Source organism: Acinetobacter populi, assembly GCF_002174125.1.
Lineage (GTDB): Bacteria > Pseudomonadota > Gammaproteobacteria > Pseudomonadales > Moraxellaceae > Acinetobacter > Acinetobacter populi.
This window is the reverse complement of record NZ_NEXX01000001.1, coordinates 288,358-403,700: the sequence shown is the minus strand read 5'-3', so window position 1 is coordinate 403,700 and position 115,343 is coordinate 288,358. Positions and strand designations below refer to the sequence as shown.

The window sequence follows — 115,343 nt, the reverse complement described above, 5'->3', positions numbered from 1 at the left end:
GTTAAGGAAGGACAGCAAGTCAATGCGTCGCCTTATACACCTCAGGCACAACCCGCAGCGCAATCAAGCCAGACAGCTATTCCATCGGCAGAATCAAAATCATCTGAAGCGCAGCAAGCAAAACAACCAGCTACTTCAAATACATAAGGGGTAGGTTATAATGGCACAATTTTTTATCCATCGTCCCATTTTTGCATGGGTAATTGCTTTGGTGATTATGCTGGCAGGGATATTGTCCCTGACCAAAATGCCCATTGCACAATATCCAACGGTTGCGCCTCCGACGGTGACAATTTCTGCAACTTATCCGGGTGCATCTGCGACAACTGTAGAGAATACCGTTACACAAATCATTGAACAGCAAATGAATGGTTTGGATGGTTTACGTTACATGTCGTCCAATAGTTCTGCGAACGGACAGGCCTCTATTCAATTGAATTTTGAACAAGGCATTGATCCTGATATTGCACAAGTACAGGTTCAAAATAAATTACAGGTAGCAACAGCTTTATTACCCGATGATGTACAGCGTCAAGGGGTTAAAGTCACCAAATCCGGAGCTAGCTTCCTTCAGGTACTTGCTTTTTACTCGCCTGATGAGTCTTTGTCGGCAAATGATATTAAAGACTATGTAAACTCCAATATTTCCGAACAGCTTAGCCGGGTAGCCGGTGTAGGCGAAGTACAGGTATTTGGTGGTTCCTATGCTATGCGGATCTGGCTTGATCCTGCAAAACTGGTGAGTTATCAGCTTACGCCGAGTGATGTGGCAGCAGCGATTACGGCACAAAATGCTCAGGTTGCAGTTGGGCAGTTAGGTGGTGCACCTGCTGTTAAAGGTCAGGTTTTAAATGCCACTGTTAATGCACAAAGTTTATTGCAGACACCAGAGCAGTTTAAAAATATCTTTTTAAAAACCACAACATCCGGTGCACAAGTGCGTTTATCCGATGTTGCCAATATTGAACTTGGTGCAGATAACTATCAATTTGATTCCAAATTTAATGGTCAGCCTGCTGGTGGTGTGGCAATTCGACTGGCAACCGGTTCCAATGCACTGGATACTGCCAAAGCAGTTGAAGCAGAACTGGTTGAATTACGTAAAAACTATCCATCTGGTTTGAAAGATCAACTGGCATTTGATACTACTCCATTTATTGAGTTATCAATTAAAAGTGTGGTTCATACCTTGGTTGAAGCGATCGTTCTGGTGTTCTTTGTCATGTTTTTGTTCCTGCAAAACTGGCGCGCTACGATCATTCCAACCTTTGCTGTGCCTGTTGTGGTCTTGGGTACCTTTGCTGTCATTAACATATTCGGATTTAGTATTAATACCCTAACTATGTTTGCAATGGTACTGGCGATTGGTTTGCTGGTGGATGATGCGATTGTTGTGGTTGAGAACGTCGAACGTGTGATGGCAGAAGAGCATTCTGATCCTGTCACAGCGACTGAGCATTCGATGAAGCAAATCTCTGGTGCCTTAATCGGGATTACCAGTGTACTGACCGCAGTATTTGTACCGATGGCATTCTTTGGTGGAACCACTGGGGTAATTTATCGTCAGTTCTCGATTACGCTTGTGACTGCGATGATCCTGTCATTGATTGTTGCTTTGACCTTTACACCTGCTTTATGTGCGACTTTACTGAAACAGCATGATCCAGATAAGAAACCAAGCAATAATATTTTTGCCCGTTTCTTTAGATGGTTTAACCGCACTTTTGATCGCATCAGTCATGGTTATCAAAACGGTGTTAACCGTATGATCCACCATAAAATATTCTCTGCCATCATTTATGCTGTGGTTGCAGTGGTACTGGTATTTCTGTTTCAGAAATTACCATCATCATTCTTGCCCGAAGAAGATCAGGGTATGGTGATGACGCTGGTTCAATTACCACCAAATGCAACTCTGGAGCGTACAGGCGATACCATTGACCAAATGACCGACTTTTTCATGAAAAACGAAAAAGACAGTGTTGATTCTGTATTTAGTGTTGCCGGATTCTCATTTACCGGTATCGCACAAAATGCGGGTATTGCATTTATCAAGTTAAAGGACTGGAGTGAACGAACTACACCGGAAACACAAATTGGTGCGATAATTCAACGGGGTATGGCATTAAACATGCTGGTTCAGGATGCGTCCTATATCATGCCTTTACAATTGCCTGCAATGCCAGAATTGGGTGTTACTGCCGGATTTAACATGCAGTTAAAGGCAATGAGTGGTCAAAGCCATGAGCAATTGCTTGCCGCACGAAATGCGGTACTCGGTATGGCAGCACAGGATAAACGTCTGGTTGGTGTTCGTCCGAATGGACAAGAAGACACACCTCAATATCAGATTAATGTTGATCAGGCTCAGGCAAGTGCCATGGGTGTGAGCATTGCAGATATTAATTCGACCATGGCAATGGCATGGGGTGGTTCATATATCAATGACTTTATTGACCGTGGTCGTGTGAAAAAAGTTTATATCCAAGGGGAGGCAGATAGCCGCATGATGCCGGAAGATCTGGATCAATGGTATGTACGTAATAGTCGTGGCGAAATGATTCCTTTCTCTGCGTTTGCATCTGGTCAATGGACTTATGGTTCACCTCGATTAGAGCGGTACAATGGTCTGTCTTCTGTCAATATTCAGGGTAGTCCTGCGCCTGGAGTTAGTTCTGGTGATGCGATGCTTGCAATGCAGGAAATCGTTCAGAAATTACCATCAATGGGAATGTCTGGTTTTGATTACGAGTGGACTGGTTTGTCACTTGAAGAACAGGAATCTGGTGCACAAGCCCCATTCCTCTATGCCTTGTCTCTGTTAATTGTATTCCTGTGTCTGGCTGCATTATATGAAAGCTGGTCAGTGCCATTCTCGGTATTGCTGGTTGTACCTTTGGGTGTCCTTGGGGCGGTCGCTTTAACCTTCCTTGGCATGGTGGTCTTGAAGAATTCAAACCTGTCTAATAATATTTATTTTCAGGTGGCGATCATTGCCGTGATTGGTTTGTCAGCCAAGAATGCGATTTTGATTGTGGAATTTGCCAAGGAGTTACAGGAAAAAGGCGAAGATTTACTGGAAGCAACCTTACATGCCGCCAAGATGCGTTTGCGCCCAATTGTCATGACCACATTAGCCTTTGGTTTTGGTGTGCTACCGCTTGCCTTGTCGACTGGCGCAGGCGCAGGTAGTCAGCATTCCGTCGGTTATGGGGTGCTAGGTGGTGTAATTAGTTCTACACTTCTGGGTATCTTCTTCATTCCGGTCTTCTTTGTATGGATTCGCAGTATCTTTAAATATAAACCTAAACAACAGGTTACTCAGGAATAATGATATGACACAGATCATGACGTTGACTGGCCGTAGTTTGGCATTATCTGTACTGGCATTGTCTTTGGCTGCTTGCCAAAGCATGCGTGGTCCAGAACCAACTGTTCAAGCGAATATTCCTGATGCATATACGGCTTTACCGCAAACAGCGACAGCCTCAATTGCAGCGCAGGGTTATCAGGACTTTTTTGCCGATGAGCGTTTAAAACAGGTGATTGCCCTAGCTTTGGGTAATAACCGTGATTTACGTACTGCGGCATTGAATGTTGAAAAGGTACAGCAACAATATCAAATTACCCGTAATAATCAGTTGCCGACAGTGGGTGCAAGTGCGGGATTTACTCGACAAGCAACTATGAGTAGTGATTATACGCCTTACTCTGCCTATAACGTGGGGCTGGGCGTTACAGCATTTGAACTGGATTTATGGGGCCGTGTCAGCAGCCTTAAAGATGCTGCATTGGACAATTATTTTGCAACCCAAAGTGCGCGTGATGCTACTCAGGTTGCACTGGTTGGACAAGTGGCCGAAGCTTGGACTGCGATTTCCTTTGCTGAACAAAATCTAAAACTGGCTGAACAGACATTAAAAGCACAGCAAGAGTCTTATAATTTAAATAAACGTCGTTTTGATGTGGGTATTGACAGTGAAGTGCCTGTTCGTCAGGCACAGATTTCTGTTGAAACCGCTAGAAATGATGTTGCTAATTACAAGACACAAATTCAGCAAGCTAAAAATGCATTGAATTTATTGGCGGGCCAAACCATTCCAGATAACTTGTTACCGGAATCGCGTGTAGTCAAAATTACCAATAACAGTGTATTAAATGCTGGTCTGCCAAGTGAGCTATTAAATAATCGTCCAGATATTAAGTCTGCCGAATATCAGCTTCGCGCCGCAGGTGCCAATATTGGTGCTGCAAAAGCTAGTTTGTTTCCAACCATTAGTTTAACTGGATCTGCTGGATATGCATCCACCGATTTGAGCGATTTGTTTAAATCCGGTGCATTTATCTGGAGTGTGGCACCAAGTCTGGATTTACCGATTTTTGATTATGGTACCCGTCGTGCCAACGTCAAAATTTCAGAAATAGATCAACAAATTGCATTAAGCAGTTATGAGCAAACCATTCAGACTGCATTCCGTGAGGTCAATGATGTACTGGCTACACGTGCCAATATTGATGATCGTATTGCAGCACAACGTCGTTTGGTGGAAGCAACCAATACAACTTATCGTCTGTCTGAAGCACGTTTTAGAGCAGGAATTGATGGTTATTTAACTGTACTTGATGCACAGCGTAATTCATACACCGCAGAGCAGGGATTATTGGCATTACAACAAGCCAATATCAATAGCCAAATTGAGCTGTATAAAACGCTAGGTGGGGGCGTAACAGCGCAAACACCAGCCGATGCTGACAGTAATAATACGACCAGCACACCTGCACAGTAAATAATTCAATAAGTAGAGACGATTGGTCTTGAATATAAAAGCAGTCACTACGGTGGCTGTTTTTTTATGTCTTTGTAAAGTCTGCTTGATCTAGTGTTAAACTAAAAAATGATACGACAAATAAGAGATGTAAAATGAAAATTAAATGGGTTACCTGTACATTATTCGCCAGTATGTTTGCATTGACAGCTTGTCAGGAAAAACCGAAGCCAGACGCATCGACTGAAAAAGAGACTGCACAAAAAGATCAAGCAAAAACGGATACAGCGATTCCTTTGATTCAGGCAAAAGTTGAAAGAGTTCAGCCGAAAAAAGATGAAGTTTGTCATGCAGCAGCAACAGCAAATGATCTTGCCACCTGTACACAATATGATTTGCAGACGATTAACACCAATGTAGCGTGGATTAATAACTATTTTCAGGATACGATTAAAAAAGATCATGCCGATGCTTTTGATGATCAACCTGCTGTCAAAGTCACGTTGGATCCAAAAATTCCATCGGTGAATTATAGTGGGGCATCGGTACGATATATCGGTCAAAACTATAATATTGCGACTTTTGAATATCTTGTTGATTATTATCCAGCAGGGGCAGCACATGGAACCTATGCAAGCCGTTACGTGGTCATTGATCTGAGCCAACAACAGATTTTAACGCTGAATGATATTTTATTGCCTGGAGCACAGGAAAAATTAAAAGATGCTTTGTACAGCTATAATAGTACCTGGCTGGATGACCATAATGTGGCAGTAAAAGATTTAAATATTAGCGATAATTTTTATCTTGGTGCGGATGGCTTGGTCTTGGTGTATCCAGTTTATGAGTTGGCATCCTATGCAGAAGGTGAATCGGAGTTAACTATTCCCTATGTGGAATTAAAAAACTTTGTAAAAGCACAATATTTACCGAGTTTACCTGAACCAAGACAGGAATTTTAAATTCATTTGATTGAAAAATTTAGGAATACATAAAATGCTATTAAGTAATTTGGAAACAGTCCCGGCTCATCGTATTGTGCGCCAGCTTGATGTGGTCTATGGCAGCACTGTCCGCAGTAAACATGTGGGGCGGGATTTTATGGCGGGGCTAAAAAATATAGTCGGGGGAGAACTAAAAGGTTATACCGAATTGCTTGAGGAATCACGTCAGGAAGCCATGCAGCGCATGATTGACAAGGCGGGTCAACTGGGTGCCAATGCCATTGTCGGCATTCGTTTTTCCACGTCCAATATTGCACAGGGCGCCTCCGAACTATTTGTTTATGGTACTGCGGTAATTGTGGAAGCAGAGCTACCAAAATTGCCCGATCCGTTTACAATCTAAGAGGAAATCGCATGTCCGGGATCATTGTTCAAGTTGCAATTTTTATTCTTTTATTCCTGATTGGTTGGGGTTTTGGTCGCCATATTGAAGCCAAACATTTACAGTATTTGGCAGAACAGGAAAAACAACTGGCACATATTCAAATTGATACCAATAAGTTTGTGGTTAGTCATACACAAGGTGCTTTGATTTCCAGTAATGTGGTGCTGTCCCATGATTATTTTAAATTTGTACTGGCTGCGATCCAGAATTTTTTTGGTGGACGTTTAACCAGTTATGAAAGCATTGTGGAACGTGCCCGGCGAGAAGCGATTATTCGTTTAAAACATCAGGCACACGTACAGGGTGCAACAAAGATTATGGGATTGCGGTTAAGTACCACGGAATTGGGAATGCAAGGCGGTATGGTGGAAGTTTTTGCTTATGGTACTGCTGTTCGGTAATCATGTTGTAATGACTATATTTTTTAGCTCGAAATGCTTAGACTATATTTTAGATAAAATACTGGAGTTTGTATTATGAATATTGCACAAACTATCTTTCAAAAAGTAAAAGACTTGCCAGATGCACAGGCACAAGAAATTTTGGACTTTGTTGATTTTATTCAAACTCGTTATGGAAAGTCAGATCATCAGGTAGCTAAGCAAGAATTAGAAAACAAGGCTTCAATGGCGTTATCTATTGCACAGTATGCGGGTATGGTGCAACTTGAAGCGACAGAACAAACAAGGCATCTGGAAGATTTTGATGCTGCTGATTTTGTGATGATGCAGCATGAAAGTCATTGATACCAATATACTGGCACGGTTCTTTATTGATGATCCGGATGATCAACAATGTCATATACAGAGACAAACAGCGATTGAGATTTTATCGCAACCTGTTTCCATACCTATTACAGTTATACTGGAGTTGGAATGGGTAATGCGAGGATTTTATAAAATTGATAAACAAACGATTTTAAGTGTTTATCAAACATTATTAAATTTTAGCCATGTTATAATTGAGGACGAACTATTATTGATTCAGGCGTTAAAATTATATCAACAAGGTTTGGATTTTGCAGATAGTTTACACATTGTACGATTACAACAATATTCTTTTATTACATTTGATGTGAAATTTTTTAAAAAAGCAGCAAATGCCGGATTAAAGATTGAATTGGCAAAATAGTTGGCGAAATATATAAGATAAATTAACAATAAGAGAGAGTTAACAGCATGATTAAAAACTATATTTTTACGCTGGCAGTTGTCATCTTGGTTGGGGGATTAACCGCATGTACGCCCAAAAATTCGCCAGTTAATGACAGTGGACAGAATACAAGCACCAAATCAGAGGCAATACCACAGCCTGAACAGTTACCAGCAAAACAGCAATCAGATGATATTCCTGCGGTATGGGCAAAATCTTATCGAGTAAGTCAGCAAGAACTTTGTGAAGCCGCGACTGAAGATCGCGAAGCAGCCTGTACCACTTACGATATACAATCGATCAAGACCAATGTGGACTGGATTAATCAATATTACCATGCACAATTACAGGATTCTGCATTAGGAATCGCTACAGAGAAAAATGTAGACAAGTCTCAGGGTGAATTCCGGCAGTATTATGATGGCAGCATGGTATCTTTTGTGGGGCAACGCTATCAGTTGGTAACTTTTTCACGATTTCATAATGTTTATTTGGGCGGGGCACATAATGTTTTCAGTGTTCAATACGATGTGTTTGATTTGAAAGTAAGGAAAAAACTTGCTTTAAATGATGTACTGCATAAAAACAGCCAGTCTAAGATACTGGCATTACTTAAACAGAATAATGCACATAAATTAAAAGAATACGGTACAGACCTAGACAGCTTGAAATTAAGTGAAAATTTTTATTTTGCTGGAAATGGTCTGGTCTTTGTCTATGCACTTTATGAAATTGCCCCGTTTGTTTATGGTATGCCTGAACTTCATGTGCCATATGAAGATTTAAAGGGATTACTAAAAACTGAATATATGCCAAGTTTACCCGACATGACTTTAAGCGAAAATTTTTCATAAGATATGTGAGAATAGGTGATTGTAAAAGCGTTCTTATCAATCTGAAATTTAGGAATAACTAAGCGGTGACTATTTTTTTTTAGTCGAAGCGCTTACACTATATGGCATTCATTTTTAGCCATTTAGATTGTTATGATTGATCCAAAACTTTTACGTAATAATATTGAAGCAGTCAATGCCGCGCTTGCCAAACGTGGCATTCAGTTGAATGTACAAGAATGGGCAGATCTGGAAGCTCGTCGTAAAGAAATTCAATCCAAAGCAGAATCCTTACAAGCCGAACGTAATGCGGGTGCCAAACAGGTTGGCCTGATCAAGCGTGAAGGCGGTGATGCGTCCGAAGTCATGGCACGTATGCAGGCCATTGCCGATGAAATTAAAACTGCCGAAACTGCATTGGCTGACTTGCAGGCGGAAATTGAAGAAAAATCTTTATCTATTCCAAACTTGCCTGATGCATCTGTGCCAGAAGGTAAAGATGAAAGTGATAACGTCGAAATTTTACGTTGGGGAACACCACGCCAGTTTGATTTTGAGATCAAGGATCATACCGATCTGGGCGAGTTGATGGGTGGTCTGGAGTTTGAGACTGCAACCAAACTGACTGGTTCACGCTTTAGCGTATTGAAAGGGCCGCTGGCACGCCTACAACGTGCACTAACTCAATTTATGCTAGATACGCATACCTTGAAAAATGGCTATACCGAAGCTTATGTGCCGTATCTGGTCAATGCCGATTCGCTACGTGGCACAGGGCAGTTGCCTAAATTTGAAGAAGATTTGTTTAAACTGCAAGGCGAAAAAGAATATTATCTGATTCCAACAGCAGAAGTTCCGGTGACCAACTTTGTCCGTGATGAAATCATCGATGCAGAACGTTTACCGCTTAAGTACGCAGCACATACGCCATGTTTCCGTAGTGAAGCCGGTTCTTATGGTCGTGATACCCGTGGTTTAATCCGTCAGCACCAGTTTGATAAAGTCGAAATGGTACAGATCGTCAAGCCTGAAACATCAATGCAAGCACTGGAAGATTTAACAGGTCATGCCGAAGGTATCTTACAGGCGCTTGAATTGCCATATCGTAAAATTATTCTGTGCGGCGGCGATATGGGCTTTGGTTCTACCAAAACCTATGATCTGGAAGTGTGGGTGCCTAGTCAGAATACATATCGTGAAATTTCCTCATGTTCAAACATGGGTGACTTTCAGGCACGTCGCATGAAAGCCCGTTATCGTGTTGATCAAAAGAAAACCGAATTTGTCCATACTTTAAATGGTTCTGGTTTGGCTGTTGGTCGTACTTTACTGGCAGTCATGGAAAATTATCAGCGTGCGGATGGTTCAATTGAAATTCCACAGGTTTTACGTCCCTATATGGGCGGTGCAGAATATATCGATTAGATCCTGTCAAAGATAAATTGCATGATTTTTGCTTAGCTATCGCCATCAAACTTATGTAGAGGTTCATCTTTGGATATTCTCCCGATTTCGTTAAAATTGAAAGATCAACCTTGTCTACTTGTGGGTGGTGGACATATTGCCTATCGCAAGGCGATATTGTTGGCCAGAGCAGGTGCGATCATTGATGTGATTGCGCCTGAGATTGAACCAGCATTGCTGGATTTGGTACATGAAACAGGTGGACAATTCAGCAAGACCGAATTTTCTACAGAGATGCAGATTAGACATTATCGACTGGTGATTGCTGCAACCAATCAGGCAGAAGTGAATAAACAGGTTTTCCTGTATTGCGAAGCGCAGAATATATTGGTCAATAGTGTTGATGATATTCCAAATTGTCGGTTTATGGTGCCTGCGATTATTGATCGTTCACCGTTGCTGATTTCGGTGGCGAGTAATGGTACATCACCGGTGCTATCACGTCAGATCCGCACTCAACTGGAAAGCAGTATTCCGCATGGGATGGGTAAACTGGCTGAATTTTCCGGTAAATGGCGGGCGGCTGTAAAAGCAAAAATCAGCAATCCAGATGAACGCCGGATTTTCTGGGAAGACTTGTATGCCAGTCCTTTAAAAGAACAGGTCTTTCACGATAACTTAAGTGATGCGGATGCCTATATTCAGCAGGCTTTAATAGACTGGCAAGCACCAAAAGGCGAAGTCTATTTGGTCGGTGCCGGGCCAGGTGATCCGGAATTGCTAACCTTAAAGGCCTTACGGTTAATGCAGCAGGCGGATGTCGTGATTTATGATCGTCTGGTGTCCAAGCCAATTCTGGATATGTGTCGTCGTGATGCAGAAAAAATTTATGTCGGCAAAGCACGTTCCAATCATGCTGTACCGCAGGAAGGCATTAATGCGCTGCTGGTCAAATATGCGCAGGCCGGAAAACGGGTCTGTCGTTTAAAAGGTGGTGATCCATTTATCTTTGGCCGTGGTGGTGAAGAAATTCAGCAGTTGTTTGATGCTGGTGTGACTTTTCAAGTGGTGCCGGGAATTACCGCAGCTTCAGGCTGTTCGGCATATGCGGGTATTCCCTTAACACATCGTGATTATGCGCAAAGTGTAAGGTTTTTAACCGGACACTTAAAAGAAGGTTCACCTGAATTACCATGGGATGAGCTGGTCTATGAAAATCAGACCTTGGTGTTGTATATGGGTTTGGTCGGATTGGAGAAAATCTGTAAAAACCTGATTGCACATGGTCAACGTCCTAATATGCCGGTGGCATTGGTTTCCAAAGGTACCACGCCTGAGCAAAAAGTCGTGATTGGCACCTTGGCTGATATTGCAGATAAAGTGGCTGAATACGAAATTCAGGCACCGACCCTGACCATTATCGGTGAGGTGGTAAAATTGCGTGAGCAATTGCAATGGCATGAGCGAGGATAGAACAGCGATTAATAATCGCTGTCCGAGCGCAAGGCGAAGACTATGCCTGAGCAAAGAGGATAGTTGCGATAGTACCACCGTAACAGCGATCGATAATCGCTCTCCGAGCGCAAGGTAAAAGCTGTGCGCAACGATAGTTCTGCAAAAAAGACGATGCCTAAGCTACCAATGAAATATTTACAAGTGAGTAATGAAGTGATTCATGTTGTCCTATTTGAACCTGAAATTCCAAGTAATACCGGTAATATTATTCGCTTATGTGCCAATACCGGCGCACGTTTGCATTTGATTAAACCTTTAGGTTTTGAACTGGATGACAAGAAACTGAAACGGGCAGGGCTGGATTACCATGAATGGGCCAGAATGCAAATCTGGGACAATATTGAAACCTGTCTTGCTCATCTGGCTGAACATGGTATCAGCCCTGAACAAGTTTTTCCCTTAACCACCAAAGGTTCTGCGGCACCTTATACAGTTGATCTCAACCAACCGGTGGCTTTATTAATGGGACCTGAAACTCGGGGTTTACCTGAACAAGTGCGCCTGTTGTTTCCCCAGCAAAATTGGATTCGACTGCCCATGGCGGAAAATTCACGTAGTTTAAATCTGTCTAATGCTACGGCAGTAATTGTCTATGAAGCATGGCGGCAACAAGGGTTTAAGCCTTTAATTTAAAACGCTATCGTAATAAGCATAGTATTTAATCTAATTTTGTATAAAACCAAGACTCGAAATTTTAAATCCGAGTCTCAGCATATTTTGAGGCAAGAGGCAACTTTGCAGCTACCATCTGGCTTTATGAACTTAGCGCACTCACATTCGGTTCTCAAGATATTGATATTTTAAACAAAAAAACTGCATTACCTGCTTTTGTACTGTAATGCAGTTTTTTGTCTTATAGAGACTGAAATCTTATGCTTAAGATTTCAGTTGTTTTTGATATTCCTGATAATATTCCTCTGCAAACGCTCTTAATGATTTACCAATAGCGGCATATTGGTATTCATTTAGATTGGCCAGAGAAGCACGTGCCGAAGAATGTGTTACCCCAAAACCTGAGGCAGGTAATAAAACTACACCGGTTTCATCAGCGACTCTAAAAAGCAAATCAGTTGGATTTTTGCTTTGAATGACCCAATCGGCAAAGGCATCTCCGTATAATGCACGGCAGGTTTGATCCAGATCAATTAAAGTGTAGTAATCTACACTGTTAGGATTATCTTTCTGTTGTACGCCAAGTTGACGGTATAACGCTGCATCACGATTACGAATGACCGTTTTCAGGGCTTTTTTATAGTTTTGAGCAGCATCCATCATATTGAATAAGGCAAATAACACCATTTGAATTTGCTGTGGTGTGGATAAACCGGCTGTGTGATTGAGCGCCACAGTACGACTGTCTGCAACCATACGATCAATCATTTTAAAATTTTCCGGTTCGGCAGTCAACGAGGCATATCGGTCTGCCAATTGCTGTTGGTCACTTGGGGCTAACTGACGTATTTTTTGATCAAGAATATTATTATGACTCAGGGCAATCACCCCTAAACGCCAGCCAGTCGCACCAAAATATTTAGAGAATGAATACACCAAAATGGTGTTATCTGGACAAATCGAAAACAAGGATTGGAAATCGTCGGCAAAAGTGCCATAGACATCATCAGTTAACAGGATCAGGTCTGGACGTTTGGCCACAATATCAGCAATGATATCTAGGCTTTCATCACTGATTTTTACAGAAGGTGGATTACTTGGATTAACCAAGAAAAATGCTTTGATTGATGGATCTTCAAGTTTACGTAATTCCGATTCTGGATATTGCCAGTTTAGTGCAGGATCAGCTTGAATATGTACTTGTTCAAATTGGTAATCATTGAGTTTGGGAATTTCAAGATAGGGTGTGAAAATTGGTGAACCAATGGCGATTTTGTCTCCCTGATTTAAAATTTTGTTTTCTTTTAAAGAGTTAAAAATATAGGCCATGGCCGCAGTACCACCTTCAACAGCAAATAAGTCGAAGGCATCGGCATTTAAATTTTTAATGCCCATTTCCCGAATGATATATTCTTTAATGGTTTGTTCAGATAAGCGCAGCATTCGGTCAGGAACCGGATAATTACATCCCAAAACACCTTCTACCATTTCCTGCAAAAACTGATCGGCATCTAGTCCTAGTTGGTCGCGGATATAAGAAATAGCTTTACTTAAAAAAAGTACCCCTGGTTTATCTTTATTTTCCAGTAAAAAATCATCAAAACGTGCCATTAAACCTTTGCTACGTGGGAAACCGCCTACACCTTCGGACATATAGGCAAAGGAAAATTCTGCTTCGGTGGCAGCAAATAGGCCCAATTGAAAAAAGGCCCGACGTGGAATGGTTGCCATGAAGTTTGGGTTTCCGCGACCTGCGTTGAGCATCAATCGATCTGCATGGCTTTGTGCCAAGGCCATTAAATTATCTTTAAGTTCAAAAGGACTGAGTTTTGCGTATTTTGAATAATCTGTAGTAGACATTTTATTTCTCCAATATTGTCTTTTTAAAAAGTAAAAACTGTTGTATTAGAATCGGGGTTATGCAAATGCCACGACCAAAGGGCCTAAAAGTGTCAAAAACACATTGGCCAAGGCATAGGTAATTGCAAAGGGAACCGTTGGAATGGTATTGCCAGCTTTATCCAGTACACCACCGAATGCCGGATTGGCACTACGGGCACCTGACAAGGCACCAGCCAAAACAGCCACATTGTCATAACGTAGTATATAGCGTGCAAAAAGCATGGAGAGCAGCAGGGGAATCAATGTGACCAGCACACCAATCATAAATAGCGATACACCACTTTCTTTAATGGTTTGTATGGCCTGTAACCCTGATTGCAGACCCACAGCAGCAACAAAACCTGCCAAGCCTAAATCTTTTAAAATCTGAGAAGCGGCTGGAGGCATGGAACCACTGGTTTGATGCCGTGTTCTGAGCCAGCCAAATAACAGACCAGAGAGTAAGGCACCGCCGCCTGCACCGAGTGTGATTGGGATACTTCCAATACGAATCACGATGAGGCCGATCAATAACCCCACCACCAAACCGGCGCCATGAAAAATCCAGTCGGTTCGAATGGTATTTGGAATCGGAATACCGCCTTCATGAGCAAAGCGTTTTAAATCCTGTTCTACCCCATAGGCAGTAATTACATCGCCTTGTAAAACAGTTGTATCATCCTGAAGTGGAACAGGATCGTCATTACGTTTAATGCTCAGAATAAAGATTCCGTGCTTTAAAATCGCAGAGGTTGAAGATTTAATATCGCCCAGTGTTCTGCCGATATATTTGGGATTTTTTAATACAATGTCTTCGGTACTCATCACCACATCGATACCATCTGCGGATTGCAACTCTTTGCCGATTTGATCTGCAATGGCGACCACATCAGCGCGTCGTCCGACAATGAGTACAATATCACCCTGTTGAATTAGGGTGTCTGGGGTAATATCAATCAAACGATTTTTTCTTTTTAATCGTTCGATGGTGATGTCTTTGCCCATGGTTTCAATTTGTGTCACGCTAAGATGATCGAGTTTTTCCACCTGATAAATACGGCCAACAATATCCGGAATCGCCAATGATTGTCCGGAGGTGAGGACAAATGCGCCTTTTAATTGTTGGTTCTGTGCTTTAATCGCATCATCATGGATATCTTTGCCCATGAATTTGGGTAAAATATTGACACAAACGATAATGGCACCCAGTGATCCAAAAATATACGTTACAGCATAACCAATCGCCACATTGGACTGTAATTTCTGAATTTGATCCAAAGGTAAATCCAGACGGGCAATGGCATCACTTGCTGTACCGATAATTGCAGACTGGGTCATGCCACCGGCTGCCAAGCCCGCAGCAAGTCCTTTATCCAGATGGAAAATTTTTGCCAATGCCAGAATAGTAATTAAGCCCACCACAGCCATAAACACTGCAAGTAGAATTTCTTTGATGGAACTAGGCCCTAGAGATTTGAAAAACTGGGGACCACTTTCAAAACCAACGGCATAAATAAATAAAGCAAATAGGATGGATTTAACGCCATTATCAATAGGGACATTGAGTAAACTTAGCGCAACCGCGACAATTAAGGATCCGGCAACACCGCCCAGCTGAAATTTACCGAGTTGGAATTGGCCGATCCAGAAGCCAATTGCCAGCGACAGGAAAATGAGTATTTCGGGAGAATGACTGAGCTGACTTTGTAACCACGTCATAACACTGTCCTTTTTATTTAAAAATAGGAAGATAAAAGTTAAGTTTTATTTACCTATTGTTGTTAAGTCATCATGCAATAATATTTAATTCTTAAGGCTCGATTGTGTTCACAGTTCATGAATGAAACATAGATGAAGTGTTAACACGCTCTGTATTTCGTCATTACTATCGACCTGACGAAAATAAAGTTCAATTGAGGCATGTGTCCTATTTGTTATAAATCTTATAAGAATTGAAATTTTATTGATTTAGAATAGAGTGTTACGCAACTTAGAAGAAATAACAGTACATTATTTGGCGTAATTGAAAGGTTTGATTTTATATTATTGAAAAATAAAATATATTTTTATTTTTAGAAAAGTTTCTTGACCAGTTGGTGATTGGCAGGTAATGGGAATTATGATCATTTATAAACTAAACCGTTAACATGTATACACTAATTTGCTAGGTGTACATAGTGAAGAAAGAGGATTCTAGTCACAAAAAACTTACATTGTAAAAAATAAAGTAAGCCCGATACATCAAAAAATTTATCGTTGTTTTTTAATAAAATGATAAAAATAGGCCAACGTTTAAGTTGACCTAATAAGTAGTTTGGGCGAGATCAAGTCGATTAAATACAATAGACTTGATAGTGGAAGAGATAGTGGATTAATCCTCAAACTCATTATATTGCGGTACTGGGCGGGTAAAACCACCAGTTTTATAAGCCAGATAAGCAATACCAATTGCAGCCCATGCCAGACCAACTTTCAATGCAGTTGGATCAATTTCCAGCCACATTAAGAAGACACTAATAAAACCAAGTGTTGGAATAACAATATAGTTAAAAATGTCTTTTAATGATTTTGTCTGTTTATCACGTAATGCATAGCGAGAAATGACCGAGAAATTCACAAAACTAAAGGCTGTTAAGGCACCAAAACTGATCAGATTGACAATATGCTCAAGGTTAATAAAACCGGCAGTCAATGCAATCAAACCAACAATCAGAATGTTATAGGTTGGAGTATGCAATCTTGGGCTGATATGACCAAAGATTTTTTTATTGATAATTCCATCACGTCCCATGACATACATTAAACGGGATACACCAGCATGTGCGGAAATACCAGATGCCATCACGGCAACCACAGCAAAATACAATACAAATGTTTTAAAGGCAATTGCACCAATGACAGGCAAAATATATTGAATATTCCCCAGTGCTGCCATCATCTCAGGCTGAGATTCATCCAGAATACTGAAATAAATGTTTGGATCACTTGGGAAAAACAGCTGAATAAAATAAGTGCTAAAAACAAAAATTGCCCCTGCAATCAATGCAGTAAGAAAAATGGCACGAGGCAAAGTTTTTTCAGCATCTTTGGTTTCTTCTGCAAGTGAAGACAAGGCATCAAAACCTGTAAATGAGAAACAAAGAATCGTTGCCCCTGCAATCAATGCGCCTACATTTGCCATATCACTCCAAAAGGGTGCCAGTGACCAAAGTGCGACGATATCTTGATTTAACGTACCATCCGCATGGATCCCTTGTGTGAGTAAAATATAGATCTGATAGACAAAGTAAAAAATTACACCAAGCTGTATAACAACAATTGTGGTATTAAAGCGAGCAACAAAACGCGCACCAAACAAGTTAATGATGGTCATAAATGCCGAAAGACCAATGACCCAATACCAGTGATTTACGCTTGGATATAAGGCGCGCAGATAAATATCGGCCAGAATAATATTGACCAGTGGCGACAGCAGATAATCCAGCCACGATGACCAGCCCACCATAAATCCGACATTGGGATGAATGGATTTCTGTGCATAAGTATAGGCCGAACCAGAAGATGGATAGCGCCTAATCATATGACCATAGCTGATCGAGGTTAGCAAAATGGCAACAAGTGCAAAAATATAGGATGTGGGTACATGTCCACTACTTTTCTCAGATACTAATCCAAAAGTATCAAATAAAGTCATGGGTTGAATATAAGCTAAACCGATAATAATGATGTGCCACAGCACAAGATTTTTTTTGAGCTTAGCTACCGATTGAGTCCCAGTATGAGTAGTCAATGGTGTTATCCTCTTTTAGATAAGGATGATCAAGGATCGCTATATATTTTAAGGATCATCAGACGATCCTCCCCAAAAACACTTTTTAAAAAAAGTGAGCCAATCTAGCCTAAATACTGTAGATTGTCAGCAAGTTCGTGGCAAGAAAAGCAAAAAATTAGCCAATATTTTGTCAATAATAGAGAAATAGCTAAAAATTACGAGAAAAAAATAAAAAAATTTAATTGAAAAATTTGATGACTGAAAATTTAACCGATAAGTCGAAAATTTAGATATAAAAAAACCTGATCAGACATCTGATCAGGTTTAAAATCAAACATTAAATTTGACGATTGACATCAATATTTTTGGTTTCTTTAATTAATAAGAAGGCAATGAGAGATAAAATGGCGGCACCGGATAGATAATAGCCCACGGCTTGTAAACCATAGGTCGTTGCCAGATAGGTGGCAATTAATGGTGCAAAAGATGCACCAAGAATACCCGCCATATTAAAGGTTAGGGCAGAACCAGTATAACGCACCGAAGTGGGGAATAATTCCGACAATACTGTACCAATTGGGCCATAGGTAAGTCCCATAATTCCCAAACCGATGCATAGGAATAAAAATACAGTAAATGGATTATTTGACGCCAGCATATCGGCAAAGAACAAACCAAAGATGGCAGCAAGAATACAAATGCCGATAGATGTGGTACGACGCCCAAATTTTTCTGCCAGAATTGCCGACAATGGGATAAATACAGCAAAAGATAAGGTAGCCAGCGTTACCATTTTCAGGAAGTCTTCACGGCTATAACCCAATTGTTGTGTGCCCCAGTTTAAGGAAAATACCGTGGTTAAGTAGAACACTACAAAGGTACAGACTGCTGCTAGTGTACCTAAAATCAGCATTGGTAAGTGGTGCTTAAATACTTCTGCAAAGGGCACATGTTTTTCTTCCTGCTTATCCAGAACTCGCTGGAATGCTGGTGTTTCATGTAGTTTTAGACGAATATACAGGCCCATAATCACCAAAATTGCACTGGCCAGAAATGGAATGCGCCAGCCCCATGCCATAAACTGTTCTTCGGTTAGGATGGCGCCGAGCAATAAAAAGAAACCATTGGCAAGAATTAAACCAAAGGGTGCGCCAAGCTGTGGAAACATGCCATACCATGCACGTTTACCTTCAGGTGCATTTTCTGTTGCCAATAAAACCGCACCACTCCATTCACCGCCCAGTCCAATCCCTTGGCCCAAACGGCATAAAGCCAGTAAAAGTGCCGCTGTAATTCCGATATCATGATAAGTTGGCAATAAGCCAATGGCAATCGTTGAAATCCCCATGGTTAATAAGGCTGCCACCAGCGTTGCTTTACGTCCGATGCGGTCACCAAAATGTCCAAACAGGGCCGAACCGATGGGGCGGGCAATAAAGGCGATCGCAAATGTCGCCAGAGATTTTAAGGTATTGGCTTGTGGGTCCCCATCAGGGAAAAACAAATGTGGGAAAATAATGACTGCTGCTGTCGCATAGATATAAAAATCATAAAATTCGATGGTTGTTCCCACCATACTTGCAGCAAGTACACGTCCTTTTGAGTTTAAAGGCTGATCAACAGCAGTGGCAGTTTCCATTGTTTTCAATGTCCCTGAAAGAAAATTCGCCTATTCTAACGAGGTCTTGACCATTTTGAAATTAAAAATTTACCTTGGCAAAGTGTTTAACATGGACCAAATGGCAAAAAAATGACTTGCGGCGCCCATGACCACAAAAATATGCCAGATGGCATGCGTATATTTATATTTTTTTGCCGCATAAAAAATAGTGCCAATGGTATAAAATAAACCGCCGGCAATCAGTAGTTGTAGGGCTGTACTGCTTAAATAGGTTCTCATGTCATCCATCACCAATACAGCCAACCAACCCATGACGATATAAGCAATCAACGATATTTTCTGAAAGCGATGCACAAAGAATAATTTAAAAAATGTACCAATCAGCGCGATGATCCATAAGGCAATAAGCAGAATTTTGGCTTTTTCAGTGGGTAAAAAGAGCGCCAGAAAAGGGGTATAGGTGCCGGCAATCAGATAATAAATTGCGGTATGATCCAGTTTCTTTAACCAGATGCGTTGTGTGGCAGAGCTAGACAGGTGATAGAGCGTTGAAGCGGAGAACAATAAAATCAGACTTAGTCCATAGGCCAGCATGCTGAGTCCGGCTTGCCAGGATAGCGGCACTGCTTTGATCAACAAGAAAATGGTACCCAATACTGCAAGGATTGCGGCTAGTCCGTGGGTCCATGCATTTAATCGTTCTTCTTCTGCACTGTAGCTATATGGAATTTTAGTCATTGTCCGGGAAATTTAAAATTTAAATCGGATCTATTTATGCGCCATAATCCATAAAAAAGATATGGCATTTCTGCTATTTTTGCAAAGCTAATGCAGCTTGTGCTGAAGTTGGTTAAAATAGCCAACTTGACCTAAAACAATGGAAGCACCATGACTGCCAATAACTTACAACCCAATCAGCTTGAATTTTTTAATCAAGTCGAGCAGGCATGGCAACAACAGCATTTTGAACGTATTATTTTGAGTCAATACCACGGCGAAATTGCAAAACTGGAAAAAATAACCGTGCGCAGCATTGTATTGAAAGATCAAACTTTGCTGAATGTGGTCTATCGTTATCAGACGCAGGATATTACCAAAAATTATTCATGGCATGAATTTTCAGCATTATTACAGGAATGGCTGAATCAATGTCAGCAAATCAATTTATTTACCGAGGGTCAGGAAATTCAGCTGAAATATAAAAAAGGTCAATGGAAACTGAGCCAAAGTAAACATAAATCAAATGCAGTTGTTCAGGTTCTACCACAATCACATGATCGCAATAAAAAACGCTGGATTGCACAGGATCGTTTATTTCTACAATTGCTGGGTATTACCGATCAAAAACACGAAATTATTCCCAGCATGGCACGTAAATGGAAACAAATTAATAAGTTTGTGGAAATTTTTGCAGGTGCAATTGAACAGGCACAGTTGCAACAGCAAGAAGATTTACATGTGGTGGATTTTGGCTCGGGTAAAGGTTATCTGACCTGTGCTGTTTATGACTATTTACTGGGTCAACATTTACAGCCGCACGTGACAGGTGTCGAATTGCGGGAAGAACTGGTAAAAGTTTGCCAGAATGTGGCGCAGCAGGCAGGCTATGATCAGCTTAGATTTTTCCAAGGCGATGTACGCAGTTATTTTCCGGAAAAAACTGATGTGATGATTGCTTTGCATGCCTGTGATGTTGCTACCGATTTTGCCATTCATACCGGTATTCGTTTGGGCGCGAAGGTTATTATGTGCGCGCCATGTTGTCATAAGGAATTACGTCCGCAGTTGCAAGCGCCACAGGTTTTAAAGCCGATGCTGCAATTTGGTGTGCATGTTGGACAACAAGCAGAAATGCTGACCGATACTTTACGTGCATTGTTGTTACAAGCCTATGGCTACGAAACCAAAGTGCTGGAATTTGTATCCCTAGAACATACCAGTAAAAACAAAATGATTCTGGCCACCCGACAACAGTCATTTAAACAGGTGGATCAAAATATTCTGGATCAGGTACAGCAGTTAAAAACTTTTTATGGTATTGAAAAACATACACTGGAGTTGTTATTAAAGGATTTACCGGTTGATCAAAAGATAGGTTGTTTATGTTAGATATGACATAAATAATGAATTTAGTGTGATTTAATGCGTATTGTTTTTATGCTATGGAATACGCTATGATCAAAAATAACAAGATATACATGGATAAAAATCATGATAAAAGGTGTTATTTCAACTCAAAAATATCTAAACACATTTTTAATCATATCAGGAAGTTTGCTATTTAGTTCGGGAGCGTTTGCCGATAATATGAATGTCCATGTCTTAAGTGCGACTGTTAAGGATCAGAATATTGCCAATGCCGAGATTTTTCTGCAAAAAAATGGCGAAAATTCGCAAAAGGTAATCAGCAATAGTCAGGGCAAGGCGACCTTATCCAGTTCGGATGCAGATAATAGTGATCATTTATTGATTATCAAAAAAGCCGGTTATTCTACGCTGGTGACAAAGTGTCCCTGTGATGGTCGAACCTATGCCTTGAGTCCTGTATTGCAATCCCTTGACAGTATGCGCATTGTTTTAAACTGGGGCAGTACACCAGATGATCTGGATTCACATTTGATTTATGGTTCAAATCATATTTACTGGGATGCCAAACTGGCACCTCAAGCCAATCTGGATGTAGATGATACCGATGCTTATGGACCTGAAACCATCACCATTGATAAGCGCTTAAACAATCAATATTATGTGTATGCTGTTCATAATTATAGTGACCGCAATTCAAATAACACAAAAAGTTTAAGTTATAGTGATGCGACTGTACGGGTGTATGTGGGTGAGTCGCTGGTTAGAACTTATGTTGTGCCAAGCAATGTTCAGGGCAACTTATGGACATTATTCAGGATTACGCCAAATGGTGAAATTCAGGATATCAACCGTATTTCCAATACACCAGCTAATCCAGTCTTGATTCCTCAGTCTGTTAATCAGTTTGAGCAGAATACAGCACTGGCTTTAACAAATGTCAGTCAAGCCAGTCTGCAACGTGCCAAGACCTTAAATCTGCAAGGTGATAAAGCTTATCAACAAGGCCAGTTGGAACAGGCGATTTTATTGTATCAACGTGCAATTGATGAAAATCCGAATGCAGCACAAACCTATAGCAATATTGCCGTTGTTTATCAAAAACTAGGCAGAAGTTCAGAAGCACTGTGGGCGAATCGTAAAGCCATTGAACTGGCAAGCAATCAAAATACCAAGGCTTATTCACATTATAATATCGGTAGAATTTATGAGCAGAATGGGCGTAAAGCAGATGCGCTCTATCATTATCAGCGTGCAAACGAATATAAACCAAGCGATAGCTATAAACAGGCAATTCAAAGAATACAGTAGATCTCTTATTAGGTCATATGCCAGTGTTATGTGCTGAATAAGAATGATCGGTTGTGTCTACGAGATAAACGCAACCGATCAATCATGGTCAGGAGCAAGGCTCAATTGCCAGTGCTTCACTTGCATATTGTAATTGCCAGAGCTGTGCATACTTGCCTTGTTTGTCCAGCAGTTCCTGATGCGTACCTTGTTCCAGAACCTCGCCATGTTCCAGCACAATAATATTACTTGCAGCAATAATGGTGGATAGGCGATGTGCAATAACAATCACGGTTTTGTCTTTCACCAGTTCATCAATTGCTGCCTGTACAGCCAATTCACTAAAGGTATCCAGTGCCGCAGTCGGCTCATCCAGAATGACAATCGGTGCATCTTTTAACAATGCCCGTGCGATGGAAATGCGTTGTCTTTCACCTCCGGAAAGGCTGCCACCAATATCACCAATACGGGTTTGATAGCCTTCCGGGAGTTGCGAGATAAACGTATGGCATTGTGCCCGTTTGGCAACCGCAATGATTTCTGCTTCGGTGGCATCTTCTTTGGCCATTTTAATATTATTCATGATGCTGTCATCGAATAAATATACATCCTGAAACACCACCGAGATATAAGACATCAATTCATGCGGAAGCATATTTTTAATATCAATGCCGCCAATTTTAACCTGACCTTGCTGACAATCTGCATAACGCATGATCAAGCGTGTCAAGGTGGTTTTACCACAACCTGAATGTCCAACCAGACCCGTCAGACTTTTTTCTGGAATATGGAGATTAATCTGATGTAATGCCCAGTCCTGATTTTCATGATTACTTTTATCATTGTCCTGTTCATATTGAAAACTGACCTGATCAAAATGAATATCAAAGCGGGTTGGCAGTTGGGTTGGTGTATGCGTGGTGAAAGGCTGAATATTCAGCATATTTTCAATACGAGCATAACCCGCTTCAAGTAAACTGAAAAACATGGTCATCGAAGTAAATGCAGCAATTGGTTCGGCAAAACGAATGATGATCACTAGCATGGCAATAAAATACATTGCATTGCTATAACCAAACAATACCAACCACAAGCCAATTGCAATAGCAATTAATAAACCCACTTCAATTGCAGAGGTGACGATCAGATTGGGCTTACCACCTTTACGGTGGCCGATCTCTTGTGCCATATGAACTTTATCAATCATCGGGTACAGACGCTGCGTCTGATCACCTACACAATTGGCTGCCTTTAACACTGGCAAGCCCTGAGTATATTCCACCAGCTCGGCATTCAATTCGCCATTGAGTTTGCTCATCATCTGCATGCCGCGATCATAGGCCGGTTTGCGCCAGCGATATAAGGGAATAATTGCAGGAAAGATCAGTAAAATAATTAGGGCAATATGCCAGTCAAAGAAAAACGATAAAATGCCGACAGTAATCGGTACCACCAAGGCATACAGCATGATACTAACTACAGTCAAGGTATAGGCAATGACTTCATCAGCACTGCCAGCAATGGTGGCATTCCATTCGCCAGCACGTTTTTTCGATAATAATTGTAGGGGAATTTGTCTTAATTTTTCCCCAAGGTTGGTTCTTAAGACATGTTGTGCCTGTGCAGCATGGCCTTGATAGTCATAATCCTGTGCCTTCCAGCGTAGCACTGAACTCAACAGCACGAATGCAGTTAAAACGACCAGCCAGAAAGTGATGTTGGAAATTTGCTGCGTGGTCATTGCCAGAAAAATAGGATAAAGACAACTAAATGCGATCCCCTGACAAATGGCAGATAAGGTCATGAGGAGAAATGCCTTACGCAAACTGGCCTGTTCATCGCCTGCGGAACGTAACATCTGCTGATAAATTTCTTTAAGGGAATGAATGCGCTGTGTTTTGTGGTGTATATCAGCCATGAGAAGATTCTCCATGAGCAACTGAAGAGACGGGCTTCAGTGCAATATGCCAATGCTGTGCCTGTTGAAATGCCTGCCATAATTCGACATAGCGACCCTGTTTTTGCAATAATTGTTGATGTGTACCTTGTTCGATTAATTCGCCTTGATCAAAAAATAGAATTTGATCAGCATGCTGAATCGTGGCAAGACGATGGGCAATCATGATTACAGTTTTGCCATGCATCAGATTTTTTAGGGCTTGCATTAATAATGCTTCATTTTCGGCATCGGCAAATGCGGTTGCTTCATCCAGAATAAGGATGGGGCGATTCTGCAAAATCGCACGGGCAATGGTGATCCGCTGGCGTTGTCCGCCGGAAAGATTGGCACCGCGTTCGCCCACTTGCGTATCATATTCATCATTAAGATTACGGATAAATTCGTCTGCTTGTGCTAAACGCGCTGCGTCCCGAATCTGTTCTTCTGTGGCATGTGGCACGCCCAGTCGGATATTATTGGCAATGGTATCGGAAAATAGAAAATTATCCTGAAAGACAAAAGCAACTTGTGCCATCAGATCTGTTGTGGCGATATCCTTGATATTGATGCCGCCAATTTTAATTGTCCCGCTATCGACATCCCAGAAACGAGGAATCAATTTGGCAACAGTGGATTTACCTGCACCTGATGCACCAACCAATGCGGTAAAACTATATTCCGGGACAGTAAAATTAATGTCTTTTAATGCCAGTATTTGACGTTCTGGATAACGAAAATTAACGTGTTCAAACACAATAGAATGTTGTTCTGGTGTCTTGCTGTGCTCAGTTTGGGGTAAAGGCGCAACGGCAAGTAATTCTAGAATACGGGTTGCACTGATTTTTGATTTTTCAATCAGATGATACAAACTCATATAGGGCATTAAGGATTCCACCATGCCTGTACCGAGTAACAGAGTGGCGACCAGCACCTCAAAACTTAGCTGCCCGTGTTGCCATAAATAAATACCGACAATCAGCAAGATCACAAACGTGGGTAGGGGATTCAGGATTAACATGGAAATTCGGGCTGTTAATCCGCTTTGTTTGTACCAGTCGCTAAGAATCACTTTATAGGCATATAGCGCATTTTCATAACGGCGGAAGGACTTTTGTCCACCATCAAATGTTCGTACGACAGGCATGGCCTGTACAAACTCGATGACTGCACCATTTACATTTTCCCGTGCCTGATTATAAACCTTATTCATTTCATCGTGATTTTTCATCACCAATGACATAATCAGCATGCCGACAATTAAGATGGCAACACTGAGTAAGGCCATACGCCAGTCAAACCAGAGCAATGCCAGAAATGTGAGAACAGGGAAAACGTAGGCACGGGCAAAAAGTGGTGTTGCATCAGCCACAAAGGCATGCAGTGATTTTACGTCATCCTGCATGATTTTGCTGATCGCGCCCGAACCTGTCGTGGTAATGTAGCCTAAAGGTAATGTTGCAAGATGCACACTCATGTCTTTACGCAAAATTGCTTCCAATCTAAATGCAGCAAAATGAGATTGGTTAAACGCATTTAAGCGTAAGACATAAGCAATAATGGTGAGTAATACAATTATGCTAAAGATCGTATAAATCTGTTGAATGTGTTGTTGTAGCAAGGCCTGTATCAGGTAGGCAATCGCAACCAGTAAAGCAACGGTGCAGATTGCAGATAAGGTCGAGAGCAATATCGCAAAGTTAATTTGTTTTTTCACCGGCGTAATGATTCGCCAGTTTGGATTGTCACTCATTTTGATCCTCTTTTTATGATAATAATAATCATTATCAAATATATATTATCTATTTCGAGAAGACCAGTGAAAAATGAACTGGGTAATTTAGTACACTGATATTTAAACTCTTTATATTTGATTTGGTCATCTATTCGGTGTGGTCGCATAGATTCAGCGTTATTGATTTTTCATATTTTTTGCTTAATTCTGAGAAATAGATTGCTTAAAATACTGAAAGATTAAGATAAAATATCAGATCATCTTAAATGCAGTTTCGATGAATCCGAGTGTGCTATAAAGTTGCCACTTACATGTTTGCGATTAAATAGAATTCATCACAATGACATATTTTCAAAGTATCTTATTGATTAGGTTAAATAGATACATTGGAAAATGTGATGAAGATAACCCATGCATTACAACAAAAAGTCATTGGTAAATATAAAGATATTATCGAACATCAAGTGACCATCATCGAAGCACAACGCGACAAAATACAAAAACTGGAACAGGAACTGGAAAAATTTAAACAACCACATCATGTCGAATTACCAAAGCATGGTCTGGCTTTATTTAAAAGACGATTCTGGATTTAAGCAAAACAAAGTGATACAACCACACTGATCTTAAGTGTTTGCGATTTAAACCCAAGTTTATAAAATTCTTACTGCGATTTGGATGGTATATTGCTAAATCAGATGTTAAGCAGACTGAAACAGTCCGTAGGCTATTTCAGTCTTTTATTTTAGAAAAATCTTATTTGATGATTTCACCTGATGCAGCATGTTTTTTTAATAATTCTGGTGCTTTAAATCGTTCACCATATCTGGCTTCAAGAGTATTAGCACGTTGCAGCACTTTATCTAGACCATACTGATTTAAAAACTGAATTGCCCCACCTGTCCACGGCGCAAAACCGATACCAAAAATTGAACCAACATTGGCATCGACTACCGATTCCAGTACATTTTCTTCATAGCAGCGTAGCGTATCTAGTGCCTGTACAAACAAGATACGGTCAATAATATCCTGTTCGGTCAGGTCATGATCTTTAGCCCAATAGCTTAGCCCATCCCAAAGATATTTTTTTCCGCTTTCAGGATATTCATAAAACCCTGCGCCTGCGGCTTTACCTTTACGGTTTTGTTGGTGAATCATCCATTGTAGTACATCTTCACTCGGTGAATGTGGCAAGGATTTTCCTTCAGTTGCAAGGGCTTTACGTGCTTCATTGCCAATGTGTTCGGATAATGTCAGGCTCACTTCATCTTGAATGGCAAGTGGACCAACAGGCATACCTGCTTTAAGAGCTGCCATTTCAATTTTGGCTGGATGTACCCCTTCGGCCAGCAAGCGCATACCTTCCTGTACAAATGTCCCGAATACCCGACTGGTAAAGAAGCCACGACTGTCATTAACGACAATGGGTATTTTTCCGATTTGTTGTACAAAATCATAAGCACGTGCCAGTGTTTCATCAGAGGTATGTTGTCCCTTGATGATTTCTACCAGTTGCATTTTATCCACTGGACTAAAGAAATGCAGACCAATAAAGTGCGTTGCATCCTTACTGGCTTGAGCTAAACCTGTAATGGGTAAGGTCGACGTGTTTGAGGCAAAAATTCCACCATCTAGTAAATATTGCTCTGCTTCTTGTGTGACTTTCGCTTTTAATTCCTGATTTTCAAATACTGCTTCAATGATCAGATCACATCCCTGTAAGTCTTTGGCTTCGGCAGTCGGTTGAATATGTGCCAAAATTTGATCTTTCTTTTCTGCGGTTAAACGACTGCGAGAAATACGCTTTTCCAATAGTTTCTGACTATAGGCTTTGCCTTTTTCCGCAGCCTCAATCGAAACATCTTTAAGAACTACGGGTATTCCCTTGATTGCTATGGCATAGGCAATGCCTGCACCCATCATACCAGCACCCAGTACACCCACTTTTTGGGCTTGCCATTTTGCAATGCCTTGTGGACGGCTGGCACCTGCCTTAATGGCATTTAATCCATGCCAGAATGTACCAATCATGTTCTTGGCGACTTGACCTGTAGCAAGCAGAGTAAAATAACGACTTTCTATACGTAGAGCAGTATCAACATCAACCTGTGCACCTTCTACTGCCGCTGCCATGATGGCTTCTGGCGCAGGATAACAGCCTTTGGTTTTATCACGTAATATGGCTGGAGCAATCGCAAGCATCTGTGCAACCGCGGGAGTTTTGGGATCACCACCTGGAATTTTATAGCCTTTAACATCAAAAGGTTGTTGGCTCTTTGGATTGACCTTGATCCATGCAATGGCTTTTTCCAGTAATTCTGGTTGTGTTTGTGCAGTGTCATGGATTAGACCAGCTTTGAGGGCTTGCTCTACACCAAACTGTTTACCTTCCAATAGATAAGGGAATGCAGTTTGTAAACCAAGTAAACGAACCATACGCACAATGCCACCACCACCGGGCAATAAACCTAGAGTAACTTCGGGTAAACCAAACTTGGTTTTAGGATCGGTTAAGGCAATACGATGATGACAGCCTAAAGCAATTTCCCAGCCGCCGCCCAAGGCTGTACCATTTAAACACGCCACCACAGGCACACCCAAAGTTTCGATATAACGTAGCTGGTTTTTCAGTTCCTGAATGGTATGAAAAAATGCTGTGGCATGTTCGGGTTGAATCTGGATTAGATCATCAAGATCACCGCCAGCAAAGAAGGTTTTCTTTGCCGAGGTAAAAATAATGCCTGTGATCTTGTCTTCCTGAGCAAGTGTTTTAACTGTGTCGGTTAAAGCCTCACGAAAATCTGCATTCATGGTGTTGGCAGATTGATTGGGAGAATCCAAGGTTAAAATCACGATGTTATCGGCATTTTTATGATATTGAATTGCGCTCATGACTTTACTCCTTAAACTCTTTCAATAATGGTGGCAATTCCCATCCCACCGCCTACGCAGAGGGTGGCTAAACCACGTTTTTTGTTTTGACGTTCCAGTTCATCCAGTAATGTGCCGATAATCATTGCACCTGTAGCACCCAGTGGATGTCCCATGGCAATTGCACCACCATTGACATTGACTTTCTCCGCAGGCACATTTAATTCATTGATAAAACGCATCACTACCGCTGCAAAAGCTTCATTGACTTCAAATAAATCAATATCATCAATGGTTAAACCAGCTTTTTGTAGTGCTTTACGAGCGGCAGGGGCAGGGCCAGTCAGCATAATGGTAGGATCTGTCCCGACCAGTGCCGTGGCAATAATTTTGGCACGAGGTTTTAAACCTAGTTCCTGTGCTGCTTTTTCTGAGCCAATCAAGAGTAATGCCGCACCATCAACAATGCCTGATGAATTCCCTGCATGATGTACATGATTGATTTTTTGTGCTTCTGGATATTTTTGCAAGGCAACAGCATCAAAGCCCATTTGTCCCATCATTTCAAAACTAGCATTGAGTTTGGCAAGCCCTTCAACTGTGGTATTGCTACGAATAAACTCATCTTTATCCAGAATCGTCACGCCTGCGGCATCTTTGACAGCAATGATAGAGCGATCAAAATACCCATTGGCTTGCGCTTGTGCGGCTTTTTGTTGGGACTGTACCGCAAAAGTATCGACATCTGTGCGACTATAACCATCTAATGTAGCGATTAAATCTGCACCGATACCTTGCGGAACAAATGAGGATTTTAAATTGGTTTCTGGATCCAGTGCCCAAGGTCCGCCATCTGAACCCATGGCAATCCGTGACATGGATTCGACACCGCCTGCCACGATTAAATCTTCCCAGCCTGAACGAATTTTTTGAGCCGCTAAATTAACAGCTTCCAGACCTGAGGCACAAAAACGATTGATTTGCATACCAGCGACTTGATCACTCCAGCCTGCGGCAATGGCTGCGGTCTTGGCAATATCGCCACCCTGATCGGCAATTGGGGTAACACAGCCTAAAATAATATCTTCGACTTTTGTGGTATCCAGCTGCTGACGTTGTTGTAAGGCATGTAATAGGGTTGTGACAAGTGTAATGGGTTTAACTTCGTATAAACTGCCATCTTTTTTTCCTTTCCCGCGGGGCGTGCGAATCGCATCAAAAATATAAGCTTCGCTCATGCTGACGTCCTGTATCATTAAAATCATTGTGTAACGAGTGTACGCAATAAAATGTCTATCACAATGACCAGTTTGATAAACTTGGCTGATCTTATTGGTCAATCTACAGCATTATGCGTTATATCAATGCTATAGGAACATCTGGTTCGGGAAAGTCAACGCTGGCACGGCAATTGGTAACTAAGTTAAATCTGACTTAGTATGGGGAAATGGTATAGGTATAAAGTATTAACATATTTAGTTTATTCACCTAATTTGACTAAAACAAAAGCATTTTTACAGCAGCTTTAATCAGAGAGAGATGATGCAAACAATCCGTGCCAAAGCTTTGTGTATTTTTCGCCATAATAACAAAGTTTTATTATCAGAAGCTTATGATCCAGCCAAAGATGAACATTATCTAAGACCGATTGGTGGCAGCATTGAGTTTGGTGAAACATCGCAACAGGCCATTGAAAGAGAAGTGCTTGAAGAGATTGGTGCAGAAATCCATGTGCTTGGATTGCTGGAGGTATATGAAAATTTATTTACTTTTAATGGCCAACAAGGTCACGAAATTGTGTTTATGTATCATGCACAATTAAAAGATCAACGTATATATGATCAACCGCAAGTATTGGGCTGCGAAACTGATGGGACGCAGTTTATTGCAAAATGGTTTAGTCAGGCTGAAATTTACGCCACCCAAAAACCTGTTTATCCGATAGGCGTTGATCGTGTACTCTTTAGCAATGCTTTCTAGGCATGAGCACATTTCAATTTAAGATAAATAGAGCGTTTAAAACATGAATGAAATGACAGATTTTTTGGCAAATGGGGTGGTTTTAAGTCAACACGGCGTGCGTTTGGAACCCTTGGATTTTACCCATGCTGATGGTTTAGCAAAAGCATGTCAGGATGGCGAACTGTGGACATTACGGGTAACGTCTACACCACATTATACAAAGGTTGATGAGTATATTGCTCAGGCACTTGAACAAAAAAATGTGGGTAGCCGATTTGCTTTTGCCGTGATTGATATTGAGCAGGATCTTGTGATTGGTACCAGTAGTTATCATGATATTGTGCCGGCACTTGGGCGTGTGGAAATTGGCTATACATGGTATGCCAAGACCTATCAACGTACCCATGTCAATACCACCTGTAAATTTTTACTGTTGCAATATGCCTTTGAGGTATTAAAGGTCAATACGGTAGGTTTTCGTACCGATCAATTTAATTTTGCCAGTCAAAAAGCAATTGAGCGTTTGGGCGCAAAAAAAGATGGGGTGATTCGTGGGCATGCTTTGCGTAAAGATGGTAGCATTCGCGATACTGTGATGTATAGCATTGTTAATGGTGAATGGACAAATGTGAAAGCGCATTTAAGCTATTTATTACAGGATAAATATTAGAAAAGGGCAGTATTTGGATAAGCATCAGCTTTTTGCACTGTCGAGAAAAATTATTTCATCAAGATGCGGTGAGTAAGGCAAAGATTTTTATCTGCTTTCACAGGGTAGAGAGGGTTAAACTGGCTTAAAAAACTGCTAGAATAGAGCGGTTTTTAACATATGAATCAATCAACGAGAGTTATTATGTCACTGGAAGCTCTGACCAATGAAGCGTTGGCTGCGATTGCAGCAGCCAATGATCTTGCCGCACTTGATCAAGTACGTGTGCAATTTACAGGGAAAAAAAGTCAGCTTGCAGAGCAGTCAAAATCACTGGGTAAAATGGATCCCGAAACACGCAAAGTTGAAGGGGCAAAAATCCATGCCGTTCGTGAAGCGATTAACAATGCACTGACCGAACGTCAGACAGCATTACAACAACAAGCTTTACAAGCAAAACTTGCCAGCGAAACTATCGACATCAGTTTACCAGGTCGTGGTCAACAAATTGGCAGCATTCACCCTGTGACGCAAGTACGTGAGCGTATTAGCCAGTTTTTTACCAAAGCCGGCTTTCTGGTGGCAGAAGGCCCAGAAGTTGAAGATGATTATCACAACTTTGAAGCCTTAAATATTCCAGGACACCATCCTGCGCGTGCCATGCACGATACTTTCTATTTCGATGCTCAGCATTTATTGCGTACGCATACATCGGGTGTACAAATCCGTACCATGGAAGTGAGCAAGCCACCGATTCGGATCATTTGCCCAGGGCGTGTGTATCGGTGTGATTCAGATCAGACACATTCGCCGATGTTCCATCAGATCGAAGGTTTGTATGTGACTGAAAACACCAACTTTACAGAATTTAAAGGCATTATCATCAATTTGCTGGAAGCCTTTTTTGAAAAAGAATTAACCGTGCGTTTTCGTCCGTCCTATTTTCCATTTACCGAACCAAGTGCCGAAGTGGATATTATGGATGAACGGGGTAAATGGCTGGAAGTCATGGGCTGCGGCATGGTACATCCAACAGTACTTAAAAATTGCGGGATTGACCCGGAACAATATTCAGGCTTTGCCTTTGGTTTAGGAATTGAGCGTTTTGCCATGTTACGTTATGGCGTAAATGACTTGCGCTTATTCTATCAAAATGATGTGCGTTTCTTACGCCAATTTGCCTAAATCAAGATTAAAGTTTGAGGAAAGATTATCATGAAAATTAGTGAAAATTGGTTACGCAGTTGGGTGAACCCGGCAGTTGATAGTGACAAGTTGGCCGAACAACTGACCATGTTGGGACTGGAAATTGATGAAACTGCCCCTGTGGCAAAACATTTTACCGGTGTAGTGGTGGGAGAGGTTTTGACGGTTGAGCAGCATCCTGATGCAGATCGTTTACGTGTCACCACAGTCAACATTGGAGAGGCTGAACCTTTACAAATCGTTTGTGGTGCACCGAATGTACGTGTGGGAATGAAAGCTCCAGTAGCGACCATTGGTGCAGTATTACCAGGTGATTTTAAAATTAAAAAAGGCAAGCTACGTGGCGTTGAATCACATGGCATGCTATGCGGTGCATCAGAAATTGATCTGGAAGATAAAATTGATGGGCTGCTGGAATTACCGGAAGATGCGCCAGTTGGGATATGTATCCGCGAATATTTGAAGCTTGATGATCGGGTCATTGACATTAGTATTACACCGAATCGCGGTGACTGTTTTAGTATTCGTGGGATTGCCCGCGAAGTAGCGGTGATCAATCAACTGCAATATCAGGCACCTGATATTCAGCCTGTTGCCGCAACGATTGCAGATGAAAAACCAGTATTCGTTGAAACCCAAGGTGCACCACGTTATTTGGGGCGTATCATTAAAAATGTCAATACGCAGGCAGTTACACCAGACTGGATGCAAGAGGCATTATCACGTTCCGGGATTCGTAGTCACAGTATTCTGGTGGATATTACCAACTATGTATTGATGGAACTGGGTCAACCTCTGCATGCTTTTGATCTGGATAAAATCACTGGTTCAGTGATTGTACGTCAGGCCAAAGAAGGTGAAAAGCTGGTTTTACTGAATGAGCAGGAAGTTGCGCTGCAAGATGATGTGATGGTAATTGCTGATGATGAAAAAGTGCTGGCAATTGCAGGGATCATGGGTGGCTTATCGTCTAGTGTGACTGATACAACTCGGGATATTTTTCTTGAAAGTGCCTTCTTCGATCCTTTAGCCATTGCTGGTCGTGCTCGTCGTTTTGGTTTACATACCGATGCATCGCAGCGTTATGAACGTGGGGTCGATTTCGAATTGCCTTTGCTTGCCATGCATCGTGCCAGTCAGTTGATTCAACAACTGGCAGCAACAGATGAAACCGGTTTTGCTGAAATTACCGTAGAGGAAAAACCTGAGTTATTACCAAAGCGTACAGCGATTGGTTTGACACAAGTTCAGGTGGATAAACTACTCGGCTTTAGCATTGAAGGTGCTTTTATTGAAGATGTTCTGACACGTTTGGAATGTCAGGTTGAACGCACTGTAGATGATGGCTGGATTGTTACACCGCCTTCACATCGTTATGATTTAAGCATCTATCAGGATTTGATTGAAGAAATTGCCCGCATCTATGGTTATGACAATATTCCAACTGCCAAACCAGAGATGCAGATTACACTGGCTGATTATCAGGATCAAACAGAATTGGGGCAATTGCGTCAAACCTTGGTGACATTAGGTTATCAGGAAGCAATCAGTTTTAGTTTTGTCGATGAAAAACTAGAAAAACAACTGAATCCAGACGTTCAGGCTTTGGCACTGGCCAATCCAATTTCCAGCGATCTTGCTGTGATGCGTAGCACCTTGTTATCCAGTTTAATTCCGTGTGTACAATACAATATTAATCGTCAGCAGGGCCGTGTACGTTTCTTTGAACTGGGCTTACGTTTTGCTTATCCACAAGATCAGCAAGATACAAACAGTATTGATGATCTTAAGCAAATTCCGACATTAGCCCTGATTGCTGTGGGTTCACATAAACCTGAACAATGGCATGAAAAAACTCAAGCCATGGATTTTTTTGATTTAAAAGGTGAAATCGAAAATATTTTGGCTGTTGCACATATACAGGCAGAATATGTACGTTCCGAACGTGCCTGGTTACATCCGGGACAATCGGCAGAGATTTTGCATAATGGCAAGTCTATCGGTTATTTAGGCCGTTTACATCCTTCGCTGGAAACTGCACTGGATTTGGGCATAACATGGGTGGCAGAGCTCGATCAAAGTGCAGTTTTGCAACCGTATGTATATAATTTTACAGAATTATCACGTTTTCCTTCGGTTAGACGTGATATTGCAGTATTAATTAATGATACTATTGCGCTAAGTCGTATAGACGCTACTATAAAACAAGCAGCGGGCGAGTTTCTAGCAGCAAGTTGGTTGTTTGATGTCTATACCGGACAGGGTGTGGACGTAGGATATCGTTCATTGGCATTCGCTTTGCATTTTCAACATTCTTCACGTACACTCGAAGATGCTGAGATTAAGCAAGCGATGGACAACGTGATTGAAAGCCTAGAAACAACGTATAAAGCAAAATTGAGGGCATCATGACAGCATTAACGAAAGCTGAGATGGCAGATCATCTAAGTGAAAAAACAAGCTTAAACCGCCGTGAAGCAAAGCAACTTGTTGAGCTTTTCTTCAACGAGCTGAGTCAGGCATTAATTGAAGGTGAGCAAGTCAAACTTTCAGGATTTGGTAATTTTGAATTACGTGATAAACGTCAACGTCCTGGACGAAATCCGAAAACTGGCGAAGAAATTCCAATTACTGCGCGTCGTGTAGTGACATTCCGTGCAGGACAAAAATTCAGACAACGAGTCGAAAACGAACAAAGCTGATTTCGTTTTACGCTATTGAAGGCATCCTAGTGATGCCTTTTTTAATGTTTGGATTTAAACGATTTTATGATGATGAAAAGCTCTTTCCAATTGATCCTTATCTGTGGAAATAGGTGTGAATGACAAGAGTAAGATCAAATATCTAAAAGTATAGGGAGAGCGATAAAATGGCGTTATACGCTGTATATAGCACGACATGATGGTTTTAGTATTTAAAGATGAAAAGGGTAGTTACAGTGTCTAGATACGTTGAGAGTACTTTAAAATAGGATAGACAGATCTAATAAGTGATTAAACGAATAAGAATAGAAAAAAGAATTATAACGATGGAACTGAAATTTATTTTAAATCACTAAGACAATAAAAAAGAGAGCAAATGCTCTCTTTTTAAGAATTATGCTTCTAATTTTAAAAATTAGTGAGCAGCTTCTTCTTTAGGTGCGTCAGCAGCTGGAGCAGCGGCAGCGTCAGTTGCAGCAGCAGCGGCATCAGTTGCAGCGTCAGCAGCAGTAGTAGCAGCGTCAGCAGCTTGGTCAGCAGCAGCAGTAGCTTCTGTAGCAGCAGCGTCTGTAGATTGAGCAGCAGCAGCGTCAGCAGCAGCTTCAGCTTCTGTAGCAGCAGCAGTTGCGTCAGCAGCAGCAGCGTTAGCATCAGTAGCAGCTTCTTCAGTTTTCTTAGCACAGCCAACGAAAGTTAAAGACGCAGCAATAGCAGTTGCAATAGCAATATTTTTGAATAACATGGCATCACTCTCTATATAAATTGAGATTAAGTTAAGATTCGCCTTTATAGTAAAAAGATAAATCTTCCCTCGCATTGGATGAATTATCTTAAGGCTTATCGGCTTGATGAATATGCTATCACCGAGTGATTTTAATTTCTACTGGCTTGATATTTTTTAATGATGAAAAATATAAATTAACTTTTAAAAATTAAGAAGATTTAGCAATAGCAAAATATAACCTCTTTAAAATATATTTATAAATAATTGAATTATATTTATTTTTTATTAATAGGGCGGCGATGATCAACAGCAGCATTTTCTTCGTTACGTCATGTAAAAAAATGTAATGTTTGTCAACCAATTTTGAATTCATAAAAAAACCGCCATTTTTTATAAAATAGCGGTTATTTTGTTTGGACAATTAAGCTTATTGTTTACGTTTCATTTGATCGAAAAAGTCATCATTGGTTTTGGTTTCTTTCATGCGATCAAGTAAAAATTCCATTGCAGCAAGCTCATCCATAGGATGTAACAGCTTACGCAGAATCCAGACTTTACGCAGGTTTTCTTCACTCATCAGACGTTCTTCACGGCGCGTACCGGATTTTTTGATGTTCATCGCAGGGAAGACACGTTTTTCAGCAATACGTCGATCCAAGGTGACTTCTTGGTTACCGGTACCTTTGAATTCTTCGTAAATCACTTCATCCATTTTACTACCGGTTTCAATCAACGCAGTAGAGATGATGGTTAATGAGCCACCTTCTTCAATATTACGTGCCGCACCAAAGAAACGCTTTGGACGTTCTAGTGCATGTGCATCCAAACCACCGGTCAGAACTTTACCTGAAGAGGGGATTACGGTGTTATAAGCACGGGCAAGACGGGTAATGGAATCCAGCAAGATCACCACATCTTTTTTATGCTCAACCAGACGTTTGGCTTTTTCAATTACCATCTCGGCAACTTGAACGTGACGAGTCGGTGATTCATCAAATGTTGAGGCAACCACTTCACCACGCACACTACGTTCCATTTCTGTGACTTCTTCTGGACGTTCGTCAATCAATAGCACGATCAGAAAAACTTCCGGATTGTTACGTACAATCGATTGCGCGATGTTTTGTAATAACATGGTTTTACCGGCTTTTGGCGGTGCCACAATGATAGAACGCTGGCCTTTACCGATAGGTGCGATAAGATCGACCACACGTGCAGTTAAATCTTCTGTAGTACCGTTACCCAGTTCCATGATCAATTGTTCGGTTGGGAATAACGGTGTTAAGTTTTCAAATAGAATTTTATTACGTGAGTTTTCTGGTGTGTCGTAGTTAATTTGATTAACTTTTAACAATGCAAAATAGCGTTCGCCTTCTTTGGGTGGACGAATTGTACCGGTAATGGTATCGCCTGTGCGTAAGTTAAATCTGCGGATTTGTGATGGACTGACATAAATGTCATCTGGACCCGCTAAATAAGAACCTGCTGCAGAACGTAAAAAGCCAAAACCATCAGAAAGAATTTCGAGTACGCCATCACCAAAAATCTCTTCGCCATTCATTGCGTGACGCTTTAAAATCGCAAAGATAATATCTTGTTTGCGATTACGTGCCATGCCTTCGAGACCCATAAATTCGGCTATTTTAATTAATTCGCCAATAGGTTTTTTCTTAAGTTCAGTTAAGTTCATATGAGGATAGTCAGTAATAAGAAGCTTTTAACAAATGAAGAAGTGAATTACACAAGTTCGCACACTCAAATCGGTTGGAGTGATGTCTTGATCGTATCTGTACCAGTAAACTCAGGATAATGTGTAAGGCAAAATATCGGAAGACTTGATGAGCCGAGCGGCGATCTTATTTTAACATTAAACCCCTTTAAAAAATTAAGGAATTTAAACTCAGGCAAACTATAAGGGAGGACATCGCATTTGTCAATTGATTCAATAAAAATACCATCCAAAGGAGGATGGTATTTCCGATCAATTAGATATTGCTATCGATAAAGTCAACCAGTTTTGAACGTGGCACTGCACCTACTTGTTGGGCAACGACTTCACCATCTTTAAATAGCAAAAGTGCTGGGATATTACGAATATTGTAATTAACAGCAGTTGCTTCGCAGTTGGTAACGTCAACTTTGACAATTTTAACTTTGCCTTCATAGGTGCCGGCAAGGTCTTCAAGTACAGGTGCAATAGCTTTACATGGAGCACACCAACCTGCCCAGAAATCTACAAGAACAGGTGTGTCACTTTCTAATACATCTGATTTAAAGTTGTCATCAGTTGTATTGATAATATTCTCTGACATGGGTTTACTCCAAATTTATTTAAAAAAGTCAGGTGTGATGCGTGAAATGATCATTGAGTTTATCACACAGCTATGGATTCATTTATAGGGGCATGATTATAATTTTCAAGTTTTATCTATAGATTGTCTAATGGGTGCTTTCGATAGGGATTATCGTAAAGCACAATCATTTTTGCAATATCTCTCTTGAATTGTTAATTGTTGGGCATTTAAAGGCGAATAAATCTTTAAAAAAAACTGCCAGTGCATTACTCTTAACATGTTTTATATTCGGGTATATGCTCATAATGTCTGATTTTTTGATCGATGAAGAACTACTTGCTGCAATTGATATGGGATCTAACAGTTTTCATCTTGCGATTGCGAGAGTAGATCATGGGGAAGTAAAGAAAGTTGCCTCGATGTCAGAGAAAGTGCAACTTGCTGCGGGACTTGATGAAAATAATTATTTAAGTGAAGCAGCACAACAACGGGGGCTGGCCTGTCTTTCGAGATTTGTTGGTCGATTGGGCGCAGTACCCAATAACCGTTTGAGAATTGTTGCGACCAATGCCTTGCGTCAGGCAGAAAATGGCGATGAATTCATGCAAAAAGCTGCGGAAATTTTACCCAAGCCTATAGAGATTATCGCTGGTCGTGAAGAAGCACGTCTGATTTATCTGGGTGTTTCTCATACCATGGCCAATGGTGGCCGGCGTCTGGTCATTGATATTGGTGGTGGATCGACCGAGTTTATTATTGGTGAAGAATTCGAACCTATCCTTACAGAATCTTTGCAAATGGGTTGTGTGGCTTATACCAAGGCATTTTTCCCAGAAGGTGAAATTAGCGTTAAGGCATTTGATAAGGCTGTGGTTGCCGCACGCAAGGAATTAAGTGCCATTGCCAGTACCTATTTGTCGGCAGGTTGGGATACTGTTGTAGGATCAAGCGGAACCATTAAGGCCTGTCGTCAGATCTTGGTCAATATGGGGTTGAGTGATGATCAGCAAAATGTAACAGCTTCGGGGTTGCAAAAACTCAAGGATCGATTATTAAAATTTGATCATATTGGCAAAATCGATTTTGAAGGTTTGCGTGATGATCGACGGGCAGTGTTGCCGGCAGGTCTGGCAATTTTATCGGCAGTTTTTGAAGTACTGAAAATTGATAAACTGGCCTATTCCGATGGCGCCTTACGTGAAGGTGTCATGTATGACTTGCTCGGGCGTTTTCGTCATGAAGACATTCGTGATCGCAGTGTGCAAGCCATGATGGGGCGTTATGGTTCTGATCCAAAACAGGCTGAAAGGGTGGTACAAACCGCACAAAAACTGTTTGAGGATGTCGATACTGCTTTAAATTTAAGTAGTGATGATGATGATTTGTTGCGCCGTGCAGCTTATCTGCATGAAATTGGTTTGGCGATCAGTCATGGTGGTTATCATCGTCATGGTGCATATCTATTACAGCATTCCGATATTCCGGGATTTTCACAGATTGATCAAAACCATTTGTCACATTTGGTCGCTCATCACCGCCGCAAATTACGCCATGATTCATTACTAGATGTGCAGAAAGTTGGTGGTAAAAAGCTGGTTTTCCTGTGTTTACTGATGAGATTGGCCGTTTTGCTTAATCATAGTCGTAGCGATACTGCTTTGCCTGAGTTTGATTTACAAGTGAAAAATGAGCAGAGTTGGCAATTGACCATTTCTGGAGATGTGAAACAATGGCCACTACTGATCGCTGATTTACATGATGAACAGATTCAATTTAAACATTGGAATGTTGATCTGCAAATTAAGTCCGATCAACATATGGATTAATAATTAGAGTAGGCTATGAACACTAAGGCAAAAATCTCACAGGCTTGGCAGACAGTAAAAATTGCCCGTCATCCCGAACGTCCACAATTCCTCGATTATGTAAGTGAAATTTTTACCGAATTTGATGCATTGCACGGCGATCGTTTGTTTGGTGATGATGGTGCTTTAGTGGGTGGTTTAGCCCGTTTTTACGGTCAGCCTGTTGTTGTGGTCGGACAGCATAAAGGCCGTAATACCCGCGAACGCTTGCAACATAATTTTGGGATGTGTAATCCCGAAGGCTATCGTAAATCACAACGCCTGTTTGATTTGGCAGAGCGTTTTAATTTACCGGTATTGACCTTTATTGATACCATGGGCGCATATCCAGGTGTTGGTGCCGAAGAGCGTGGTCAGGCCGAAGCAATTGCCAAAAATCTGGCGCAATTGTCGAGCTTGAAAGTACCTGTGATTGCGACTGTCATTGGTGAAGGTGGTTCTGGTGGTGCGCTGGCGATTGGGGTTGCTGATCGTGTGATTATGCTTTCTCACAGTATTTATTCGGTGATTTCTCCAGAAGGTTGCGCATCCATTTTATGGAAAACAGCCGAAAAGGCAGAGCAAGCCAGTGAGGCTTTAGCCCTAACGGCTGATCGCCTTAAAAAACTGGGTATTGTTGAAACTGTCGTGGATGAAGGTGAGGGTGCACATTTACATCCCATCAAAGTGATGCATCAATTACAAGAAGTATTAAAAGATACTTTAGATGAATTGTTAGAAATGGATGCCAATGCGCGATGCGAAGCACGTTACCAACGTTTAATGAAGTTTGGCAGCGAAAATTTAGTCAACGCCTCTTAAGTCATTTACAGCAATTTGATCCACAGGCAAAAATTGTTCTTGGGTGTAGTGGTGGCATGGATTCCATGTTGCTGCTATATCTGTTAGCAGAGTTAATCCCTCAGCGTCTTTACGTTCTCTCCGTTGATCATCAGCTACAGCAAGCCAGTGCAGCTTGGTCTGATTTTGTTCTGCATCACTGTCAAAAACTGAACATTCTTTGTCAGATTATTCCTGTACAAATACAAGCAGGCAATCTTGAAGCACAGGCACGGCAGGCACGTTATGCTGCTTTTTTGCAACATTTAAATCCTCAAGATATTTTGGTTCTGGCACATCATCAACAGGATCAGGCTGAAACTGTTTTACTAAGATTATTACAAGGTGCTGGGGTCAGCGGTTTATCTGCGATGCAGGAGATCGAATGGCGTAAACTGCATCATCATAATCTGTCACAACATGATCCTTTTCAAAACGATCTTTCCCAAAGTGGTTTAGTTTCCGATTTTTCTTTAAGTCATGATAATAACTTAAACCCGCATTCGGCCTCTCAATTAGATACTGCCGAGTATGCTTTATGGCGACCATTATTGACGTTATCCCGACAACAGATTAGCCAATGGATACAACAGTTGAATATTGAGTATGTTGATGATCCTATGAATCATGATAAACATTATGATCGTGTCTGGTGCAGGGAACAACTTTGGCCATTACTCGAGCAACGCTTTCCCAGAATGCAAGAGGGCATTGCCCGTTGTGCAACCTTAATGCAGGATGCGGACAGCATTCTGTATGAGGTGTTACAGCAGGATTTAAAACAATGTGTTGATTCGCAGCAGCGTTTAAATATTGAGTGTTTAAATCAGTTATCCTTACCACGGCAACGGCAATTACTTTCTGTCTGGATGCAGGGTGAAGATTCCTATCGACCACCTTTTGCCATGGTGGAACGAATCCGAACTGAAGTCATTGCGGCGCGACAAGATGCACAAAGCGTATTACATCATGCCAGTTATGATTTCGTGCGCTTCGATGGCTACTTATACCGTTATCCACAAGCAGTATGGCAAGCTTTGCAAACAACACCGCAACAGCAAACTTTATGTTTTGATGTTACAGTGCAGCACCAGATTGCCTTGGGTGATGTAAAGGTTGAGATGGCGAGCTTCGGCATAGATCGTGCTTTGTTATCTAAGACGTTAACGTTGGTTGCGAGGCAAGGCGGTGAAAAAATTGCTTTTTATGGGCGCAAAGGGCACCGTATTTTGAAAAAAGAGCTACAGGAAAGAAAAATACCCCCTTGGTTTCGTCATCAAACGCAAATATTGATGTACCATAATACGATTCTTGGTGTATTTACATCGACAGGATTTTGGCTGGCTGAAAGTGTTTATTGTGGCAAAGATGGCTGGTTACCAAATTTACAACTGCATTAATAATGGATCAAATGAAAATGGCAAAGAGTTTAGATCGTAATATTACGTTCATTGGTGGAGGAAATATGGCACAAGCCCTGATTGGTGGCTTGCTTGCCCGTGGTTTACCGACTACACGTATTACCGTATCTGATCCAGTGCCTCAGATTCAGGACATATTAAAGCAGCAGGATATCAATGTCGGTGATGATAATTTAACCGCGATTCAACATGCAGATGTGATTGTACTGGCCGTAAAACCGCAAGTGCTGGCACAGGTATTAAAACCACTCGCAGGTCAGCTAAAAAATCAATTGGTGATTTCTATTGTTGCTGGTGCCCCAATTCATTTGATTTCCCAACTTTTGGGTGGCTATGCGCGCATTGTTCGTGTGATGCCAAATACGCCTGCACTGGTACAATGTGGTGCTCATGGGATGTATGCAGCCGAGTCTGTGAATGAAGAAGATCGGGAATTGACGGTAAAAATTTTATCGGCGACTGGATTGACCATATGGGTTGATCAAGAAAAGAAAATTGATGCAGTAACAGCACTTTCGGGTTCGGGGCCAGCCTATTTCTTCTATTTGATGGAAGCCATGATTCAGGCGGGTAAAAATCTGGGCTTGGATGAAAAAACTGCATCGGCATTAACTTTACAAACTGCACTCGGTGCTGCACAAATGGCCATTACCAGTGAGCATACGCCGGCGCAATTGCGTCGAAATGTCACGTCACCACATGGCACTACCGAAGCTGCAATTGAAACTTTTGATTCTTTTCAGGTATCGCAGCATATTCAGGCTGCACTGGCTGCCGCAGAAAAACGTAGCCAAAGTTTGGCACAGGAACTTGCGGAACGTATCAATACCCCATAAATTAACCCAACTTTAATGAAAAGTGAGTAGTACTTTGGCACTAATTTTTAATGTCATTATTAATGTTGCGATTCTTTTAGTCTTTTTGCGTTTTTTAATGCAACTTGCAGCAATTAATTTTTTTAATCCTGTGGTGCAATCCACAGTGAAAGCAACCAAAGTGGTTGATATTCTTAATCGTTCTTTACCAGTTGTGGCAAAGGGCCGGGTGAATCTTGCCGCTATTATTCTGTTAATTATTCTATACTTGTTAAAAGTATGGGGATTAAGTCATCTTGATATTGGTATTAATATTTTTGATGTACATTATAAGAATCTAGCCGCAGGTATTGATAGTTTGTTGCTTGGTACATTGATGGCAGTGACAGATGGTGTGATCACGTTTTGTCGTTATCTGATTTTTGCAGCCATTATCATGAGCTGGGTGGTGATGTTTACTCAGAATCGCGGGCCTTATGCAGAAGCGATACAGGATCTAGCAGAACCTCTGTTTGCACCGTTTCGTAAAATTATGCCAAACATGGGTATGATTGATTTATCGCCATTGTTTGCTATTCTGGCTTTATTGATCATTGATATTGTAATGGCCAATGTATCGTTGAGTGTAATGAGCGGATTTCGTTAATTTACGATAGTTAATAAAAAAACCTGCCCAAAATATTGTGCAGGTTTTTTTATGGTCTAAATTTAATTACTGTTAATGTGCTTCATCCCAATTCTGACCCTGTCCAACATCGACAACGAGCGGTACTGTCAGTTGTACGACATTTTGCATGGCATCTTGTAGGATCGGTTTAAGTTCATCGGCATAGTCCTGATCGACTTCAAGCACCAGTTCATCGTGAACCTGAAGGAGCAATAAACTGCGCTGATGGTCAATTTTCTTTTCCACTTCAATCATCGCCATTTTGATAATGTCTGCTGCACTACCTTGTAGTGGGGCATTGATGGCAGCACGTTCGGCAGCTTTACGCACCATCATGTTACGCGCATCGATGTCCGGCGTATATAAACGGCGTCCCAATATGGTTTCTACAAAGCCCTGTTCATGTGCCAGTTGACGGGTGCGTTGCATATATTCATAGATGCCGGGATAGCGGTGGAAATATTGTTTGATATAGCTTTGTGACTCTGCGCGGGTAAAACCCAGTTGGCGAATCAAGCCAAATTCAGACATACCATACAATAAACCAAAATTCACAGCTTTGGCCTGACGGCGTTGATCTGCGGTGACATCTTCCAGTGCAATGCCAAGAACTTCTGCGGCAGTGGCACGATGAATATCTTTACCTTCAATAAATGCCTGAACCAGTGCAGGATCCTGTGAAAAATGTGCCATCAAACGCAGTTCAATCTGGGAATAATCGGCAGCCATCAACACCCGACCTTGTGGGGCAATAAAGGCTTTGCGAATCTGGCGACCAATTTCACCACGAATTGGGATATTTTGCAGGTTTGGATCAGATGAGGATAATCGGCCAGTGGTGGTGACGGCCTGATGATAGCTGGTATGTACGCGATGCGTTGTCTGGTCGGCTTGTATTACCAGACGATCAGTATAGGTGCTTTTTAATTTTGCCAGCGTGCGATAGTCGAGAATCAGTTGCACAATCGGATGATCAATTTTTTCCAGTACCGATTCACTAGTACTGTACTGACCACTGGTGGTTTTTTTGCCGCCTTTAATACCGAGTTTATCAAATAACACTTCGCCCACTTGTTTAGGGGAGGCGATATTAAATTGTTCACCAGCCATTTCCATGACCTGTTTTTCAAAACCTTGCATGTCCTGATTGAATTCATCACTCAGTTTATGCAAAAACTCTGGATCTAACTGTATGCCCTGATTTTCCATTCCGGTTAGAACCTGTGCAACTGGTAGTTCGACACGCTCAAGCAGGAGTTTTAATTCTGGATTGGCAGCCAGTTTTTCTGATAGGACTTCATATAAACGATAGGTAACATGTGCATCTTCGGCAGCATAAGGTGCAGCAGTTTCCAGTGGAATCTGGTTAAAGGTCAGTTGTTTAACCCCTTTACCTGCAATTTGTTCGAAAGTTGTGGTCAGATGGCTAAGATACACTCGGGCAACATCGTCCATGTTATGGCGTGTTGCTGTTGGATTGAGCACATAGGAGGCCAGCATGGTATCAAAAATCCAGCCTTGTAATTGGATACCGTGGTTGGTAAAAATGTGCGCATCATATTTAAGATGATGGCCAATTTTGCCAATGGCAGGATTTTCAAGAATTGGTTTGATCTGTGCCAGAATGGCTTCACGATTTAGCTGTTCAGGTGCGCCTTCATAATCATGGGTAAACGGAACGTAATAGGCGTCTTGTTGATCAAATGCCACAGAAAAACCAACCATTTCTGCAATACGATAATCTAGGCTGGTGGTTTCAGTATCAATAGCAAACTGTTTGGCTTGTGTCAGACGTTCAAATAATGCATCCCAATCTTGCTGGGTCAAAATGGTATGGTACGTTGCTTTGCCGAGTTGATCTTCAGAACTTGTTAATTGTGTCGTGGTTTCTGCCACAACTGCATCGGATTTGCTGGTACTTGCACTTTTTTCCAGACTTTTATTTCTTGGGTTATTCGGATTGTTCGGATGTTCAAGAGATTGAAGCTGGGTCCGGAATTCAAGTTCAGTATAGAGGCGTTTTAATTCGTTTGAATTGGGTTCGCCCAGTTTTAGGTCTTCCCAACTTAAGTTCAATTCAAGCCCGGTAATGATGGTCGCAAGTTGATGATCCACTCTGATATTATCAACATTGTCTTTAATATTTTGTCCGACTTTGCCTTTGATCTGATCGGCATTGGCAATAATATTATTGAGTGTGCCAAATTCATTGAGCAGTTTTGCTGCGGTTTTTGCGCCAATACCAGGAACACCCATAATGCCGTCCGACGCATCGCCCATAAGGGTCAGATAATCGACAATCTGATGTGGATGCACGCCAAATTTTTCAAAAACACCTTGTTCATCCAATACCCGTTCTTTAAAGCTGTCTTCTAGCGTGACATTGGGATTGACCAGTTGTGCCATATCTTTGTCACCGGTAGAGATTAGCACCTGATGACCTTCCAGTAACGCTTGTTGGGTGAGTGTGCCAATAATATCGTCAGCTTCTACTCCAGCAAGACTAAACAGGGGAATTCCCAGTGCACGGATTAAATCGTGTAGATAAGGGATCTGTTCACCCAGTTCATCCGGCATACTTGGGCGGTCGCCTTTGTAAATCGGGGAAAGTTCATGACGAAATGTTGGTTCTGGTGTATCAAAAATAACCGCCATATGGGTTGGATTGACGCGTCGCATCAGTTTCTGAATGGCGGCAGATGCACCACGAACTGCGTTGGTGTGTAAACCCTGAGAAGTGGTCAATAAAGGAATGGCGTGAAAAGCCCGAAAAAGAAAGTATGATCCATCGACCAATACAAAAGGTGGCATGTTTTATATCCCAAAACTGAATTTTTAAATTGTCCTATAGTGTACTGTAATCTGGCGTGTTAAACGACACTGAAACAATAAGACATATTGTAATTGGCGCGGGCATGTTAAATTATTGTGCAATATCTACATTATAAAAATTTAGAACGCCTATGCAACAACAGCAACCCGAACACAACATTTCAGGTTTATTGAAAATCCCGCAAGCATATTGGGCCAGAAATATATCGGTTATATTGATCCTTCTTGTCTTTTGGCAATTTTTTACTGGCGGTGGCAATAACGTACTATTTCCTATAATGGGTTTGGTTGTATTGCTGATTGTGGCAAATTTATTCGAACAACAGCAACGACAAATACAGTCTTTGCAACAACAGCTTTTTGACTTACAACAACATCTATCCAATCTACCCGCTAAAGATCAGATTTTCTCTGATACAACGCAAGCGACAACTACAGGACAAGCATCAGCAAAGCCTTTGCAATCTGCACCTACTTTGCACGGTACAGAAGATCAATTAGCGGATGAGTCCATACAAGGCAATGAAATATTACCCATTAACCCCAAACCATTATCAGATCAGGTTGCAGTTCCGGTTATGGTATCCCAACCCAGAGATGATGCAGATACTTTAAAAGAACTCAAAGCTGTAACCTCCTTATGGCATACAGCGATTGACTGGTTTAAAGGTGGTAATAGCATTGTTCGGATTGCCATTGTGGTGTTATTGATTGGGGTGGTGTTATTGCTGCGTTTTGCCAGTGAATATTGGCAACTTACTTTATCTGCAAGAATGGCTGCAATTGCTGCCGGTGGTTTTGCACTCACTGCTTTGGGCTATGTGTTGCGTAAAAAGCGTTTTGAGTATGCGATTAGCTTGCAAGGGGCAGGCTTGGGAATTGTTTTTTTAGTGCTGTTTAGCGCATTTCATCTGCATGTCATTGCATCTATCAGTCTGGCTTATTTAAGTTTGATCGCTTTACTGGCTGCAACATTGGTATTGGCCTTGCGGCAAAATGCCTTGATTTTGGCTTTTATTGCCTTGGGCAGTGGTTTTGTGGCGCCTTTTATTTTAAACACTGGAAGTAATAATGTTGCTGCAATGATGGCGTACTATTTTGTGTTGAATAGTGCGCTGGCTGTCATTGCTTGGTTTAAACCGTGGCGTATTCTCAATACCGTGGCATTATTAATGACTTTTGGGATTGGTGGATTTGCGGTCTGGTTTAATGCCGAGCCTGAACAGTATTTTCAGATTAGTTGTTGGGTCTGGTTGATTTTTGCCTTATATCTGTTTATTTCGATTCGATATAGTCAATTAATCATTCAGTTTGATCAAAAATTCAGTGATATTCCTTTCATTGATAGTACTCTTATTTTTGCTACGCCTTTTATGGCTTTTAGTCTATATGCCGGTTTGGTAGATTCTGATGGTCAGGCTTTAAGTATTGCCAGCGCAATTTTGGCAGTAGTGTATTTGAGTATTGGTTTTGTCCTGCATCGTAAGGTTCACCAGTTAACAATTCTAGCCCAATGTTTTTATGGACTCGGTTTGGTATTTTTGGCATTAATTTTACCATTTGCCTTTGATGCTTACTGGAGTAGTGTTGGCTGGGCAATTCATGGTGCCGTGGTACTGTATTTAGGCTGGCGATATAACATTATCAATGCCCGATATTTTGGTACGGCTTTATTACTTGCCAGTGGGATTGCAACACTCTATGCCGGTGTTCTGGATCAGCGTACTGTATTGTTTGCTTCAAGTGTATTGATGGTGAGCTATGCTTTTGCTGCATATTGCTTAAGATATGCGTTACAAACACGGGATCGCTCTGCCTTTGAACAGGTTTTCTCGATTCTGTTTATGACTCTGTCGTTTGCGATTGCGCCATATGTGTATCAACACACCGTTGCGCATTTATCTTGGCAAATGAATTTTATCAGTTTGCCATTGTTATTGTGGTTTTTGTTGTTGAGTGGATGGTACTGGTTAAAACATAAAATATTTGATCAAACGTGGTCGCTTATTGGTTTTACCATTCTGGTTTTGAGCACATTATTGACGCTGATACATGTCATTGACCATACAGATTTACTGGTGCTTTACCAGCTTAATATGGCCGAACGATATCAATTATTCTGGGTGAGTCTTTTGTGGTTGGCTGGCTTTTCGGTCTTTATCCAGTCGGAAAATGCTACGACAACATCTGCCAGAATTTGGCAAAATGCTATTCTTGCTACCCTTGCCGTGTTCTTTTTAGGTGCATTGGGCGCAGTATGGTCAAATTCATTTACATCAATCTATTTATGGACGCTTGTGCCGATTGTCGTGTTTGCCATCACACTGTTTGTTGAAAGATATCAGGGCTTACAGTCGTATTGGGTTGGCAATCCCGGCATCATTGTGATTGGGCTGCTATGGCTCTGTTATATCTCTGCCTTGCATAACGGACAATGGGATTTGCCTTATGTGATGTTATTGAATCCGATTGATTTAAGCAGTTTATTATTATTTGCAATCATCACCTATGCGATTCGACCATTCTTAATACAAGGGCAGCGAGAGCTGCAAATTGTGAGTGCTGCCAGTATCTTGTTTGTGGGGCTGTTTCTGATCAGCAGCTTATTGTTGCGGGTTTTATATCATTATGCTGATTTGCCATATTGGTCACAGCAGGCCTGGGTCAATAGCACAGTACAAACCTGTCTGACTATTTTATGGGCCAGTGTTGCTTTGGTATTGACTTCACTGGCCAGTCGAAAATCTTGGCGTTATATCTGGATGCTGGGAATTGCGGTATTGGCGCTGGTGATTCTAAAACTGATTTTCCTTGATCTGTCACATAGCCATACTTTAACCCGTATTGTTTCTTTTATCGGTAGTGGTTTGATTATGCTGGTGATTGGTTATTTTGCACCATTACCGCCAAAGGCAAAATCGCATTAAAAAAGGTCTATGATATAAAACCATTTGATGCTGCTGTAAATATTTAGACTAAGATTTATTATTAGCTATGTATCGGACCTTGCAATATGTCAAATCAAAAATATTGCAAGGTAAAAATTCACAGTCCGTTATCGTGGTTCGCGTTTGATTTCTTCTTTATTGGCATATTGATCAATATCTTCATTTGTTAATGGTGCTGTCTGTCGTTCTACCAGTCCCATTTTGGGAATTGGGATTTCAATATCATTGTCAATAAAACCATTGCGTATGCGTTCCTGCATTTCATCATGAACCTGAATATAATGTTTTTGCAAAGTCCAGACCGTGAATAATAACTCAATTGAGGATTCCCGAAAGGCGGTTACTGCAACCATGGGACGCGGTTCATCCAGTACCAGTGAGTAATTATCCGCAACATCAATCATAACCTGACGTACTTTGACGATATCCTCATGAAAATTAATAAATAAGGTGATCGGAATACGCCGTATGGGAAAGCGGGTTAAATTATAAAACGGTGCCCGAATCAATTGTTCATTCGGGACACGGATAAAGGTATTATCCAGTGTCTGGAGTTTGACCGAAAGTAGATCTATCGAAAGTACTTTTCCCTCAATGGTATGGCCACGAATCAAGGTCAGTTGAATGGTATCACCGACTTCAAACGCACCTTCACCAATTAGAAATAAACCGCTGATCAGGTTGGAGGCAGAGGTTTGGGATGCAAAACCCAATGCAACCGTTAAAATCCCTGCCGCCCCTAAAAATACGCTAAGTTTAAATCCGGCTTCTCTTAAGCTGGCAATCAGAAACAGAATAAAAATAAAATAAAAAATTCCCCGTCGCCAAATCAGGCGTTGATGTAAATTTAGTCTGGAACCGATAGTTGCAGTAAAGGTATTACTGATGACGCGAGCAATAAAAAAACCGATAAAGGCAAATAAAATTGCAAATAAAATTTCCTGAAAGCGATCTGTACTTAAACCATTCACAAAATTTTTGAGAGTGCCGAGGATTTGTTCCGTGATGTTTAATTCAGCCATGTTTATCCCTAGAAAAGTGATTCAAACATATTGGTAATAAACCCGGCACTTTCAGTCCGTGCAGGTTGTATATACGTTACTTCGCCGGCCATTGGCGGGGTACGGGTTTCAATGCGAATACGTGGCGGGCGGTCAATACTGTCCTGATAAACCTTAATTTCCGAAGTCCATAAACGTCCGGTTTCTTCACTGTGAAATAAGGGCAGTGAATGCACAGGCACATTAATTCGTTCAAGTCGCATCTGTTGATTACTGTCATTATAGAAATGAATCGGGGTAATGGCACGAAAAGCACGTGGTTTTAACAGCTTGAGATCGGTACTGCCATCAACAGGGGTGGCATAGCACAGCTGACCTTCCATTTTACTCATCCCAAACCAAGTGTCTTTGGGGCGAATCACAGGGAAATCAAACAGAGGTTTTTTTTGATTATCGACAATGCCACAAATCCATAACGGCGTGCTGATAAATAACGAAGCACGTTGACCTGCCGGAATATAGATTGGTTGTACTGGTTTAATCACCACTGAACGGTCTGCAAGCCGAGGCAATAAAAAAATCTTTTCTCCAGTACGATTGAACATATAACGCTCAAATAAAATCGGCGCAGGAAATAATTCGTCAGGATCCAGCTTTTGCCAATCCTGCTGGCTTTCGTGTTGATTCTGTGGGCGATGATATTCGATACGCCATTCTTTTTCGTTACGAATCAAACGGAAATAGAGCGAACCAAAACGCCATGAATAGGCCTGATGCAGGGAAAAATGGAACTCTCCCCACCATTTTAAATCTGTTTCAACATGGTCTAATTTATCCAACATCACACCCGATGAATATATAGAAAAAAGAATTTTGTCTTCACCTTATAACATAGTTCAAGTACACTCAAGTAAGCTAATTCATTAGATTTTTGCAAATACCCATGCTTAGACAAACCCAAATCCCTTATAGTTTTGCGAAACGCCATGGTGTGTTATTTCAATTTGATGGCGATCAAACAAATATAATCCGTTGTCAGCACACACCTTTTGAAGCCTTGCAGGAAGCCCGACGGTTTCTGGGGCATTCTGCACATTATCAGCTTGTATCTGATCAGGATTTCCAGAAAATATTAAGTGCAGCCTTTGCCGGTGATACTGGTGAGTCACAACAAGTCGCAGCCGGATTAGAAGATCATCCGGATTTACTCAGCCTTGCCGATCAAGTGCCTGAGATGGAAGACCTGATGGATCAGGAAGATGATGCACCGATTGTTCGACTGATTAATGCCTTATTGTCTGAGGCGATTCGTGTTAATGCATCGGATATTCATGTCGAGGTTTTTGAAAAACGTCTTTCCGTGCGCCTACGTGTGGATGGACAATTAAGAGAAATTGTACAGCCGCGTCGGGAACTTGCACCGTTACTCGTTTCTCGGATCAAAGTTATGGCAAGACTGGATATTGCCGAAAAACGTATTCCGCAAGATGGTCGTATCTCACTACGTTTGGCAGGTCGGGAAGTAGATGTGCGTGTGTCGACCTTGCCATCGAGTCATGGTGAACGTGTGGTAATGCGACTGCTGGATAAACAGGCGGGTCGATTAAACATGACCCATTTAGGCCTGATGGCAGATGATTACCAACGTCTAAGTTATCTGGTCCATCGCCCACATGGCATCATTTTGGTAACCGGACCAACCGGCTCTGGTAAAACCACCACATTGTATGCAGCCTTATCTGATCTGAATGACAATACCCGAAATATTCTAACTGCCGAAGATCCAATCGAATATCAACTTGAAGGTATCGGACAAACACAGGTCAATACCAAAGTAGATATGACGTTTGCTCGTGCCTTAAAAGCCATGTTGCGTCAAGATCCAGATGTGGTGATGGTCGGGGAAATCCGGGATCTGGAAACGGCTGAAATTGCAGTACAGGCTTCTTTAACAGGTCATTTGGTACTTTCAACTTTACACACCAATACCGCAATTGGTGCAGTCACGCGATTAAAAGATATGGGGATCGAGCCCTTTCTGTTATCCAGTTCTTTAATTGGTGTTGTGGCACAGCGCTTGGTACGAACATTGTGTTCACATTGTTTGCAATGGAAAGATGCAGATGAGCATGAACAACAATTGTTTGAGCAGATGGAACATAGTACACCATTGAAAATTCCACATCCTGTAGGCTGTGACAAATGTAATCAATCCGGATTTAGCGGACGAACTGCAATATACGAAGTGGTGCCGATTGATGATCATATGCGCCGCTTGATCCATGGCAATGCGGCTGAGTATGAACTGGAAAATTATGCCCGAAAACAATCGCAATCGATTCGCCACGATGGCTTAAGAAAAGTGCTGGCAGGCAAAACCACTGTAGAAGAAGTATTAAGAGTGACCAATCAAGAGGAGATAGTATAATCAGTTTATCTAGCTTGACTTGGATAATATTTAAGCTTATATTTTGTATTACAGATGTAATACGGAGCGATTGGTATGCTTACAGTTCGTTTACCACCTGATTTAGAGCAGAGATTGGTTGCATTTGCGCGTTATCAACACAAGTCAAAATCAGAAGTAATTAAAGAAGCACTGGAAAAAATGCTGGCTCAGGAACAGGTTCCACAGGATTCCTATACCTTGGGTGAAGCATATTTTGGTCGTTATGAGAGTCATGATGGTACTTTGTCAGTGACCTATAAGGATAAACTCAAAGGCAAATTAAATGCTAAATTTGATTCTCATTGATGCTGGACCATTGATTGCACTTTTTGACCGGAGTGATCATTACCATACAAGAATCAAGGCATTTTTAAAGCAAGGGAAGTATAAGTTAATAACCACAACAGCGGTTATGACAGAAGTGCTACATATGATTGATTTTAATGTAAATGTACAAATTGATTTTTTAGAATGGGTCGCACATGAAGGGGTGTTACTGCAAGAAATTTCACAAAAAGATATTTTCCGTATCATTGAGCTCAGTAAAAAATATAGTGATCGACCAATGGATTTTGCTGATGCAACACTAGTGATTGCTGCGGAAAAAACAGGCGTTAGGAAAATTATCAGCATTGATGCCGATTTTGATATTTATCGTTTGCCGAATAAAGTCAGGATTGAAAATGTTTTTAGTTAGTGGTCTTACAGAATGGTCACAATTAATTTGCCATCATGGCTTAAGAAAAGTGCTGGCAGGCAAAACCACTGTAGAAGAAATATTAAGAGTGACCCATCAGGAAGAAGTGGTTTAACACGATTAATCTTCCTTGATCTGCTGTGATGGTGGCTCTAAAAGTGTAGAGGCAGGTACGCCAAGCGTATCTGCCAGTTTATAAATATTAATTAAAGCAATGTTGCGTTTTCCTCTTTCGACTTCACCTAAATAACTTCTGGCTATGCCACATTCCAAGGCTAATTTCTCTTGAGAAATTCCTCTGATTTTTCGTAATTCTTTTAAACGCAAGCCAAATAGGGTTAGGGGGCTATCTTCCATATCATCACATGTACAAATAAAAATGATATTAGGAGTACACGCTCTATAAGACCACGCCCTATAGAAGCACGTGATATAAGAACACACTTTATAAGTGACATTTTTTGATTTTGTTGTTATAGTAATCCTCAATTATTTTAAGAGATTGTATTGTGAAAAAAATTGTATTGTTGATGGGGCTTGTTTTAACAAGTTATGCTTTTGCAGAAACAAAAATTCCTATGACTGATAGTTATTATAAAGGTAAGTATTTTTTGTTAAGTAATACCAAAAGCAATAATTTGAATATTGTGGTTTATAAAAGTGTATTTAAATCTGAGACAGTTTTTTCAAAAATGGAAATAAACTGTTCAACTGGGAAATATAGAAAAATTGGCGAGGGGATTGATAGTTTAAGTGATCTTACATTATTCAGTAATAAAGGAAATTGGATTTCACCAGTTAATGGTGCCACTCATGATGATGTCGTTAGATTCGTATGTAAGCGTAAGTAGTTGAGAGCATAGAATGGCTGGACAAGAAGTTTATTGTCATAACTGCAAAAAATGCAGTACATCAAAAGCTAAAGGAAGTGGCTGGATTACACTTGTATTAATTTTATTCTATATTATTCCCGCCGTTATTTATTCCATTTGGTGAAACTCTGGATTTGGTGTGTGTGGGATATGTGGAAGTGAAAATATTATTGATCGTAAATTAAAACCTACTCCAAAAATCAATCAACAGCCTATAAATCAATGTCTTCCACCGCCTTTACCACAAGAAAATGTAAATCAAGTTAATTGTCCAGATTGTAGAGAATTAATAAGATTCGATGCTAGAAAGTGCAAACATTGTGGTTCCTATATTAAAGAAAAATTACTGTAATAAGACCTTTAACGGTTATACCATTGAGTTGATTAAACAAGTCAATGGCAATTTACAAACATCCCATTTAAATGCGAGTCAATTTTAAGATAATTCTATGGATAGAGTTCCTTTGGCTTGTCTATATGGTATTTTTTAAATTTTTTTATAAGTGATCGATTTTAAAATTAAATTTATAGTTTCCCTGTTTTTATAAGTTATGATGGAAGAGAGTCAAAATTAGCAAAGAGACGAGATTTATCGTTTTATTATTGATATTTAAATAGAAGGTGAATGCTATGACCAATGATTCGCATATAAACAAAGAAAAGGCTGTGACTGTGGTATCGGCACCTCATGGTTTTTTTTATGGTGATAAATATCCTGAAATACAGGTGAAAAAGTATAATACAAGTGCAGAGGCCCTATCTGAACTTTTTTGGCACTATCATCGTAATGAGGCATTACAAGCTTTTATTATAGATGAGAGTGGTCAGGTGATTAATGATATTCATCAGCTGAAAAATACAATGGGTTTAGCTACAAGAAGTGTTTATGGTATACAAGCCATAACGGAACAAGGTGAATTAATTGTTTCGGAAGAAGTCTCCAAATTACATTCGGGTTGTACTGTTCCTACACTAGACGAAGCTTTAGATATAGCAAATAGAATATTAGAAGCAGGCTATCATGTGAAAGTTGGCCTGCCTAATGGCACAGTATTATATAAAGCGGATATTGAAAAGTATCAATCCTAATGCGAGTTGAAATATTTACTTTGTATTTATGTCCTATATTTTAATTGGCATGATTCATTATGTTTAAATATAGAAATAAATTAAATAACGATAGTTTTAAGTATTATAAAATCTATGCTCATCGTATTGGATAATACAAAATATGATCTTCAAACTAGTTACACATCGGGCAATTGTCAAAGCTTGAGAGATGTTTATTTATCACATCAATAGACATTGCCCATATTGATCATCTATAAGATTTAAGCAATCAATGTCGAATCTACAGCAAGCGGTTGCAATCCTTTTACGATATTTTGAAAATCTGAGCCATTAAGCCAAAAGGATTTTTTTAAGAATAATGTCATCATGATGTTTTCTGCATCATCACTTTCGGGATCTGGACAGAATAAACCGTAACAGTTACCTAGAACAGTGTTATTCTCGATAAAACGAATATAGTAGGCATGTTGTTCATTGGCATAGCCGAGAATGGCATCACGTTGAGTATTCATTGTCGTTCTCCATATCATCAAATTTAGATTTGATCTGATAATTGCATTGTTATGTAAAATTTATCTTTCGTCAACTTGAATTTGTAACTTTTTCAAGTTATGATGATTTCGATTGATAAAACAGACAATTAGGAGGCATGATGTCCAATGCAGGTAAAAATGAGCATGGCGGTGCCAGAGCCAATGCTGGACGTAAAGCCAAATTTCAGGAACCGACCAAAGTCATTCGTGTACCGGAGTCACAGGTTGCTTTTATCAAAAAGTGGTTACTGGAAAATGTCAAAAGTGGCAATTTGATCGATTTTAATTCCTCGATCAAAGCCAAACCTGTACAGCCGAATCCTAATAAAACCTATCATATTCCGCTGGCAACGGAACGTGTTGCCGCAGGTTTTCCTTCACCAGCACAGGATCATGTTGAGCAGGCACTGGATTTAAATGAATACCTGATTCGTAATGAAAATGCTACGTTTATCGTCAAGGCCAATTCCTTATCCATGTTGGGAGCCGGCATTGATATTGATGATCCATTAATTGTTGATCGTAGTATTCCTGCCAAAGCAGGGGATATTGTCATTGCTATGGTTGATACCGAATTTACTGTCAAACGGCTGATGGTTGATCATCATTTCGATCCGCCCAAAGTCTGGTTAAAAGCTGAAAATCCTGAATTTCAGAATATCTATATTGAAGAAGGTCAGGAATTGGTGATCTGGGGTGTGGTTACTTATAACTTAAAACGTATGCGGTAATGTTGTCATGGCAGCGCAACGTATCTTTGCCTTGATTGATATTAACAATGCATATGTGTGTTGCGAGCGGGTGTTTGATCCCAAACTTCATAATCGTCCTGTAGTGGTTCTATCTAATAATGATGGCTGTGTGGTTTCCCGATCTGTAGAAGCCAAGGCGATTGGCATTAAGATGGCTGTACCGTTATTTCAGATTCAACATTTGATTAAGCAGCATCAGGTCGCAGTACTGTCTAGCAATTATGCATTGTATGCCGAAATGTCCAGACGGTTTATGAACATCTTAGGTAGTTTTGTTGGTGAGGGTGAACAGGAAATCTATTCTATTGATGAATGTTTTCTGGAATTAACCGGGCAGTATTGTTATCCATTAAATGATTATGCAAAAACTATTTTAGACACCATAAAAACATGGCTAGGGTTAGAATGCTGTATCGGGATTGGTTATTCCAAAACACAAGCCAAACTCGCCAATCATCTTGCCAAGACTTACCCATCATTCGATGGAATCTGTAATATTGTAGATGAAGATCCCTGCATTATCGAAGATTTGTTAAATAATACATCGGTTGGTGAAGTCTGGGGTGTGGGGCGAAAAATTAAAAAACGGTTAGAACAATTTAATATTCATTCAGTCATGGATTTAATTCAGGCAGATGAAAAACAATTAGGCAAACATTTTTCAGTGATGCTGGAAAATACAGTGCGGGAATTACAAGGTACGGCTTGTATCGAAATCGAAGACCAACAGATTGATCGTCGGCAAATTATCAGTAGTCGAAGTTTTGGTCACCCGATCAAGGATCATCATAGTTTAAGTGAAGCATTGACTGAATTTAGCCTAAGAGCAGTAGAGCGTTTACGACAACAAAAGCTATTGTGTAAAACGGTGGGAATCAGTATTCGTACTAGTCGCTTTCAACAGAATGATTATTTTCATCCTTATATGATGGTTCATTTACAGGATTATAGTGATGATGTGCTGGAAATTAATCAGGCGGTTCAGCAGGGATTAAATCGAATTTTTAAGGCGGGATATATTTATAAAAAGGCTGGCGTATTATTACTGGATATTATTCCACGGCAACAGCATGCACCGGATTTATTTTTTGATCCCGACAAAAGAATACAGCGTGAAAAATTGTCTGATATGCTGGAAAAAATGAATAAAAAATTCGGCAAGGATACGCTGGTGCCGGGACGATTAGTTAGCTTGAAACCCAAGCTGTGGGCAATGAATCAGAATCATCGCTCACCAGCTTATTTAACCCGATGGGGAGAGTTATTACGGGTAAATTGATGTATTGTACAATGGAATATATGAAGAAAACTTAAACATATCATCAGTGAATATTTTAACGACGAGATGTTTAAACCAGAAATAAATGAATCAGACTTGGTCCAACCAACACCATTAAAATTCCTGCAATCACCATGGTCAAACTGGCAATAACACCTTCCTCATTATCACGTTGTTGGGCGCGGGCAGTACCAAAACCATGTGCGCCATTACCAAAGGCCGCACCATTGGCAATATTGGAACGGACATGGGTTAATGCCAGAATCAAGTCACCAAAAATCATACCCACCAGACCAGTAATCACAGTAAATAAGGACACCAATGTGGCCGAACCGTGTAAATCCTGTGCCAGAACAATGGCAAAAGGGGTAGAGATCGAACGTGCCATTAAACTGCTGGTGACTTCTGAATCAAAGTGGAACAATTGTGCCATGGCATACGCACTATAGACACCAACACTCATACCGACAAAAATGGCAACAGATAACACCAGAATATGTTTTTTAATGATGTCACGATGCCGATAAATTGGTACGGCAAATGCGACGGTTGCAGGTCCGAGCAGGTTGACAATCCACTGAGTATCCTGTGCATAGGTTTGATAGGAAATACCAAAAATAAACATCAGGATAATGGTTAAGGTCGGCACAGTAATCGCTGGTGATAACCATACTTTGGTATGTTTCTGATAGATTTTTTTGGCAATCATATAGGCCACAATTGTCCAGACTAAACATGCAACTGCCCAGATATTCATGCTGTACTCCTTAAGGTTTTAATGGCGTGTTTTTATTGCTGTAAGTCATGGTTGGTCAATATGATGCAGACGTTTGCGGACATGCCAGTATTTTTTGAAACGATACAGATAATGAATGGTCAAACTGGTACTCACCATCACCAGCATCGTACCGACACCAATGCTCAGTACCAGTTGCCAGCCTTCAGTCATGAATAATTCTTTGTATTGCACAACAGCGACGACAATCGGTAAGAAAAATAACACCAGTTCTCTTAAAATGACTTGTGCGCCAGTTTCGACATACTGGATTTTGATTATTCCCAGTAATAAACAGGCCAGAAGTACAAACATGCCTAAAATACCGGAGGAAATCGGAATATTTAAAACTTTATTCAATACATCGCCAATCAGCCAGAAACCTGCCAATAAGGCAAGTTGTCCGATTAGTCTGACTAAACTTTTAAAGTAATTCTGAGAAAGATTCATGGTCGGTATGGATGATCGTTATAGATTGATTTGATAGTTGTATGTTAAGGCGAACTTAATATGGTGAATATGAATTATATAGTTTAAAATTATGCATAAACAGAATAATTATTTTGTGCTTGCCAAGTGATGGGGTGTGATTATGGTTTCTCTCAAATTATTACAGTGTTTTGTGACGCTGGTAGACACGAAAAGTTTTACCAGAACCGCAGAGCTTTTATATTTGACCCAGCCAACCATCAGTAAAAACTTGCAACAACTGGAACAAGAGCTACAAGTTGAGTTATTGGTTAAGTCAGATCACGCTAGAAAGCGTCAAATCGAATTGACGGAAATCGGGGAGCGTATTTACCAACATGCGCTAGAGATGTTGCAAATTGAGCATGATTTGCGACAGGACATTAAAAATTATAGTGCGCTGAAAGTTGGGACTTTACAGATGGGCGTGCCACCTTTGGGGGCACAGTTATTGACATCGGCTTTATTCGAATTTCATCGGCAATGGCCACAAATCAAACTATCATTTCTGGAAGTCGGCTCCAAAGGCATCGAACAGGCATTATTGAATAATGAACTGGATGTGGGCGTTTTACTGGAACCAATTCAGCATGATATTTTTAATCATGTCGAGCTCTGTGATTATCCGCTGATGGTGGTACTACGCCATGATTCGCAATGGGCCAAGCGCAGCAGCATTGCGTTGGAAGAATTACGCCATCAGGCATTTCTTTTGTTTCAGGAAAACTTTTCTTTAAATGAAGTGATCTTAAATGCCTGTCTAGATAAAGGCTTTGAACCGAATATTGTCTGTCGTAGTAGTCAATGGGGATTATTGGCGGATATGGTCTATCAGCGTATGGGCGTGGCATTATTACCCAAATATTATACGCAAATGCTTGATCCGCAGAAATTCGCAGCTGTGACTTTGGAGCAGCCGGAAATTCGTTGGCATTTGGTGATGGCGTGGAAAAAGAATATGATTATATCGCCGGCAGTTGCGGCATGGATTGCGGTGCTTCGCCAACATTTTAAACAGCTAAAACGCGCCTGATTGCTGCTAATCCATGATTGGACAGATAATAAAAATGCTGCCATTTTAGGCAGCACTTTTACATTTATTTGAAATGAATCAGCTGGATGAAACAGAGTTATTTTTTCTTGTTTTCCAGTTGTGGAACCGCAGAACCTTGTGCAATCGACAATAAACCTGCGTTGGAATACAAACCGAGTTTGGCACGAGTATCGGTGATATCCAGATTACGCATGGTCAATTGACCAATACGGTCGGCTGGACTAAAGGTTGAATCACCTTTTTCCATGGTCAGACGTTCTGCTTCATAGGTCAGATTCGGTGATTCTGTATTTAAAATGGTGTAGTCGTTACCACGACGTAACTCAAGAGTCACTTCACCTGTAATCGCTTTGGCGATCCAGTGCTGTGCAGCTTCACGTAACATTAATGCTTGTGAATCGAACCAGCGACCCTGATAGAGTAAACGACCTAGACGCAAGCCATTGATACGATATTGCTCAATCGTGTCTTCGTTGTGAATACCTGTCAATAAACGTTCGTAGGTAATATGCAGTAAAGCCATCCCCGGTGCTTCATAAATCCCACGGGATTTGGCTTCGATGATACGGTTTTCAATCTGATCTGACATACCCAGACCATGACGACCACCAATGCGGTTCGCTTCCAGAATCAATTCCACAGGATTGTCAAAAGTGTGTCCATTTAATGCAACTGGCATACCTTCTTCAAAACGTACAGTAACTTCTTCCGCTTCGATTTTGACATCTTCTTTCCAGAACGCCACACCCATAATCGGTTCTACGATTTTGATACCGGCATTTAGATATTCAAGATCTTTTGCTTCGTGCGTTGCACCCAGCATATTTGAATCGGTAGAGTAGGCTTTTTCTTTTGACATTTTGTAGTCAAAGCCATTGTCGATCAAGAATTGTGACATTTCGGCACGGCCACCGAGTTCATCAATAAATGTTTGATCAAGCCATGGTTTATAAATTTTCAAATTTGGATTGGTCAATAAACCGTAGCGATAGAAACGCTCGATATCATTCCCTTTATAGGTCGAACCATCACCCCAGATATTGACATCATCTTCTTTCATGGCTGTAACAAGCATGGTACCTGTAACCGCACGACCTAGAGGTGTGGTATTAAAATAAGGTACACCGCCGGTATGAATATGGAATGCACCACACTGAATTGCGGCAATGCCTTCTAATGCAAGCTGTAAACGACAATCAACCAAACGTGCTTTTACTGCACCATAGTTTTCCGCTTTCTTTGGGATGGCATCATAATCATCTTCGTCGGGTTGACCAAGATTGGCAGTATACGCATAAGGTTCTGCACCTTTTTGTTTCATCCACAATAAAGCAGCAGAAGTATCCAGACCGCCAGAGAAGGCAATCCCAACTTTTTTCCCTACTGGTACATGCTGCAAGATAGTTGCATTATCAGTCATTGCTAGTCCTAACATTTTGAAGATAGACAACATTGCGAACAGTGTTGCCATGAAGAATTTAAAATTGCCGTATTATAACACTATTCAAATCGCTTGTTTTACTAAAAACAAGGCAAAACAATATTTCCCGGATTGATAGAATCACTGCGATCTTTTTCTGTGCAGAGTGAAGTTAAAGCAATATGGTTTGAGATAAGATCGAAGAATTTTTTCAGATAGATTTAAGTAATGTGAAGATTTTATTAATTGATTAAATTGTAATCTAATTTAAATATCTATCTTGCATGATGCATAAAATGACAATTTTTATGGCGGGGAAATTATGCAATATATTCATTATGGTAATAGTAAAAAATATCGGTTGCTCGGTTTGAGCCTGTTGCTGTCCAGTGCATTATTGGCAGGTTGTAATGACAACGATGACGATGAAGAAGAAATAGCGGCACAGCCACTGGAAATTAATATTCTGCATATCAATGACAGCCATTCACATCTGGATGAAGAAAGTACCACGTTTAACCTGCTGACTGCTGAGAATACACGGGAAGCGATTACCGTATTTCGTGGTGGATTTTCCCGTGTTACTGCTTTAATTAATGAGTTGGCAGAATCTGAGAAAAACCCAATCAAGATTCATGCGGGTGATGCGATAACTGGGGATTTGTATTTTACTCTTGGTGAAGGTAAGGCCGAGGCAGATTTAATGAATACTGTCTGCTTTGATACTTTTACTTTGGGGAATCATGAATTCGATAATGGCGATGAAGGCCTGAAAAAACTGATTGGTTTTTTAAATAATGGTACATGTAGCACACCAACACAAGTGTTAAGTGCCAATGTTGAATTTGGTGCCACATCACCGCTGTATAAAACTGATTTGGTAAAACCTTATACCATTATCGAAAAAGAAGGACAAAAAATTGGTTTAATTGGCTTAACCATCGCAGGTAAAACAAAAAATTCATCACGACCGAATGAAGATACCATTTTCTCTGATGAAGTGACCACCGCACAAAAGTATATTGACGAATTAAAAGCTCAGGGTATCAATAAAATTATTATTCAGTCACATATTGGCTATGATAAAGATCTGGAACTGGCGACCCAGCTTTCTGGTGTCGATGTCATCATTGGTGGTGATTCACATACTTTGCTCGGTGACTCTACCGCCATGACAAATTATGGTTTAACGCCGGAAGGTGCTTATCCAACCATCAGCAAAGATAAAGATGGTCATCAGGTTTGTATTGGACAGGCATGGCAATATGCTTATGTTGTGGGGCAAATGAAAGTCAATTTCGATGCCAATGGTGTGGTAACAGACTGTAGCGGTCGTCCAAATATGCTGCTGGGCGATCAGTTTAGCCGTGCCAGTGGTGCCACTTTAAGTTCCAGAGAAGTTGCGACCATAAAACAGGACATTACAAACAGCGGCTTCCTGAAGATCGTTCAACCAGATAGTAATGCAGATCGTGTCTTATTACCTTATGCTTCTGCAAAAGTGTTGTTCGGTAGTGAGCAGGTTGCGGTTGCAACCGAAAATTTATGCTTGCGTCGGGTACCGGGTACCACCAAGGATACGTCACGTTCTACACTGGGTGATGAATGTAATAAGAGTGACTTTGTGAATAAGCATGGCGGTGATGTACAGCAACTGGTTGCAGAAGCCTTTTTACAACAGGGTAAAAGCTATTTTAATGCTGATATTTCCATCCAAAATGGTGGCGGTGTCCGTATTGATTTACCCAATGGTAATATTACGGTGAATACTATTTATCAGGTGCTGCCATTTAAGAATACACTGGTTCAACTTTCCATGACTGGGGCAGAAATCAAGGCTGTACTTGAAGATGTGATGGATACCATTGCAACAGGGAGCACAGGGGGTTATCCATATGCTGGTGGATTGCGTTGGGATGTGGATTTAAGCCAGAGCAAGGGCAATCGTTTAAGTGGTCTTGAGGTTCGTGATGCCTCGGGCAATTATCAAACGCTGGATTTAAGCAAAACTTATCAGGTCATTACCATTGATTATCTGGCGGATGGTTCTGATGGCTTTACTAGCTTTGCCAATATCACAGGTAGCCGTCGTTCTGATGTGGGACTGGATTATGCCGAAGCATTCTTGCAATATGTTGAAAATCTAGAGGGTACAGCAGGGCAAAAACAATTATCCCGCCTTCCGGTTGAGTATTACAGTACTCAAAATTATAAAGAATAAAAGATTGATATCATTGCCAGTAGATCCAACGCCTTAGTTCTTGCTGGCAAAGATCAAAAAAGAATCCCTGAAAATACTTTGGGGATTTTTTGTTTATCCATCACAAGAAAATCTTGTTTAATGACATTAAAGCTTGCAGAGCATGAACAATAAATCTATAATTGAAATGTTATAATATAACATTAATCGGAGTTTAGCATGCAAGTCTTATCATCGTTAAAAAGTGCCAAAAAGCGTTCCAGTGATTGCCAAATCGTTAGAAGACGAGGCAAATTATTCGTGATTTGTAAATCCAATCCACGCTTTAAGGCGCGTCAAGGGTAATGATTGTTGTACAATTATTGATAAAGCAATACAAACCCATACAAAATCCCCCTTCATCGCTTAAGTTATTTTTTTACAATAGTATTTTTTAAATATAACGGATTAAGCGATGAATAAAATTTTTAGTCTGACCTGTGCTGTAACAGGCATTGTGATTTTGTCAGCATGTCATCACAGTAATAATGATAACTCTACAATACATCAGCCTACTGCTCAGGTGAATAGTCCTCAGCCTGCTACAACTGTGCCAGATCCGGCGCATACTGCCGAAAATTCTTTGGACTGGAATGGTACTTATCAAGGTGTTTTGCCTTGTGCCGATTGTCCAGGAATCAAAACAGTTTTAACACTTAATCTTGATAAAACCTATAGTCTGGAAGAAACTTATCTGGAGCGGCAGGTTAAACCTTTTGTTGCCAAAGGCACTTTTCAATTTGATAAAACCAATTCATCTTTAATTGTTCTCGATGGTGCAGCAGATAATCGTATATTTTTTATCGGTGAGGGTTTTGCCGAAGCACGTGCTTTAGATGGTTCAGCCATTAACGGACCGCTCAAGGCACATTATCAATTGACAAAAATAAACTAGATCACGGTTCAATGCAGATCGTACTGTATCTCAACTGATCCAATATGCCTGCGGGTATATTGGATTTTCAACATAATTCCACGACTAATAAACTTTCGATAAATGGTCATGTCTGACTTGCTTCATTGGTTAAAAATTGATAGTTTTGTTTTGTGGATGTCATGGTCATAACAATAATATCAGGGATAGCACATATCAGGGACAAAAGTATGGACGCATTTGTTAAGAACTGGTCTGCCGGATTTATCATGTTCGGATGTTTAACGACAACAGTGGTGTATGCAGTGGAGACCGTGCCAGATGAAAAACTGGCAAGTACGGCAAGTCAAAATGCTATTGTCAGTGCGTTAAGCAAAACCAATAAGACGAATTTTTTGATTGAAGAAGAGTTGCTGAAACGGGAAATGCCTGCTTATCAGTCGATTAAGTTATTGAATATACAGTATCCGAATAGTTTTGAGAAAGTAACAGCCACGCAAAAAGAGAATAGCACACAGGATTTTGGTTCCGAGCCGTATAGTTATCGTTGGGCTGGTAATTATCAGGATATTTATGATGTAAACAAATCGGGTCAGGTTTTTTTTAATCAACAGTCTGGTCATTATGAATTGAGCAATGTTCGAGGACTGGTCAGGGTAAATGTCGATACTTATTGATGCTGTTTTTGCAGGATTAATCGCACATTGAACATATGAATTTGGCTATAAAAAAACCTGCAAGTGCAGGTTTTTTCGGTTTATTGCGCTATTAAAGACCAGCGGCATCTTTTAATACTTGGGCTTTATCGGTTTGTTCCCATGTAAATGCATGTGCAGAACCTTCACGACCAAAATGACCATAGGTTGCTGTTTGCTTATACATTGGCTGTAACAGATCAAGCATGCGGGTAATACCATAAGGACGTAAATCAAAATGTTCACGAATCAAGGCAATAATGGTTTCTTCAGGAATTTTTGCTGTACCAAAAGTATTGATTGAGATTGAGGTAGGTTCGGCAACCCCAATCGCATAACTCACCTGAATTTCACATTTATCGGCAAGTCCGGCAGCCACAATATTTTTGGCCACATAACGACCAGCATAGGCAGCAGAACGATCCACTTTGGATGGATCTTTACCAGAGAATGCCCCACCACCATGGCGCGCCATACCGCCATAAGTATCAACAATAATTTTACGTCCAGTCAGACCACAGTCGCCTACAGGACCACCGATCACAAACAATCCGGTTGGGTTGATGTGAAATTTGGTATCGGCATGGAACATTTCATTGGGAATCACTTTTTTGATGATTTCCTCAATGACTGCTTCCTTTAAATCGGCTTGAGAAATTTCCGGATCATGCTGTGTGGAGAGTACCACTGCATCAAGACGTACAGGCATGCCATTTTCATAGGCGAATGTCACCTGACTTTTTGCATCGGGACGTAACCACGGTAAAATTCCCTGACGACGTAATTCGGCCTGTTTTTCCATTAAACGGTGAGCATAGGAAATCGGAGCAGGCATCAAGACTTCTGTTTCACGGCTGGCATAACCAAACATCAAACCCTGATCACCAGCACCCTGATCTTCAGGTTTTTGACGATCTACACCTTGAGCAATTTCGGGCGATTGTTTTCCGATCATATTGATTACGGCACAGGTTGAACCATCAAAACCCAGATCGGAATGATGATAGCCAATACCGTTCACGGTATGACGCACAACTGCTTCAACATCAATATTTGCCGTTGTCGTCACTTCACCAGCGAGAACGACTGCACCTGTTTTTACTAAAGTTTCGCAGGCGACACGTGCATATTTATCTTGTTCTAATATTGCATCAAGAATAGCATCACTAATTTGGTCAGCCATTTTGTCTGGATGACCTTCACTGACGGATTCAGAGGTAAATACAGCGTACTCGCGCATGGATATTCCAAAGTTAAATTTTAAAACCGCAATATAGTACAACGATCTGTGCTTTTAGACTAGGGCATGAACAGCAGAGCGTTATATAATTTATTGATTAACTATATGAAAAATATTAAGTATTGATAAATTCATCAGCTATGAAATTTTTTCATTTATTGATGAAAATTGTTATTGATGCAGTTAAGGACATAAAAAGTTGACCAAACAGTTCTGATTTTGTCCTGTATATGGGTAATGCACATTGAATATTTTTATGGCATGCTGGTGTAATGTTCATTGAATGAACAGTAGAATTTTAAATAAAGATAGGATAATCAAAATGTTAAAGCATGATGCAGATTTAGAGCTATTTCGTGATAATTTTCGTCGTTTTATGCAGGAACATATTGCACCGTATTATTTGCAGTGGGAAAAAGACGGCATAATGCCAAGAGAAATATGGACTAAACTTGGCGAAAATGGCTTTTTATGTGTGGATTTGCCGGAACAATATGGCGGATATGCCGTTCCAACCTATTATTCATTAATGCTGGTTGAGGAGTCTGCCAGAGCAGGCTATGGAGCATTATCGACAGCTATTTCCTGTCATTCCGAAATTGCAGCACCTTATATTCTACATATTGGTAATGAAGCGCAAAAACAATATTGGTTACCGCGCATGGTTACAGGCGAGGTAGTGGGTGCAATTGGGATGACCGAACCCGGTGCTGGTTCGGATTTACAGGCGATTCGTAGCAGTGCGATTTTACAACAAGACGATTATTATTTATTGAATGGTTCCAAAACCTTTATTTCCAATGGTCAGCATGCCGATCTGGTGATTTTAGCTGCAAAAACCGATCCTGCTGCCCGAGCAAAAGGTGTTTCTTTACTTATGGTGGACACACATCTGCCGGGCTTTAAGAAAGGAACCAATCTTGAGAAGATCGGGTTACATTCACAGGATACATCAGAATTATTTTTTGATCAGGTAAAAGTACCAAAGCAGCAACTGTTGGGTCAGGCTGGACAAGGCTTTGCTTATCTGATGCAGGAGTTACCCCGTGAACGTACAGCAATTGCAGCAACTGCTTTGGGGGCGATTCGTGGTGCGATTGATATTACCATTCGATATGTACAGGAACGTCAGGCTTTTGGCCAACCGATTGCTAAATTTCAGAATACCCGTTTTGTGCTGGCACAGGCCAAAATTGATGAGCAGGCAACCGCAGCATTTTATGAGCGCTGTCTTGAATTATATATGGCAGGGGAGATGGATGTACAAACAGCCGCAGCGATCAAGGCATTTTCAACCGATATGCAAATGAAAGTGACAGATCATTTATTACAGCTATTTGGTGGCTATGGTTATATGACGGAGTATCCAATTTCACGGTTCTTTGTCGATGCTCGTATTCAGCGTATCTATGGTGGAACCAATGAAATTATGAAAGAAATTGTCGCAAGGGATTTATTGGGTCGCTAAACTTTAAAGCACCTTATGTCTTTGCATGATGTCTTGACATGAGGTGCTTGAGAGGGCTTCAAATGTGTTGAGGCAACATAGATATTGTCTCAACACACGATTTAGATATTAAGCATTTTTCTCACGGGCAATGGCACGATAGCCAATATCACTACGGTATTGCATACCAGTAAATGTGACCTGACTACATACTTCAAGTGCATTGATTTGTGCTTCAAGTACAGTATTACCCAGTGCAGTGACACACAGTACCCGACCACCTGCGGTGATGACTTGACCTTCAGCATTCAAGGCTGTACCTGCATGGAAAATTTTTGTTCCTTCTGGTGATTGGCCCAAACCGGAAATCACATCGCCTTTGCGTACAGTTTCTGGATAGCCTTCGGCAGCAAGCACGATGCCAATCGATTTACGTTCGTCCCATTTGGCTTCTTTGGGTAAATTACCTTCTACACCAGCAAGCACCAGATCAACCAGTGAAGATTGTAAGCGCATCATGATCGGTTGTGTTTCGGGATCACCAAAACGGCAATTAAATTCGATTACACGTGGTTGACCTTCGGCATCAATCATCAGCCCGGCATAGAGAAAGCCCTTGTAACGATGACCGTCATTTGCCATACCGTTGACTGTTGGACGCATAACTTGTTGCATCACCCGTTCAAAGACTTCATCTGTCACGACTGGTGCTGGGGAATATGCACCCATACCACCAGTATTGGGTCCCTGATCACCTTCAAAAATACGTTTATGATCCTGCGATGTTGCCATTGGTAAAATATTTTCACCATCAATCATACAGATAAAGCTGGCTTCTTCACCTTCTAGGAATTGCTCAATCACCACCCGGCTACCGGCATCACCAAATTTGTTGCCTGCCAGCATGTCATCAATGGCAGCAAAGGCTTCTTCATTGCTCATGGCAACGATAACACCTTTACCCGCAGCTAGACCATCTGCCTTGATTACGATGGGCGCACCGTGTTTTTCGACATAGGCTTTTGCTGGTGCAACTTCGGTAAATACTTCATAAAATGCAGTCGGAATATTATGTTTTTTTAGGAAATCCTTGGCAAAGGCTTTGGAACCTTCCAGTTGTGCTGCGTATTGGGTTGGTCCCCAGATTTTAATATCGGCAGCTTCTACTGCATCAACTACACCATTGACCAGTGGTGCTTCTGGACCAACAATAATCAGATCGACCTGATGCTGCTGGGCAAAACGGATGATGGCAGGATTATCCAGAATATCCAGCGCAACATTTTCACACTTTGCTTCGGTGGCTGTACCTGCATTGCCAGGTGCGACAAATATTTTTGTGACTTTTTCATCCTGAGCGATTTTCCACGCCAGCGCATGCTCACGCCCGCCACTACCCAATACGAGAATATTCATCGAGTCTATTTCCCTTTAATAAGTTTAAAATATATCTATTATAGATAAAAAAGTCCCTCTTGATATGAAAGAGGGACTTTATAAAAGATTAATTAGTGGCGGAAATGACGCATACCGGTAAATACCATGGCAATGCCATGTTCATTTGCAGCTGCAATGGTTTCTTCATCACGCATTGAACCACCCGGTTGAATGATACATTTAATGCCTGCTTTTGCTGCATTATCAATACCGTCACGGAATGGGAAAAATGCATCGGATGCCATGACTGCACCTTCAACTACCAGTCCGGCATGTTCGGCTTTGATTGCTGCAATACGGGCAGAGTTAACGCGGCTCATCTGACCTGCACCGACACCAATGGTTTGACGGTTTTTCGCATAAACAATGGCATTGGATTTAACATATTTTGCAACTTTCCATGCAAAAATAAGGTCATCAATTTCCTGTTCTGTGGGCGCGAGTTCGGTCACGACTTTAAGATCCGCGGCAGTAATCATACCCAAATCCTGATCTTGAACCAGTAATCCACCATTGACACGTTTGAAGTCAAGTTGTGCAGCACGTTCATCAATTTTTGGTAATTCACCACACACCAGTACACGAACATTTTTCTTGGCACCAGTGATTTCAAGTACACCTTCAGCAATGCTTGGTGCAATGATTACTTCAACAAATTGGCGATCAACGATTGCTTGTGCAGTGGCTACGTCAAGTTCGCGGTTAAATGCAATAATGCCGCCAAATGCAGATTCTGGATCAGTTGCATAAGCGAGGTCATAGGCAGTTTGAATGCCGTCTAGAGAAACCGCAACACCACAAGGATTCGCATGTTTCACGATAACACATGCTGGTTTGGCAAAGGATTTTACGCATTCTAAGGCTGCATCGGTATCAGCAATGTTGTTATAAGACAGCTCTTTACCTTGTAACTGTTTTGCGGTTGATACAGAGGCTTCTTTGGCAGCAGCATCAACATAGAATGCAGCCGCTTGATGTGGATTTTCACCGTAACGTAAATCTTGTGCCTTATTGAGTTGTAAATTAAAGGTACGGGCAAATTTATCTGCTTCACCTTCTGCTTTACCTACGCGTGCGCCAAGATATTGGGCAATCATGCCATCATATTGTGCCGTATGTTCAAATGCTTTTACTGCCAGATCAAAACGGGTTGCATATGACAATGAACCTTCAGCTTTTAGTTCTGCAATCACTGCATCATAGTCGCTGGCATTGACAATAATCCCGACAGAAGCATGGTTTTTGGCCGCAGCACGTACCATGGTTGGACCACCAATGTCGATATTTTCAATCGCATCGGCAAGTGAGCAATTTGGTTTTGCCACAGTTGCAGCAAATGGATAAAGATTGACAATGACAAGATCAATCGGATCAATCTGATGTTCCTGCATGACGGCTTCATCCAAACCGCGACGTGCCAGAATACCACCGTGAATTTTAGGGTGCAGGGTTTTTACCCGTCCGTCCATCATTTCGGGGAAACCGGTATGTTCAGATACCTCTATTACAGGTACTTGATTATCTTTAAGTAATTTATAAGTACCGCCAGTAGAAAGGATTTCGATATTCAGACTGGCCAATTCTTTGGCAAATTCAACAATACCGGTTTTATCAGAAACAGAAATTAAAGCACGAGAAACTGTCATAGCAATCAGATTTTTAGAAAGTGAATTAAATAGTTAAATAGAAACAAGATATAAAAATGCCCGCAGGGCAGCAGGCATTTTATCATTTATTCAGCCATAAGTCCGTGGGCTTTTAACTTTTTACGTAAAGTGCCGCGGTTAAGTCCTAATATTTCAGCAGCGCGGGTTTGGTTACCACGTGTGTATTCAAGGACGACTGATAATAATGGTTTCTCCATTTCGGCCAAAACCATATCGTACACTTGAGAAGGCTGTTCACCTTGCAATTGAGCGAAATAGTGGCGAACTGCGCGATCAACGTGGATACGTAATGCGACGTCTGATTGTGCAGTAAAAATAGGAGACTTGCTATTCATGCTATAAATCCGAAATTGAACCACTAGATCGATAGTGGCATGTTAATAAGTTAAGCGATCAAAACGATAGAGTTTTTTTAGATCGTAAAAAAAATCTATCTTAATTTACTAACGAAGCTTCACTGTATACTTTTTGTTCTTATTACAGATTGTTCAAAAAGTATTCCAATATGAATGTCACACAAAAAAACGACTAGGCCAGCGTAAACTAGCTAAGAAGTAGGTTGCGTGATATCAAATTACCAGAACAGTAAAGGAGACGAGTGAAACTTCAATGGCGCTATAATATCATTATCTGAAAAAAAGTGAGTAAATAAAGTTCATTTTTTCTTAATTTTTTTGCTGTATTTTTAGGCGACTTCAATGTATAGTGCAGCACTTTTTTGTTTCTTGTTATGCGTGTTAATCTGCATTTATTGATGAAAAAAGATGATCTGATACAAAAGCAGACTAATTAAGAACACATGAATTACACCCCAACCTAAATAGTACAGCACACTTTTTTTCTTCGGTTTTGCTGTAACAAACGTCGATTTTTGCTTTTCGGCAATTTTGACGGCATCAATATCTTGCTCTTCTTTAATTGAATGGATTGGACTAAGCGTATCCAGATAATTCAAATAGGTATACAGATTTAACTGGGAACCATCGACACTTTGCGACATTAGTTGGTTGACATGCCGAATAAACGGATTATCACTACGCTGATTTAGCGCCGTATATTTAAGCTGATCGCCGGCAGTATTGTGCTGGTGAGCAATCAGCATTTCGGTAATATAACTGCTAATAGAGGGTGGGCTGTATTCCGGGTCCTCGATGAAACAACTATAGGCATCAAAAATATGATGACAGTGCGCGCATCTCACCATGCCCTGAGTAATATTTAATTCCATCAGGGAGAGTTGATAAACAGTCTGACAACTCGGACATTGACTCAGATAGCGCACGATCAGCTTCCATCCATAGGGTTGATGCCGGAAAGTTATGCCTTACGATGACCTGACAGACGGCACCAATTTTCTTCACGCATTTGTTGTCCTGTCATTTCAAAATACGGTGCATAGGCCTGTTTCACGTCTTCAATTTGTTCCTCAATCAAACCTGCCAATGCAATTTGGCTTTCAGCACGAGTAAGGTGATAAAAGGTTTCTACCAGAGACATTAACGGTTTTGCCAGGATATTTGCAACCAGTACATCCGCAGGCCCCTGATAATGCTGTTCAAACTCTTCCGGTAAGGCAACATATAAGCGATCTGCAACACCATTTAATTCCGCATTTTGCTTGGTTGCCAGAACTGCTTGAGGGTCGATATCGGTTGCATAAACATATTTGGCACCCAGCAATAACGCTGCAACACCTAAAATTCCCGAACCACAACCATAGTCCACCACAATTTTATCTTTAAGGTCTATTCCGGCAAGCCATTGTAAGCACAGGAATGTACTGGCGTGATTTCCGGTTCCAAAAGCCAAACCGGGATCAAGTTTAATATTGGTCACATCGGGATTAGGCGCTTCGAGCCATTCAGGGACAATCCATAAATTCTCGGCTACTTGGATAGGCTCGTAATAATCCATCCAGGCACGTTCCCATGCCTGTTCTTCAATAGTTTCGGTTTTGATTGTGGTGTTCGGTATTTGCGCATCAATAAATGATACCAGCGCTTTTTCATCAATGGGTTCTTGTTCTGTTTGTTGGAAGATACCAGTCACAATGACTTTATCCCAAAGTGGGGTTTCACCGGGTAAAGGTTCAAGTAAAGCCTGATCTTCTGCATCATCCAAGGTGACGCTGACTGCGCCTAATGACATGAATAAGGTTTCGGTAAAGTCGACTTGTGGTTGATCAACAGTGATATGAATTTGTAACCAGTTCATCCAGATAGCTCGGAAATTTATAAATTTGCCTAATTGTAGCGGATAATTGATGCAGAAATATATAAAAACCACCAAGCATATGTTTACAAAGCAGCATCAGATCAAAAAATATAAATAGGAAGGGGCTGAATCGATATATCACGCTGAATGTGATATATCGAGAAGGGGATTATTCGGTAATGATTGGACGATCAATTGCGCTGATATCTGCCGGATTTTCTTGTTCGGGAATGGTTTCACCTTCAACGGGAACGTCTTGCTCCAAAACATCCTGATTTTTTTCATCCAGTACAGGTGTATCAATATTGATACTATCGCTACTTTCAGACGTACTGGTCAGAACAGATAGTGTATTTTCTGTGGTCAATTCGGACTGAGCAACTGGTTGCGGTGCCTGATAGGCCAGCACACATTTTCCGCGTACATCCTGTGAACCATATGTCATTGTGGTATGATTGCCAAGTTCACAAGACTGATTACTGAATCCAGCATAGACATCTAGATCTCGGCTGTGTTCAGGAATAAATGTTGGTTGGCATGTGCCATTAAAAATTACACCTTGATTATTCCATGTGACAGCATCATTTTGGTTTTTTCCTTTGCAGACACGTTCTTGTGTTTGTAAGGTTTTTAATGAGATTTCACTTTCCGCAAACGCCATGCCTGAGAAGCATATTGCGACTATAGAACACAGCAACACATTTTTTTTCATTTAGTTTCCCCTAATAGGTTGCTCACCAGAGAGCAACGTGGCGATGTTATCGTTCAAAAGTTAAAATTTGATGTAAATAAATCAGACATTAAAAATAAATTTTTTTTAGTTTATATTATTGTATTTAAATAATAATTAATGAATATTTCCTGAGTATTGCCAACAATAATGATAAGAATTTTTAGATTTAGTCTGCTTGTGCGATGCTTTGTTGATCACAGGGACTAATTTATTGATCAAGGTGCCAAAGATCGCGGCAAAAATATAGCACCCGTAGGTGCCATATTCATTTAATATGCTAGAAGTTAATCTTTTATTGAACTTCTACTGGTAATTGTTGATCACCCAGTCCTTCTTGAGCTTGTGGTGCATCATCGCTTATATCAGGGATCTGCGGTGCGTTGGCTGGTAGATCTGCGGTTGAGGGTGCATCTAATGCTGGTGCAGCTGCATTTTGTTCTTGAATACCTGCACCTTCACTGCCTGTTGGAACTGGTGGTTGGAACTGCAATTTGCCTTCTGCATTTTGCTGACAGGTTCCATTAAACGTTACGCCTTTATAAGCATAAGAAACCAGATCACCAGCTGTTTTTTTATTACAGACCTGAATCTGTTTTTGTACTTCAGCTTTGCTTAATTCATCAGTCGCGGCCAGTGCCATGCCGGAGTAACATAATGCAGAAAGACAGGCTGCTTTTAATATCATACTTTTCATTGGTATATCCTCTTTAAGTGCTAAGTTTCATTGCAACTTGATACTTTCCAAGTATAGAAGTCAGAGATAAATAGTGAATTTGATTTGTATATTAGTCCTGCTACAAAGTGTCAAAGATTGTGGATGAAATGTGAAGATTCATGGATTTTTTGGCATTTTATTTTAATTCAGTGATATAGGTTTAAATAGAAGCAAATTTGCGGTCAGATCAAATCATCTTGTGTACATTTTAACTGGATATAATTTTTAGGTTTTATACCGTTTTAATGGTATCGCAAGGGTTATAGCCAAATAATTTTGTAAAATATCCATCAATTTTGGCATAATTTTGCTACAATAATCAGTCATTTTTTTAAGTGTTTTATAACCATGCATTATCCTAAAGTTTATGATGTCATTGTGATTGGTGGCGGTCATGCAGGTACCGAAGCCGCTTTAGCAGCAGCACGTATGGGGCGACAGACCCTGTTGCTGACACATAATATTGAAACTTTAGGCCAGATGAGTTGTAACCCTGCCATTGGCGGTATTGGGAAATCACATCTGGTGCGTGAAATCGATGCGCTTGGTGGTGCAATGGCGCTGGCCGCTGATAAAGGCGGCATTCAATTTCGTATTTTGAATTCACGTAAAGGGGCAGCAGTACGTGCCACCCGTGCACAGGCAGATCGGATACGTTATAAAGCCGCGATTCGTTATACGCTGGAAAATCAACAAAATCTGGATATTTTCCAACAAGCTGCCGATGATTTGATTGTGGAAGGTGATACCGTCAAAGGTGTGATCACCCAAATGGGAATCCGGTTTGATTGTAAAACCGTAGTGCTGACCACAGGGACTTTTCTGGGTGGCGTCATCCATATTGGTTTGAAAAATTCCAGTGGTGGACGTGCTGGTGATCCACCTTCTATCGCATTGGCGCATCGTTTACGTGAATTAAAACTTCCGGTGGGACGTTTAAAAACTGGTACGCCACCTCGTATCGATGCACGCTCAGTCGATTTTTCCGTAATGACACCGCAACCGGGCGATTTCCCATCACCGGTAATGTCATTTATGGGGGATGTGTCGATGCATCCTGAGCAGATTAATTGTTATATCACCCATACCAATGAGCGCACTCATGAGATTATTCGTGGTGGATTGGATCGTTCACCAATGTACACTGGTGTAATCGAGGGTGTTGGACCACGTTATTGTCCTTCTATTGAAGATAAAATTCATCGCTTTGCAGATAAAGACTCGCATCAGGTGTTTCTGGAACCGGAAGGTTTGGATACTCACGAACTTTATCCAAACGGAATTTCGACCTCTTTACCTTTTGATGTACAGTTTGAGTTGGTTCGTTCGATTCGTGGTATGGAAAATGCGCATATTTTGCGTCCCGGTTATGCGATCGAATATGACTATTTTAATCCGCAAGCGCTAAAATATACGCTGGAAACCAAAGCCATTTCAAATCTGTATTTTGCCGGTCAAATCAATGGTACAACAGGTTATGAAGAAGCCGGTGCACAAGGTCTGTTGGCTGGTTTAAATGCTGCACGCCGTGCTTGGGAGCAAGAGGAATGGACACCAAAACGTGATCAGGCCTATATGGGCGTTCTAGTGGACGATTTGATCACGCTGGGAACCAAAGAACCGTATCGTATGTTTACCTCACGTGCCGAATATCGCTTGATGTTACGTGAAGACAATGCCGATCAACGCTTAACACCAGCAGGGCGTGAACTGGGTCTGGTTGATGATGTACGCTGGGCAGCATATTGTGAAAAAATGGAGGCAGTAGAGCGTGAAACCTCTCGTTTACAACATTTATGGGCAGCACCCAACAATCCAATGGGTAAAAAATTCATTGATATGACCGGTGCCGACTTGTCCAAAGAATGTAGTGCCATTGATTTGTTAAAGCGTCCAAATATTAATTTTGCCCAGATCGCCGAACTAACAGATTCGCAGGTATCGGAATTTGTAGGTGAGCAAATTGAAATTGCGGTGAAATACCAAGGCTATATCAATCGTCAGCATGAAGATGTGGCACAGATGAAACGTCTGGAAGAGACTAAAATTCCAGCCGATTTTGATTATGATATCGTGTCTGGGCTTTCTCGTGAAATCACGCAAAAGTTAAAAACTGTTTTACCTGAAACCTTGGCACAGGCCAGTCGTATTCCGGGTGTAACGCCGGCAGCAGTGCAATTGGTGATGATTACCATCCGGAAAAATGCACAGATTAAAAAATCTGCCTAAAAGATAAAACCGAATAAAGCTGAAAAAAGCGGTCAGAAATATGGCCGCTTTTTTTATGTTTAAACAAGCTGTGAAGATTTCGCGGGTTCGGTGAATTTAAAAAAATAAGGGGCGATGTAACTCTTTATAAAAAAAGTAACATAATGGGCTTGAAAAATGTGTGTAAACAACCCATTATTAAACTGACAAATCTCATGCTTTTATTTTTCTAAGTTAATGAAAAATATTAAAAAATATATTTAAAAAGCTTTGAAAAAAACCTTGAAAAATAAAGTATGCCCCCAATTTATTTAAACACGTGAAAATTTATGATGAGGATAATAACAAATGCGTTTTGAAAAATTTACAGATCGTTTGCAACAAACATTATCAGACGCCCAGTCTCTGGCCACTGGTAAAGATCATACTGCGATTGCAGGCATCCATATCTTATCGAGCTTGCTGGAAGAACCTGCCAATCAAAGTTTATTGCAACAGGCAGGTGCCAACCTGAACCTGCTGAAAGATAAACTGGCGCAGGCAATTAAAGATGCACCGACCATTAGTAATCCTACGGGCGATGTCAATTTAAATCCGGAAGCAGTAAAAGCCTTAAATCTTGCTGATAGCTATGCACAAAAAGCAGGTGATGAGTTTTTATCGACAGACTGGGTACTTTTGGCACTGGCAGAACAGGGTGAAACCAGCAAAATTATCAGTGCCAGTGGTGCAGATGCAAAAAAATTACGTACTGTGATTGAAAAAATTAGAGGAACAGAAAAAGTGACCACCAGCAACCATGAAGAAAATCGTGATGCTTTGGGTAAATATACCATTGATTTAACAGATCGTGCTTTGGCGGGCAAACTTGACCCTGTGATTGGTCGTGATGATGAAATTCGTCGGACTATTCAGGTGTTATCTCGTCGGACCAAAAATAATCCGGTGTTAATCGGTGAACCCGGTGTTGGTAAAACTGCGATTGTAGAAGGATTGGCACAGCGTATTGTTAATAATGAAGTCCCAGAAAGTCTAAAAGGTAAACGCGTACTTTCGCTGGATTTGGGTTCACTACTGGCCGGTGCAAAATATCGGGGTGAATTTGAAGAACGTCTAAAAGCAGTATTGAAAGATTTGGCAAAACAAGACGGACAGGTGATTTTGTTTATTGACGAATTGCATACACTTGTTGGCGCAGGAAAATCCGAAGGTGCTATGGATGCCGGTAATATGCTGAAACCTGCACTTGCGCGTGGTGAATTACGTTGTGTTGGTGCAACCACACTGGATGAGTATCGTCAGTTTATTGAAAAAGACCCTGCATTGGAACGTCGTTTCCAGAAAGTGCTGGTTGATGAACCGAGTGTAGAAGATACCATTGCAATTTTACGTGGTCTCAAAGAAAAATATGCCACTCATCATGGTGTGCAAATTCTGGACTCTGCGATTATTGCTGCGGCAAAAATGTCACATCGTTATATTACAGATCGTCAATTGCCAGATAAAGCGATTGACCTGATTGATGAGGCAGCTTCCAGAATTAAAATGGAGCTAGATTCCAAACCTGAAGCTTTAGACAAACTTGATCGTCGGTTGATTCAACTGAAAATGCAGCTTGAAGCTGTGAAAAAAGATGAAGATGCTGGTGCTAAAGGTGAAGTTAAACATCTTGAAGCGCAGATTGCCGAGAAAGAGAAAGAATATAGCGAACTTGAAGAAGTCTGGCGTAAAGAAAAAGCCTTGGTCGAAGGCACTAAAGATGCACAGGTCAAACTGGATCAGGCGCGTATTGCTTTTGAAAAGGCTCAACGTGAGGGTGATTTGGCCGAAGCTGCCCGTTTGCAATATGGCGTGATTCCGGAATTGCAAAAACAGCTGGATCAGGATGAAGTTGCCGAAGAAAACGAAGCACCAAAATTGCTGCGTAATAAAGTGACTGATAATGAAATTGCTGAAGTAGTCAGTGCTGCAACTGGGATTCCAGTGGCGAAAATGCTTCAGGGCGAACGTGAAAAATTATTGCATATGGAAGAATTTTTACACAATCGCGTAGTAGGACAGGATGAAGCTGTGGTCGCAGTATCCAATGCCGTGCGTCGTTCTCGTGCTGGATTGTCGGATCCTAACCGTCCAAGTGGTTCATTCCTGTTCCTTGGACCTACAGGGGTGGGTAAAACAGAACTGACCAAAGCTTTGGCCAATTTCCTGTTTGACAGTGATGATGCCATGATTCGTATCGATATGAGCGAATTTATGGAAAAACACAGTGTCAGCCGTTTGGTTGGAGCGCCTCCGGGTTATGTCGGTTATGAAGAAGGTGGTGTATTAACTGAAGCTGTGCGTCGTAAACCTTATAGTGTGATTTTGTTTGATGAGGTGGAAAAAGCGCATCCGGATGTATTTAATATCCTCTTGCAGGTACTGGACGATGGTCGTTTAACTGACTCGCAAGGTCGTGTAGTCGATTTTAAAAATACCGTAATTGTGATGACGTCCAATCTGGGTTCACAAGATGTGCGTGAATTGGGTGAGAATGCCAGCAATGAAGAAGTGCATGCGGTGGTGATGGCTGCGATTGGTCAGCATTTCCGTCCGGAATTTATCAACCGGATTGATGAAGTGGTGGTATTCCAAAGCCTGAAAAAATCTCAAATGCGTGGTATTGCCGATATTCAACTGGATCGTTTACGTGACCGTCTGGGTGAACGTGAAATCAGATTACGTGTTGAAGATGATGCGCTGGATCAACTGATCGAGATTGGTTACGATCCTGTGTTTGGTGCCCGTCCGTTGAAACGCGCCATTCAGCAAGAGATTGAAAATCCATTGGCACAACAAATCCTGTCAGGTGAGTTTAGTGCAGGAGATACCATTGTGGTGTCTAAAGATGGTGAACATTTAGCGTTTAATAAATTAAAATTAAGCTAAATTGATGTGAAAATAAAAGCCCTTTCAAGTGATTGAAGGGGCTTTTATGTTTATCGTCACTAAAAAATTCAGTCAATGATGTCAGTCATCCGTGCTGTCTTAGTAAAGTTTATTCGGGAATTTTGATATCAATTCCTAGTTCTGCATATTTTTCTTTAATCAGTTTTAAGTCTTCTTGTAAATCGGTTGGGTAGATTTTGGCAAAAATACCACCGGATTTTGTCGGTGCATGGGCATACATTAAAATAATCGGTACATTGGCGGCTTTGGCAATATGCCAGAAACCGGTTCGAATTGGCTTGCGGTCCGTACTATTTTTGGCACGGGTTGCTTCCGGTGCAATCACCAATGAAAATTTATCATGTGTGTTAAATTCCTTTACCATTTGCCCGACAATATCACCTTTGTTGTGCCGATCCACAGGAATACCACCAACTGCTTTTAAAAGTGGTTTGAGCGGCCCTTTGAATAATTCTTTTTTGATCAAGGTATAAATCTTGATATCCAGAATCGCAAAAATTGCTAGGGAGAGTACCGCATCCATATTTGAGGTATGTTCAAAGCCGATGATCACTTGTTTATTTTCCAGTAACGAGGGATCTGCCTGATAGGTCCAGCCTGCCAATTTAAAAACACCTTCGCCCAGAAGCTTTTTCATGAAAATATCTCGAGTAACCAGAAATGATGCGAAAGCATGCCTGAAATTTTTTAAAAAGCAATGAGAGAAAAGTTCAAAATTTTATAAAGCATTTTCTGGCATGATTCATGCTTTAAAAATATATCATCAGTTGATTTAAGTTAACTGAATACATCATTGCGGGAGAGTGTTTAAGTACACGCCGAAGGAGCAACCGCCTCGGAAACTCTCAGGCCACAGGACTGTAATGATGAAAAACAATCTGGAGAGTAGCGCAGGGTGATCAATCCACTCTGGCTCACCGAAGGGGAAGGTATGTAGGCTGAAATACGGTCTATATACCAAAACTCTCAGGTACAAATGACAGATGGGGCAAACCACAACAAATCAACATTTGTACGGAGTTTGCTCATGTCTCATATTCTTATTATTGGTGCGGGAATTACTGGTGTCACGTCGGCCTATATGCTAGCAAAGCTTGGTCATCAAGTGACGGTGCTGGAAAAACATTTATGTCCGGCGATGGAAACCTCATTTGCCAATGGTGGTCAATTATCGGCATGTAATGCCGAGGTCTGGAATCAAATCAGCACCATTAAAAAAGGCTTAAAATGGATTGCAAAATCCGATGCACCGTTATTGCTCAATCCTTCCTTTAGTGTGCATAAATATTCGTGGTTATACGAATTTGTATCTAATATTCAGCATTATCAGGAAAATACTATCGAAACGGTAAAACTGGCACTAGATGCACGTTATCGTTTATTTGATATTGCCGAACAGGAAAATATCGACTTTGATTTGGAAAAGCGTGGCATTTTGCATATTTTCCACGACGATCATGATTATGCAGTTGCCAATCAAGTCAATCAATTATTACTCAAGGGAGGTTTAGAGCGTTTTGCGGTAACACCTGATGAAATGATTAATATTGAACCTTCGTTAAAAGGCGAATATGTCGGTGGGTTCTATACACCTGATGATGCAACAGGAGATATTTTTAAATTCACCAATGGATTGGCAAAAGCCTGTGAAAAATACGGTGTGAATTTTCAGTTTGGAGTTGAAGTGACAGACATCAAATTGTCTGAGAAAAATGTTGAGTTAAAGCTTGTGCCGAGTGAGGAAAATGTACACCATTTTCAGCCACAGCATCTGCAAGCTGATGTACTATTGGTATGTGGTGGTGTGAGTAGTTATCAACTGGCGCATCAACTGGGAGATCGAGTGAACATTTATCCAGTGAAAGGCTATTCAATCACAGTTCATCTGGAAGCAGAACAATTCAAAGCCAATGCGCCATGGGTGAGTTTACTGGACGAGCGGGCAAAAATTGTCAGCAGTCGTTTGGGAGAAAATCGTTTACGGGTTGCCGGCACAGCAGAATTTAATGGCTATAATCGTGATATTCGTGCCGATCGAATTTCACCTTTATTACAATGGACGCGTGAGAACTTTGATCTCGATGCCTGTAATGCTGTACCGTGGTCAGGCTTACGCCCTATGACACCAAATATGATGCCTAAAGTGGAGCAGGGCAAACATTCCCGGGTGTTTTATAATACTGGTCATGGTCATTTGGGCTGGACTTTATCTGCCGCCACCGCAGAAATCATTAGTCATAAGATCCATCAAGCCTACGCATGATTCTTTTGGAGTCATTATAATCATCGGTATCTAAAATCATTAGCGAAGTTATCTTATGGATAAGGGAACTTCGCTAGAGATTAAAAAATAATGTGTAAATTATTGTATGTTTGTAAGTTTGTCTAACGATAAGAATGGAATATATTTAAATAATATATAAATATCAATAAATTATATTTTGACTGAATTGTATTTGGCAAAAAATGACATACCTTTAACCTACCTTTTACATGCTAGCTTGGGACTATTGGCATTGAATGAGAATAGATGTCAATAACAATCAAGGACAAGGAGAATAGAATATGGGAAGCATGATGAAAGCAGCCGTAGTCACGGCATTTAATCAACCGCTTGAAATTAAAGAAGTGGAAATTCCAAAAGTTTCCGCAGGTAAAGTATTGGTCAAGGTGTTTGCTACAGGTGTTTGCCATACCGATTTGCATGCGATGCATGGTGACTGGCCGATTAAGCCGTCCGTACCTTTTATTCCGGGCCATGAAGGTGTTGGAGAAGTTGTCGAAATCGGTGAGGGGATTACACATTTAAAAGTTGGCGATACTGTCGGGATTCCCTGGTTATATTCAGCGTGTGGACATTGTGATCATTGTTATGCAGGCTGGGAAACATTGTGTAAAGAACAGCAAAACTCTGGTTATTCGGTAAATGGTAGTTTTGCAGAATATTGCCTTGCCGATGGAGAATATGTTGGTGTCATTCCAGAAGGCGTAGATTTACTGGAAATTGCGCCGATTTTATGTGCTGGTGTTACGGTTTATAAAGGTCTGAAAATGACTGAAGCCAAAACCGGTGACTGGGTTGCAATTTCCGGAATTGGCGGTTTGGGTCATGTGGCTGTGCAATATGCCAAAACCATGGGCTTTAACGTAGTTGCAATTGATGTTGATGATTCCAAGCTGGATCTGGCGAAAGAGTTGGGTGCAGATGTTGGTATTAATGCGATTAAACAGGATGTTGCCGAGGAAGTTAAGAAAGCAACAGGTGATGGCTGTCATGGTGTATTGGTCACAGCAGTTTCACCAAAAGCATTTGAACAAGCAGTAAAAATTGTACGTCGTGGCGGAACCATGGTCTTAAATGGTTTACCACCGGGCAAATTTGATTTGTCAATTTTTGATATGGTACTTGATGGTATTACAGTACGCGGATCAATTGTGGGTACTCGACTAGATTTGAAAGAAGCGCTAGATATTGCTGCACGGGGTAAAGTTAAAGCCCATATTAGTGTAGAACCATTGGAAAATATCAATGATATTTTTGAGCGGATGGAAGCTGGTAAAATTGATGGTCGGATTGTGATCGACTTGAAATTGTAATCATCAATCGAACACAACATGTTTGTGGTTAAATGATGATTAAAATGTTGTTTTAATATCACTTGAATAAACATTTAGAGCGTATAAGTTCATATTTGAAACTTATACGCTTTTATTTTTTGGAAAAAACGCCATATTTTGGTTTTTTTAGGGTGTTTAGTCTATAGATGATGACTTTGTCAGAATAATTATTTAATTTAATATTAAAGTGTTAGGTTGATATAATAGAATTAAGTATAAAATAAATTGAAGTTACTATCGTTTTTATATGATAATAATTATCATATACATTTTTTATACAATTGTTGTAAGATGAATTCAGCACAGATTAATCAGCAAATTTTACATTTGTATCAACAGCATCATTCATGGATTTATACTTGGCTTTATCGAAAGCTTGGTAATTCTTCCGATGCAGCAGATCTTGCACAAGATACCTTTGTGCGGGTATTGGCTCGCCAACAAGATTTTGAATTACAGCAACCTCGAGCATATTTAACAAAAATTGCCAAGGGATTAATGATCAATTGGATTCAACATAAAAATATTGAGCGTGCTTATCTTGAAGTCCTTGCCGAACAGCCCGAGCTTGAACATCCATCTCCGGAAAAAAATGTTTTAATTATAGAAACCTTGACAGAGGCGGTACAGCTTCTATCCGAATTGCCGGAAACTGTCCGATTAACTTTTCTTTATGTACAGCTTGAAGGTTTAAAACATCAACAAGTTGCAGATAAATTGAATATTTCCATCAGTACAGTCAAGCGACATATTCAACAGGCTTATATCCATTGCTTAAATCTTATGTTAGATGCGGAAGATTTATAAAGAATGGCTCAAGCTGATCGTAAGGAAATTATCAAGCAAGCTTCGGAGTGGCTTGTTCGTTTACAGGAAGGTGATCTTTCTGCGGAAGAACGTCAGCAATTACAGCAATGGCAACAGCAAAGTACCTTACATCAAAGAATATGGGAAAAGGCTTTACAGTTACAGGGAAAATTTGCTGATTTGTCTGTGGAGGTTGTGCTCCCCGTCATGGATAAAATGCCACAGACTAATGGCCACCACAGCCATAAAAAATATCTTTGGTTACTGGCAATTATTCCTGCACTGTCAGCATTGTATTATGGCAATGAAAAACAGCAATGGCTGGCAGATTATCGTAGTTCAGTTGGAGAACGAAAAACTATTCAATTACCGGATGGCGGTACCATTATCATGAATGCCCGGTCGGCGATTGATATTAAATATTCTGGGCAGCAACGCAAGATTGTATTACGTAAAGGTGAAATCTGGATAGAAACCCACCATGATGCATTGAAACGTCCATTTCTGGTCGAAACCTCACAGGGTACAGCACAGGCATTGGGTACCCAGTATTTGGTCAGATTGGAACCACGGCAGACTTTTGTTGCCGTGAATCAAGGTGCTGTTAAGGTACAAAGCTTAAAAGGGCAGGCGCAGATATTGAACCTGCATCAACAAGCATATTTTGATCAGACCAAGATTGAACAAGCCGCTGATCTTGATACAAGCGAATATAGCTGGACCAAAGGTTTTTTAATGGTCAATGAATTGTCATTAAAAGATTTTGTGGATCGATTGAAACCGTATCAAAAAGGTGCCATTTATCTCGAACCACAACTGGATAATATTAAAATCTCCGGAACCTATCCCATCGATGATTTACAACGCGTCTATAGCATGTTGGCACAAACCTATCACCTTGAGATAGATGTGTACGCCGAAGGCTATTGGGTGAATATTCAGAAGCCTAAGCATTAATCTATCATGATCGTTGCTCAAGGCATGTTGATTGAGAACACACTTGAGCATGCAGCGATCTAGAGAGTGGCTTAATAATCTTGAATAAACAGTCCTTTACCACTTTCACCAATGAGATGATGGGCATCACTTTCGGCCAGTTTAATTTGCAAACGCAGATCATTTGGTGCATCAGAGTGTTTTAATGCATCTTCATAACTAATTTCACCTGATTTATACAGATCAAATAACGCCTGATCAAAGGTTTGCATACCCAGCTCACGGGAACGCTTCATTAAATCTTTCAGCTCATGAATTTCACCTTTACGGATATAATCCTGCATCAACGGTGTATTGATCATGACTTCTACCGCTGCACGACGTCCCTTGCCATCTTTGGTTGGTACAAGTTGCTGGGCGATAATGGCTTTTAGGTTTAATGAAAGGTCCATATACAGTTGGTTATGCCGATCTGCATCAAAGAAATGGATCACCCGGTCTAGTGCCTGATTGGCATTATTGGCATGCAGCGTAGCAAACACCAGATGTCCGGTTTCGGCAAAGGCTACTGCATAGTCCATCACTTCACGAGAGCGAATTTCTCCAATCAGAATGACATCGGGTGCCTGACGCAGGGTATTTTTGAGTGCGACCTCGAATGAATCGGTATCAATACCGACTTCGCGCTGGGTAATAATACAGCCGGCATGTTGATGAATAAATTCAATAGGATCTTCGATGGTGATAATGTGTCCGCGCGAATTATGATTACGATAGCCGACCAGAGATGCCAGTGAGGTCGATTTACCGGTCCCGGTTGCCCCGACAAATAAGATAATTCCCCGCTTGGTCATGCTGAGTTCTTTAAGAATCGGCGGTAATTTCAGGGATTCCGGCGTGGGAATACGCGTTTCGATTTTACGCAAGACCATGCCCGGCATATCACGTTGCTGAAAGGCACTGACCCGAAAGCGGGCAGTTTTTTCGCGGTCGGTAATGGCAAAGTTACATTCCCGAGTGCGGGCAAATTCTTCGCGCTGCTTTTCGGTCATGATGGCATGAATGAGCTGTGAAATAATTTCTGGGCTAAGTTTGGTTTTGGTAACTGGTAAAATTTGCCCGTTAATTTTCATGGAAGGTTCTACATCGGCAGAAATAAATAAATCTGATGCATTTTTTTCAATCATCAGTTTTAGAAGTCCGTTAAAGTCCATTTTATATCCTGCCTATAAGAATGATTCTGGAGATTTTGCCAATGTACGTGCCATCGCACTGGTAATCTGACCTTTATGTACAAGTTCTTTCAGGCTTTGATCCAGTGTCACCATCCCTTGTGCTGCACCGGTCTGGATAGCAGAGTACATTTGTGCGACTTTGTTTTCACGAATCAGGTTTCGAATTGCAGAAGTTCCAATCATGATTTCATGTGCAGCGACACGACCACCACCATTACGTTTGAGTAAGGCCTGAGAAATGACGGCCTGTAAGGATTCGGAGAGCATGGCACGTACCATGTCCTTTTCTTCGGCAGGGAATACGTCAATCACACGGTCAATGGTTTTTGCCGCAGAGGTGGTATGTAATGTACCAAAGACCAAGTGACCTGTTTCTGCTGCTGTCAGTGCCAGACGGATGGTTTCAAGATCCCGCATCTCACCGACCAGAATAATATCCGGGTCTTCACGCAAGGCAGAGCGCAGTGCTTCGTTAAAGCCATGAGTATCACGATGAACTTCACGCTGGTTAATCAGACATTTTTTGGATTGATGGACAAATTCTATAGGATCTTCGACGGTCAGAATATGGTCATAACGGGTATCATTAATATAATCCATCATGGCAGCGAGTGTGGTGGATTTACCGGAACCGGTTGGGCCAGTAACCAGTACCAGTCCGCGTGGTAATTCACAAATTTCCTTGAAGGTTTGGCCAAGTCCCAGTTGTTCCATAGTCAGCACTTTGGAGGGAATGGTACGAAATACTGCACCAGCACCACGGTTTTGATTAAATGCATTGACACGAAAGCGTGCTACACCCGGTACTTCGAAAGAAAAGTCGGTTTCCAGCAGTTCTTCATAATCACGACGTTGTTTGTCATTCATAATGTCATAAATGAGCCGATGAACTTCTTTATGATCCATTGCAGGCAGGTTAATTCGTTTGACTTCACCATCGACACGAATCATTGGCGGTAAACCTGCTGATAAATGTAAATCTGATGCCCCATTTTTTACCGAAAAAGCCAATAATTCTGTAATGTCCATTGTTCCCCCTTAACTTAAAGTTTTTGATTATCCTTTAGAATGATAAGATGTTCGCTCTATGAAACCAAGTTATTTCATGGCGAAATCTACTGATTTTTAATTCCGGGAAAGTAAAATGCCACAATTTGCTTTGCAATATGCACAGGTTCAACAACACATTCAGCAAGCATGTGAAAAGTCAGGTCGGGCAGCGACATCTGTACAGTTACTGGCAGTATCGAAAACGCATCCTGCCTCGGCAATTACTGCCTTTTATCAATTGGGACAGCGTGCATTTGGCGAAAATTATTTGCAAGAAGCACTGGATAAAATTGAGCAGCTCAAACAATTATCGATTGAATGGCATTTTATTGGTCATGTACAGCGTAATAAAACCAAGCATCTGGCAGAAAACTTTGCTTGGGTACATGGTGTGGATCGTTTGATTATTGCCGAACGTTTATCCAATCAGCGTCCTGAAAATCTAGCACCATTAAATTTGTGTTTGCAGGTCAATATTGATGATCAGGAATCCAAAGATGGTTGTCGTGTTGATGAGGTTGCCGATCTGGTTGCGCAAATCAGTCAGTTGCCGAATATTCAGTTACGTGGCTTGATGGTGATTCCAAAACCAGAGCATAGCGCAGCATTTGCTCAGACGAAACAATTGTTTGATCAGGTAAAGGCCAGACATCACCATCCTGAACAATGGGATACTTTAAGTATGGGCATGTCAGGTGATCTGGATGCAGCGATTGCCGCAGGCGCGACCATTGTACGAATTGGTACGGCTTTGTTCGGTGCACGGAATTATAATACTTAATACACAATATATGTAGTCATATGCTTTAGAAAGTACTATCAATTTTCTAAAGCTTCATTCTTAATTAACGATCGAATTTGAATAATATTGTCTATATATAAGTTGTAGATGGTATTATATCTATGTTTTATATTAAAAAAAATATTTACAAATTTCGATTGAATATGATTTAATATTTACATTGGTTAAATTTTAACTATTTTTTAAATCTAATTCGAATAAATATGAGGATAAGCATTGTGATGGGGCAATGTAAATTAATAGATGGATTCTTGGTGATTGGTATATTCATAAGTGTCTTATTATTGTCAGGCTGTGAAACTGAGCAAGTTTCAAACAATAATGATGCAATGGTGGGTTATGCCAGAGAACATGCAAAAAAACAGGCTGAATTTTTGAATCAAGAGCAACTTGAGAAAGCTACACTTATCGAGTCTAAAGTCGTTACAGATGGAACAACTCAGCCGTTAGATAAGCAATAATTAAATTATCTGTTTGTATTGATTTGACAATTTTTGTTTTAATCGGTTGGTTAATTTGGCGTATTGGTCTAATAAGTTGTGATCACTAAATTTATGTAAATATTGCATTTGAATTGCATTGGGTAGAATAATGAATAACTTTATAAAAATTTTTCTGGGTGCACTCCTCGGCATATTTAGCTTATTTTGCCAGATAAGTTATGCCGCCTCCGATATTGTTGCACAAAACTATGCTGCTGCACGCTCTGCAAATATACAGTCTTGTACAGCCGGATATGATTTAGTATCGGGAGATATTACATACCAAAAAGCACATATTTTGGGGGCATTGCCTTATCATCTTAATTATCGTGCGCCTCTTCGACAAAATTTATCCGCAGCGCAGACATTTGCACAACCTGAATCTACGTCACTTGGTTGGGTTGATAATTATCAGGCACATGTTTTTGTGCAGAATATGAGTTCTCAGACGATACAATATCAAAATTATACAGCGCAGGTAAGTGGTCAAAATTACATTCTATCTACCTCTAATCCGGTAATTACCGCTAGCTTTTCGGTAAAAGAAATTTTCGTACGTTTGCCTGGCGAAACAGTCGATACGATCTTTAAAGAAGAGAATGGTAAATTTACTCGATTATATTCGGCAGATGCAGTGCGAGATTTAAATAATTATGGATTAAGACAGCTTTCATGGAGTTCCGATCTCGGTGAATATCAAATGAGCCGTTCAGGAAATAATTTGATTATCGTTAAAAATGGCATTCAATACACTGTATCGGATGTATCCTACAATATTTCACCAGCACAAACCCATACTGAGGCTATAAATCTGTATGTCGATAAATCCGGATATTTAAGAACCACAACAGATTCATGGTATTTGCATGTATTCCTTATGCCTAGTTATGCAAATTCCAATACTGCTCCATATATTGAAACAAAAACCACAGTTTCGATGAATTTGCATCGTATTACCCAGATTAATCAACAAGGGCGCAATCTTAATCTGGAGTATGATCATCTATTAAATTTAACGCAGGTTACGGATAATTTTAATAATAAACTGGTTTTTGAAAGAACTTTTCATGATCCGGGCTTAGGTGCGAATCAAACGGTTGATGAGTCGCGTCTTGTTACAAAAGTAAGTTATAGTAGCGGTTCACAGGGCGATAGTCAGACTGTGGAATTTGATTATCAGGCTTACACCAATAAAGTGCCGAGTACAGGGGCGAATACAGTTGTATTTGCTTTAGTTCGCTCCAATTCCACTGCTGGGGGTGCTTATAGTTATGTCAATGAAATGACTGAACTAGGATCAATAAAAGCTTATGTTAAATCTAAAGGTCGTACGGCCGACGAAAGTTATGATTATCCGGTATTAACCAAAGTATTGAACCATCGTGGGGTGATTGAACGGGCTTGGGAGATTAATCAAAATTATATTTTAAACGCACAAAACGGTTATAGCACTGCTCAAACCAGATTAAGATCTTTTATTCCAAATGGTTCTGCGGCTATTTCTGATACGACAACAACATATGATGATGTTGCCAATATCATCAGCATGAATTTTTATCCTGATGGTTCGCAAAGTGCGACCACAACAGTTTCTACAGAAATTATTGACAATAATAATATTAAAATGACTGTTACTGGATTCCCGTGTTTATTTGAGAACAAGACACCTGTTTCGACCTTGAATGTTTATACGCCGAGAAGCCAGTTACTGCGTGTGACTGATCGCAATGGCAATGTGACAGCACGGGAATATGATACGCTCAATCGTGTAACAAAACTTACAGAAGCAGTTGATAGCAACTTACAGCGACAAACCCTATACAGTTATACGACTTTGTCAGATGGCATGATCAATAGCACTGCAACACCAAATGCGATCAATGCACCCGAGATGAATATCGTTAATTTATTAAATGCAAGAGGGCAAATTTATCGTCAGGAAGTTGGTTCACCTCAGTCAGGGAGTCAGACCAAAGTACATCTTTATCATTATTATGAAGATCAAAATCAACCGACCTATGGCTTGCTACATATTTATGATGCACCAAGAGGAGATGTTGATGATAGAACACTCTATGAATATGATATATATGGTAATTTAAGTAAGAAAACGGTAATTGTAAATGCCAGTACAAGCGGTGCCGTTGAACGTAATACAGTATATCGTGATTATAACAGTGCAGGTCTGCCCAAAAGCATTATTCTTCCAGATGATTCAAGTGATACGATTGTTTACGATGGTCGATATAATGTTGTAAAAACAACACATTATGCAGGTTCACAAACACAAATCAATCAGAATACCTATGATGATCTAGGACGTTTAATCAGCACAACAAATCCGGATAATCAAACCATTAGATATGACTATAACGATGTTCATCAATTGATTAAAAAAACACTACCAAACAATAATATTGAGGTGTATTGGTATTATCCAAACGGAGAAAGCAGTGTCGTCGGTTATCACCACGCCAATGGTGCTTTGGCAATGAGCGAATGGCAGGAACTTGATGAAAATGGCAGAATAAAATCTTATCGGAAAGGTGGAAATACCAATAGCCATTGGGTCAGAATGAATTATGACAATAATGGTAATCTCATTCGGACACAAACTGCACAAGGCATTGTCAACCAGTGGCATTATGATCAGCTTAATCGTGTGATTAGCCATACTGACGGTAATGGATATACCAATCAAAAAAGCTATGATAGTGCCGACAATAACACGATAGAAGTTGCAGCGAATAATCACGGCTCTTCACGTAGTTTTCTGGATCATCGTTATTTGAGTGCAGAACAAAATGCAGATTTTGGTCAGAAAAACTATCAATATGATTTTCATCAGAATATTAGTCGCTATACGCATAATGAACGATTATGCAACTATGGTGTTTACGATCAGATACAACGACCTTCACAATTTGTATGTAACCATGGGAATCAGTCATCGAATCCGGATTTACAGGTGAATGATAGCTATGAATATGACAGCAGTGGTTTTGGACATCTCGATCAGGTACGTTCGCCTTGGGTCAATACCCAATATAGCTATGATCATTTACATCGTATTGTCGCAAAAAGCCAGCAAAACAAGACTGCGACCAAATATACCAATCGTAATAGCACCTTGAATAATTTTTATAGTTATAGTGCTGGTGGTCTGTTGACCAGTATCACTTATCCTTCGGGGAATCGGGTTGATTACAACTATAATGCTGATGGAAGTTTAAACAATATCAAACTTAACCAGCAAAGTCTGATTCAGGATATCCAGTATACCGGTATTGACCAATTACAGCGTTTTAATTGGGGTCGAGGGGGTTCATATGTGGTCGGTTATGATGACACAGGCAGTATTGTGAATATTTTAAATGGTAATAGCAATGCTGTTTCATTTGTAGCCAGCTATAGATACGATCTTGATGGAAGAATCGTCGTACAAGATGCGGATAATGTTTCTACGAACTATAGTTATGATCATAACAATCAGCTCATACAGGAACGTACACCGTATTATACCAGCCATCACAGTTATGATAACAATGGTAATCAAACCTTTCTGGAAGTCAGCAGTAACAATGCTGGAATCACAGCAAATAGTCAACCGAGTTGTGCCTTTAATGCCACAGCCTATGCAGAATATTATGCGGATATTAAAAATGCTTTTGGCTATAACCGAGACTTGTTGCTGGATCACTGGCTGAAATATGGTATGGCAGAAGGTCGTAGTCCGTGTGGTGCAGTTATGCCACAATGTAAATTTGAGCCACAGACGTATCGCAGTATTTGGCCGGATCTGGTGCAGGCACAGGTTGATGGTAACGTACATTATCGTAATAATGGTGTGTATGAAGGACGCGGTATTTGTAGCAAAGCGACCTCGAGCAATTATAATAACTATTTAAATATCATTGCGAGTCGAGGCTACCCAGCGGCAGAACGGCAGCCAAGTTGTGCCTTTAATGCCACGGCCTATGCAGATTATTATCCGGATCTTAAAAATGCCTTTGGTTATAACCATCAACTTTTGTTTGCTCACTGGCTGGAAAATGGTATGCCGGAAGGGCGCACACCGTGTGGTGCCTCAATGCCACAGTGCAGATTCGATGCACTGACCTACCGTAACCTATGGTCTGATTTGTATCAATCCCAGTCGGAAGGTGTATGGCATTATCGTCTGTATGGCGCAAATGAAGGACGTGGTATATGCCCGGCGAGCCACAGTGTAAATTATGCCAGTATGAGTTTTGTTTACAGTGCCAATCATTTAACTGGACTATCCGTTAACGGGGCGACACAGGCATTAGGAAATTTTGCGACAGGTGAACTAAGTCTCTCTGGAAATGTTGCTTATGACTATGCCGGACGACGACGCAGCGAAAGTTATGGTACACAACAGGTATATTTTGATTATAACCATAAAAATGAAAGAACATTGAGAGTGGGCGGAGGTTTAAACTATCAATATATTTATGATGAGGCGAGCCATTTGCTGGGAGAGTATGACCTAAATGGCAATACAATGGTTGAATATATCTGGTTTGGTGACAAGCCGATCGCAGCATTATATGGGCATGGACAACTGGTATATCTGGTGACAGATCACCAGAATAAGCCAAGACGAGGAATTGATGCGTCGAGCAATGAAATCGTGTGGCGATGGGATCCGGATGCGTATGGTGTGACACAGCCTGTAGGTCGGGTTAATATCCATTTACGCTTTCCGGGACAATTGTTTGATGGGCAAAGTGGTTTGTACTATAACCATAACCGTTATTACAATCCGTTGTTGGGACGTTATATGGAAGCTGATCCGATTGGATTGGAGGGTGGATTGAATCCATATGCCTATGCAGGGAATAATCCTGTAATGAATGTTGATCCGAGTGGGTTGTATAGTTTTGATTTGACACCTGCATTTAATCAACAGTTCAATAACTTTAATATAGGTATTAATTCTTCAGCCATTCCATTTCCAACTGATTTAGGCCTCAATGATTTAGGAAAGGCTGCTATTGCATCATTTAGCCGTATGGCAGGTTTATTAAATGTATTAACATTATCGGGTGATACGCCACAATTTAATAGAGAGCCATGGTATAATTTTTATCATGGTACAGATATAAATAGTGCAAGAGCATTAGTGGCAGGTAAGCCTTTAAGTTTAGAAATTGCAACTTCTCAAAAATTTAGAGCAAGTGAAAAAGAATCTGGATTCTATATGGCCACAAACATGTTTGATGCAACTTATTTTGCAGACAGACATGCTAACCCAGCTATGATTAACATAAGGATGCAAGAATCAACATTAACAACATTATTTTCTTCTGGAGCAAAATTGCAATCACTTGGTGGAGGCATGCGATTTCAAGGAAAAGAAATATATCTTCCTCCATCTACATTTCCAACATTCGATACATTACGGAACAGTAGATTAATTCATATAAGGTTAATGCCAACAAAAGAATGGGACATTCCCATGAAATAGCCTACATAGGAGGTTAAAATATATGCAGAATCAGTGTTATACTTTTATTAAGTCTTTGCGGAAGAGACATGCTAGTCTTGTATTTGGATATAATGGCAATCTATATGATAGGCAATTATTAGGGTTTATTACATTTGAGGCAGCACTTTTAAGTCCAGATGCAATAAGTGTAAAAAAATTATCAAATATTTGGTATATTACATCAAAATATGACTGGATAGGTGATTTGTGTGACGATGAAAGTTACCTTTTAAAGCCCAATTATCTTCCATGTGCAGATCTTTTTCATCACCTAGCAGGGGTTATTCTTGCCGCATTTTCAAATGGGGTTGGTTTAGCATTAGATGGGGAAATTACAGCATCATACAATTTGGATAAATCAGAATTAGATAATATAGCACTAGAAATTAAAAATATGGATAAAAGAGTTTTATTTTTTAAGAGTGTTGAGGATTATAAAAAAAATGATGAGAGTGCGTGATAAATACGATTATCTGGGTAAATGAAATGAGTAACATTATTATAGGCGATTTAGAGCAAGACAACTGAATATTCAGACGGTGACGTTTAACCTGTGCTTTCCGGGACAGTATTATGATGAACTCACAAAGCAACATTATAACCTGAATCGTTACTACAACCCTGAATTTGGACGTTATATGGAAGCTGATCCTGAACGAGTTTAAAGCATTGCTTTAAACGAAGTGCAAGACGTAGTGGGACTTGAGGGTGGATTGAATCCATATGCCTATGCAGGGAATAATCCTGTAATGAATGTTGATCCGAGTGGGTTGATGGTTCCGTTGTCGTTACAAGATATGGGAAATGCTTATGTTAATAATGGGTATTTGAATCAAGCTATTAATAATTTTGAGAGAAATTTAGCTCAAATTGGATTTAATAGTCAGCTTCCAACTGTGGATATGGCAAATGCAAATTTGAAAGCTAATGGTGGTTCTGGTGCAGATGTTTTAGTTAATGCAAGTAGATTATGGGTTGAGCCAAATCCAAATAACTTAGGTTGGAGATTAGGGCCAACTAGTGGTCGTCCTATATTACCGATACAGGCTGTGGGGTGGTTAAATGAACAGGGTACTTGGGTACGTTCAGGCAGCCCTAGTCAAGCGGATCGTGGATATTGGGTATATGGGGAATTAACTATGAGTGAGAACTTAAGAATCTATAAAGATCCATATGATTTTGAATTGCATAATCCATTTGGCAATGAAAATTTCATGGGTACTATGAAGCGTAATGGGCAGACAGTAATAGGCGCATGGAATTCAGGATCATTATTCAATATGAATTCTTCTGGATATAACCATGAATTTTATGGAAGACCATATTGTCCATTATGTCCTCCAATACCTGAAAGTTTGAAAAAAGGTTCTAAATAAAATGATTCTAAGATTTCTGTTTTATTTGATATTCTTGTTTTTCTTTATAGGTTGTGCGAAGCAAGAGTGTTTTTTATCAAATCAGGTTTGCATATCTGAATATATATATCAAGGAGAAAAATTTATTATTCTTCATTCGAGGTCTGATGATTCTAATATATTGAGAGCACCTAATAATATATTTGGTTTTTATATGAGTGCTAAAGAAATTAATGGGAAGTTATATGTTGTTTTACAAAAAGCCTTAATTGAAAAAACCTGTATAAAAAAAGATATGATTTCATCATTGAATGTTAAGTTTCAATTAGAGTTATATGAAGTCTTTTATGATGGCAGTATATTTAATTTATCTTTGCTAAATCAACCAGTAAATAATTATGAAGTTATGAAATGGTTTAATTCTATCAGAGCTAAAGAAAATGTCACTTTAGTTTGTGATGGTGAAGACATAGGATATGATGAAGGGGCTATTAGTTTTTAATTCCTCCACCTCAAAATTATACATTTATAACTTTATTAGCAGTAAATTCTACAGGGGTCTTAAAGGCGGTAGTTGACGGAAAAAACCATGCGTCAGTTTTTCCTGCAAATCGAGCAACAATGCCAAATTGGATAAATAGTCGTTCAACGGCTATAGAGAATCCTCATCCATATACTCTTATTCTGAAAAGTATCAGTTTGCCCAGAAAAAAGGGAGAGGAACCATGATAAACTCTTTTGAAAAAGTAAATGAGGTTAAACTGAAACTTAGTGAAAAAGAATTGTATATACACTTTGTTATTGATTTGGCATTTACTATTAAAAAACTTATCAAGGATGGAGAGCTTGATTTTTCTACATTAATTGATCCTGCACCAAGTAATGAATGGGAAAATCTTGCTGTTATGTTGCCTTATTTGCCAAAAAAGATAGTTACTGAAAATTTAGATGATTTATTGGAAGGATTTATGGATTTAAACTGGCCTGGTTCAAAAATATTGTATGGTTATTTGGCAGAAATGGATATAGAACCATTAAAGTCATCATTTAGTAGGGTTATAAGAAAAGCAATCGACTTGGATGACTCTGATTGGGTTTGGTTTTTAATGGTTTTTATGAAAAGTGAATTAGTTGATTTAGAAGAGTTATTTTTAGAAGAAATTGAACTTGGACTTAAATATTTGGAGAATAAAGGAATAGAGTTTGATTGAGTTTATTAAAAGATGATTGTATTACAATCCGTTGTTGGGACGTTATATGGAAGCTGATCCTGAACGAGTTTAAAGCATTGCTTTAAACGAAGTGCAAGACGTAGTGGGACTTGAGGGTGGATTGAATCCATATGCCTATGCAGGGAATAATCCTGTAATGAATGTTGATCCGAGTGGGTTGTCTTTCTCACCTATGGGGCTAATGAATGATTTTGCTTTGTCAAATTCGTATGGTTCACCAAGTCTGAATCTTTTAGATTATTCCTTAAATAGGTTAGCAGATAAATTTATTTCCAGTACCACGAATCTTAATTTGGTTGCAACAGATTATAATCAGTCAAATGGTAAGATCAGTAAAAATAATTATCTTTTGGAAATAAACCCATTAGGTAAATCATTTTTATTGATCGGAAGTAATTTAGGTGATGGAGGTGTAGGTTCTAGATCATCTTCTAGTTATTATAGAGGGGCGAAAGAAGGAAATACAGTTAGTTTTACACCTCGTCCAAATGATTTTAAGGTTGATCTAAAAATAGGATATGTAAAAGATACTCATGGAGTATCAATTTTTAATAATCCAAGCAGTATTAGTTCAAAAGGATTTATACCTTATAGATTAGATCCTGTATCTATTTCAAATCAATTGAGAATTATACAAAGAGGAAAAGATCTTAATCATTATGAAATAACTCCACGTCCTGGCTCAAATTTAACCCCAGAACAATATATTAGATTATGTTCTGGAATAAAGTGTTTAGATTAAGAGGTTTTTATGAAAAATTATAGTATTAAACTTACAGATGATTTTAATGAGTATGAGTGGGAGATTGAATCAAAAGGGTGTTTCGAAATAGATATTGAAATTTATGGGAATATTTATAATTTTAACTTTTATGATCCTGTTAGGTTAAATCAAACAATACAAGATGATTTGGATTCTAACCAATATTCATTTTATGAGAATTTAGTTGTTATATCTAGTGTTAATATAGAAAATATTGAGTACTTTATAGAAGATATAATTGATACGCCTTATTTAAGTTCTTTTAATAAAAAAGGAAAATAAAATAATCAGTTATATTTTTAATAATCTTATGAAAGAGTTATTTAATAGATAAAATTAGCTAATGAAAAACTAACCAATTATTCATTCATGAGTAATTGGTTTTATCTGGTTCCACCATTGTATGATGGAATCCCAAACAGTTTTAAGCCTTGATTCATATATTACAAAGGAACAAGCAGCTAAATCAATGAATAATGTGACATGGAATAATATGATTGGTGCTAGGAGTCTCGGACAAAACATAGGTGGAGTTGCTGTTTCTGCATCAGGTGATGTATTTAAAATGGAAAATGTTATCAATAGAATGAATATTTAGCTAGGACAAAATGAACTTAATTATAATCAATATAATTCTTTTCAGATAGGTAATCCTAAAACTGATCCTACATTTTGGACAGGAAACTACCCAGGACTACATCTTGAAATTAGTAAACAAGCCGGAACGTGGTAGAGTTATAAAGGATACATAAATAATGATGGAAAATAGTTTAATTTTGATTTTATTTGGTGTGATTTATGGTGTGTTGACGATATGGATATCTTGGTTTTTAAGTGATATTTTTTTATTATATTTGATAGATATCTAAATAGAAAAAATAAATAGTAATATTGTTTATTTTTTTTACAAATTAGTTAGGCTATTTTTTTTAGTTTTTTTGGATATTAATGGTACTTTTGTCTACATTTTTTCCTATTCAAGAAGATTTGAGATATTATTTTTCTAGTCCATATTTATGGTCAATGTTTATTACAATGTTAATCTTCGGTTGGTATGATAAAAGACAAAAGCATTAGATTATTAAATTTAGTAAATCATCTTATCTATGATTTACTAAAAAGGGAATATTGTGATTGAAATTGAGAAATATATGGTGTGATACAGCCTGTAGGTCGGGTAAATATCCATTTACGTTTTCCGGGACAATTGTTTGATGGACAAAGTGGTTTGTACTATAACCATAACCGTTATTACAATCCTGAGCAACGATAAGCAAAGTGATTAAAGCTTTGCCGTTGCGCAAGGGACGTTATATGGAAGCTGATCCTGAACGAGTTTAAAGCATTGCTTTAAACGAAGTGCAAGACGTAGTGGGACTTGAGGGTGGATTGAATCCATATGCCTATGCAGGGAATAATCCTGTAATGAATGTTGATCCGAGTGGGTTGTATAGTTTTGATTTGACACCTGCATTTAATCAACAGTTCAATAACTTTAATATAGGTATTAATTCTTCAGCCATTCCATTTCCAACTGATTTAGGCCTCAATGATTTAGGAAAGGCTGCTATTGCATCATTTAGCCGTATGGCAGGTTTATTAAATGTATTAACATTATCGGGTGATACGCCACAATCTAATAGAGAGCCATGGTATAATTTTTATCATGGTACGGATATAAATAGTGCAAGAGCATTAGTAGCAGGTAAGCCTTTAAGTGTAGATGCTGCTATACAGAATAGTTATTATCGGGAGGAAAAAGGTAAAGGTTTTTATATGGCAACAGATATGTATACAGCGGCATTCTTTGCGGATAGAAGTTATACAAAAAATCTGCAACCTGCTGTTGTAAATATTACTATGCAGCAATCTACATTAACAACTTTATTCTCAAATGGTGCAAAAAATAATGTAATTGGAGGTAATAATCTTTACCTTAGAGGTAGAGAAATATATATTCCACCAAGTGTATTCCCTATTTTTGACGGTTTAAGAAGTACAGGAAATATTCGGATGAGATTAATGCCAAATGCTGAATGGGATATTCCTTTACCAAAAAAATAATAGTAGAGAAATTTGACATGATTGAAAAAGATACATATGTGAAAGTTTTAAGAAAGAAATATGCAGATTTTCTATTTGGTTATAATAATCAAATATATGATGAGCATTTATTGGGCTACATTACTAAAGAAATAGGTTTTTTAGTTAAAGAAGATTTCAATATTTATAAAATAGATAACTTTTGGGTTCTTGGTACATCTTTGGATTGGGTAAAAAAATTTACGAAAATTGATGAGGATTATCTTTTAAAAATAGATCATTGGTATGGGTATGGGTATTATACTCAGCTGTCTGGAGTAGTATTGTCAGCATTTTCGAAAGGAGTAGGTTTAGCATTAGATGGGGAAATTACAGCATCATACAATTTGGATAAATCAGAATTAGATGATATAGCACTAGAAATTAAAAATATGGATAAAAGAGTTTTATTTTTTAAGAGTGTTGAGGATTATAAAAAAAATGATGAGAGTGAGTGATAAATACGATTATCTGGGTAAATGAAATGAGTAACATTATTATAGGCGATTTGGAGCAAGACAACTGAATATTCAGACGGTGACGTTTAACCTGTGCTTTCCGGGACAGTATTATGATGAACTCACAAAGCAACATTATAACCTGAATCGTTACTACAACCCTGAATTTGGACGTTATATGGAAGCTGCTCCTGAACGAGTTTAAAGCATTGCTTTAAACGAAGTGCAAGACGTAGTGGGACTTGAGGGTGGATTGAATCCATATGCCTATGCAGGGAATAATCCTGTAATGAATGTTGATCCGACAGGTTTATTTTCGATGTTAAATGATTTAGCAATGTCGAATGTTTGGGTTAATAATTTGGATAATATGAACTGGTTAAATCGTCAGCAAGCATCATTTGAACGTGTTTCTGCTAATATTGGTAAGGGATTATCATATTATGGAACCGGAATGAATGATTTTATTTCGTATAGTGTTTCCTATGAAGCCTTATCTGCTCGTAATATTAGAGTTGGTGGTTATCTTAGTAATAGAATACAACCCATTGTAACGAGACAAAGTTTTGCAGAGGATTTACAAACTGGTGGCGATGTATTAACAGCTTTAGGTGTTGGTTGTGGGTTTACAGTAGTTTGTGCGCCAACAGCACCAGCACTTGTTGCAATAGGAGGTGGGGTGAACCTTATTGGTACAGCATTGGATACAGAGCTTTCAGGACTTCAAAAAGGTATTTCTATTGCAGGTGGAAGGTTAGCAGGACAGCGAATGACCAAAGAATTTTTAGATGGTGGCTTTAGTAAACCAGTAAGTAATGCAGCAGGTGAAGCTCTGGGGTATGGGGTTGGTGGTCTTCCAGCATCCTATAATGAAACATGTAAAAATATTCACCCACCTTATAAATGTTAGAAGGTAATGTTATGAAAGATTTGTATCTTTTAATACTTAAGGAATATAAGAAATGGGTAATTACTGTGATATTAGCAATTACCATCTTTGGTGTAGGGCTGCAAATTTGGTTTGGTGTATTGAGCATTGCTATGGTTTTTCTAACTACTTTAAATCTCTATATATGTATTGATACATGGTGTAATGGTATGTACCCTTACCTTGAACCGATAAATGAGCAAAGTAACAAGTTTGATGTGTTTGCAAGATGGTTAACAATTTTAGGATTGTCTGTATTCCATATTTGGGTATTGGTTATCCCTTTTTTTGAAAAGTAGATCAATTGGAATGTAGTATTTAACGTAATTTTTTTAGTTACAGATTTTTTGATCGGTACCTTGCAAGTAAAGCATGAAAGTTAGTTTTGGACTTTGCGATATTCTTCCTCTTTAATCAACTATATTGCTTAAACTGTCCAATTCCACCAAGGAAATAATGTAATGAAAAAAAAGTATTTATTTTTACTCTTATTACCTTTTATTTTAATTGCATGTAAAAATGACTGGAAAGCAAAATTAGGCTGGGGATGCTTTATGGAAGGAAAATTATGTTATAAATCTTTATCTTATTCAAATTCTATTGAACAATGGTTAGTATTGAATTCAAAAAATAAAGAATATATTATACAAATCAAAGATAATCGATATAATACTGTATTAAGCTGTGAAGCGATAGATAACGAAACTACAGTCTGTTCAACACAACAATTAATAATTCCACTGGATCAGTATAATAAACAGTGTGAAGGAAGAATGGATTTTATGAAATATCCGAAAGATTACTGGAAATTAAAATATTATATGATTAATTATAAAAAGGAATTAAAACCGCCATATATAGTAAATGAAATTAGTCAAAATAAATTAATATCTTTAGGATTGAATACTTGGATGAAGAAACAATCTATAAATGTTAAACATGAATTAATTTGTGGTGGATAGTTTTGTCTGGTTCTGAGAAGTAGATCAGGAAAACTGAATAATATTAATAAGTGATAAACTACTCCCCAAATAGTATCCCTAGAAAAAAGGAGAGTGCCAGAGCGGTATCCCCATGGACAGCATCAACAGCGATAGGTGCAGTTGGTGGCAAATTTTCTGGAGCTATTCAAAAAGCACCAATTAGATTTGCTCCATCACAATTCATTTCACCTACTGAAGCCGCTAGGGCAAATCGTTCGGTAGATTGGAATTATTTTCTGAATAATAGTAATAAATTTATTGGAATAGGTAATGTTGGTGGGGCTGTTATTTCTAGTGATCCTTTAGGAATGAATTCTATGAATTTTCAGTTAAATCAACAATTATTGCAGAATCAATATGATAAATATGCCTATCGTCTACCAATTGTACATCAACTCCCCCCGATAGTAGTTACTGCTGAAACAAATATTAGCAGAGAGTTTCAGAATAATGTGAATCAATATATGAACTCTTGGAAATAATAGGATAATCTTGTTCTCACAAGCCCAATTATTAGTTAAATGTATGAGGACATATAAATTGTTTGAAGATAAGCTATTTTTGATGGGATTAGGTGTGGTTTATGGAATGATCAATATTCTTGGTGCATTTTTTGCTGCACGACAAACCTTTCGGTTGGTTAATAAATATGCCAACCGAATTCAAAAAATGTACACTTTAAAAATTATTGGAATTTTTCTTTGTATCCTAGTCTTTTTTACAATATTTACATTAATTTCTATGATTTCAGCGATCTTTCCTATTAATGATAGTTTGTGGGAGTATTTTTCAGGTTCAAGTGTGTTAGCAATGTTTTTTACATTGTTGATACTATTCGGTAGAAATAAGAAATTGTAAAGATGAGTTGACTAAGCAGTACTGTAACCATCACCGTTACTACAACCCTGAACTGGGCAGATATATGGAACCCAATCCTGAGCGAGCTTCAAAGCACTGTTTTAAGCGAAGTGCAAGATGCAGGGAATAATCCTGTAATGAATGTTGATCCTACTGGAGCAATTCCTATTCCTGTGATAACAGGTGCCATCGGTGGAGTTATGGGAGGGGCAGCTTCTATAGGATCACAACTTGCTATAAATGGGACACAAAACTTTAATTGGAAAAACGTTGGAATTGCAGCCAGTGTGGGTGCTGTAGCAGGAGCAGTATCCCCATGGACAGCATCAACAGCGATAGGAGCGGTAGTTACAGGAAGTATCGCAAGTGCTACACAATATGGTGTTACCCAGTTGGCTAATAATAAAGCATTGACTGTGAATGGTTATATTGCAAGTGCTGTATTAGGTGGGTTAGGAGGAGGCATAGCGGGTGCAATACCAAAATCAAGGTTTATCCCATTGGATAGTCGATCACCATTTATTTCAAGTAAAGAAGCTATACGAGTAAATAATCTCGCTGAAATTAGAGCAGTTTCAAGTAAAAATAGTTTATTTTCAAATTTTGGTGGAGCTATGGTTTCAGCGGATATAGGTGGTCTAGGAACACGAATAGCTGATGATAGTATCAATAAAATGAATACTCAGCTAGGGCAAAATGAACTTAATTATAATCAATATAATTCTTTTCAGATAGGTAATCCTAAAACTGATCCTACATTTTGGACAGGAAACTACCCAGGATTACATCTTGAAATTAGTAAACAAGCCGGAACGTGGTAGAGTTATAAAGGATACATAAATAATGATGGAAAATAGTTTAATTTTGATTTTATTTGGTATGATTTATGGTGTGTTGACGATATGGATATCTTGGTTTTTAAGTGATATTTTTTTTATTATATTTGATAGATATCTAAATAGAAAAAAAATAAATAGTAATATTATTTATTTTTTTTTACAAATTAGCTGGGCTATTTTTTTTAGTGTTTTTTGGATATTAATGGTACTTTTGTCTACATTTTTTCCTATTCAAGAAGATTTGAGATATTATTTTTCTAGTCCGTATTTATGGTCAATGTTTATTACAATGTTAATCTTTGGTTGGTATGATAAAAGACAAAAGCATTAGATTATTAAATTTAGTAAATCATCTTATCTATGATTTACTAAAAAGGGAATATTGTGATTGAAATTGAGAAATATATGGTGTGACACAGCCTGTAGGTCGGGTAAATATCCATTTACGTTTTCCGGGACAATTGTTTGATGGGCAAAGTGGTTTGTACTATAACCATAACCGTTATTACAATCCTGAGCAACGATAAGCAAAGTGATTAAAGCTTTGCCGTTGCGCAAGGGACGTTATATGGAAGCTGATCCTGAACGAGTTTAAAGCATTGCTTTAAACGAAGTGCAAGAAGTGGGACTTGAGGGTGGATTGAATCCATATGCCTATGCCTTAAATAGCCCAGTTATGTATGTGGATATGACTGGTGAAAGCCCAATCCTAGTTGCTATGGGGGGAGGTGCAGGTATTGGTGGTGGCTTATATATTGGTAAAACTGGTATAAAGGCATATTTTGATGCAAGAAAAAATAATCAAAGTTTGATTAGTGGCACATGGAATAATTTTGCCAATACATTTTCATTCACTGAATTTGGTCAGCAAGCAGTAGTCGGTGCAGCATTTGGTGGGATTGGCAAGGCTGCATTTTTAGCAGCAGATGTTCATATTGCTAAAACCGTGCTTCCAGCGAGTGCTTCTACTGGACAAAAGATTGCTAGCTTGGCAAGTAACACAGCAACGAATAAAGTTAGGGAGTTTACAACTCCAGCAGGAGTGGTAATTACTGGAAATATGCTTACTGGTAAAACCTCTACAAATCTAATGCTTAATAGTAATAATAGCCAACAGTCGATGCAGCAGTTAAACCAGCAATTGAATCAACAAATGTTGAATCAACAGTTTATACAATATCAGCAGAGTACACAATTTGTTAGAGAACTATGCTGCTTAGCTCCTATTGTGATTACAGCTACCCCAGATGTTAATATCACAAGGGAGGTTCAGCAAAATATGAATCGGCTCATCATGCAAAACTCGTATTAAAAGGATATGTATGTCTATTTTAGAGCATTTGATTTACTTTGTTTCACTGCTAATGATTAGTTATTTAATTGTTAGGGCTGGTTGGAAACTAAGATATCTTGCACCGTTATGTTTTTTTGGAGTTTTCATATTGGTTTGGCTTTCGATTTCTATTGGCTATTCTTTTGATGGAAGATATATTCAATTTTTTAGTGATGGAAAATTTGCACCTAATTCAAATGCTATGGATATATTATTTGCGGCAAGTGGATTAGGTGGAGTAGCAACATTTCTACTGGTTTTAGTTGTTTGGGCAATACGGAATGATGTTTTCTAAGAGTTACTTTGCAAATTTAAATCTATATATCACCGCTATTACAATCCTGAGCAACGATAAGCAAAGCGATTAAAGCTTTGCCGTTGCGCAAGGGACGTTATATAGGGTGAATAAGTTTTTTTGCTGTGTTATGTTCCCTATGCTTTAAACGCAGTGCAAGGTAAAAATAAGTAGCTAGTCACTTATGGGCATGTCAGGTGATCTGGATGCAGCGATTGCCGCAGGTGCGACCATTGTACGGATTTGTTTGGTGCACGGGATTATCAATAGTTTTTTTAGAATAGTTTTAAGATCAGAACAGAGGGATCATTGTTTTGTCAGACGAGAAAATCAAATGGATGGCATTTCTGGTTGCCGCAACTTTCTTTATGGAAAATCTGGACGCCACCATTATCACTACGGCATTGCCTGCCATTGCACAAAGCTTTCAGGTTTCGGCGATTGATCTGAATATCGGGATCAGTGCGTACTTAATTGCTGTGGCAATTTTTATTCCCATTAGTGGCTGGATGGCAGATCGGTTTGGTGCGCAGACCATTTTTATTGCTGCCATTGCGATCTTCACCTTTGCATCGATTTTGTGTGGTCTGAGTCCAAATCTTGAATGTTTTATTCTGGCGCGAATTTTACAAGGTATTGGCGGTGCCATGATGGTGCCGGTCGGTCGCTTGGTGGTATTGCGTTCGGCACCCAAGAAAGATTTGGTCAAGGTGATTGCCTATATTACTTGGCCGGGTTTGGTTGCACCGGTTCTAGGGCCGCCGCTGGGCGGATTTATCGTTACTCATTTTGCATGGGAATGGATTTTTTATCTAAATGTTCCTTTGGGAATATTGGGCATTCTGGCGAGTTTAAAACTGGTGGATAACTTTAAACAGGACAATATCGCTGCATTTGATTATCTTGGTTTTATCCTTCTGGCGGGTGCCTGTGCCAGTGTGATGTATGGTATGGAAACTATCGGACAAAACCCTGCACATTTCCAGAGTAGCCTGTTACTGGCTTTTGTCGGGTTGGTTTTGTTTGTGATAGCCATTCGTTATATGCAGCATAAAACAGCACCGTTGTTGAGTTTTAATGCCATGAAACAAAAAACATTTTCGGTGAGTATCTGGGGCGGTTCAATTTTTCGTATTGCGATTAGCACCATTCCGTTTTTATTGCCGTTGATGTTTCAGATTGCATTTGGTTTATCTGCCTTTGATGCCGGGTTGTTAGTGTTGGCGGTGTTTGCCGGTAATCTGGTGATGAAACCGTTTACCACACAAATCATGCGTCGTTTTGGCTTTAAAAAGGTTTTATTGGTCAATGGCATCATTGGCGCAATCACCATTGCCAGTTGTGCGTTATTTAGTCCCGATACCCCATGGAGTGTGATGCTGCTATTGATGTTTATCAATGGTTTAAGTCGTTCAATGCAGTTTACCTGTTACAATTCCATCAGTTTTGCCGATATTCAGGTCAGTGATAAAAGTCATGCGTCGACTTTATTCAGTATGTTCTTTCAGATCAGTATGGGGATGGGCGTGGCATTGGCAGCATTGATTTTGCGGGGATTGATGTATGCACAAGGACATCAGCAATCTACGCTTCAGGACTTTCACTGGGCATTTATTATCGTGGCGCTATTTTCATTATTTTCATTAATCGATTGTATTCAGCTTAAAAAAGATGCTGGTGATGCAGTGAGTGGCTATCGACCCTCATCTTCCGCTTGAATGTATTATTGAATCAGTTGGTGGATTTGCGGTTGAATATCAATTAATTCAACTGCACCATAAAACGTTGAAAATGGCACATCTTTGGCATCCAAACCTGTACCAACCCGAACAAATTGATCAATCGGTCCCATTTTTGTGGCATCAAATAGAACCCATTGATCGCCCAGATAAGCTTCAAAAATGGCATGAAAATCGGGTTGTGCCGTGTAAAAGGGCATATAACCAAAAACAAAACGGGCAGGAATATTCAGTGAACGGCAAATGGCAATACCAAGATGGGCGAAATCGCGGCACACACCAGCACGGTTGACCAGAATATCTCGTGCTGTGGTGGTATTGTCCGAGGAGCCGGATTCATAAATCACGTTTTCATAAATCCAGTCACAGATTGCTTGAACACGATGGTAACCTTTGGAAATTTCGCCAAAAGTTCGCTTCGACATCCCGGCAATTAAATCCGACTCACAAAAGCGACTTGGGGCTAGATAAAACAAGGTATCTGAAGGTAAATTAACAATTTCGTTTTCTACCAATGTTTGATCTCGTGGCGGAATATGTAGTTCGACTTCTGCTTTATAGTTGAGGGCCAATTGACCTTGCTGTGCTGTGATTCTAATCAGGCGATTCAGGTTATGATCACGATCAAAATGTCGAATATTACCCTTTGGATGAATATCTAAGGTTTCATTCAGTATGGTTTGCCAAGGGTGGTGCGCCACTTCAATTTCAAAAACAAATTCTGTATTTTCGGTTACTTTATAGGTTAATTGACAGTCGATTGCTACTTTTATCATTTATTCAATACTCATCAATTTATGTGTTGATTATGTGGCAATAATGATGCCAGACGTCAGATTATTCTGTTGTTCTTATGTGCTTTTTTCTTCCTTACGACGTGTTCTTTGTGGTTCCAAAAATTTAGATGTGACATAGGCAAATCCAATACAGAACAACATACTAAGGATAAGAAATAGCATGGCCATCAAGATATGTTGAAAGGAGAGGTATGCGCTACAGCCAAGGATAAACAGCAAAATTGGAAAATGTGTGACATATAGGGTATAGGAATAACTGGCAGCATGAGCGAAAATTGGTTTAATACGTTTGATATTTAAACGTAATTGTAATAACCAGCAACTCAGGGCAATGCCAACACAGACATTAAAAGAGCTAAAATTATCGGCGCGGTAGACAAGCGTATGTTCAATCATATGAAATTGATAAAAATCAAAAATAGCAATCAATGCTGCAAGACTGAAAAAGCTGATTTTAAGCGGTTGTAACAGATCAAGGTTTAGGCTTTGATAAACCGCAGGAAAAGAAAAGGCAAAGGCCAGTAACCATACACAAAAATACAGGAAAAATTGTAGATTTAAGAATGAAAAAATACTGATTAAACCGATAAATAGTAGTATTGCACCAATGCGATGATACAAGGCAAGACAGGCTGCAAGCACGTAGAACCATACTTCATAGCTTAAACTCCAAAGCGGTGCATTGGCAGATAGCGTGTTTGTCAAAAATCCGTTGAGAAAGAGCACAGAACCAATCAGTTCGGTAGGGTCGATGGCAAAGTTTTCCCGTACCATCATGCCTTGTTGTGGGAGAATTTTATGCGTTCCGGAATAAAAAAAATCAGGGGCAAGATGATACAAAACCGTCACCAGCAATAGGGCAAAAATAAACGGTGGTAAAATACGTTTACAGCGCTGACGGAGATAAGATTTTAATTTAAACTGTTGATGAAGATAGATATTTTTTTGAATAGAATGACCGATTAAATAACCACTTAACACAAAAAACATCATGACCGCAGCCTGACCCAGCAGACGCACCAATGAATAAAGACTCAAATCCAGTGGACCGATAAAAGCCTGAAAACAATGACTAAACAGCACAATAATCGCACTTAGGCCACGTAAGCTATCAAGCTGTAGACTAAACTGTCTGGGCAATGCTTGATCATGACCAGACATGGAATTAGCCTACCACTTCAATTTGACTGGCACCCGAGCCGACAGCTTTGACCTGAATTTGTACCGGAATCCGTTCGTGCATTTCCTGCACATGAGAAATCAGCACCACTTTACGGCCCTGACTTTGTAAGCGATCCAGCGCATCCATGACAATATGCAATGAGGTCGGGTCGAGTGTACCAAAGCCTTCATCAATAAACAGCGATTCCAGTTTCATCGAACCTGAGGCCATATTGGCAATGGCCAGCGCCAGCGCCAGCGACACTAAAAAGGTTTCTCCTCCTGAGAGGGAGAGTACAGGGCGTACTTCGGCATTCATATCATGGTCGATAATTGCCAGCCCTAGACTGTCGGGAATCCGTTGTAATTGATAGCGTGGCGCAAGCGGTTCCAGTTGTTGATTGGCATATTCCACCAGAATATCGAGATGATGTTCCTGTGCAATACGCTGAAACTTGGTGCCTTCCTTACTGCCAATCAGTTCGGAAATTTTGCCCCAGCGATTTACTTGTTGCTGTAAGGCAGTGATTTGTTGTTGATATTGTTGTTGTTCTTTGGCACGTTCGGCATTACTCATCAACTTGGCATTGATTTCATCGCGTTGTACCATTAAATCCTGTATGACCTGATCAAGTTGTTGCATTTGTTGTTGTACATCTGCAATGGCAATTTCCGGCTGAGTTTTAAGATGGTCACTTAACTCTTGTTGATATAGCTCAAGCGTTGATTGTATTTCGGTAAGTTCACGTTCAAATTGTTGAATCCGTTGCCGACTGGTTTGTATATCCTGCGGGGTCTGTTTTAGACAGTGCTGTTGCAAGGCCTGATCAAAATGAGGGTGCTGAGTGAACCACCGAGTTTTGGCTGATTCACATTCCTCAAGCTGTTTTTGCCAGATTTCAAGCTGACTCTTGAGCTGTGCCAGTTGGGTTTGCTGCTGCTGATAGCGCTGTTCAACCTGCATAAATTGTTGTTTGGATTGTTCACAGTGTTGCTCAAGCGTTTGTGTATGGATGAATAGGTTTTCTTGCCATTCCTTACCTGATTTAAAGGGCTGTTCGCTATTTTGGTCACTGTACTTGGCAAGATGTGCCATCAGTAGATCGGTATTGGCTTGACCTTGTCTGGAAATCTCTGCTAACTGATTGTGCAAGGATTGCGCCTGATCCTGTAACCAGTTTAATTTATCTCGTACTGGCTGGAGTTGAGTATTTAATTGATCCAGTTGCTGACCTTGTTGTTCGGCAGTGTGTCGTTGTTTGACCCGTTGCATAATGGCCTGTTGTAGCTGTCGTGCAGTTGGTTCGGGTTGTTGTTGCCATCGATCCAGCCATGATGCATTGAGCTGGGTTAAGATGGCTTGTGCTGCTTGTTGATAGCGTTCGATTTGCTCGGCAATTTGTTGTTGCTGTTGTTTTTGCTGCTGTAAGGCTTTAGCCGTACGCAAGATCTGTTGCCAATGTTGTAGCTGTTGCTGCTGTTGTTCTAATTGCAGTTTTAACTGATGGTTTGCTTGACTAAATTGTTGCTGTAAAACTTCAAAAGTTTGCTGTAAATCCAGTTGAAAACCCGTTGCAGCAAAATCTGCGTGCAGTTGTTTGGTAGCGTGCTGTAATTGTGTTGATAATTCACCATTACGTTGTTGCTGATGCTTTAAATGGGACTGGCATTCAATCACTTGTTGTTTGATTTGCTCCAGTTGTTGCAAGGCATGATTCCTGCTATCAATTGCCTGTTGTTCCTGTTCACTGTGAATTTGAGATAATGCTTGTTGCAAGGTTTCGGCATGTTCAACAAAAGGGTGTTGCGAACTACCACACACCATACAGGGTTGATTTTGTTGCAGCGAAGCGCGTAGGTTTTCAATATGTTTAGCCTGTAACAGGCGTTGCTCTGCCAGAAGCTGTTGTACCTGCTGCACATGTTGGTCTGCCTGTTGATAGTGCTGTTCTGATAGTTGCTGTTGTTGTAGTAATTCCGTTTGCGTGCTTTGCAAGGTTTTAATTTGCGAATCTAGTGTATGGGATTGTTTGGAAAGCTCCAGACAGTTATTCAAACTACGAGCAAAGGCATTGGCTGCATGTTGTTGCTGTTGTACATTCTGCCATTGTGTTTGCTGGTTGGCAGCGGCCTGTTCAATTTGATCCAAGGTGCCAAACTGCTGCTCATGCTGTTGAATCTGTACATTTAATGCCTGTTGTTTTGCTGCAAAATCTTGCAGCTTGAACTGATCCTGACTTTGAGCCGTGTGTTGTTGTAATTGCTGATACTGCCGCAGAAAAAGATCAATCTTTTCCAAACTGGCTTTAGGTTCTTCGGCAAATGCAGCAATGTCTTCACTGTTTTGCAGTTGTTGCAGGGTATGTTGTTGTTGCTGTTGTACTTGTTGTAATTGTTTGCTGATATTTTCTAATTGCTGTTGTTGTAATGACAGTTGTCTTTGATTATCTTCAATATCCTGTTTTTTCTCTTTATAGTTCTTTCCAATGCGTAAACGCTCGGCATCATAATCCAGCGCTTGTTGCAAGGCAGGTTGTAAGTCAATGACCTTTTGTTTATGCAGTTTTAATTGCTGTTCGCTGTTTTGATGTTGCTGCTGTGCGGTGTCATATTGCAGCTTGATCTGTTGAAAATGCTGCTGACTTTGCTGTAATTGCTGGGTGAAATGCGTTTTTTGCTGAATTGCCTTATCAAGTTCTAGTAAAGTTGCACGAATTTCTGCAAATTCCTCTAAATGTCTAAGCAACTCTTTTTCGATATTGATTTGGCTTTGCTGATTTTGACAGTGCTGTAATTGCGTCTGTTTTTCGGCAATTTTGCTGTTTAATTCGTTGTGCCGTTTAAACCAGTGTTCTGCCTGTTCGAGTTGTTTTTGTTCGAGTTGTTTTTGCTGAATTTGTACAGAGTAATGGCTTTTTTCCTGTTCCAAGGCGTGAATTTGTTCGCTGGATAAGAGTTCGATGTGCCCCAGAACTTTTTTCAAATTATCGAGTTCATCTTTAAACTGTTTGGTTTTTTGAAATGATAATTGACTGACCAAACTAAAAATATTGGAATTGGTCAGATATTCCAGCAAATCTGCACGATCCTGATCCTTGGCTTTTAAAAACGCCCCAACTTCCGATTGTGCCAATAACACTGCACGGGTAAATTGCTCAAAACTTAGACCAATTAGTTTTTGTACGGTAGGCGTGCATTCGGAAAGTTTTTGCGTGAGTACCCGACCATCTTCAACACAGCGAATGGCACGATCCAGTTTTAAATTACCGTCCAGTTTATTTCTAGCTCGTCGAATTTCCCAGCGTGCGATATAGCGTTTTTGATCCAGTGCCAAAAATTCAACTTCGGCAAAACCTTGGGTCGCCCCGCGGCGCAAAATATGTTTGGAATCCTTAACCGAAATACCTTGTCCACTGGCATCGAGTAATGTGCCGACAGCCCCATTTAATCGTGGAATCTGATCAAATAGTGCCAGACACATCGCATCCAGTAAGGTGGATTTACCGGCGCCTGTTTTCCCGGTAATAGCAATTAAACCGGCATGGGCCAAAGGTTCTGCTTCAAAATTAATCTCTTGTTCACCGGATAAGGAGGCCAGATTGCATAGCTGTAAACGTAAAATTTTCATCAGCTATTCCTAAAGTCCAGTTTTTTGTTGCTGTTGTAATTGTTCTGCATCGTGTAATAAGGTTAAAAAATCGTGTTCAACAACATCATCATGTTCAAAGCCCATTTTATCCCAAAGTGTTGAAAAAAGCTGTTCCGGTGTTGGCGGGGCCAAGTCGATTTTAGAGTGCTGTGCGTCATCCGCATGTTGTGAGGTATGTTTACGGCAAATTCGTAATAAACGGTAGCGGTTTGCTGGCAAAGCAAGTTCAATCTGTTGTCTTAGATCCAGTGGCGGTGGCGTAGTGCTATGATATTCCACATCAACATATTCGCGCTGTTCACTGTCGTTAATCTCGCCTTGTGGTAGTGCTTTAAGCTGTTGCATCACCTGTTCAAGTTCACCACTGATTCGATGCAATTGTATCGAGCGTGGAATTGCCAATACCTCGTAACGAAAGCGCTGTTCGTTTAATGTCGGATGAATCCATGCTTCAATCACTTGATGCTGATAATTGATCTCGCTAAATGATAAGGGAATCGGCGAACCACTATAGCGAATATGCGCATGCTGTACTTTTTGTGGCTTATGTAAATGCCCCAGCGCCACATAGTCAATTGCATCGGTAAACAAATCCGTCGGTAGAGCTTCCTGATTGCCAATCACAATCCGACGTTCTGAATCGGATTCTTCACCGCCCTGCATATGGGCATGTGACATGACAATCAGGGCTTGCTCAGGGGTTTTACGGCGTTGTGCTTCGGCAATCAAGCTTTGATGGACATATTCAATCGCAGATTGATTGTCACTGGTATGCTCATTAAAGCCGGTAATTTCCGCAGGACGTAAAAAGGGCAGTGCGACACACCACGCCACAATTTTTTCAGAGGCATCATAAATGGGTAAAATCAGGCGTTCGGTATTCAGTGTTTTATCTGCATTCCAGTGAATAATACCGACTGCTTTGGTATTAAACTTTTCTAGTAAGGGTTCGACCTGTTCGATACGATAACCGGAATCATGGTTGCCTGCGATCATTAGAGTTTGCATATGCGGTGCAAGTGCGTGAGCATCGGCCAAAAACTGGTAAAGTTGTTTTTGTGCTTGCGAACTGGGATTAATCACATCAAAAATATCACCGGCAATGAGTAGGGCATGCGGCTGTTTCTGTTTGATTTGTTTGAGTAGCCATGCCAGAAATTGTTCATGTTCATAATGGCGGGAATAATTATAAAATAATTGTCCCAAATGCCAGTCTGAAGTATGAAGAAAATGTACAGCCATGATTCAAGGGATTCCCAATCTATGTTGGGGATAAGGTAGCATAAATTGATGTGTGCAAGTCATTTAGGTGCCAACATTATTTTTTCTTTGTTTATATGATGAGAGTTGTCATTCAGTAAACTTTATGGTCAAAATAGAAGGAAAATTATCAGTAGAACAGCTAAAATGTGGGGGGACTTTAACTGTAAAAATTTATTCTTTGTATTAATTGTAATTACAATTATTTTAAAAAATCTACAACAAACATTTTTTTGGGAATCCATTATTCTTTGATTTTTAAAATCAATTTCATATATAAAATGCACCATCAAATCCAACTATACGGCACAGCCTTACCAGAAAGTGATTATGGCACACCTTACTTTTGGTTTGACGCCTTGTCCGGCCATGAAAAGATCAATGCATTATTTGAATATCAACTGATTGTTAAAGTACGCGATCAATACCTTAATCCGGCACATGGATATCGGGGACTAGAAGGTTATGTATCACCGCAGGAAGCAGCGACAGGCGGAAGTCCAGCCTCACATCTCAATTTACAAAGTCTGATAGGCACAGAAGTCGGCATACAAATGCGACTGGACGGACTCATTCCATTGTTAAATGGATTGGGCGGTAATTTACAAGCGACT

General features: G+C 40.0%; 104 protein-coding genes, 4 pseudogenes and 1 riboswitch (2 of these 109 only partly in view). Of the genes and pseudogenes, 73 read left to right on the top strand and 35 right to left on the bottom strand.

Annotation, left to right across the window (positions count from 1 at the left end):
- From CAP51_RS01785 to CAP51_RS01730, 12 genes are all read left to right on the top strand, one after another.
- Positions 1-147, top strand: the 3' end of a protein-coding gene (locus CAP51_RS01785) for an efflux RND transporter periplasmic adaptor subunit (protein ID WP_087619016.1). The gene continues 1,116 nt to the left of window position 1, outside the view; the window shows 147 of its 1,263 coding nt (coding positions 1,117-1,263); the start codon falls outside the window, past its left edge; the stop codon is at positions 145-147.
- A gap of 13 nt (positions 148-160) precedes the next feature.
- Complete coding sequence (locus CAP51_RS01780) at positions 161-3,331, top strand: efflux RND transporter permease subunit (protein ID WP_087619015.1); 3,171 nt, start codon at positions 161-163, stop codon at positions 3,329-3,331.
- A gap of 4 nt (positions 3,332-3,335) precedes the next feature.
- Positions 3,336-4,787, top strand: a complete 1,452-nt coding sequence (adeC, locus tag CAP51_RS01775; protein ID WP_087619014.1) for an AdeC/AdeK/OprM family multidrug efflux complex outer membrane factor — start codon at positions 3,336-3,338, stop codon at positions 4,785-4,787.
- A 134-nt stretch (positions 4,788-4,921) separates the two neighbouring features.
- Positions 4,922-5,728 (top strand): RsiV family protein, encoded by an 807-nt coding sequence (locus CAP51_RS01770; protein WP_087619013.1) that lies wholly within the window; start codon positions 4,922-4,924, stop codon positions 5,726-5,728.
- A 34-nt stretch (positions 5,729-5,762) separates the two neighbouring features.
- Positions 5,763-6,113, top strand: a complete 351-nt coding sequence (locus CAP51_RS01765) for a YbjQ family protein (protein WP_087619012.1) — start codon at positions 5,763-5,765, stop codon at positions 6,111-6,113.
- 11 nt (positions 6,114-6,124) lie between these two features.
- Positions 6,125-6,556 (top strand): YbjQ family protein, encoded by a 432-nt coding sequence (locus tag CAP51_RS01760; RefSeq protein ID WP_087619011.1) that lies wholly within the window; start codon positions 6,125-6,127, stop codon positions 6,554-6,556.
- A 75-nt stretch (positions 6,557-6,631) separates the two neighbouring features.
- A complete protein-coding gene (locus CAP51_RS01755; protein ID WP_087619010.1) occupies positions 6,632-6,901 on the top strand; it encodes a DUF2281 domain-containing protein in 270 nt (89 codons plus the stop codon).
- The gene (locus CAP51_RS01750; RefSeq protein WP_087619009.1) at positions 6,888-7,286 is read left to right on the top strand and encodes a type II toxin-antitoxin system VapC family toxin; all 399 of its coding nucleotides are present in this window, start codon (positions 6,888-6,890) and stop codon (positions 7,284-7,286) included. The genes CAP51_RS01755 and CAP51_RS01750 overlap by 14 nt, the downstream gene beginning before the upstream one ends.
- Positions 7,287-7,333: 47 nt before the next feature.
- Positions 7,334-8,161 (top strand): RsiV family protein, encoded by an 828-nt coding sequence (locus tag CAP51_RS01745; protein ID WP_087619008.1) that lies wholly within the window; start codon positions 7,334-7,336, stop codon positions 8,159-8,161.
- 132 nt (positions 8,162-8,293) lie between these two features.
- Positions 8,294-9,565, top strand: a complete 1,272-nt coding sequence (gene serS / locus CAP51_RS01740; RefSeq protein ID WP_087619007.1) for a serine--tRNA ligase — start codon at positions 8,294-8,296, stop codon at positions 9,563-9,565.
- 69 nt (positions 9,566-9,634) lie between these two features.
- Positions 9,635-11,017, top strand: coding sequence for a siroheme synthase CysG (gene cysG, locus CAP51_RS01735; protein ID WP_087619006.1), 1,383 nt, complete (start codon positions 9,635-9,637; stop codon positions 11,015-11,017).
- Between the two features lie 195 nt (positions 11,018-11,212).
- Positions 11,213-11,692 (top strand): tRNA (cytidine(34)-2'-O)-methyltransferase, encoded by a 480-nt coding sequence (locus CAP51_RS01730; RefSeq protein WP_087619856.1) that lies wholly within the window; start codon positions 11,213-11,215, stop codon positions 11,690-11,692.
- A 243-nt stretch (positions 11,693-11,935) separates the two neighbouring features.
- Here the strand turns inward: CAP51_RS01730 and CAP51_RS01725 are convergent, their stop codons facing one another.
- The 5 genes from CAP51_RS01725 to trhA form a co-directional block, all read right to left on the bottom strand.
- Positions 11,936-13,531 carry a bifunctional aspartate transaminase/aspartate 4-decarboxylase gene (locus CAP51_RS01725; protein ID WP_087619005.1) on the bottom strand — a complete coding sequence of 532 codons (1,596 nt, stop codon included), beginning with the start codon at positions 13,529-13,531 and terminating at the stop codon, positions 11,936-11,938.
- A gap of 57 nt (positions 13,532-13,588) precedes the next feature.
- Entirely contained in the window at positions 13,589-15,271 is a 1,683-nt protein-coding gene (aspT, locus tag CAP51_RS01720; protein ID WP_087619004.1) for an aspartate-alanine antiporter, read from the bottom strand.
- 652 nt (positions 15,272-15,923) lie between these two features.
- Complete coding sequence (locus CAP51_RS01715; protein ID WP_087619003.1) at positions 15,924-17,342, bottom strand: APC family permease; 1,419 nt, start codon at positions 17,340-17,342, stop codon at positions 15,924-15,926.
- Between the two features lie 319 nt (positions 17,343-17,661).
- The gene (locus CAP51_RS01710; protein ID WP_087619002.1) at positions 17,662-18,963 is read right to left on the bottom strand and encodes an MFS transporter; all 1,302 of its coding nucleotides are present in this window, start codon (positions 18,961-18,963) and stop codon (positions 17,662-17,664) included.
- A 69-nt stretch (positions 18,964-19,032) separates the two neighbouring features.
- Positions 19,033-19,683: a PAQR family membrane homeostasis protein TrhA gene (gene trhA, locus CAP51_RS01705; RefSeq protein ID WP_087619001.1), complete on the bottom strand. Its 651-nt coding sequence runs from the start codon at positions 19,681-19,683 to the stop codon at positions 19,033-19,035.
- 150 nt (positions 19,684-19,833) lie between these two features.
- Between trhA and CAP51_RS01700 the strand changes: the two genes are divergently transcribed.
- Positions 19,834-21,054, top strand: a complete 1,221-nt coding sequence (locus tag CAP51_RS01700) for a class I SAM-dependent methyltransferase (protein ID WP_087619000.1) — start codon at positions 19,834-19,836, stop codon at positions 21,052-21,054.
- A gap of 198 nt (positions 21,055-21,252) precedes the next feature.
- A complete protein-coding gene (locus tag CAP51_RS01695) occupies positions 21,253-22,341 on the top strand; it encodes a YfaP family protein (RefSeq protein ID WP_425426752.1) in 1,089 nt (362 codons plus the stop codon).
- A gap of 88 nt (positions 22,342-22,429) precedes the next feature.
- Here CAP51_RS01695 and CAP51_RS01690 read toward each other — a convergent pair whose 3' ends face one another.
- Positions 22,430-24,238 (bottom strand): ABC transporter ATP-binding protein, encoded by a 1,809-nt coding sequence (locus CAP51_RS01690; RefSeq protein ID WP_213062668.1) that lies wholly within the window; start codon positions 24,236-24,238, stop codon positions 22,430-22,432.
- Positions 24,231-26,009: an ABC transporter ATP-binding protein gene (locus CAP51_RS01685; protein WP_087618998.1), complete on the bottom strand. Its 1,779-nt coding sequence runs from the start codon at positions 26,007-26,009 to the stop codon at positions 24,231-24,233. The genes CAP51_RS01690 and CAP51_RS01685 overlap by 8 nt, the downstream gene beginning before the upstream one ends.
- A gap of 380 nt (positions 26,010-26,389) precedes the next feature.
- On the opposite strand from CAP51_RS01685, the gene CAP51_RS01680 reads away from it, so the two are divergent.
- Entirely contained in the window at positions 26,390-26,587 is a 198-nt protein-coding gene (locus CAP51_RS01680; protein WP_087618997.1) for a hypothetical protein, read from the top strand.
- A 160-nt stretch (positions 26,588-26,747) separates the two neighbouring features.
- Here the strand turns inward: CAP51_RS01680 and CAP51_RS01675 are convergent, their stop codons facing one another.
- Together CAP51_RS01675 and CAP51_RS01670 are read right to left on the bottom strand one after the other, a co-directional pair.
- Positions 26,748-28,883: a 3-hydroxyacyl-CoA dehydrogenase NAD-binding domain-containing protein gene (locus CAP51_RS01675; RefSeq protein ID WP_087618996.1), complete on the bottom strand. Its 2,136-nt coding sequence runs from the start codon at positions 28,881-28,883 to the stop codon at positions 26,748-26,750.
- Positions 28,884-28,894: 11 nt separating this feature from the next.
- Complete coding sequence (locus tag CAP51_RS01670) at positions 28,895-30,100, bottom strand: acetyl-CoA C-acetyltransferase (RefSeq protein ID WP_087618995.1); 1,206 nt, start codon at positions 30,098-30,100, stop codon at positions 28,895-28,897.
- Positions 30,101-30,404: 304 nt separating this feature from the next.
- Here CAP51_RS01670 and CAP51_RS01665 point away from each other — a divergent pair, with 304 nt between their 5' ends.
- The 5 genes from CAP51_RS01665 to CAP51_RS01645 all read left to right on the top strand — a co-directional run bounded on the left by CAP51_RS01665 (position 30,405) and on the right by CAP51_RS01645 (position 35,381).
- Positions 30,405-30,842 (top strand): NUDIX hydrolase, encoded by a 438-nt coding sequence (locus CAP51_RS01665; RefSeq protein ID WP_087619854.1) that lies wholly within the window; start codon positions 30,405-30,407, stop codon positions 30,840-30,842.
- Between the two features lie 52 nt (positions 30,843-30,894).
- Positions 30,895-31,494, top strand: coding sequence for a GNAT family N-acetyltransferase (locus CAP51_RS01660; protein ID WP_425426751.1), 600 nt, complete (start codon positions 30,895-30,897; stop codon positions 31,492-31,494).
- A gap of 183 nt (positions 31,495-31,677) precedes the next feature.
- Complete coding sequence (gene pheS, locus CAP51_RS01655) at positions 31,678-32,658, top strand: phenylalanine--tRNA ligase subunit alpha (protein WP_087618993.1); 981 nt, start codon at positions 31,678-31,680, stop codon at positions 32,656-32,658.
- Between the two features lie 30 nt (positions 32,659-32,688).
- On the top strand, positions 32,689-35,091 hold the full coding sequence (pheT, locus tag CAP51_RS01650; protein ID WP_087618992.1) for a phenylalanine--tRNA ligase subunit beta: 2,403 nt from the start codon (positions 32,689-32,691) through the stop codon (positions 35,089-35,091).
- The gene (locus tag CAP51_RS01645; RefSeq protein WP_087618991.1) at positions 35,088-35,381 is read left to right on the top strand and encodes an integration host factor subunit alpha; all 294 of its coding nucleotides are present in this window, start codon (positions 35,088-35,090) and stop codon (positions 35,379-35,381) included. Before pheT ends, CAP51_RS01645 begins: the two co-directional genes overlap by 4 nt.
- 514 nt (positions 35,382-35,895) lie before the next feature.
- Here the strand turns inward: CAP51_RS01645 and CAP51_RS01640 are convergent.
- From CAP51_RS01640 to trxA, 3 genes and pseudogenes are all read right to left on the bottom strand, one after another.
- Positions 35,896-36,123, bottom strand: a pseudogene (locus CAP51_RS01640) (hypothetical protein); the annotation flags it as partial.
- Positions 36,124-36,532: 409 nt separating this feature from the next.
- Positions 36,533-37,795, bottom strand: coding sequence for a transcription termination factor Rho (gene rho, locus CAP51_RS01635; protein ID WP_087618990.1), 1,263 nt, complete (start codon positions 37,793-37,795; stop codon positions 36,533-36,535).
- Between the two features lie 295 nt (positions 37,796-38,090).
- The gene (gene trxA, locus CAP51_RS01630) at positions 38,091-38,417 is read right to left on the bottom strand and encodes a thioredoxin (RefSeq protein ID WP_087618989.1); all 327 of its coding nucleotides are present in this window, start codon (positions 38,415-38,417) and stop codon (positions 38,091-38,093) included.
- Between the two features lie 287 nt (positions 38,418-38,704).
- Here trxA and ppx point away from each other — a divergent pair, with 287 nt between their 5' ends.
- Genes ppx through CAP51_RS01605 form a run of 5 tightly spaced genes read left to right on the top strand, consistent with a single transcriptional unit; the run spans position 38,705 to position 43,965 of the window.
- Positions 38,705-40,225 (top strand): exopolyphosphatase, encoded by a 1,521-nt coding sequence (ppx, locus tag CAP51_RS01625; RefSeq protein ID WP_087618988.1) that lies wholly within the window; start codon positions 38,705-38,707, stop codon positions 40,223-40,225.
- A 15-nt stretch (positions 40,226-40,240) separates the two neighbouring features.
- Positions 40,241-41,065, top strand: coding sequence for an acetyl-CoA carboxylase carboxyltransferase subunit alpha (locus tag CAP51_RS01620; protein ID WP_087618987.1), 825 nt, complete (start codon positions 40,241-40,243; stop codon positions 41,063-41,065).
- Positions 41,002-42,483: a tRNA lysidine(34) synthetase TilS gene (gene tilS / locus CAP51_RS01615; protein ID WP_087618986.1), complete on the top strand. Its 1,482-nt coding sequence runs from the start codon at positions 41,002-41,004 to the stop codon at positions 42,481-42,483. The genes CAP51_RS01620 and tilS overlap by 64 nt, the downstream gene beginning before the upstream one ends.
- Before the next feature lie 17 nt (positions 42,484-42,500).
- Positions 42,501-43,340, top strand: coding sequence for a pyrroline-5-carboxylate reductase (gene proC, locus CAP51_RS01610; protein ID WP_087619852.1), 840 nt, complete (start codon positions 42,501-42,503; stop codon positions 43,338-43,340).
- Between the two features lie 22 nt (positions 43,341-43,362).
- Positions 43,363-43,965 carry a YggT family protein gene (locus CAP51_RS01605; RefSeq protein WP_087618985.1) on the top strand — a complete coding sequence of 201 codons (603 nt, stop codon included), beginning with the start codon at positions 43,363-43,365 and terminating at the stop codon, positions 43,963-43,965.
- A 72-nt stretch (positions 43,966-44,037) separates the two neighbouring features.
- On the opposite strand, the gene polA is transcribed toward CAP51_RS01605, so the two are convergent.
- Positions 44,038-46,797 carry a DNA polymerase I gene (gene polA / locus CAP51_RS01600; protein ID WP_087618984.1) on the bottom strand — a complete coding sequence of 920 codons (2,760 nt, stop codon included), beginning with the start codon at positions 46,795-46,797 and terminating at the stop codon, positions 44,038-44,040.
- A 152-nt stretch (positions 46,798-46,949) separates the two neighbouring features.
- Between polA and CAP51_RS01595 the strand changes: the two genes are divergently transcribed.
- Positions 46,950-49,745: a DUF2339 domain-containing protein gene (locus tag CAP51_RS01595; RefSeq protein WP_087618983.1), complete on the top strand. Its 2,796-nt coding sequence runs from the start codon at positions 46,950-46,952 to the stop codon at positions 49,743-49,745.
- Between the two features lie 128 nt (positions 49,746-49,873).
- Here the strand turns inward: CAP51_RS01595 and CAP51_RS01590 are convergent, their stop codons facing one another.
- On the bottom strand, positions 49,874-50,788 hold the full coding sequence (locus tag CAP51_RS01590) for a mechanosensitive ion channel family protein (RefSeq protein ID WP_087618982.1): 915 nt from the start codon (positions 50,786-50,788) through the stop codon (positions 49,874-49,876).
- Between the two features lie 8 nt (positions 50,789-50,796).
- Positions 50,797-51,609 (bottom strand): hypothetical protein, encoded by an 813-nt coding sequence (locus CAP51_RS01585; protein WP_087618981.1) that lies wholly within the window; start codon positions 51,607-51,609, stop codon positions 50,797-50,799.
- A 101-nt stretch (positions 51,610-51,710) separates the two neighbouring features.
- Here CAP51_RS01585 and gspE point away from each other — a divergent pair, with 101 nt between their 5' ends.
- From gspE to CAP51_RS17585, 4 genes are all read left to right on the top strand, one after another.
- Positions 51,711-53,195: a type II secretion system ATPase GspE gene (gene gspE / locus CAP51_RS01580; RefSeq protein WP_425426723.1), complete on the top strand. Its 1,485-nt coding sequence runs from the start codon at positions 51,711-51,713 to the stop codon at positions 53,193-53,195.
- Positions 53,196-53,270: 75 nt separating this feature from the next.
- A complete protein-coding gene (locus tag CAP51_RS01575) occupies positions 53,271-53,522 on the top strand; it encodes a ribbon-helix-helix domain-containing protein (protein ID WP_087618980.1) in 252 nt (83 codons plus the stop codon).
- Positions 53,500-53,913, top strand: a complete 414-nt coding sequence (locus CAP51_RS01570; protein WP_087618979.1) for a type II toxin-antitoxin system VapC family toxin — start codon at positions 53,500-53,502, stop codon at positions 53,911-53,913. The genes CAP51_RS01575 and CAP51_RS01570 overlap by 23 nt, the downstream gene beginning before the upstream one ends.
- Positions 53,900-54,028 (top strand): hypothetical protein, encoded by a 129-nt coding sequence (locus CAP51_RS17585; protein WP_281249235.1) that lies wholly within the window; start codon positions 53,900-53,902, stop codon positions 54,026-54,028. The genes CAP51_RS01570 and CAP51_RS17585 overlap by 14 nt, the downstream gene beginning before the upstream one ends.
- Before the next feature lie 5 nt (positions 54,029-54,033).
- On the opposite strand, the gene CAP51_RS01565 is transcribed toward CAP51_RS17585, so the two are convergent.
- Positions 54,034-54,270: a helix-turn-helix domain-containing protein gene (locus tag CAP51_RS01565; protein WP_087618978.1), complete on the bottom strand. Its 237-nt coding sequence runs from the start codon at positions 54,268-54,270 to the stop codon at positions 54,034-54,036.
- A gap of 152 nt (positions 54,271-54,422) precedes the next feature.
- Between CAP51_RS01565 and CAP51_RS01560 the strand changes: the two genes are divergently transcribed.
- Together CAP51_RS01560 and CAP51_RS01550 are read left to right on the top strand one after the other, a co-directional pair.
- Positions 54,423-54,764, top strand: coding sequence for a hypothetical protein (locus CAP51_RS01560; protein ID WP_087618977.1), 342 nt, complete (start codon positions 54,423-54,425; stop codon positions 54,762-54,764).
- Positions 54,765-55,415: 651 nt separating this feature from the next.
- The gene (locus CAP51_RS01550) at positions 55,416-55,874 is read left to right on the top strand and encodes a hypothetical protein (protein ID WP_087618976.1); all 459 of its coding nucleotides are present in this window, start codon (positions 55,416-55,418) and stop codon (positions 55,872-55,874) included.
- 242 nt (positions 55,875-56,116) lie between these two features.
- Here the strand turns inward: CAP51_RS01550 and CAP51_RS01545 are convergent, their stop codons facing one another.
- Positions 56,117-56,368 (bottom strand): hypothetical protein, encoded by a 252-nt coding sequence (locus tag CAP51_RS01545; RefSeq protein ID WP_087618975.1) that lies wholly within the window; start codon positions 56,366-56,368, stop codon positions 56,117-56,119.
- Positions 56,369-56,508: 140 nt separating this feature from the next.
- Here CAP51_RS01545 and CAP51_RS01540 point away from each other — a divergent pair, with 140 nt between their 5' ends.
- Together CAP51_RS01540 and CAP51_RS01535 are read left to right on the top strand one after the other, a co-directional pair.
- Complete coding sequence (locus tag CAP51_RS01540; RefSeq protein ID WP_087618974.1) at positions 56,509-57,120, top strand: LexA family protein; 612 nt, start codon at positions 56,509-56,511, stop codon at positions 57,118-57,120.
- 7 nt (positions 57,121-57,127) lie between these two features.
- Positions 57,128-58,420: a Y-family DNA polymerase gene (locus tag CAP51_RS01535; protein ID WP_087618973.1), complete on the top strand. Its 1,293-nt coding sequence runs from the start codon at positions 57,128-57,130 to the stop codon at positions 58,418-58,420.
- A gap of 70 nt (positions 58,421-58,490) precedes the next feature.
- Here CAP51_RS01535 and CAP51_RS01530 read toward each other — a convergent pair whose 3' ends face one another.
- Positions 58,491-59,177: an LrgB family protein gene (locus CAP51_RS01530; protein WP_087618972.1), complete on the bottom strand. Its 687-nt coding sequence runs from the start codon at positions 59,175-59,177 to the stop codon at positions 58,491-58,493.
- Between the two features lie 45 nt (positions 59,178-59,222).
- Entirely contained in the window at positions 59,223-59,645 is a 423-nt protein-coding gene (locus CAP51_RS01525) for a CidA/LrgA family protein (protein ID WP_087618971.1), read from the bottom strand.
- A gap of 142 nt (positions 59,646-59,787) precedes the next feature.
- Between CAP51_RS01525 and CAP51_RS01520 the strand changes: the two genes are divergently transcribed.
- Complete coding sequence (locus CAP51_RS01520; protein WP_087618970.1) at positions 59,788-60,696, top strand: LysR family transcriptional regulator; 909 nt, start codon at positions 59,788-59,790, stop codon at positions 60,694-60,696.
- A 97-nt stretch (positions 60,697-60,793) separates the two neighbouring features.
- Here CAP51_RS01520 and argG read toward each other — a convergent pair whose 3' ends face one another.
- On the bottom strand, positions 60,794-62,152 hold the full coding sequence (gene argG / locus CAP51_RS01515; RefSeq protein WP_087618969.1) for an argininosuccinate synthase: 1,359 nt from the start codon (positions 62,150-62,152) through the stop codon (positions 60,794-60,796).
- Positions 62,153-62,459: 307 nt separating this feature from the next.
- Here argG and CAP51_RS01510 point away from each other — a divergent pair, with 307 nt between their 5' ends.
- The 4 genes from CAP51_RS01510 (at position 62,460) to CAP51_RS01495 (ending at position 65,927) form a co-directional block, all read left to right on the top strand.
- Positions 62,460-64,358: a bifunctional metallophosphatase/5'-nucleotidase gene (locus CAP51_RS01510; protein WP_087618968.1), complete on the top strand. Its 1,899-nt coding sequence runs from the start codon at positions 62,460-62,462 to the stop codon at positions 64,356-64,358.
- 198 nt (positions 64,359-64,556) lie between these two features.
- Positions 64,557-64,682 (top strand): type B 50S ribosomal protein L36, encoded by a 126-nt coding sequence (gene ykgO / locus CAP51_RS01505; protein ID WP_087618967.1) that lies wholly within the window; start codon positions 64,557-64,559, stop codon positions 64,680-64,682.
- 109 nt (positions 64,683-64,791) lie between these two features.
- Complete coding sequence (locus tag CAP51_RS01500; protein ID WP_087618966.1) at positions 64,792-65,271, top strand: copper resistance protein NlpE; 480 nt, start codon at positions 64,792-64,794, stop codon at positions 65,269-65,271.
- A 209-nt stretch (positions 65,272-65,480) separates the two neighbouring features.
- Entirely contained in the window at positions 65,481-65,927 is a 447-nt protein-coding gene (locus CAP51_RS01495; RefSeq protein WP_087618965.1) for a hypothetical protein, read from the top strand.
- Between the two features lie 91 nt (positions 65,928-66,018).
- On the opposite strand, the gene metK is transcribed toward CAP51_RS01495, so the two are convergent.
- Complete coding sequence (gene metK / locus CAP51_RS01490; protein WP_087618964.1) at positions 66,019-67,185, bottom strand: methionine adenosyltransferase; 1,167 nt, start codon at positions 67,183-67,185, stop codon at positions 66,019-66,021.
- Positions 67,186-67,507: 322 nt separating this feature from the next.
- On the opposite strand from metK, the gene CAP51_RS01485 reads away from it, so the two are divergent.
- Positions 67,508-68,653: an acyl-CoA dehydrogenase family protein gene (locus CAP51_RS01485; RefSeq protein ID WP_087618963.1), complete on the top strand. Its 1,146-nt coding sequence runs from the start codon at positions 67,508-67,510 to the stop codon at positions 68,651-68,653.
- A 108-nt stretch (positions 68,654-68,761) separates the two neighbouring features.
- Here CAP51_RS01485 and purD read toward each other — a convergent pair whose 3' ends face one another.
- From purD to CAP51_RS17400, 7 genes are all read right to left on the bottom strand, one after another.
- Positions 68,762-70,048 carry a phosphoribosylamine--glycine ligase gene (gene purD / locus CAP51_RS01480; RefSeq protein ID WP_087618962.1) on the bottom strand — a complete coding sequence of 429 codons (1,287 nt, stop codon included), beginning with the start codon at positions 70,046-70,048 and terminating at the stop codon, positions 68,762-68,764.
- 92 nt (positions 70,049-70,140) lie between these two features.
- A complete protein-coding gene (purH, locus tag CAP51_RS01475) occupies positions 70,141-71,715 on the bottom strand; it encodes a bifunctional phosphoribosylaminoimidazolecarboxamide formyltransferase/IMP cyclohydrolase (protein ID WP_087618961.1) in 1,575 nt (524 codons plus the stop codon).
- Positions 71,716-71,801: 86 nt separating this feature from the next.
- Positions 71,802-72,071, bottom strand: coding sequence for a DNA-binding transcriptional regulator Fis (gene fis, locus CAP51_RS01470; protein WP_087618960.1), 270 nt, complete (start codon positions 72,069-72,071; stop codon positions 71,802-71,804).
- Between the two features lie 413 nt (positions 72,072-72,484).
- Positions 72,485-73,018 (bottom strand): zinc-ribbon domain-containing protein, encoded by a 534-nt coding sequence (locus tag CAP51_RS01465; RefSeq protein WP_087618959.1) that lies wholly within the window; start codon positions 73,016-73,018, stop codon positions 72,485-72,487.
- A 35-nt stretch (positions 73,019-73,053) separates the two neighbouring features.
- Complete coding sequence (gene prmA / locus CAP51_RS01460; protein ID WP_087618958.1) at positions 73,054-73,950, bottom strand: 50S ribosomal protein L11 methyltransferase; 897 nt, start codon at positions 73,948-73,950, stop codon at positions 73,054-73,056.
- 169 nt (positions 73,951-74,119) lie between these two features.
- Positions 74,120-74,662, bottom strand: a complete 543-nt coding sequence (locus CAP51_RS01455) for a hypothetical protein (RefSeq protein WP_140404389.1) — start codon at positions 74,660-74,662, stop codon at positions 74,120-74,122.
- Between the two features lie 313 nt (positions 74,663-74,975).
- Positions 74,976-75,377 (bottom strand): hypothetical protein, encoded by a 402-nt coding sequence (locus tag CAP51_RS17400; protein WP_213062667.1) that lies wholly within the window; start codon positions 75,375-75,377, stop codon positions 74,976-74,978.
- Between the two features lie 369 nt (positions 75,378-75,746).
- Between CAP51_RS17400 and mnmG the strand changes: the two genes are divergently transcribed.
- Both mnmG and clpB read left to right on the top strand, forming a co-directional pair.
- A complete protein-coding gene (gene mnmG, locus CAP51_RS01445; RefSeq protein ID WP_087618956.1) occupies positions 75,747-77,627 on the top strand; it encodes a tRNA uridine-5-carboxymethylaminomethyl(34) synthesis enzyme MnmG in 1,881 nt (626 codons plus the stop codon).
- Between the two features lie 327 nt (positions 77,628-77,954).
- A complete protein-coding gene (gene clpB, locus CAP51_RS01440; protein WP_087618955.1) occupies positions 77,955-80,534 on the top strand; it encodes an ATP-dependent chaperone ClpB in 2,580 nt (859 codons plus the stop codon).
- Between the two features lie 109 nt (positions 80,535-80,643).
- Here clpB and CAP51_RS01435 read toward each other — a convergent pair whose 3' ends face one another.
- Positions 80,644-81,192, bottom strand: a complete 549-nt coding sequence (locus CAP51_RS01435) for a 1-acyl-sn-glycerol-3-phosphate acyltransferase (RefSeq protein ID WP_087618954.1) — start codon at positions 81,190-81,192, stop codon at positions 80,644-80,646.
- A gap of 149 nt (positions 81,193-81,341) precedes the next feature.
- A riboswitch (glycine riboswitch) is annotated at positions 81,342-81,426 on the top strand.
- Positions 81,427-81,582: 156 nt separating this feature from the next.
- Between CAP51_RS01435 and CAP51_RS01430 the strand changes: the two genes are divergently transcribed.
- The 4 genes from CAP51_RS01430 to CAP51_RS01415 all read left to right on the top strand — a co-directional run bounded on the left by CAP51_RS01430 (position 81,583) and on the right by CAP51_RS01415 (position 85,937).
- The gene (locus CAP51_RS01430) at positions 81,583-82,818 is read left to right on the top strand and encodes a D-amino acid dehydrogenase (RefSeq protein WP_087618953.1); all 1,236 of its coding nucleotides are present in this window, start codon (positions 81,583-81,585) and stop codon (positions 82,816-82,818) included.
- A gap of 302 nt (positions 82,819-83,120) precedes the next feature.
- Complete coding sequence (adhP, locus tag CAP51_RS01425) at positions 83,121-84,152, top strand: alcohol dehydrogenase AdhP (RefSeq protein WP_087618952.1); 1,032 nt, start codon at positions 83,121-83,123, stop codon at positions 84,150-84,152.
- A 312-nt stretch (positions 84,153-84,464) separates the two neighbouring features.
- Positions 84,465-84,980, top strand: coding sequence for a sigma-70 family RNA polymerase sigma factor (locus tag CAP51_RS01420; protein WP_087618951.1), 516 nt, complete (start codon positions 84,465-84,467; stop codon positions 84,978-84,980).
- 3 nt (positions 84,981-84,983) lie between these two features.
- On the top strand, positions 84,984-85,937 hold the full coding sequence (locus CAP51_RS01415) for a FecR family protein (RefSeq protein ID WP_087618950.1): 954 nt from the start codon (positions 84,984-84,986) through the stop codon (positions 85,935-85,937).
- A 71-nt stretch (positions 85,938-86,008) separates the two neighbouring features.
- Here CAP51_RS01415 and CAP51_RS01410 read toward each other — a convergent pair whose 3' ends face one another.
- Together CAP51_RS01410 and CAP51_RS01405 are read right to left on the bottom strand one after the other, a co-directional pair.
- Complete coding sequence (locus CAP51_RS01410) at positions 86,009-87,130, bottom strand: PilT/PilU family type 4a pilus ATPase (RefSeq protein ID WP_087618949.1); 1,122 nt, start codon at positions 87,128-87,130, stop codon at positions 86,009-86,011.
- A 12-nt stretch (positions 87,131-87,142) separates the two neighbouring features.
- Entirely contained in the window at positions 87,143-88,180 is a 1,038-nt protein-coding gene (locus tag CAP51_RS01405) for a type IV pilus twitching motility protein PilT (protein WP_087618948.1), read from the bottom strand.
- A gap of 115 nt (positions 88,181-88,295) precedes the next feature.
- Between CAP51_RS01405 and CAP51_RS01400 the strand changes: the two genes are divergently transcribed.
- From CAP51_RS01400 to CAP51_RS01280, 26 genes and pseudogenes are all read left to right on the top strand, one after another.
- The gene (locus CAP51_RS01400) at positions 88,296-88,982 is read left to right on the top strand and encodes a YggS family pyridoxal phosphate-dependent enzyme (RefSeq protein ID WP_087618947.1); all 687 of its coding nucleotides are present in this window, start codon (positions 88,296-88,298) and stop codon (positions 88,980-88,982) included.
- Positions 88,983-89,224: 242 nt separating this feature from the next.
- Entirely contained in the window at positions 89,225-89,464 is a 240-nt protein-coding gene (locus tag CAP51_RS01395) for a hypothetical protein (protein WP_087618946.1), read from the top strand.
- A gap of 130 nt (positions 89,465-89,594) precedes the next feature.
- Positions 89,595-94,976 (top strand): RHS repeat-associated core domain-containing protein, encoded by a 5,382-nt coding sequence (locus tag CAP51_RS01390; RefSeq protein WP_087618945.1) that lies wholly within the window; start codon positions 89,595-89,597, stop codon positions 94,974-94,976.
- A 22-nt stretch (positions 94,977-94,998) separates the two neighbouring features.
- Positions 94,999-95,457, top strand: coding sequence for a hypothetical protein (locus CAP51_RS01385; RefSeq protein ID WP_087618944.1), 459 nt, complete (start codon positions 94,999-95,001; stop codon positions 95,455-95,457).
- A gap of 70 nt (positions 95,458-95,527) precedes the next feature.
- Positions 95,528-95,770, top strand: a pseudogene (locus CAP51_RS17675) (RHS repeat-associated core domain-containing protein); the annotation flags it as partial.
- Entirely contained in the window at positions 95,747-96,373 is a 627-nt protein-coding gene (locus tag CAP51_RS01375; RefSeq protein ID WP_245809049.1) for a hypothetical protein, read from the top strand. The pseudogene CAP51_RS17675 and the gene CAP51_RS01375, both read left to right, overlap by 24 nt.
- Positions 96,374-96,566: 193 nt before the next feature.
- Positions 96,567-96,854: a hypothetical protein gene (locus CAP51_RS17130; protein WP_140404388.1), complete on the top strand. Its 288-nt coding sequence runs from the start codon at positions 96,567-96,569 to the stop codon at positions 96,852-96,854.
- Positions 96,855-97,077: 223 nt separating this feature from the next.
- On the top strand, positions 97,078-97,563 hold the full coding sequence (locus CAP51_RS01360; protein ID WP_087618939.1) for a hypothetical protein: 486 nt from the start codon (positions 97,078-97,080) through the stop codon (positions 97,561-97,563).
- A gap of 103 nt (positions 97,564-97,666) precedes the next feature.
- On the top strand, positions 97,667-98,326 hold the full coding sequence (locus tag CAP51_RS17270) for an RHS repeat-associated core domain-containing protein (RefSeq protein WP_171294690.1): 660 nt from the start codon (positions 97,667-97,669) through the stop codon (positions 98,324-98,326).
- 9 nt (positions 98,327-98,335) lie between these two features.
- Complete coding sequence (locus CAP51_RS01350; RefSeq protein WP_087618937.1) at positions 98,336-98,629, top strand: hypothetical protein; 294 nt, start codon at positions 98,336-98,338, stop codon at positions 98,627-98,629.
- A gap of 121 nt (positions 98,630-98,750) precedes the next feature.
- On the top strand, positions 98,751-98,945 hold the full coding sequence (locus CAP51_RS01345) for a hypothetical protein (protein ID WP_087618936.1): 195 nt from the start codon (positions 98,751-98,753) through the stop codon (positions 98,943-98,945).
- 552 nt (positions 98,946-99,497) lie between these two features.
- Positions 99,498-99,796: pseudogene (locus CAP51_RS17670) on the top strand (RHS repeat-associated core domain-containing protein); the annotation flags it as partial.
- Positions 99,773-100,411, top strand: coding sequence for a hypothetical protein (locus CAP51_RS01340; RefSeq protein ID WP_171294703.1), 639 nt, complete (start codon positions 99,773-99,775; stop codon positions 100,409-100,411). The pseudogene CAP51_RS17670 and the gene CAP51_RS01340, both read left to right, overlap by 24 nt.
- Positions 100,412-100,428: 17 nt before the next feature.
- Complete coding sequence (locus tag CAP51_RS01335) at positions 100,429-100,887, top strand: hypothetical protein (protein WP_140404386.1); 459 nt, start codon at positions 100,429-100,431, stop codon at positions 100,885-100,887.
- Positions 100,888-100,936: 49 nt separating this feature from the next.
- A pseudogene (locus CAP51_RS17665) lies at positions 100,937-101,197 on the top strand (RHS repeat-associated core domain-containing protein); the annotation flags it as partial.
- Complete coding sequence (locus CAP51_RS01325) at positions 101,177-101,797, top strand: hypothetical protein (RefSeq protein WP_140404385.1); 621 nt, start codon at positions 101,177-101,179, stop codon at positions 101,795-101,797. The pseudogene CAP51_RS17665 and the gene CAP51_RS01325, both read left to right, overlap by 21 nt.
- A gap of 11 nt (positions 101,798-101,808) precedes the next feature.
- On the top strand, positions 101,809-102,114 hold the full coding sequence (locus tag CAP51_RS01320) for a hypothetical protein (RefSeq protein WP_140404384.1): 306 nt from the start codon (positions 101,809-101,811) through the stop codon (positions 102,112-102,114).
- Positions 102,115-102,276: 162 nt separating this feature from the next.
- Positions 102,277-102,777 (top strand): hypothetical protein, encoded by a 501-nt coding sequence (locus tag CAP51_RS01315; RefSeq protein ID WP_087618930.1) that lies wholly within the window; start codon positions 102,277-102,279, stop codon positions 102,775-102,777.
- A 50-nt stretch (positions 102,778-102,827) separates the two neighbouring features.
- On the top strand, positions 102,828-103,280 hold the full coding sequence (locus CAP51_RS01310) for a hypothetical protein (RefSeq protein ID WP_087618929.1): 453 nt from the start codon (positions 102,828-102,830) through the stop codon (positions 103,278-103,280).
- A 58-nt stretch (positions 103,281-103,338) separates the two neighbouring features.
- The gene (locus tag CAP51_RS01305; RefSeq protein WP_140404383.1) at positions 103,339-103,656 is read left to right on the top strand and encodes a hypothetical protein; all 318 of its coding nucleotides are present in this window, start codon (positions 103,339-103,341) and stop codon (positions 103,654-103,656) included.
- A gap of 137 nt (positions 103,657-103,793) precedes the next feature.
- Positions 103,794-104,477, top strand: coding sequence for a hypothetical protein (locus CAP51_RS01300; protein WP_087618927.1), 684 nt, complete (start codon positions 103,794-103,796; stop codon positions 104,475-104,477).
- A 22-nt stretch (positions 104,478-104,499) separates the two neighbouring features.
- Positions 104,500-104,826, top strand: a complete 327-nt coding sequence (locus tag CAP51_RS01295; RefSeq protein WP_087618926.1) for a hypothetical protein — start codon at positions 104,500-104,502, stop codon at positions 104,824-104,826.
- Between the two features lie 79 nt (positions 104,827-104,905).
- Complete coding sequence (locus tag CAP51_RS17575) at positions 104,906-105,022, top strand: RHS repeat-associated core domain-containing protein (RefSeq protein WP_171294701.1); 117 nt, start codon at positions 104,906-104,908, stop codon at positions 105,020-105,022.
- A gap of 86 nt (positions 105,023-105,108) precedes the next feature.
- Positions 105,109-105,807: an RHS repeat-associated core domain-containing protein gene (locus CAP51_RS17395; protein ID WP_213062666.1), complete on the top strand. Its 699-nt coding sequence runs from the start codon at positions 105,109-105,111 to the stop codon at positions 105,805-105,807.
- Between the two features lie 10 nt (positions 105,808-105,817).
- Positions 105,818-106,123 carry a hypothetical protein gene (locus tag CAP51_RS01285; RefSeq protein ID WP_087618925.1) on the top strand — a complete coding sequence of 102 codons (306 nt, stop codon included), beginning with the start codon at positions 105,818-105,820 and terminating at the stop codon, positions 106,121-106,123.
- Positions 106,124-106,437: 314 nt separating this feature from the next.
- Positions 106,438-107,841: a DHA2 family efflux MFS transporter permease subunit gene (locus CAP51_RS01280; RefSeq protein ID WP_245809048.1), complete on the top strand. Its 1,404-nt coding sequence runs from the start codon at positions 106,438-106,440 to the stop codon at positions 107,839-107,841.
- Positions 107,842-107,846: 5 nt separating this feature from the next.
- Here the strand turns inward: CAP51_RS01280 and CAP51_RS01275 are convergent, their stop codons facing one another.
- The 4 genes from CAP51_RS01275 to CAP51_RS01260 all read right to left on the bottom strand — a co-directional run bounded on the left by CAP51_RS01275 (position 107,847) and on the right by CAP51_RS01260 (position 114,711).
- Positions 107,847-108,638, bottom strand: coding sequence for a transglutaminase-like domain-containing protein (locus tag CAP51_RS01275; protein ID WP_087618923.1), 792 nt, complete (start codon positions 108,636-108,638; stop codon positions 107,847-107,849).
- 75 nt (positions 108,639-108,713) lie between these two features.
- Complete coding sequence (locus CAP51_RS01270; RefSeq protein ID WP_087618922.1) at positions 108,714-109,820, bottom strand: acyltransferase family protein; 1,107 nt, start codon at positions 109,818-109,820, stop codon at positions 108,714-108,716.
- 4 nt (positions 109,821-109,824) lie between these two features.
- Positions 109,825-113,448: an AAA family ATPase gene (locus CAP51_RS01265; protein ID WP_087618921.1), complete on the bottom strand. Its 3,624-nt coding sequence runs from the start codon at positions 113,446-113,448 to the stop codon at positions 109,825-109,827.
- 9 nt (positions 113,449-113,457) lie between these two features.
- Positions 113,458-114,711 (bottom strand): exonuclease SbcCD subunit D, encoded by a 1,254-nt coding sequence (locus CAP51_RS01260; protein ID WP_087618920.1) that lies wholly within the window; start codon positions 114,709-114,711, stop codon positions 113,458-113,460.
- Positions 114,712-115,010: 299 nt separating this feature from the next.
- Between CAP51_RS01260 and CAP51_RS01250 the strand changes: the two genes are divergently transcribed.
- A protein-coding gene (locus CAP51_RS01250) for a type VI secretion system Vgr family protein (RefSeq protein WP_087618918.1) crosses the window boundary here: on the top strand, positions 115,011-115,343 show its 5' portion. Its footprint extends 2,214 nt past the window's final position; 333 of the gene's 2,547 nt are visible here — the first part of the coding sequence; its start codon is at positions 115,011-115,013; the stop codon falls past the right edge of the window.

Coding starts and splice junctions, on each gene's coding strand:
- CAP51_RS01420 (WP_087618951.1), top strand. CDS start 84,465: ATGAATTCAGCACAGATTAATCAGCAAATTTTACATTTGTATCAACAG.
- clpB (WP_087618955.1), top strand. CDS start 77,955: ATGCGTTTTGAAAAATTTACAGATCGTTTGCAACAAACATTATCAGAC.
- CAP51_RS01675 (WP_087618996.1), bottom strand. CDS start 28,883: ATGAGCGCAATTCAATATCATAAAAATGCCGATAACATCGTGATTTTA.
- CAP51_RS01260 (WP_087618920.1), bottom strand. CDS start 114,711: ATGGCTGTACATTTTCTTCATACTTCAGACTGGCATTTGGGACAATTA.
- CAP51_RS01690 (WP_213062668.1), bottom strand. CDS start 24,238: ATGGCTGATATACACCACAAAACACAGCGCATTCATTCCCTTAAAGAA.
- adeC (WP_087619014.1), top strand. CDS start 3,336: ATGACACAGATCATGACGTTGACTGGCCGTAGTTTGGCATTATCTGTA.
- CAP51_RS01300 (WP_087618927.1), top strand. CDS start 103,794: ATGAATGTTGATCCTACTGGAGCAATTCCTATTCCTGTGATAACAGGT.
- tilS (WP_087618986.1), top strand. CDS start 41,002: ATGCGAAGCACGTTACCAACGTTTAATGAAGTTTGGCAGCGAAAATTT.
- purD (WP_087618962.1), bottom strand. CDS start 70,048: ATGAATATTCTCGTATTGGGTAGTGGCGGGCGTGAGCATGCGCTGGCG.
- CAP51_RS17400 (WP_213062667.1), bottom strand. CDS start 75,377: ATGAAAAGTATGATATTAAAAGCAGCCTGTCTTTCTGCATTATGTTAC.
- trhA (WP_087619001.1), bottom strand. CDS start 19,683: ATGACTAAAATTCCATATAGCTACAGTGCAGAAGAAGAACGATTAAAT.
- serS (WP_087619007.1), top strand. CDS start 8,294: ATGATTGATCCAAAACTTTTACGTAATAATATTGAAGCAGTCAATGCC.
- mnmG (WP_087618956.1), top strand. CDS start 75,747: ATGCATTATCCTAAAGTTTATGATGTCATTGTGATTGGTGGCGGTCAT.
- CAP51_RS01755 (WP_087619010.1), top strand. CDS start 6,632: ATGAATATTGCACAAACTATCTTTCAAAAAGTAAAAGACTTGCCAGAT.
- CAP51_RS01500 (WP_087618966.1), top strand. CDS start 64,792: ATGAATAAAATTTTTAGTCTGACCTGTGCTGTAACAGGCATTGTGATT.
- CAP51_RS17585 (WP_281249235.1), top strand. CDS start 53,900: ATGTTTTTAGTTAGTGGTCTTACAGAATGGTCACAATTAATTTGCCAT.
- CAP51_RS01710 (WP_087619002.1), bottom strand. CDS start 18,963: ATGGAAACTGCCACTGCTGTTGATCAGCCTTTAAACTCAAAAGGACGT.
- CAP51_RS01685 (WP_087618998.1), bottom strand. CDS start 26,009: ATGAGTGACAATCCAAACTGGCGAATCATTACGCCGGTGAAAAAACAA.
- metK (WP_087618964.1), bottom strand. CDS start 67,185: ATGCGCGAGTACGCTGTATTTACCTCTGAATCCGTCAGTGAAGGTCAT.
- CAP51_RS01670 (WP_087618995.1), bottom strand. CDS start 30,100: ATGAGCGAAGCTTATATTTTTGATGCGATTCGCACGCCCCGCGGGAAA.
- CAP51_RS01765 (WP_087619012.1), top strand. CDS start 5,763: ATGCTATTAAGTAATTTGGAAACAGTCCCGGCTCATCGTATTGTGCGC.
- CAP51_RS17130 (WP_140404388.1), top strand. CDS start 96,567: ATGAGTGCTAAAGAAATTAATGGGAAGTTATATGTTGTTTTACAAAAA.
- purH (WP_087618961.1), bottom strand. CDS start 71,715: ATGACAGTTTCTCGTGCTTTAATTTCTGTTTCTGATAAAACCGGTATT.
- pheT (WP_087618992.1), top strand. CDS start 32,689: ATGAAAATTAGTGAAAATTGGTTACGCAGTTGGGTGAACCCGGCAGTT.
- CAP51_RS01495 (WP_087618965.1), top strand. CDS start 65,481: ATGGACGCATTTGTTAAGAACTGGTCTGCCGGATTTATCATGTTCGGA.
- CAP51_RS01595 (WP_087618983.1), top strand. CDS start 46,950: ATGCAACAACAGCAACCCGAACACAACATTTCAGGTTTATTGAAAATC.
- prmA (WP_087618958.1), bottom strand. CDS start 73,950: ATGAACTGGTTACAAATTCATATCACTGTTGATCAACCACAAGTCGAC.
- adhP (WP_087618952.1), top strand. CDS start 83,121: ATGGGAAGCATGATGAAAGCAGCCGTAGTCACGGCATTTAATCAACCG.
- pheS (WP_087618993.1), top strand. CDS start 31,678: ATGTCACTGGAAGCTCTGACCAATGAAGCGTTGGCTGCGATTGCAGCA.
- CAP51_RS01390 (WP_087618945.1), top strand. CDS start 89,595: ATGAATAACTTTATAAAAATTTTTCTGGGTGCACTCCTCGGCATATTT.
- CAP51_RS01585 (WP_087618981.1), bottom strand. CDS start 51,609: ATGTTGGATAAATTAGACCATGTTGAAACAGATTTAAAATGGTGGGGA.
- CAP51_RS01285 (WP_087618925.1), top strand. CDS start 105,818: ATGTCTATTTTAGAGCATTTGATTTACTTTGTTTCACTGCTAATGATT.
- CAP51_RS01665 (WP_087619854.1), top strand. CDS start 30,405: ATGCAAACAATCCGTGCCAAAGCTTTGTGTATTTTTCGCCATAATAAC.
- CAP51_RS01400 (WP_087618947.1), top strand. CDS start 88,296: ATGCCACAATTTGCTTTGCAATATGCACAGGTTCAACAACACATTCAG.
- CAP51_RS01645 (WP_087618991.1), top strand. CDS start 35,088: ATGACAGCATTAACGAAAGCTGAGATGGCAGATCATCTAAGTGAAAAA.
- CAP51_RS01360 (WP_087618939.1), top strand. CDS start 97,078: ATGATAAACTCTTTTGAAAAAGTAAATGAGGTTAAACTGAAACTTAGT.
- CAP51_RS01570 (WP_087618979.1), top strand. CDS start 53,500: ATGCTAAATTTGATTCTCATTGATGCTGGACCATTGATTGCACTTTTT.
- ykgO (WP_087618967.1), top strand. CDS start 64,557: ATGCAAGTCTTATCATCGTTAAAAAGTGCCAAAAAGCGTTCCAGTGAT.
- CAP51_RS01325 (WP_140404385.1), top strand. CDS start 101,177: ATGAATGTTGATCCGACAGGTTTATTTTCGATGTTAAATGATTTAGCA.
- CAP51_RS01340 (WP_171294703.1), top strand. CDS start 99,773: ATGAATGTTGATCCGAGTGGGTTGTATAGTTTTGATTTGACACCTGCA.
- CAP51_RS01430 (WP_087618953.1), top strand. CDS start 81,583: ATGTCTCATATTCTTATTATTGGTGCGGGAATTACTGGTGTCACGTCG.
- CAP51_RS01520 (WP_087618970.1), top strand. CDS start 59,788: ATGGTTTCTCTCAAATTATTACAGTGTTTTGTGACGCTGGTAGACACG.
- CAP51_RS01590 (WP_087618982.1), bottom strand. CDS start 50,788: ATGGCTGAATTAAACATCACGGAACAAATCCTCGGCACTCTCAAAAAT.
- CAP51_RS01550 (WP_087618976.1), top strand. CDS start 55,416: ATGACCAATGATTCGCATATAAACAAAGAAAAGGCTGTGACTGTGGTA.
- CAP51_RS01270 (WP_087618922.1), bottom strand. CDS start 109,820: ATGTCTGGTCATGATCAAGCATTGCCCAGACAGTTTAGTCTACAGCTT.
- CAP51_RS01295 (WP_087618926.1), top strand. CDS start 104,500: ATGATGGAAAATAGTTTAATTTTGATTTTATTTGGTATGATTTATGGT.
- CAP51_RS01770 (WP_087619013.1), top strand. CDS start 4,922: ATGAAAATTAAATGGGTTACCTGTACATTATTCGCCAGTATGTTTGCA.
- trxA (WP_087618989.1), bottom strand. CDS start 38,417: ATGTCAGAGAATATTATCAATACAACTGATGACAACTTTAAATCAGAT.
- proC (WP_087619852.1), top strand. CDS start 42,501: ATGGCAAAGAGTTTAGATCGTAATATTACGTTCATTGGTGGAGGAAAT.
- CAP51_RS01750 (WP_087619009.1), top strand. CDS start 6,888: ATGAAAGTCATTGATACCAATATACTGGCACGGTTCTTTATTGATGAT.
- CAP51_RS01545 (WP_087618975.1), bottom strand. CDS start 56,368: ATGAATACTCAACGTGATGCCATTCTCGGCTATGCCAATGAACAACAT.
- CAP51_RS01385 (WP_087618944.1), top strand. CDS start 94,999: ATGCAGAATCAGTGTTATACTTTTATTAAGTCTTTGCGGAAGAGACAT.
- fis (WP_087618960.1), bottom strand. CDS start 72,071: ATGAATAGCAAGTCTCCTATTTTTACTGCACAATCAGACGTCGCATTA.
- CAP51_RS01405 (WP_087618948.1), bottom strand. CDS start 88,180: ATGGACATTACAGAATTATTGGCTTTTTCGGTAAAAAATGGGGCATCA.
- aspT (WP_087619004.1), bottom strand. CDS start 15,271: ATGACGTGGTTACAAAGTCAGCTCAGTCATTCTCCCGAAATACTCATT.
- CAP51_RS01780 (WP_087619015.1), top strand. CDS start 161: ATGGCACAATTTTTTATCCATCGTCCCATTTTTGCATGGGTAATTGCT.
- rho (WP_087618990.1), bottom strand. CDS start 37,795: ATGAACTTAACTGAACTTAAGAAAAAACCTATTGGCGAATTAATTAAA.
- CAP51_RS01275 (WP_087618923.1), bottom strand. CDS start 108,638: ATGATAAAAGTAGCAATCGACTGTCAATTAACCTATAAAGTAACCGAA.
- CAP51_RS01565 (WP_087618978.1), bottom strand. CDS start 54,270: ATGGAAGATAGCCCCCTAACCCTATTTGGCTTGCGTTTAAAAGAATTA.
- CAP51_RS01530 (WP_087618972.1), bottom strand. CDS start 59,177: ATGAATATCTGGGCAGTTGCATGTTTAGTCTGGACAATTGTGGCCTAT.
- CAP51_RS01745 (WP_087619008.1), top strand. CDS start 7,334: ATGATTAAAAACTATATTTTTACGCTGGCAGTTGTCATCTTGGTTGGG.
- CAP51_RS01620 (WP_087618987.1), top strand. CDS start 40,241: ATGAACACTAAGGCAAAAATCTCACAGGCTTGGCAGACAGTAAAAATT.
- CAP51_RS01410 (WP_087618949.1), bottom strand. CDS start 87,130: ATGGACTTTAACGGACTTCTAAAACTGATGATTGAAAAAAATGCATCA.
- CAP51_RS01375 (WP_245809049.1), top strand. CDS start 95,747: ATGAATGTTGATCCGAGTGGGTTGATGGTTCCGTTGTCGTTACAAGAT.
- ppx (WP_087618988.1), top strand. CDS start 38,705: ATGTCTGATTTTTTGATCGATGAAGAACTACTTGCTGCAATTGATATG.
- CAP51_RS01345 (WP_087618936.1), top strand. CDS start 98,751: ATGATGGAATCCCAAACAGTTTTAAGCCTTGATTCATATATTACAAAG.
- CAP51_RS01695 (WP_425426752.1), top strand. CDS start 21,253: ATGAATGTCCATGTCTTAAGTGCGACTGTTAAGGATCAGAATATTGCC.
- CAP51_RS01540 (WP_087618974.1), top strand. CDS start 56,509: ATGTCCAATGCAGGTAAAAATGAGCATGGCGGTGCCAGAGCCAATGCT.
- CAP51_RS01525 (WP_087618971.1), bottom strand. CDS start 59,645: ATGAATCTTTCTCAGAATTACTTTAAAAGTTTAGTCAGACTAATCGGA.
- CAP51_RS01455 (WP_140404389.1), bottom strand. CDS start 74,662: ATGAAAAAAAATGTGTTGCTGTGTTCTATAGTCGCAATATGCTTCTCA.
- CAP51_RS01265 (WP_087618921.1), bottom strand. CDS start 113,448: ATGAAAATTTTACGTTTACAGCTATGCAATCTGGCCTCCTTATCCGGT.
- CAP51_RS01725 (WP_087619005.1), bottom strand. CDS start 13,531: ATGTCTACTACAGATTATTCAAAATACGCAAAACTCAGTCCTTTTGAA.
- CAP51_RS01680 (WP_087618997.1), top strand. CDS start 26,390: ATGAAGATAACCCATGCATTACAACAAAAAGTCATTGGTAAATATAAA.
- argG (WP_087618969.1), bottom strand. CDS start 62,152: ATGTTAGGACTAGCAATGACTGATAATGCAACTATCTTGCAGCATGTA.
- CAP51_RS01575 (WP_087618980.1), top strand. CDS start 53,271: ATGCTTACAGTTCGTTTACCACCTGATTTAGAGCAGAGATTGGTTGCA.
- CAP51_RS01510 (WP_087618968.1), top strand. CDS start 62,460: ATGCAATATATTCATTATGGTAATAGTAAAAAATATCGGTTGCTCGGT.
- CAP51_RS01760 (WP_087619011.1), top strand. CDS start 6,125: ATGTCCGGGATCATTGTTCAAGTTGCAATTTTTATTCTTTTATTCCTG.
- CAP51_RS01315 (WP_087618930.1), top strand. CDS start 102,277: ATGAAAAAAAAGTATTTATTTTTACTCTTATTACCTTTTATTTTAATT.
- CAP51_RS01485 (WP_087618963.1), top strand. CDS start 67,508: ATGTTAAAGCATGATGCAGATTTAGAGCTATTTCGTGATAATTTTCGT.
- CAP51_RS01320 (WP_140404384.1), top strand. CDS start 101,809: ATGAAAGATTTGTATCTTTTAATACTTAAGGAATATAAGAAATGGGTA.
- CAP51_RS01535 (WP_087618973.1), top strand. CDS start 57,128: ATGGCAGCGCAACGTATCTTTGCCTTGATTGATATTAACAATGCATAT.
- gspE (WP_425426723.1), top strand. CDS start 51,711: ATGCTTAGACAAACCCAAATCCCTTATAGTTTTGCGAAACGCCATGGT.
- CAP51_RS01700 (WP_087619000.1), top strand. CDS start 19,834: ATGACTGCCAATAACTTACAACCCAATCAGCTTGAATTTTTTAATCAA.
- CAP51_RS01435 (WP_087618954.1), bottom strand. CDS start 81,192: ATGAAAAAGCTTCTGGGCGAAGGTGTTTTTAAATTGGCAGGCTGGACC.
- CAP51_RS01415 (WP_087618950.1), top strand. CDS start 84,984: ATGGCTCAAGCTGATCGTAAGGAAATTATCAAGCAAGCTTCGGAGTGG.
- CAP51_RS01335 (WP_140404386.1), top strand. CDS start 100,429: ATGATTGAAAAAGATACATATGTGAAAGTTTTAAGAAAGAAATATGCA.
- CAP51_RS01395 (WP_087618946.1), top strand. CDS start 89,225: ATGGGGCAATGTAAATTAATAGATGGATTCTTGGTGATTGGTATATTC.
- CAP51_RS01660 (WP_425426751.1), top strand. CDS start 30,895: ATGACAGATTTTTTGGCAAATGGGGTGGTTTTAAGTCAACACGGCGTG.
- CAP51_RS01350 (WP_087618937.1), top strand. CDS start 98,336: ATGAAAAATTATAGTATTAAACTTACAGATGATTTTAATGAGTATGAG.
- polA (WP_087618984.1), bottom strand. CDS start 46,797: ATGCCACCTTTTGTATTGGTCGATGGATCATACTTTCTTTTTCGGGCT.